Here is a 115343-nt window from a genome sequence, read left to right on the forward strand (position 1 = left end):
TCTTGGGCTTTATCGGTATTACCGATGTTGAGTTTGTGTTCGCAGAAGGGATCGCTTATGGCCCTGAAGTTGCCACCAAAGCACAAGCAGATGCTAAAGAGTTACTGGCTCAAGTGGTTAGCGCTTAATGAATGACTTTCGCGCATCAATGTTTCTTCGTTAATGCGCGACGGGAAGTGACCTTGTATTACCCTCGTTTTACCCAGTAGTGCTATTGAATTAAGTCATACCATTAATGCCAGTCTGTTCAAAAACGGACTGGCATTTTTTTATCTGTAATACGATAGACCCGCCCTCTCGTCAGCTCGATATCAATATCAGCCGTAACCTTTGCTGCATAATAGTGAGCTATTGAAGTTGGGGATACGGTGAATGACAATCAGAAAGGGGTTAGGCGCGGCGAACAGTACAAATAGGCGACGTTTAATGCGACATCGCCCGTTAACATCATAAACTCAGCCGAAAGATTAATGGCAAATTTGCGCCAACTCTTTATCACTCAGGCCGGTCGTTTTCATTATGATGGAGCGAGCCACACCATTAACCAGCATAGCGCTAGCAATTTTCAAGGTAGTTTCCATTTTACCTTGCATGTGGCCTTTTTGTTCCAGTTTCTGTGCAATCGTCATGAGTAACTCCTTGTGCTGTGGCGAACGGTGGGCCAGTTCCCAGATAAACGTTTCCGGCGCGGCAGCTTCACCATTCTGTAGCATATAATTCATCACAGATATTAGCTGATCTCCGTTAGTGTAACCACTGGATATCAGCCTGACCAGTTGATCTGATAATTCAGACAGATCACGCCGCCGGATGTGTTTTTGCAGCAGTTCCAATATGGCAATGCCTCTGTGCGTCATGATTTCATCATCAGGGATCACCGTCACATCAACTAGCGGGAAATCGCCGCCATACAACCGCCCTGCCAGAGTTGGCTCGTTAAACGCTTGCAGCCAACCCATGGGATATGGGTACGGTGTCACCTGTCCATGATAGAACAAGATGGGGATCACCAGTGGCAGTTGGTCGTTGCCCGCATCAAGATGGCGCTGCATGGCCGCAATGGCATAGCGCATTAGCCGAAAAGCCATATGCTTATCAGGTGAACTTTGATGTTCGATTAGGGCATAAACATAGCCCTCCTGTGTCTGCGTTTTTAACGAGTAGAGAATATCAGAGTAGAAAGCACGCAGATCATTTTCGATAAAACTGCCCGATTCCAGTTGCAGCGTGTCTAGGTCACAGATTTGCCGTAATTCAGGTGGTAAATGGATCTCCAAAAAGTCACGGGCGGTTTGTTGATGGGTCAAGAATTGTTTAAAAATAGCATCATGGGGTGTCGGTGTCGTTTTCATCGGGCGACAGTAGCATAATCGCCCTATGAAATTGAATACTAAGGTTTATTTTCAGATTTTTGTTACATAGAACTGCCCTTTTATGGTTACCCTGCTTCCATAGGAGGAAGCAGGATGGGTCTTATTTTAATCTGCGTTTTCTATTTTTCTCTGATAGCTCATATCAGGTTTAAATAGCCAATGTGAGAGCAAGAGTGAAAAACCGGATAATGCAATATAAGCACCGGCATAGATCAGATCATAAGTCACCAGATAGCTAATAATGAGGGGTGTTAATCCCCCTGCCAGCATTGATGATATGTTGTAGCCCACACTGAGGGTGGTGGTTTGGCCATCGGCAACATTCGCTAATACCGAGGGGCCTGTACTGGATATCATGGCGGTATTGATTGTAATAATTAGTTGGGCAAGCAGAATTAATTCAACCACATTACTGCGCATCACATAATATAAGGGTACAGAGAATAGAATTAATCCGATCACCCCGGCATTGAATACTTTTGCTGATGAGCTGTATTTATCGGTTAACCAACCACAGATCAGCATAAAAAAGAGTATTAATGCGGATGATAGGATGGCATACACACTTTTGAAATCGCCCAGTTGTAAATTATCGCGGATAAGGGAGCTTGACATATTTTGGGCATAAAACACTACAGAACCCGGAATGTTAATTAGGAATATTTGAAATGACTTTTGCCAATTTATCCGGCGATAACGCCCTTGAGCAGTGGGTTGAACCGGTAATCTGGCCCGAAACCAAAAACTAAACGCAATATTCACCACGCCCAATAACAGCGGGATACGCCAACCTAGGGTCTGCATTGTTACGGGGTCAAGGGATCGTTCAAGCAATAATACCAGTGATAATGAGACGATAACGCCCGTTACTGCACTGCCCACAATCAGCGCCGATATCCTGGCGCGTTCATTATTGGCTGCATCATTAAAGAGATAAGTGGTGAGTGTTGGCCACTCTCCTGCGTAACTGAAAGAGAGCGCCATTTGCAGCACTAAAATAGCCAATGGGGTAAAGGGGCCAAGGAGGCTGATGGGTAATAGTGCCATGCACAGTGTGGCGCTGCCGCTGATAAAACTGGTAAGGATCAGGGCAGATTTTCGGCCCGCTTTATCCGCATAACGGCCAATAATATAGCCACCGATGGGCCGGGCAATAAACCGCAAGGCAAATATCCCCCACACCATCTGCGTTGCCTGCTCATATCCTTGACGTTCTAGCTCTGCGGTGAGATAGACGGATATGGCAGCAAATACGGCAATATCATAATATTCCAGTGCATTCCCGGCGACTGCACCCAATCTAAATTTCCATTTCATTTAATGTCCTTTATATTATTTTTTTGTCTTCTTTTTCTGAACAACCTTTTCTATTCTGTTCATTACGTGGGAAAATAGTTGTTACATGCCGTTACGCCTCAAGGATAAGCAATCAGTGTTTCCAGACAGGATAAGGTGACGCCATGCTCCTTAAGCGCATTAAACAAACCGCCAGATGAATGATGCTCACAATTTAACTTCTGTTTTATTCGCCGAATACGGATATGTTCAGTGGTTATTGAGCACCCCTGAATGGCGGAGATCTCTTTTACTTTTCGATGAGATAGTAACAATCGAATAGTGATCATCTCCTTGCGTGTAAATCGGATATTACCAAATCGCATAAATGGCTGTATATCAAGTAACTCTCCCATTGGGCCATGCGAATTTTTAATAACGCTCTTCTTAATGGATACTTTTTCACGCAATGGTAATATAATATCCCGACATTGTTTCCAAACACGATGTGCATAATCAGAAATAATCGGTTTCCATTTATAGAGCGCCATCACATCAGTAAATGATGGTTTATACTTGGAATTAATAGACAACAATTCAAATACATTTCCATATTGAGTGCAAATATCAATCTTACTCTCTCTTTTTTTGTTTTTTGATAATGTTTCCATGTATTTTGGAGAGTATCCATCCCAATACTGAGCACCAGGAGTAACACGCTCACTCATTAGAAAATCCAAATCAGCATCAAAATAAGTCAAGTGCCATTCATAACTACTTGGCATTACCAATATGCTTTCATCAGTAAGATTTACTTTGCTATAACTGATATCTATATTATCCCAGTCAAATTGACTCGAAAAAACCCTTCTTAAATTTAAGCTATTTTTCTCAACAACATTATTTTTCACATCCATAATAAACCTCCTAACATTCATGGGTAAACAGTGAACAAATCAAGAGAGGACAAAGTTATACCATGATCTTTGAATGCATTAACCAAGCCAACTGATGAGTGTTGTTCACAATTTAACTTCTCTTTTATTTGCTGGATACGTGCATATTCTGATGTGAGTGAACATCGTTGAATAGCAGATATATCTTCTATCTTCAGATCAGACAGCAATAATCGAATGGTGATGATTTCTTTACGAGTAAACTGAATATTCCCAAATCTTATATAGGGATGAGAGTCCACAGATACTGCCGAGGAATTATCCGCAGAATCTTCATAGAGGGGTATGTCTTCTCGTAACGGTAATATAACATCCTGATTCTGGCTCCATACACGCTCGGCATAATGAGCTATGATTGGTTTCCATTTATAAAGAGTCATCACATCAGTAAATGATAAATTACGCCTGGAATTAATAGATAAAAGTTCAAAAACATTTTCATATTGAGTGCAAATATCAACTTTACTCTCTCTCTTGCTATTTTTCAGTAATGTATCAGTGTGTTTAGATGAATAATTACTCCAATATTGAATCCCTGGTACAATACGTTGACTCGTCAATAAGTCCAAATCGTCATCATAATAGATTAAGAACCACTCATAACTACTTGGCATTGTAAATATAGATTTATTGATCAGATCTACTTTCCCGTAAGTGACATCCATATCATCCCAATCGAAAAAATTTGAAAAAATCCGCCTCAAATTTAAGCTATTCTTTTCAATTCCGCTATTTTTTGCATCCATAATTAACCTCCTAATAACATCACATTCAAAATAGCATATTGAATGCATATTGCCCGTCAATATATATGTTAGGGAGAATATTCACATGCTATTTACTCCTGATATTGATGAAATAGTATTTTAGATATTTTTACATCGGGGCAGTCTAATAATTAATGGCAAGCAGTAAGTATTTCAAAACCAACATTATCATATGCAACAAGTTCATTGTTACATATGATAAACGTTAACATGCCAGTCTATAGCACACAACTGTTTTCATTCAAATAAGTATATTTCAGGCATGTTGTTTCCTTTTGATTTTATATATATTTAACGCCGATGGTTAAATTAAACAATTCAAATCCACCTTAGATGAGAGTTAATTTTAAGCACGACAAACATTAATATATTAAACATTTAAAATGGAGTAAGCATAATATGAAAAATGACTGGCATCCGGCAGAGGTCATCGCCGCCATAAGAAAGAAGGGATCGACTCTTTCAGCACTATCACGTCGCGCAGGATTAAGCGGTTCCACACTGGGCAATGCCCTTAATCGCCGCTGGCCCAAGGGGGAGAGGATTATTGCGGATTATTTGGGGGTGGAGGCTTGTGTCATATGGCCATCACGTTATAAAGACAATAATCAAAGAACTAAAGATTAAGCACCCTATTATTAGTCGAAATACGATGCCCCACTAAAATAACCGCATTGACATCTCTCAGAGGCGATTCAATACGGCGGCTATTTTATAGAATGATACGCCGTGCGCTGCTGGCTTTATTCGGCTAGCAGCGCCACTGCGCGCTCTTCATCCATGAGCAAATCATTCATCCAGTGACCACTGCCCCCCGCAGACCGAATAGGCAGGCTGGCACTGGTTAAGCGGGTCCAGCTCATAGCTCACGCGCTGCCTTCCCTCCCTAGTTTGGCTGTGTCAATATCTGACGACGATAATCTTCATCATTAATTTTATTCAACAGCAAGGTCGTCATGGAAATCAAAAAGTTAAGCAGTGCTAATATTAACTTATGGATAGCGCTAAGAGAGCAGCTATGGCCGCATCATCCTGAAAATAAAACTGATGGGGAAAATATTATTCTGTCTGATGGGTTGGCTTCATTTATTGCTATAGATAACCTTGGTCAAGGCATTGGTTTCGCTGATGCATCCATACGGAACGATTATGTGAATGGTTGTATTCATAGCCCTGTTGCCTTTCTTGAGGGCATTTTTATTGTCCCATCCTCTCGGCGTGGTGGTGTTGCCAAACAGTTAGTTGATGCTGTGCAAGCATGGGGGTTAGAAAAGGGGTGCCAGGAACTGGCATCTGATACCGCATTGGATAACGTTTTATCACAACAAGTCCATGAAGCTTTGGGATTTAAGGAAACTGAGAGGGTCGTTTACTACCGCAAAGCCTCACTTAGCTAACCTCAAGCGCCCGCATTAACCGCGGGCGCTTGACCTAAATAGCTTGATGCCAGCATGGCAATACTCAGCGCTTCATCCACTGACCATTAATCCCGCGCACATATTCACCCGCTGCGGCACGGTTAACCAATTTTTGCCCCGCCAACTTGGCGACATCTTCAGTTGAGATGTGGTTTTTCTGTGCCACTTCCTGATACTTTTCGGCTCGAGCAAGATTGATTTGCTCCACCAGCGCCAGTGTTTCAGGATCTTTTTTCACCGGAGCCAGATAGCCACTGAGGGTTTCTCCCACACGCCCCTGCTGCTTTGCTTGCTCCAATGTCAGCGCAAACGCCATTGAGCTGAACAGCAGACTGCCGCTCAATATCATGCAACCCAAGATCAGCCGAATCCCCCCTTGCGTGCCACCAATCCAGCCTGAAGTTTGCTTGTTCATCATGGCTCCTTAGAATAAGTTGGATTGATTTTTAAGCAGGTTTTCCACATCTTTATCGACTTTGATCTGGATTTCATGCTCAATCTTGACGTTCATATTGATAGTGATAGGTTTTTCCGGAGTCGCTACCTCAAGGCGCACACAGCCACTGAGTAACAAAATACCCAGAGCCATCGCCATACGTTCCCCTGTCAAGATCTTCATTCCTGCGTCCTCGCCGGTGTTGCTGTTGGTTGTGTCGTTGATGGTATAGAAAGCGTTTGTTGTAACCACTCTTGTAAATTGTCACCAAAACGCAGGCTGCGCCAGAGTTGGAAGACATTTTCCTGATGTTGATAATTCAAGATGACCGCACGTTTGGAATTTTTCTGCGTATTCACACCATGAATTTTTGAACTTAACGTTAATTGACCCAGATTATCAAGATCCACTTTGGCATACGATTGATAAATCTCCATATAACGCAACCAATCAATCGCCGCCCCCGCCGCAATATTGCTGTCGCCGATTTGGTTTGCCAGCTCTTGATCCAGACGCAGTGTCACCATGCCGTCGTTTGCCATCCAGCCATTGCGCACCAGCCATTGTGGGTTATTGAGATAAAGTGGCAACTCGCCATTCACTTTACCTGACATCGCAAACTGTTTCGGCTGGAGCACAGTAAAGAGTTCGCTAAGATCGATGCCTTTTAATTTCAACACGGCGGCATCATGCTGTGGCAATCGCAATGCAGATAAACTCATGTGCCCCTTCAGAATATCCATCCCCACATTGCTCAGCGTCAATGGGGTTTCCTCTGAATAGGGGTAACTGCCTTGTAGATCGGCTGTGATATTCTGCATTTCAAACAGATTAGTGAGCGAAGCAATACGCAACATCACCGGCTCTTTGGCCCCCAACTGCCAGCGGTGATCTTGTAAGCGGTAGGACATCACAAAATCCAGCCCACTCAGTTCGCCCTCTTTCAGCCACATACCGCCATTCTTGACCACCCAGTGACCACCGGCAGCAAAGCCCTGTTCGCGGGCTGCCGAGAAGGCCGCTTGCGCATAAAACTCACCATCACGCAGTTTGATGCCTAGCTCTTGCGATATCAGCGGCTGGAATACTTTTAATGACTGTTTCGGCCACCAGCCTTCACCGCGTAAGCGCTCACCATCCCAGCGACCACTCAGCGGGATCGGCCCGATAGCTTTCGCCTGTAATTTTCCCTGCCATAAGAAACTCTCTGGGTCGCGGCCATTAAGTTGCAACGATAATACCGCTGGGGGCAGATAACCGCCGCCATCACTGAATGCCACTTTTTTCGCCCCCAACTCAAAACCGGCGATAAAAGCAGGATGATGGTTATCCCGCTGCCAAGTGAGGGGTTTGACCAATGTCAGCCGGGGGGCATCCACTTTCACCAACCCATACTGCAAACGATCAAAACCGGTCGAGAGTTTATCCACCGTGATCAAGGTGCCCTGCCAGTTCCCCTTGCCGCTGACATCCCAACGCGCGGCTAGCGGAGGCAGTTGACCACTCCCCCAATAGCGCCACTGCCAATTTCCCTTATCGGGCCAGAAATCCTGCGCCTGACCATCTAAATGTAGATTGAAGCTACCCCAGTAGCTGTCCTGCGCATCGACAATCGCTTGTAGGCGACCCGTGACCCCAGCGGAGGTCACTTTTACCCCCGCGAGGGGCCAGCGAGCATCCTTAATACGCAATTCGGGTGTGACATCTCCGTGGGCGCGCAGTAACGCGCCGGGGTGCAGTACCCATGTGGGATTCAGTACCGAGCCGCTGAGAATGCCGGGAATAGTGGCATTCAGCACCATGGTCTCCAGATTGGCCTGCCCACTGAGCTGGAATGCTAAGTCGCTGTTGATCATGCTCAGATTGCCCGGCCCAAGGGTCAGCACCGCATTGCCCTTGCCACTTTGGCCCGAGGTGATCACATTGATGCGGGCATCCACCGAGGTTTGATCCAGCCCCTGATCCCAATCATGTAGCGTCAGATTAATGCCACCACTCAGCGGTTGCTGAGCATAGGGCCACTGCCACTGCCCCTCCACGATTTGAATTTGGTTGACTGACACCCGCCACGGCAACCGCGCAATGGGGGTCTCGTCACCCTGCTCAGTCAGTGTCAGTACCCCCTGCTGCTGTTGCCAGTTCAGATTCAGTAATAGCGGTTTGGAGAGATAACCGGTGGTCAATACGCCGTCGAGCGCCCCCTGCTCCGGCCAGTCATCCAGCGACAGCGGAATTTTAATTTTGCCGCTCAGCTCAAACGGCTGTGGGGTGCCGGGTACCGCAATCGAGAACTGATGCAGGCTAAGTTGCTGGTTTTCATCCAGTGTCGCAGCAAAGCTCAATTGTTGGCCCTGATAGCGCAACTCTTGGCTAAACTTGGTCTGTGGGCCAGCGCCCTTTGTGTTGGAGGAGGTGAGGGTCAATTTACCGGCGTATTGCTGCCACGGCGTAATTTGTAAATGGGCGATATCCAGACTCAATACCGAGAGCTGCTGTTGCCAGTAGGCCAAATTTTGTGGCGTGCTCTCGCCGCTGGCGGGGAGCTGACTCAGACAGGCGGTATCCAGCGCCACATCACCGGCCCCCACTTGCCAACGGCCTTGATGGTAACCCAGACTTAATTGATGAATATTGGCGAGCGTACAGCCATTCACCCCATAGCGCAGTTGCGCAATACGCAACGCGCCATCTCGCCAAACCGGAGGGCTGGCTAATGTGAGCTGGCTGCCCGCAGGCAGCCAATATTGGGCGATTTTCGGTAACCACTGCGGCAGGGTTTTCCATAACGCCATCAGAGAAATTGCGCTGATTAATAAAAACCAACCCACTATTTTTGCGCATTTAGTCATGACTTGCCTTGTTTTATCACCGAGCTGACTCGGGGTGTGCTTTAATCTCACTCATCTAAGCTGCTGCAAGATACCACAAAATAGAGTGTTATCCTGAGACTCGAAATTGTATGATTTATTCAAATCTGTTAGATTGATCACATTATTTTGACGGAGAAATGACGATGAAATTAGCCGTTTACAGCACTAAACAGTATGACCGCAAATACCTCGAATTGGTCAACAAAGATTTTGGCTTTGAATTGGAGTTTTTCGATTTTCTGTTATCACCCAAAACCGCGAAAATGGCGGCGGGCTGTGACGCAATCTGCATCTTCGTCAACGATGATGCTTGTCGCGCCACCTTAGAAGAGCTGAAAAGTGTCGGGGTTGAGATTTTGGCCTTGCGCTGTGCGGGCTTCAATAACGTGGATCTGGAAGCCGCAAAAGAGCTGGGCATTCAGGTGGTGCGTGTTCCGGCTTATTCACCGGAAGCGGTGGCTGAACATGCGGTTGGTATGATGATGAGCCTCAATCGTCGTATTCACCGCGCTTATCAGCGTACCCGTGATGCCAACTTCTCGTTGGAAGGTTTGATTGGCTTCAATATGCATAACCGCACGGCGGGGATCATTGGCACCGGTAAGATTGGTGTCGCCACCATGCGCATCCTGAAAGGTTTTGGTATGCGTCTGCTGGCCTTCGACCCTTACCCAAGTGCGCAGGCGCTGGAGCTGGGTGCTGAATATGTTGATCTCAAAACTTTGTACGCCGAATCTGATGTTATCTCGCTGCACTGCCCGATGACCCCAGAGAATCATCATTTGCTGAATAAGCAATCATTTGACCAAATGAAAGATGGCGTGATGATCATCAACACCAGCCGTGGGGGGTTGATTGATTCTGCGGCGGCGATTGAAGCACTGAAACAGCAAAAAATCGGCGCACTCGGGATGGATGTGTATGAGAATGAACGGGATTTGTTCTTTGAAGACAAATCCAATGACGTGATTCAGGACGATGTTTTCCGCCGTCTCTCTTCCTGTCATAACGTGTTATTTACCGGCCATCAGGCATTTTTGACTGAAGAAGCGCTGACCAGTATCTCTGCCACCACCATGCAGAATATTGCCCAACTGAAAAACGGCGAGCCTTGCCCGAATATCATCAGCGCCTAATGCGTTGTGAACCTCAAGGATGAGGTTTATTTCAGCGAGCGCGGCCAACACACCGGCAACTTGAAAGATGACAACACTCTGGAATACCCAATAGATTTCGAGGTGCAGGAAGGCGGCAAGTGAGTGCATCCCGATGAGCTGACATCAGTCAGTGATTCGGGTGAACGAGCGCAGCCAACACACCGGCAACTTGAAAGATGAAGGGTATTCTTATTTTGGGCAAGCGCCCCGCATCAACGCCCACTCCTCGCACCGCTTGCCATCGGGCAACTGGCACATCCCGACACTGCCGCCATTAAGTTGCTTGGCGAGGGTTAATACCCCTCCCGCATTGGCACAATTGACTGATGCCGGATTCGCCATACTGACTTTCGTGTGGGCACTGGTGGCTTGTTGTACAGGTTCATCGCTGGCACTGCGGTTTGACGTGGTATCGGTTGGATCATTGCTGCTGCAAGCGGCTAAAAAAAACACGGCGCCACCCACAAACCAAGATAATGCGTTCATTATTTTACTCCGGCATGAGAAATATATAGCGCTATAATTGGGTTATATAATCTCTGTTGTAATTAAAACACAACACAAATAAGCATAAACGCAATAATTTAATTTAGGGCAGACAGGTATTTTAGCGAGGAAAATAATCAAGTTAATATTAATCCTATAAAGAATCAGACACCTAGCGTCGATTTTAAAATAGAAAGGGAATAAATATGATTACTGATTTACTACTGCGAATTACTCTGGCCGGTGCGCTGGGGGCTTTGATTGGGCTGGAACGTCAATTACGCGCTAAAGAAGCGGGATTACGTACCCATATTCTGGTGGGTATCGGCAGTGCCATGTTTATGATTGTATCAAAATACGGTTTTGAAGATTTACTGACACTGGAACACGTCAGTTTTGACCCTAGCCGCGTCTCCGCGCAAGTCGTCAGTGGTATGGGGTTCCTCGGTGCCGGGACCATCATGATTCAAAAGCATATGGTGAAAGGGCTGACCACCGCTGCGGGCATGTGGGTCACCGCCGCTATTGGTCTGGTGATTGGGAGTGGCCTGTATGAGGTTGGCATCTATGGCACGCTGGTGACTCTGGTGGTGCTGGAGATCTTCCGTCAGTTAAGTGACCGTCTCATCGGCCAACATCATTTTGTGTCGATTAAACTGCCATCCCAAAGTGTGCCGGGTATTTTGGTTGCTATGCAAAAACTCAAACTTGCCCCCATGAATCTCTCTGTCGAGCAAAATCATGACAATGGTGAAGTGGACTGTGAACTCACTATGGAAATAATGTTACTTCCGAGAAAAAACCTGAGCCAAATTTATGACGCCTTGCTGAAGGTGGAGGGAGTCCATAAGTTGGATATTACATAAGTGGGATATTACATAAATTGCGCTATCTCTACATTGCCGCCCCACCCGCGACAATACGAAGATAGCGCATCCTATTCCATCGCCAACTTTATTAATGCATCGGGGTCTTGGACAGCAGGTTAATCACCAACACACCCGCAATAATCAATGTCATCCCCGCAATGGCGGCCCAATCCAGCTTCTGTTGATACAAGAATGTGGCGGCGATGGAAACTAATACAATTCCTAGCCCTGACCAGATGGCATAGGCAATCCCCAGCGGCATGGTTTTCACCACCTGCGAAAGTCCCCAGAAAGCAATACCATAACCGATGACTACCACAATCGAGGGAACTAAGCGGGTAAACCCTTCCGATGCTTTCAGCATGGTGGTTGCCACCACTTCGGCAACAATCGCCATCATTAAATACATGAAACCACTCATCGTTACTCTCTCATTTCAGTATTGAGCAGGCATTATGCCCGCCGATGCTTAAATGGTCATTAAATCCATTTTAGCTTCACAATTATTTCACAAATGCACTTAACATCTGAGTAATAATTGCGCGTCACCGCGACGAGCAATATCTCATTGCGATCAGAAATAGTTTTCTAATTGTAATAATTATTATCTGAATCGCCACTCTATGCGCGATCCGCACTCCTCATCTTATTTATAGAGGGCGACCGCCACACAAATGCGATAACTGGCAAAAATGCGCTCTGCTAGAATTTCGTTATTAGTTCAAATAGACAGATTGGTTCAAATAGCCAGTTAGCATTCCAAGACACTCATTACTCCTTTTTATGTGCACGAAAATGTTCTCGGCATAATAAGCAATGTGAAGGTACAAATTAATGATTACGACTGACGGTAACAGTGCAGTGGCTTCTGTGGCCTATCGTGCCAGTGAAGTTATTGCTATCTACCCTATTACGCCAAGTTCTACCATGGCCGAACAAGCGGATGCTTGGTCAGGTGACGGCAAAGTCAACATCTGGGGTGATGTGCCCCGCGTGGTGGAGATGCAGTCTGAAGGCGGGGCCATTGCGACTGTGCATGGAGCACTGCAAACCGGTGCGCTATCAACCTCATTTACCTCCTCGCAGGGATTGCTGTTGATGATCCCAACCCTGTACAAGTTGGCGGGCGAGTTGACTCCCTTTGTACTCCATGTGGCGGCCCGCACCATTGCCACCCATGCACTGTCGATCTTTGGTGATCACTCCGATGTGATGGCCGTACGCCAGACCGGTTGTGCCATGTTGTGTGCCAGCAGTGTGCAGGAAGCACAGGATTTCGCCCTGATCTCTCAAGTGGCGACACTCAATAGTCGTATTCCTTTTATTCATTTCTTTGATGGTTTCCGCACCTCACACGAAATCAATAAAATTGTGCCGCTCAGTGATGACACCCTGCGCCAGCTACTGCCGCAAAAAGGGATTGATGGTCACCGCAGCCGCGCACTTTCGCCGGATCATCCGGTAGTGCGAGGCACATCCGCCAACCCCGACACCTATTTCCAGTCACGCGAGGCCACCAACCCTTGGTATAACAATACCTATCAGCATGTGGCCGATGCCATGCAGGCGTTTGCCGAGGCCACGGGGCGCGAATATAAGCCATTTGAATATTACGGCCACCCACAAGCTGAGCGCGTGATTATTCTGATGGGGTCTGCCATCGGCACCTGCGAAGAGGTGATTGATAGCTTGCTGACCCGTGGCGAGAAAGTAGGCGTGCTAAAAGTGCGTCTATTCCGCCCTTTCTCGGCTGAACATCTGCTGAGTGTGTTGCCGTCATCGGCGACCAAAATTGCAGTGCTGGATCGCACCAAAGAGCCGGGAGCCTTAGCCGAGCCGCTCTATCTGGATGTCATGACCGCGCTGGCGGAAGCTTATAGCCGTGGCGAACGCGCCACCTTGCCGAAAGTGATCGGCGGCCGCTATGGTCTCTCCTCCAAAGAGTTTGGCCCCGACTGTGCGCTGGCCATTTTCAAAGAGCTGCTGCTGGATCTGCCACGTCCGCGCTTTACGGTCGGGATTTTTGATGACGTTACCGGCCTGTCATTGCCACTGACGGATGAGAAAATCGAGCAACGCGCCACACTGGAAGCCCTGTTTTATGGCCTTGGCAGTGACGGTTCCGTCTCGGCGACCAAAAATAATATCAAGATTATCGGTAACAGCACCGCGCTCTATGCACAGGGCTATTTTGTCTACGACTCGAAAAAGGCGGGCGGCCTGACCGTCTCTCATTTGCGTGTCAGTGAAACGCCGATCAACTCGGCGTATTTGGTCAGTCACGCCGATTTTGTCGGCTGCCACCAGTTGCAGTTTATCGACATCTACCAAATGGCTGAACGGCTCAAACCGGGCGGCATTTTCTTGATTAATACCCCATTTAGTGCCGACGATATGTGGTCACGGCTGCCACAGGAGGTGCAGGCGGTGCTGCATCAGCGCAATGCCCGTCTGTTTGTGATCAATGCCGCAAAAATCGCCCGTGAATGTAAGTTAGGGGCGCGCATCAATACCGTGATGCAGATGGCGTTCTTCCATCTAACACAAATTTTACCTACGGCCATGGCACAAGAGCAGTTACGCGCCGCCATTGATCGCAGTTACAGTAATAAAGGGCCGGAAATTGTGACCCGCAACTGGCAGGCGCTGGATGCCACGCTAGAAGCACTGGTAGAAATTCCGCTGCAACCTATTGATGAACATAGCCCAATGCGCCCGCCGATTGTCTCTGATCAGGCACCCGATTTTGTCAAAACCGTCACCGCAACCATGCTGGCCGGTTTGGGTGATGCACTGCCCGTTTCAGCGTTTCCACCCGATGGCACTTGGCCAGTGGGCACCACCCAGTGGGAAAAACGCAATATCGCGGAAGACATTCCTATCTGGCAACCCGATCTCTGTACCCAGTGTAACCACTGTGTCGCCGCCTGCCCGCATTCAGCCATCCGCGCCAAAGTGGTACAGCCTGATGCCATGGCCGATGCGCCGGACAGCTTGCAATCGCTGGATGTGAAAGCCCGCGATATGCGCGGTCAGAAATATGTGCTGCAAGTCGCGCCGGAAGATTGCACCGGATGTAACCTGTGTTACGAAGTCTGCCCAGCGAAAGATCGCCAGAATCCTGAAATCAAAGCCATCAATATGAAACCACGGCTAGAGCATCTGGTGGAGGAGAAAGCCCACTATGATTTCTTCCTCAAATTGCCGGAAATTGATAAAACGCAAATGGAGCGTATCGATATCCGGACTTCACAATTGATTTCGCCGCTGTTTGAATACTCCGGTGCGTGCTCCGGTTGCGGTGAAACACCGTACATTAAGCTGCTCACCCAACTGTATGGCGATCGCCTGTTAATTGCCAACGCCACTGGCTGCTCCTCCATTTATGGCGGCAACTTACCGACCACCCCCTATACCACCAATGCTGATGGCCGTGGCCCCGCATGGGCTAACTCGCTATTTGAAGATAATGCCGAATTTGGTTTGGGCTTCCGTCTGACCGTTGACCAACATCGCCAACGTGTCACGCGCTTGATAACTCAACTGGCCCCTCAACTGCCAGCAGATTTGGTCAGTCAGTTGCTCAATGAAGACGCCACCCCTGAAGTTCGTCGCGAGCAGGTGACGCAACTGCGCCAGTTGTTAGCTCACATTCCTGGTAATGATGCACAGCAGTTAGCCACCGACGCAGATTATCTGGTGGATAAATCCATCTGGCTGATTGGCGGCGACGGCTGGGCCTATGATATTGGTTTCGGTGGCCTTGATCATGTGTTGAGCCTGACCGAAAACGTCAATGTGCTGGTGCTAGATACCCAGTGCTACTCCAACACCGGCGGGCAGCAATCCAAAGCCACGCCGCTCGGGGCAGTGACTAAATTTGGTGAACATGGAAAACGTAAAGCGCGCAAAGACTTAGGTGTCAGCATGATGATGTACGGCCATGTTTATGTGGCACAAATTTCACTGGGCGCGCAGCTCAATCAGACGGTAAAAGCGATTCAGGAAGCGGAAGCTTATCCCGGTCCGTCACTGATAATTGCTTACAGCCCTTGTGAAGAGCATGGCTATGATCTGGCCTACAGCCATGACCAAATGAAGCAATTAACCGCGACCGGTTTCTGGCCGCTGTACCGTTTCGATCCACGCCGCGCGGATGAAGGCAAAGCGGCTTTGGCGCTGGATTCTCGGCCACCGAGCAGTGACCTGACCACCACGCTGCTTAAGGAGCAACGCTTCCGCCGACTCAATACCCAAGAGCCGGAAGTGGCCGCGCAACTGTATGCCGCAGCCGAAAAAGACCTGAAAAAGCGCTATGACTTCCTGAGTTTACTGGCGGGGAAAGCAGAAAAAGCGCCAGCAGAGTAATTGATTAATCGGTTAAATCACCCAGCCAGTCAGTTTTCCCTGACTGGCTTTTTATTTTGTGACAATTTTTATTACCCGCCATTCTTAAGTTGAAATATCAACGCATTAAATGAGGTGATAAGTTATCGCCGATTCATATTTAACTCTACAGAGTAAAACACCTCCTTCATGACGTTATTTAATGCCGAATTCTATTTGATAAATTCAATGACAAAGAGGTTTTATGAACCTGAAAAACTGGATGTCACACTTAAGTGAAACAACATTATTGGGCCATATATCAATACCGGGAACACATAATTCCGCTTCATTTCGTTCGACCGCTGTGGGTTCAACATTTACACAAACACAATCTTGGGATATCAAAGCACAGCTTATTCATGGTATCCGTTTTTTGGATGCACGATGCCGCCTGATTAATGATGTTTTCACCCTGCATCACGGTTCAGTATTTTTAAATCAATATTTTGGTGATCTTCTCGCGACCTGCATTCTTTTCTTAGAAAATAACCCAACAGAGTTTATTATTTTGTCAGTTAAACAAGAGCATACGGAAGAAGATAACACTAAAAATTTTGCTAAAGTCATGTGGGATAATTATATCATACCCAATAGAGGTAAATTTTATTTGGCTAATGAGATACCTATGATTGCGGAGGTGAGAGGAAAAATAGTGCTGCTTCGGCGTTATGATGGAGGTAATGTGGGCATTAATGCGACCCCTTGGAAAGATGACACTACATTCTCAATTAAAAACGGTAATTTTACTATTTATGTACAAGATAATTATGATGGTTATACCGATCTGAGCATACACTTTAAGCGGAAGTTTGTTGAAGGCTTATTAAAAAAAGCAAAAAGTGAACGCCTCACGAATTTATATATTAACTTCACAAATGTATCCGGCATTATATCACCCTACTCTGGTGCGAACGGTCATTTTTGGGTTGATGGAATGAATAGCTGGTTCTGCAAAAATTACAGCGGGAAGCGATTTCTGGGCATTATTGTTTCCGATTTTGTTGACCTTGGAAATGGAGCCATTATTAAAACAATAGTTAATTCAAATAACTTCAAATAAGCCATCACACTCATCCTTATCACATCAAAAAATCTATTTATCAATGAATGCGCACCGCCACTCCAGATGGGACTTAACATTCACAAATTAAAACGCTAATACATACGCTTGTTGAATGATAAACTTGTGTCATAGCAACAACGCCCTGTCATGCCCCCAACTGGATATGAGTCAAGAACAAATGCAAGAGAAACAAGTGGTTAATCAGAAATCTCACTATGATTTGAACAAATTACAAAAACGCTTGCGCCGCAATGTCGGTCAGGCGATTGCTGACTTTAATATGATTGAAGAGGGTGACCGCGTGATGGTCTGCCTGTCAGGGGGCAAAGACAGCTATACCATGCTGGATATTTTGCAAAGCCTGCAAAAAAGCGCACCGATTAACTTCACTTTGATCGCGGTGAATCTGGATCAGAAACAGCCGGGCTTCCCGGAAGATATTCTGCCTGCTTATCTGGATAAACAGGGCGTGGAATATAAGATTGTGGAGGAGAATACCTACGGGATAGTGAAAGAGATTATTCCTGAGGGGAAAACCACCTGCTCACTCTGCTCCCGTCTGCGCCGTGGTATTTTGTACCGCACCGCTACTGAGTTAGGAGCAACCAAGATAGCCTTGGGTCACCATCGTGATGATATTCTGCAAACACTGTTCCTGAACATGTTCTATGGTGGGAAGCTGAAAGGTATGCCGCCTAAGCTGATGAGCGATGATGGTAAACATATCGTCATCCGCCCGCTGGCCTACTGCCGTGAAAAAGATATTGAGCGGTTTGCTGTCGCTAGAGAGTACCCGATTATTCCTTGTAACTTGTGTGGCTCGCAACCAAACCTGCAACGTCAGGTGATCAAAGATATGTTACGCGACTGGGATAAACAGTATCCAGGGCGCATCGAAACGATGTTTAGTGCCATGCAAAATGTGGTGCCGTCACATTTGAACGACCATAACTTATTTGATTTTAAAGGGATTACCCACGGCAGCGAAGTGGTTGATGGCGGTGATTTAGCCTTTGATCGCGAAGAGTTACCACTGCAACCTGTTGGCTGGCAGCCTGAAAGTGACGACGAGCGCGAACATCAGCCCTTAGTGCGCCTCGACGTGGTAGAGATTAAGTAAGCTCCCGTCGATTATCGCCTTATTCCGCCCAACACAGGGATGAGGCGAACCTCTGCTTCGCTTAAAAAAACATAAAAAAAATGCCGATGTTGAGACAACATCGGCATCGTAACAATTATGTGCTATGCAGTAATTCAAAAATAAAAGTATTACAAATATGGAGCACAACGCCCATCGCTTGACGTTGCATTCACCTGCAAAGTGATAATGCCTGAGTCACCCCCTTCAAATCTTGATGTGGCTCAATTTTGCAGTGATTAACCCCCTCTCTGCCCGACTCTTTTATGCCACTCTCTGTCACCACTTAGAGCCATTTACTGTGCTTTAACCACCAAGCAACACTCAATACCAAAACCACCAACATCAGGCAAAATGTCGCGAAACCAAATGAGTCGGTGTTACCGGGAATCCCCCCCAAGTTGACCCCGAACAAACCGGTTAAGAAGGTGGTCGGCAAAAATACCATTGCGAGCAACGACATGGTGTAGGTCCGGCGGTTCATCGCATCAGCCATCAATGAGCTAATTTCATCAGACAGCACCGCCGTCCGCGCGATGCTGGAATCCAAATCCTCTAAACCACGCCCCAAGCGCTCTGAGATCTCCTGCATCCGACGCCGATCATCATCGTTCATCCACGGCAGCCGCTCACTGGCAAGCCGTGAGAAGACATCCCGCTGGGGGGCCATATAGCGGCGCAATACAATCAGTTGCTTACGCAGCAAAGCCATCTGGCCGCGCTGCGGAATTTTCTGCTCCAGTAAATCATCCTCAAGATCGATGATTTTATCGTGCAGATCCTCAATAAATTCACTGGTATGGTCGGTCAAACCATCAACAATCTCCACCAGCCAACTACCGCTGTTTGTTGGCCCAGTGCCACTTTGCAAATCATTCAGCACATCATCAATGGAGTAAACCTTGCGGTGACGGGTTGAGACGATCAATTTGTCCGTCATATAGACCCGGATGGTGACTAGCTGATCGGGGCGAGCATCATTATTAAAATTAATGCCCCGCAGAGTTATCATCGTGCCATCGCCCAGTCGGGTGACCTTGGGGCGTACACTCTCACCAGCCAACCCATCGCGCACCACCTCCGGCAACAGTGAGGTGTTTTGCAGCCAGGCGGCACTTTCTGGATGAGTGTAATCCAGATGCAACCAACAAGGTTGCTCCGCAGTGGCGACGGCATCCGGGCGGATTGATGTCACCCCGCCCTTACCGTCCAACTGATAGGCATAAACGGCATCAGAGACTTGAAGTGCTTTCCCTTCGACTACATCCACAACACTATCCTCAATTCGGCATTTATCATGCAATTAGCTCAGTGTAGCGCTAGCTACCTGATCTTTAAAGGTGATGGGCTCTGATAGCGAGCGGCTAAGGAGTTGTAATGTTAAAGGCCGCGAGAGGCTAGATGCTTTGATATACAATTCGCCCCAATGGCTAACAGTAATAGATTAAAGGAATATTGATGATGGAAATCAGTATCATAACGTTAGTGAAAGCATTAATTGGTGGTGCAGGCGCGGGGTTTGCTATGACGGGCTGCTTATCATTCTTAGTCCCCGCCTTAACTGTCACGGCCTCCTTTGCTCTCACATTTGCCGCTCTGGGGGGAGTGATAACCGCAGGTATTTACTTGAAAAATAGCTTGGTAGCCTGATTTGGAGCAGCTCTCTTCTCACTGGTACACGCCACAAACATAAAGCCGTCGATATCTATCGGCGGCTTTTATTTTCATTCTCGAAGCATTATCAAATGCTGATATCCATCAATGCTTGATAATATACATCATTTGGCTATAAGCGACGTCTTCTGGGTTGGTAATAGGGTAACCTTTCACCCAAGGCTTAATTAACCGTCCATTGGTGAATTGATATATCGGCGCTATCGGCACCTGCTCTGCAATAATCTGCTCGGCCTTATTATAATCATCATTTAATAATTTGGGATTCGTCTGCCGCCCCGCCTCATTCAATAAGCGATCATAATTTGCACTCTTAAATTTGGCGATATTCCCACTGTGCGTTGATGTCAGCAGTGACAGGAAAGTCGATGGCTCATTGTAATCGCCAACCCATGAGGCGCGGACAACATCAAAATTACCGGTATTGCGACTATCAATATAGGTTTTCCATTCCTGATTAATCATCTGCACATCCACACCCAATGTTTTCTTCCACATGGAAGCAATGGCAATGGCGAGTTTCTGATTGTTGTCAGAGGTATTGTACAACAGTGATAATTTTAACGGTTTATCCGGACCATAACCCGCAGCATGCAGCAGTGCCTTGGCTTGCGCATCTAATTCATCCTGATCTTGCTGCTGCAATGCATTCGCGACTGGGTGGTAACCTGCGGTGACATCAGGGGTAAAGTGGTAAGCGGGTTTCTCACCGGTACCCAATACCTTTTCAGCAATTATCTTACGATCGATGGCATAAGAGAGAGCTTTGCGTACCCGAACATCATTGGTGGGCGCACGCTGAGTATTAAAGGCGTAATAATAAGTGCCTAGCTGATCGGGTGTATAAACTTGGTCAGGAATATCTTTTAACAATTTCTGATATAAATTCTTCGGAAAAGACTCTGTAATATCAATATCCCCTGCCTGATAACGTTTAGTTGCATTCGCTTCCTGATTGATTGGAATAAATGTCACTTTAGTCAGTACCGTCTTCGCATGGTCCCAATAGTGTTCATTTGGCACCAAGACTAACTTTTCATTGACTACGCGGTCTTGTAATTTAAATGCGCCGTTTCCAACCAAATTACCCACTTTCGTCCAATCACTGCCATGTTTTTCAACAACGGTTTGTGGCACTGGGAATAAACTGAAATTAGCCGTCAAACTGGGGAAATAAGGCACTGGCCGAATGAGCTTAACTTTTAGGGTATAATTATTAACCGCACTCACTCCCAAACTTTCTGGTGGCATTTTTCCAGCAATGATTTGTTGCGCATTTTCCACGCCAGCGAGTTCAGCAAACCAAGCAAAGGGAGATAAACTTTTAGGGTCAACCAAACGACGCCAACTGTAAACAAAGTCCTGCGCTGTCACTGGGTCGCCATTAGACCATTTCGCGTCTTTACGTAGCGTAAATATATAGGTTTGATTATCTGTTGTTTGCCAGTTTGTGGCGACACCGGGAATCACTTCACCCTGCGCATTTTGATTAACCAACCCTTCGAACAAATCCCGGTCAACCTGCGCCTCAATTAACCCAACGGCTTTGATTGGATCAAGAGACGCGGGTTCATCTTTAATATGACGAACAATCTCTTGTTTCTCAGCCAGTACCGTGCCAGCAGGGACATCAGCGGCACTGGCAGTGCCCAGCGCTGAGCCAACCCATGCGGCACACAATGCATAACGGAAATAGCGCATAATTGATAACCTTTTCGTTGTTGTTCCATGTCAGCGTGATGTTGTTCTGTGTCAGCGTGTTGTTGTTCTGTGTCAGCGAAAATAAAAAAAGCCGAATAAACATAAACTAGCAGATTAACTGGCTTAGTGACGATGGGAAAATAAAAAATAGTGCACTCAATCACGCCGGGGAATAACACCAGAACTCATTACGACAATCTGCAACAGAATTTCACCTCTACTTTTCACTTAATCACTATTCTGCCTATTAAAAATAACTTATTGATTCAAAGTGATAATGTTAGATGCTATGTTTAACGGCAATATTTATGTATTCGGGATAACAGGGAATATCATGAGTCAACATCGGCCCCGCTCAGCACGCGGAAATCTGGTCACCTTAGGCCAGTCCTACGGCAAATCTCTGCTGGGTGCGCCGCTGCTTTATTTCCCAGCGCCCCCTTCAGCCGCGAATCCGGGTCTGATTATCGCCGGAACACATGGCGATGAGAGCGCCGCAATTGTTGCCCTCTCCTGTGCGCTACGCACTATTTCACCAGAACAGCTTCGCCATCATGTGGTGTTGGCGGTGAACCCGGATGGTTGCCAATTGGGGCTACGAGCGAATGCTAACGGTGTTGATCTTAATCGTAATTTCCCTGCCCAAAACTGGCAGTCAGGGGAAACGGTCTATCGCTGGAACAGTGTAGCCGATGCGCGAGATGTGCTGTTATCGGCAGGTGAACAGGCGGGATCTGAGCCGGAAACAGCGGCTTTATGTGAGTTAATTACCCAGTTGGCCCCGCGCTGGGTGGTTTCATTCCACGAGCCACTGGCCTGCATTGAAGATCCCGACAGCTCTGCGCTCGGTGCGCGGCTGGCGGCTAACTTTAACTTACCGCTGGTCACCAGCGTGGGTTACGCCACACCCGGCTCTTTTGGTAGTTGGTGCGCAGATCGCCACTTGCCCTGTATTACCGCCGAATTGCCGCCGATCTCTGCTGATGCCGCTAGTGAGTGTTATCTGGCGGCATTGATTGATTTATTGACGCTGACGGATTAAGCCGACAAATCAATTGCACCGGTTGAGAAGCGCAGCCCGCCCTCAACATCCTGCGCCAACCACGTGGGGCCGTCCAGATCAACAAAGCGGGCACCTGGAGCCAAAGGCAATGCGGCCCGAATGGCGCGCGAAGTGCATAACATGCAGCCGAGCATAATGGCGAATCCCAGTGATTTTGCCTGCTCGGCTAGCAGCAGTGCTTCGGTTAATCCGCCACTTTTATCCAGCTTAATATTGACCATCTCATAGCGGCCAACCAGCCCCACCAAATCAGCCCGCGTGTGGCAACTCTCATCAGCACATATCGGCAACGGATGAATAAAGTTCTGCAAACCCTCATCCTGACCCGCAGGCAATGGCTGCTCGAGCATGGCGACACCTAAATCAGCCAGTAACTGGCAACGGGCCGCCAACCCCTCGGTTTGCCAAGATTCATTAGCATCGACGATTAGCGTCACTTCCGGGGCAGCAGTGCGAATCGCCACCAAGCGCTCAGCAATCAGGTGCTCATCCAGCTTTATTTTCAATAAGTTGGCACCTTGACGTGCCAACGCACTGGCACTGTACGCCATCGTTTCTGGCGCATCGATACTCACTGTCTGGGCCATCTCAATATGAGAAACAGGTACAATATTGCTCATCTGCCATAAACTTTGTTGCTTCTGCAAACTCTCCAGTTGCCATAGCGCACAATCCACTGCATTTCTTGCTGCCCCGGCCGGTAATAGCAGCTGCAACGCCTCTCGAGAAATGCCATATTCGATGCCACTGACCACCAAGGCGAGCTGTGCCATCACAGAAGATTCACTTTCGCCATAATGGGGATAGGGTGTACATTCGCCAAAAGCGACGATGCCGTTCTCTTCAATTTCGACCACCACCACTTTCGCTTCTGTGCGGCTACCTCGGGAAATAACAAACGCAGAATGGAGAGGCCAAGCCTCAGGGTAGAAACGCATTGTTCTCAATTATGGCTCCTTGGGACTATTCGGACTTTGGTATCCGGCGTTAGCATCTAACCTAAACAAAATCTCCGGTATTTGGCAAATTTCTCATAGGCAAGCTGCCATTGTTACCTTAAACTGAACTTCGTGTTACACATCTGTAAAAAGGAGAAAATAATGACACAGACCGTACATTTTCAAGGCAATCCAGTGGCCGTCGCAGGTCAATTGCCGCAAGTGGGCGATAAAGCGAAAGACTTTACTTTGGTAGCGAAAGATTTATCTGACGTGGCCTTGAGCAGCTTCGTTGGCAAACGTAAAGTCCTGAATATCTTCCCAAGTATTGATACCGGTGTTTGCGCTGCATCTGTCCGTAAATTCAATCAACTGGCTGGCGAACTTGAGAACACTGTTGTTCTTTGCATCTCCTCAGACCTGCCATTTGCCCAATCACGTTTTTGCGGGGCTGAAGGTCTGAGCAACGTCATTACACTGTCAACTTTGCGTGGCGCTGACTTCAAACAAGCTTACGGTGTAGCGATTACTGAAGGCCCATTGGCCGGTTTGACTGCACGTGCTGTAGTAGTTCTAGATGGTCAGGACAACGTGATCTACAGTGAGTTGGTGAACGAAATCACCACTGAACCCAACTATGATGCCGCACTGGCAGCACTGAAGTAAGTCGATAATTTTCGGTTTAAATTAAACCGAGATAGAAATTCAAAACGGCTGTTCCTTCTGGGTTCAGCCGTTTTTATTAGGTTCGTTTCCACGACCGCGGGGTTAGAGCTGATAACCCGCCTTATGGCTTACTCTTCTTCGGTTTCATCACTCACGGGTCGTTTACTGCTCAACCCATATTCACGTAATTTATTGGCGATCGCCGTATGGGAAACGCCCAGTCGCTTAGCCAGTTTCCGCGTGCTCGGATAGTTGCGATAAAGCCGGGTCAGAACAGAACGTTCGAATCGTTTGCTGATGTCATCAAGCGAGCCATCCAGTACTTCATCCCCCAGAGCCGCTTCAACTTCAAATTCCGGCAAGATGATATCTTGTGGTCGCAATTCTGAGCCTTCCAACTGGGTCAAGGCGCGATAGATAGCATTTTTCAGTTGCCGCACGTTACCGGGCCAACCGTAATTTGTCAGGAAACTGCTCAGTTCAGGGGCCAGTTTGGGGCGAGGCACGCCCTGCTCGTCAGAGAAGCGAGCCACAAACAGCGCCGTCAGCGGCATGATATCTGCTTGACGCTCACGTAATGGCGGCAAAGTGATAGTCAACACATTGAGGCGATAATAGAGATCCTCACGGAATTCACCGCGCTGTACCAACTCCACCAAATTCTTTTGCGTGGCACAGATCACCCGCACATCGACATGCACTTCATGCTCTTCGCCAACGCGGCGGAAAGTGCCATCGTTGAGGAAGCGCAAAAGTTTAATCTGCATACGCGGTGACATTTCACCGATCTCATCCAGCAGCACCGAGCCGCCATTTGCCTGCTCAAAGAAGCCTTTTTTGCCTTCAATGGCATTGGGGTAAGCCCCTGCCGCATAGCCGAACAGTTCACTTTCGACCACATCGTCTGGCAGTGAAGCGCAGTTTAGCCCGAGGAAAGGCATTTTTCCGCGTGGGCTACGCAGATGACAGGCCCGCGCCAAGAGATCTTTACCCGTGCCAGTATCACCCACCAGCAGCAGTGGCGCATCCAGCATGGCGAGCTTGCGGGCTTGCTCAAGCACTTGCCGCATCTTGGCGCTGGTCGCGACAATCTGTTTAAATTCTGTATCATCGTTGACCGATAATATTTGTAGCTGTTTCCCCATGCGAGCAGTGGATTTTAGCATCACTACCGCGCCAACCGTCTGACTTTGCTGATTTTCGTCTTCAAGTTGGATGGGGGTGATCTCCATCAGGTAATCCTGATTGTTGATCAACACCCGTTCGGTATGAGGCGCAGTTTCCCCCTCCTCAAACCAACGGGCAAAATTATACCCGCCCAGCAGGCTACCGGCGGTTTTGTGGCGGATTTTCTCCTCATTAAGGGAGAACAGATCACGGGCTGCGGGGTTGGCTAACTCAAGATTCCCCTTTAAATCGATAGAGAATACAGGCTCAGGCATGGATTCGAGCAGTGCTCGCAATGAGCGATGCTCTCGCTCTGACGGCATAAAGGAGACGGTGCGGACATCAGTTACGCCTTCAATACGGCGAATATCCATCATTAATGCGCTGAATACGCTGAAATCCAGTTGAGAGAAATTCAGGTAAATGCGACCAATCGGATCAATTTCGATCCCCCGTAAATCAATGCTGCGTAAAACCAAGAGATCAAGTAACTCTCTGGTGAGACCGATTCGGTCTTCGCAAAAAACTTCCAAGCGCATCAGTATCGACCTTATGTATGGCAGGTGCGGAATTCTGCCTATGATAATACCCTGTCCCCCCTTGCTGATGAAGCAGTCTGTCAGCAAAAGTTGACAGGAATCGGCTTTTTGCTGTTTTTTTTACCCCAATCAGCCTATTAAGGTAAGATCATCGACCCTTAACACCGACATATATAGCGGCATATTATTTTTTATATTGATTATTCAGAATAATATAATGCCTGAATGCGTCAAGTTCCCGCGTCAACGTCCGGTGACACTTTGCTTTCTATCGGCCATCTGGCTATAGTATATGTAGCCACATGACCGAGGAGGTTACATGAGAGCATATCACCCCGCCCCAGCGACCAAAGCTGGCGCGCTATGGCGCGAGATTGGTTTGCCCGCCAGCCGTGGCACTATTTTGGTTGACAGCATAAAGTTGGGATTTTCTGTTGATGTCATCGACAGTATTCACCTTTGGGCCTCCATGCCTAAAGCTGAAATATTACGGGCTACCGGGATTCCCAGTCGGAGCCTGACACGCAGACGCACCCATGATGGCCGTTTTACGCCGGAAGAGAGTGAACGTATTGCGCGTTTCGTCCGCGTCATGGATGCGGCAGTTGATCTTTTTAGCGGCGACAAAGGCAAAGCCATTACGTGGATGTCAACGCCGATTAAGGGCTTAGGGCATCGCAGCCCAGACTCCTTACTGGAGACAGAAACCGGCGCATTGGAAGTTTGTGACTTAATTGGGCGGTTGGAGCACGGCGTATTTTCCTAACGGCGCGGCCTTAGGGATAAGTGACATGGATAAGTTCAAAAGAGGGATACGTACACGATATGAATCGTAACGCGAGGAAGCTCAACCCGATGGGCCAATATTGATGATGCTCTATCGCATTGTGATGCGCCGTTATCTTGCATCAACCTGGACCGGCTATGGCGCTGAAATTTATGGCGGACGCTGGAATCATAAGGGCCACGCTGCCCTCTATCTCGCCAGTAGTGTGTCGTTAGCCATGCTGGAAACACTGGTGCATATCCAAGACAGCTCCACACTCAGCGAGTTTGAGTTATTCCAAATCGAGATTGATGACAGCCAGATTATGCTGTTGCAGCGACCAGATTGGCCGATCGACTGGCGCAGTGACCCCGCGCCAGCCGCCACAATGGATCTTGGCACCGAGTGGCTGGAGTCAGAATCCTCGGTGGGACTGCTGGTGCCATCCACACTGGTGCCGTCAGAAAACAATATGTTGGTCAATCCGCGCCACAAAGAGTTTCAGCTCTGTTTGAACAGTGTCAAACCCCTGTCGTTCTCCTTCGATCCCCGGCTGAAATAGTCATCGCTGCGAATCAGTAGCGCGACCACTATTGGCTAGATTTATCTTTTTTCGGCAGTGTATTTTTCAATTGCGAGATTAACTGGCGGCGGAAATCACCTAATTTAGGTTTATCTCCCTCCAACCACGGCAAGGGGCGACACAGCTCCATCGCCTTGATACCCAGTCGTGCCGTCAGCAGTCCCGCACCAATCCCTTGCGCCGCACGGGCAGATAACCTTGCAGCCAGATCCTGCGATAACCAATCCATGCCCACTTCCCGCACCAGCTCAGAAGCACCAGCAAAGGCAATGTTCAGCAGCACCAAACGGAATAAGCGAATGCGGCTGAAATAGCCCAACTCAATGCCATACAGAGCAGCAATACGATTGATCAGCCGAATGTTACGCCAAGCAATAAAGGCCATATCCACTAGCGCCAGCGGGCTGACGGCAATCATTAGTGCCGATTCAGCAGCATAGCGGCTGATCTCCGCCCGTGCCTGATTATCCAGCGCTGGTTGCACTAATTTGGCATACAGCTCAACCACTTCCCGATCGTTATGGGTCTCATGGAGAGAAGCTTGCCAGCGCTGGAGTGCCGGATGCCCTTGATCCAAGCCCGCCTGACGTGCCAACTTTTCACAAAAAGCGCGCCCCTGTCCAATTCCGTGGCTGACCAAGAGTTCGCGCGCAATGTCCCGCTCTTCCGCCCGCTGGCGTAAACGATACAAGCGCCGCCACTCAGTGAGCACCGAACCCACTCCCGCCAGCACAATCAGCCCACCAGCGGTGGTGGCCCCTAGTGCAATCCAATCTTGCTGTTGCCATGCCTGATTGACCCACTGCACTGACTGAGCAATCACACTGACACCAAAGAGCGCCAAACCGGCCGTCACCATTTTGCGCCACAAACTGCGCCTCGGTTTTAGCGCCGCATTGACCAGCCCCTCCACGCGCCCCTCTTCATCTTCGGCATCCAATTCGGGTGCCGCAGGGTAGAAGTTCTCCGCCGTTTGCGGATCAAAAGCCTGCGCCGCCTTTAACACGGGTTCATCCAGTGGCTGCAACGGCTGTTCAAAATCGATCCGGGGTTTTAATGGCTCACTCATCGCAATTTATCTCCCAATAAGAACTCCATCACTGCATCCAGCCGAATATGGGGTAATGGGCTATCAACATTTACCGCTTGCGGGCGAAACTCATCAAAATGGAACCCCTGTTGATCCCAGAAGGCTGGCCCCGGTAAACGGGCTGGCACGTCACCGGGGAAGACCGTCAGTGGCGCACCATCGACCAAGCGATTGCCGCGCAACGCCGGGATTTTCTGCCCCTGATGATCGACAATCCCGCTTTCGGTTGCCTGTACCGAAGCCAAGCCGACACAATCCATGCTAATCCCTTCAAAGGCGGCATTCTGCCAAGCTTCCTGCACCAATTGCTGGAGTAGCGAAACCAGATTCGCATGTTGATCGGCTGTGACATGGTCCGCTTTGGTTGCGGCAAACATCAGTTTATCGATGCACGGCGAGAATAGGCGGCGAAATAACGTGCGCTTTCCGTAATGGAAACTCTGCATCAATTGTGTCAACGCCAGCCGCATGTCGTTAAACGCCTGTGGCCCGCTATTGAGCGGCTGTAGGCAATCCACCAGCACAATTTGGCGATCAAAACGGACAAAGTGCTCTTTGTAAAAACCCTTGACCACCGAGTGGCAGTAATAGTTAAAACGAGTGCGCAACATCCCAATATTCGAGTGTTTATCCGCCTGCGCCAGCCGTGATTCGCCAAGACCATTGACATCCGGCCACGGGAAAAACTGCAATGCTGGCGCACCCGCCATATCACCGGGCAGCACAAAACGCCCCGGCTGAATAAAATGCAGCCCTTCATTTTTGCAGCGAATCAGATAATCGGTATACGCCTGTGCAATGGCGGCCAACTGATTTTCATCGGCAGGGGCCAGCGGATCACACTGTTGGCACAGGGTCAGCCAAGGTTTAGCCCACTCTTGGCGATCCCCTTGCAGCAAGCCCGCCATCTGGCGCGACCAGCTTAAGTAATCCTGCTCCAACATGGGTAAATCAAGCAACCATTCACCCGGATAATCGACAATCTCCAGATAGAGTGTCGATGTCTCTTTAAAATGGCGCAAAAGCGAATCGCCGGAACGAAAACGCAGCGCTAAACGAATTTCACTGACACCGCGCGTCGGCGTTGGCCAGTTCGGCGGTGTGCCATACAACGAAGCTAGCCCTTCATCATAGGTAAAGCGCTGGATGCCGAGATCGCGCTGTGGCACGCGTTTGACACCCAATAACCGCTCTTCGCGCACAGCAGAAAACAGCGGCAGACGTGCACCGCTGTGAATATGAAGTAATTGATTCACCAGAGAAGTAATAAATGCGGTTTTACCGCTGCGGCTCAGGCCCGTTACCGCTAATCGGAGATGGCGATCCATCCCTCGATTAACTAATGATGTGATCTCATTTTGCAGTCGTTTCATGCTTCTCCTTGGCAAATTGGCCCGCCGTGGCCGTCATGGCGCGTTTTAACATCGGTTCCAGCATCAGCAGCAGTAACCAGCGCAGCGGCTTACGGCTCACATTTTTGACTATCAAGCCCGCCGCACCGGCGGGGCCATAGGTCAGTGCGACAGTAAAAATAATCTTAATCAATGTGGTGAATACTACACCTGCACGTCTACGGGCGGAATTATTGTTCATCGCTATGCCCTCCGGCAGGGATGGATATCACGCAGCCGGTCAGTTCTACAACTGGCGGAAACGGCTCTCAACCACGAATGTCTCGGAGGTGACATAGCGCTCCACTTGGCGTAAGCGCTGCTCTCCGGCACTCAACTCATACTCCAACTGATCCAGCAACTGGCGAGGCGTGGCTTCGCGGTGTTCACTAAAACTGGCAGCGGGCGCAGGTTCCAGCATAAATGTCAGCACGATATAGGCCGCGATGGTGAACACGAACAGGCCAAAAAATAGGGATAACACCACCATCACCCGAATCAATCGCACCGGAATATCAAAATAGTGCGCCAGACCCGCACACACCCCTTTGATCATGCCCTCTTCCGGCACTCGGTACAGTTTTTTGCTGCGTAACCCATTATTTTTAAACGTATCGCCCATTATGACTGCCTCCAGTTCGGGTGTTGCGCATCAAGGATCTCTTCCAGTGTCTGGATTCGTTCACGCATCCGGCGAGCATCATCCGTCAACTGTGACAGGCGCTGCATATCCTGCTGACTGAGTTGAGCGCCGCTTTGCTGGCGATTGCTGTAGTGCAGCCATAACCAAATCGGTGCCACAAACAGCACAAAAATTGTCAGCGGTATGGCGAGAAATAGGACACTCATTGATTCCCCTTAATTATCTTTGATCGCGGATGTCCGCATTTTCATTATGGCAGGCCATCTCTCCCGATGGCCTGTTCAGCGTCTTATCGTAGCGACAAATTACTCAGCTGAATTCATTTTCGCTTTCAATGCGGCCAACTGGTGACTGATTTCATCATCGACTTTCAGTTCAGCAAATTGCTGATCCAGCGACTTTTGTTTGCCAACGCCCACCGTTTCAGCTTCGGCTTCCATGTGGTCAATGCGGCGTTCAAACTGCTCAAAACGAGCCATCGCCTCATCCAGTTTGCCGCTGTCGAGCTGACGGCGAACATCACGGGATGATGCCGCCGCCTGATGACGCAGAGTCAGCGCTTGCTGTCTGGCGCGGGTTTCGGTCAGCTTACTCTCCAGCTCGGTGATCTCATGTTTCATGCGGCTCAGTGTTTCGTCCACCGTGGCGACTTCGCGTGTCAGCGTGTCAATCAGCGCGGCGACTTTTTGCTTCTCAATCAGCGCGGCACGGGCCAAATCTTCCTTATCTTTACGCAGCGCCAACTCCGCTTTGTCCTGCCACTCCTGCTGCTGACTTTCGCTGTGATCAATGCGGCGTAGCAACTGCTTTTTCTCTGCTAATGCGCGAGCAGAGGTTGAGCGAATTTCAACCAGCGTGTCTTCCATCTCCTGAATCATCAGGCGGACTAACTTCTGCGGGTCTTCCGCTTTATCCAGCAATGTATTGATGTTAGCGTTCACGATATCGGCAAAGCGCGAAAAAATACCCATAATGACTATCCTCTTTGACTTGTTGGCTCTCTGATCTAATGGCGCTTGGCAACATCCTTAGCACCCCTCAGAGAAATATTCATTCACCTAGACAATATCAAGAGTCGTGCCAACTTTTAAAAAAGTATAATCATCTGAAAAATAACAATAAAATTTTTTTTGCCTATTTTGAGATAAAATGTAGAGTGATTATATTAACCAACTATTGGCGAATTTCATCATGAGTGAGCAACTAGAAAACCTATTGGGCGAAGCCAACTCTTTTGTTGAAGTGCTGGAACAAGTGTCCGGGCTGGCAAAACTGAATAAACCCGTATTGGTGATTGGCGAGCGCGGAACCGGCAAAGAGCTGATTGCCCATCGCCTCCACTATTTATCCCACCGCTGGCAGGGTCCGTTCATCTCCCTGAACTGCGCGGCGCTCAATGAAAATCTGCTCGATTCTGAACTGTTTGGTCATGAGGCCGGTGCCTTTACCGGTGCACAAAAACGCCATCTGGGCCGCTTTGAGCGGGCCGACGGGGGAACCCTGTTTTTAGATGAGCTAGCCACCGCGCCGATGCTGGTGCAGGAGAAGTTATTGCGGGTGATTGAGTATGGTCATCTGGAGCGCGTCGGCGGGAGCCAGCCGTTGCAAGTGGATGTGCGGCTGGTGTGTGCCACCAATGATAATTTACCCGCGTTAGCCGCTGCCGGTAAATTCCGCGCCGACCTGCTGGACCGGCTGGCCTTTGATGTGGTGCAACTGCCGCCGCTGCGCGAGCGCCAGCAAGATATCATGCTGTTGGCTGAACACTTTGCCATCCAGATGTGCCGAGAGCTGGGTTTACCGCTTTTCTCCGGCTTTACCCCCATGGCGAAAGCCCAATTACTGGCCTATCACTGGCCGGGCAATGTGCGCGAATTGAAGAATGTGGTTGAGCGCTCAGTGTATCGCCATGGGAATAGCATTCAGCCGCTGGATAATATCATTATCAACCCCTTCGCTGCCCGACAGAACAGTAAAAATGGTCTTGCCGAGACTCCTGATTCCGAGGTTGGTACGGATGCACACTCCACCCTCCCTACGCTCCCCATCGACCTCAAACAGTGGCTGCATAATAGCGAGCAGCAGATGTTAAAACAGGCATTGGAACAAGCTCGATTTAACCAGCGCAAGGCGGCGAGTTTACTGGGGCTAACTTATCATCAGTTACGCGGTATGCTAAAAAAACATGCGCTTTTGGTGGGAGAGTGAGTCCCGATGAGCTTACATCAGTAAGTGATTCGGGTAAGCGAGTGCAGCTAACGCCGCTGCAGCTTCAAGGGCGAAGGGTAAAAAAAGGGCCAGCACCCGAGCCGGCCTAAACACTGGAAGCAATGTGAGCAATGTCGTGCTTTCCTATCAAAAGCCTGAAACTGCTGGCTTTATCCCGAAGAGCAAACTAATGATAATGGTTATCAATAGCAGTTGCAAACAGTTTGTTGAGAATTTTTCTCATTACCATACTGATTATGATGGAATTATCATCAATTGCTGCAACAAACAGCAGACGACGCAGTTGTTTTGCTCAATGGATTGGGGGCGATGCCAGATTACGGTACACTGAGTCTATTGCTTACTTACTGCGAAGCGTTTATGCGTGCTTTACTCATTTGGATGTTGTCGCTGGCCTGCTTTGCGACCCCCCCACTGGCGCAGTCTGCTCCGACTGCCCAGTCTGAACAACCGCTGCCAGATATCCGCCAGCGCGGATTTGTCTATTGCGTCAGCGGGATACTGAATACCTTTAACCCACAGATGGCCAGTAGCGGATTAACCATCGACACATTGGCGGCACAACTTTATGACCGCCTGCTGGATGTTGACCCTTATACTTATCGGTTGATCCCTGAGTTAGCCGAAAGCTGGCAAGTGCTGGATAATGGGGCCACCTACCGTTTTCATTTACGTAAAGATGTGCCATTCCAAACCACCGATTGGTTTACCCCCACGCGGATGATGAATGCCGATGATGTGATATTCAGCTTCCAGCGGGTATTTGATGCGCAGCACCCTTATCATGGCGTGAATGGCGGCGAGTATCCCTATTTCGACAGTTTGCAATTTGCCGATGCCGTGCAGAGTGTCAAAAAGCTGGATGACTACACCGTTGAATTTAAACTGAAAGCTCCCGATGCCTCCTTCCTCTGGCATTTGGCGACTCACTATGCTCCCGTGCTCTCTGCCGAATACGCCGATGTGCTGACCCAAAAAGGCCGCCAAGAACAGATTGACCGCGAACCTGTGGGAACCGGCCCCTTCCTGTTAAACGAATATCGGTCTGGGCAATATATCCGTCTGTTCCGTAACAGTGACTACTGGAAAGGCTTACCGCGTATGCCGCAGGTGGTGATTGATCTGGGTGCTGGTGGCACAGGCCGTCTATCCAAATTACTGACCGGTGAATGTGATGTGCTGGCCTATCCCGCTGCCAGCCAATTATCCATTCTACGCGATGACCCTCGCCTGCGCCTGACACTGCGCCCTGGAATGAATGTCGCCTATCTGGCGTTTAATACCCGTAAGCCGCCGCTGAATGATCAACGAGTGCGACAGGCCATTGCTTTATCGATTAACAACCAACGATTGATGCAATCAATTTATTACGGCACGGCAGAAACCGCCGCCTCTATTTTACCTCGTGCATCATGGGCTTATGACAATCAGGCGCAGGTGACCGAATATAATCCGGAAAAAGCCAAAGCGATCCTCAAAGATCTCGGGCTGACGAAATTGCAGCTCAATTTGTGGGTACCAACGGCGTCGCAATCCTATAATCCCAGCCCGTTAAAGACCGCAGAGCTGATTCAAGCGGATCTGGCGCAAGTGGGCATTACCGTCAATATCGTGCCGGTCGAAGGGCGTTTTCAGGAAGCCCGCTTGATGGAGATGAACCACGATCTAACCCTTTCTGGCTGGTCAACCGACAGTAATGACCCAGACAGTTTCTTCCGCCCGCTGTTAAGCTGCGCGGCAATTCGTTCGCAAACAAACTATGCTCACTGGTGTGACCCTGAGTTTGATGAGTTGCTGCAAAAAGCATTGCGCTCTCAGCAGTTGTCGTCGCGCATTGAATATTATCAGCAGGCTCAGCGTATTCTGGAGCAGCAACTGCCGCTGCTGCCGTTAGCCTCATCACTGCGACTACAGGCATACCGTTACGATATTAAAGGTTTGGTGTTAAGCCCGTTTGGCAATTCCTCTTTTGCCGGCGTATTCCGCGAGAGCGATGAGGGCAAAAAACCATGATTATCTTCACGTTACGGCGACTACTACTGTTGGTGATCACCCTATTTATGTTGTCACTGGTCAGTTTTAGCCTGAGCTATTTCACCCCTCATGCGCCGCTAAACGGTGTGGCGCTGCTGGATGCCTATCGTTTCTATTTCAGCAGCCTGCTTCAGTGGGATTTCGGTGTCTCCAGCATTAACGGCCAGCCCATCAGCGAGCAGCTACGTGAAGCCTTCCCAGCCACCATGGAGCTATGTGTTCTGGCCTTCTCATTGGCACTGTTTATTGGTATTCCACTGGGGATTATTGCTGGTGTGATGCGCGGTAAATGGGCCGACATCGCCATCAGCACTGTCGCATTGGTCGGTTTCTCGATTCCGGTCTTCTGGCTGGCACTGCTGCTGATGCTGTTCTTTTCGCTGCATTTGGGTTGGTTGCCAGTCTCGGGCCGCTATGATCTTCTGTATCAGGTGAAACCCGTCACCGGGCTGGCCTTGGTGGATGCTTGGCTCTCGCCCTCACCCTATCGCGAAGAGATGATGCTCAGCGCGATTCAGCATATGATCCTGCCGATCACCGCACTGGCCGTCGCCCCAACCACCGAGGTGATTCGCCTGATGCGCACCAGCACCGATGAGGTTATCGGCCAGAACTACATTAAAGCGGCGGCAACACGGGGTTTATCACGCTTCACCATTATCCGCCGCCATGTGCTGCATAATGCCTTGCCGCCGATCATTCCGAAATTGGGGTTGCAGTTCTCTACCATGCTGACGCTGGCAATGATCACCGAGGTGGTCTTTAACTGGCCGGGGCTGGGCCGTTGGCTGATTAATGCCATTCGTCAACAAGATTACGCCGCGATATCCGCTGGCGTGATGGTCGTCGGTTCGTTGGTCATCGTCATTAACGTCCTGTCAGATATTATCGGCGCAATGATGACGCCGCTAAAGCATAAGGAGTGGTATGCCCTTCGATAATGTCTACCGCGAAAAGAAAATGCCCAGCCCATTGCTCTATACTTGGCGGCTTTTCTATGGGGATGCCTTGGCGATGGTGGGGTTCTACGGCGTGCTGGCCTTGCTGTTGCTCTGTCTGCTGGGCAGCACAATTGCCCCCTATGCGCTCGACCAACAGTTTCTCGGCTACCAACTGCTTCCGCCCTCTTGGTCACGCTATGGCAATGTTTCATTCTTCCTTGGCACGGACGATCTGGGCCGCGATATCTTAAGTCGCTTATTAGCTGGTACCGCCTCAACTTATGGCTCCGCGCTGCTGGTGACCGTCGCGGCGGCGCTATGTGGCGTGGTGCTCGGTGTCTTTGCGGGTATCACCCACGGTTTTCGTTCAGCCATTCTTAATCATGTGCTGGATACTTTGCTCTCCATTCCGTCGCTGCTGTTGGCGATTATTGTGGTCGCCTTTGTTGGCCCCAGTTTAGAACATGCCATGTTCGCGGTCTGGCTGGCCCTATTGCCGCGAATGGTTCGCACCATTTATAGCGCTGTGCATGATGAGTTGGATAAAGAGTATGTGATCGCCGCCCGTCTGGATGGTGCCTCGACTCCCCATATTCTGGCTTATGCCATCTTCCCCAATATTGCCGCGGTGTTGGTCACTGAGTTCACCCGTGCACTGTCGATGGCCATTTTGGATATTGCGGCACTGGGTTTTCTGGATTTAGGGGCGCAACTGCCCTCACCAGAGTGGGGGGCGATGCTCGGGGACTCTCTGGATTTAGTCTATGTCGCTCCTTGGACGGTGATGCTACCGGGTGCCGCTATTCTGATTAGCGTGCTGCTGGTGAATCTGTTAGGTGATGGTATGCGTCGTGCAATTAATGCAGGGGTGGAATAATGCCGTTACTTGATATTCGTAACCTCACCATTGAATTTATGACCGCCGAAGGGATGGTTAAAGCGGTTGACCGCATCAGTATGACCCTGACCGAGGGTGAAGTACGTGGCTTGGTGGGTGAGTCTGGTTCAGGTAAGAGCCTGATTGCCAAGGCGATCTGTGGTGTCAGCAAAGATAACTGGCGCATCACGGCTGACCGTTTTCGCTTTGATGATATCGACCTGCTGCAACTCACCCCACGTCAGCGGCGTAAGGTGATCGGCCATAATATTTCGATGATTTTCCAAGAGCCGCAATCCTGTCTGGACCCCTCAGAAAACATGGGTCAACAGCTGATTCAAGCCATCCCAGGCTGGACCTACAAAGGCCGTTGGTGGCAGCGTTTTCATTGGCGCAAACGGCGGGCCATAGAGTTGCTGCACCGTGTGGGGATCAAAGACCATAAAGATATTATGCGCAGCTACCCCTATGAGCTGACCGAGGGCGAGTGCCAAAAAGTGATGATTGCTATCGCGCTAGCTAACCAGCCACGGTTGCTGATTGCCGATGAGCCAACCAATGCGATGGAACCCACTACACAGGCGCAGATTTTCCGTCTACTGGCGCGGTTAAATCAGAATAACAACACCACGATATTGCTGATCAGCCATGATTTACAAATGATGAGTAAGTGGGCGAATCGGGTTAACGTGCTCTATTGCGGTCAAACGGTGGAGAGTGCCGAGTGTGAAGATCTGCTGGCAACCCCCCACCACCCTTATACTCAGGCGCTGATCCGCTCGATGCCCGATTTTGGTCGTTCACTGCCCCATAAAAGCCGCCTGAATACGTTACCGGGAGCTATTCCGTCGCTGGAACATTTGCCTATCGGTTGCCGCCTCGGGCCGCGCTGCCCCTATGCGCAGAAAACCTGCATTGAAACGCCGCGTTTGCGATTGGTGAAAAGTCACGCCTTTGCCTGCCACTTCCCCTTAAATCTGGAGGAGCAATAATGGCCGAGACCCTGCTCGAAGTCCGTAACCTGAGTAAAACCTTCCGCTATCGCACCGGACTATTTCGTCGGCAACATGTCGAGGCGGTGAAATCCGTCAGTTTTACCTTGCGTGAAGGCCAGACACTGGCGGTCATCGGTGAAAATGGATCCGGTAAATCCACCTTGGCGAAAATGCTGTCAGGTATGATTGAACCCACAGCCGGTGAGCTGCTGATTGACGAGCACCCGTTGGTCTATGGTGACTATGGTTACCGCAGTCAGCGCATCCGCATGATTTTTCAAGACCCTAGCACCTCACTGAACCCACGTCAGCGCGTCGGGCAACTGCTGGATGCGCCGCTGAAACTGAATACCAATTTAGATGCTGCCGCTCGCGAGCAGCGCATCTATCAGACTCTACGACAAGTGGGGCTACTACCTGATCACGCTAACTATTACCCTCATATGTTGGCATCAGGTCAGAAGCAGCGTATTGCTCTGGCGCGGGCGCTGATTCTGCAACCCAAAGTGATTGTTGCCGATGAGGCGCTGGCGGCGCTGGATATGTCCATGCGCTCACAGATTATCAACCTGATGCTGGAACTACAGGAAAAGCACGGCATATCCTATATCTATGTCACCCAGCACTTGGGCATGATGAAACATATTAGTGATCAGGTGATTGTGATGCATGAGGGCGAAGTGGTGGAGCGCGGTAGCACCGCAGAAGTGCTGGCATCCCCGCTGCATGACCTGACTAAGCGCCTAATCTCCAGCCATTTTGGTGAAGCATTAACTGCTGATGCTTGGCGGCGGGATGTCGGTCATTTTTAGCGCATGAATGAGGCTGCTGACCCCCGCGAGTCACCGAGCGGCAGCCTTCCTCCCTTAGCCAGTTATTGACTAACGTAACAACATTTTTGTTATATATAATAATATGTTATTACTTTTAGTTATGGATTATGGTTTAACATTATTTTATCTCGCCAACTCAATCAGCAATGATATCCACTGTGTTCATTCCATAAAATAACAGGATATCTTGCCGATGTTGATACCGACCCCTTTGCTCTGCTCCCGGTCCGATACCGCCCTTGCCGCCCCCCATTCACTGCTGATATCTCCACGGGCGATGCTTACCCCACATCTATCCTTAACCCTGACGCGTTGCTGTCCCTAACGGAGGTCATTATGGTGCAATTTCGACAACAGGATAATGCCCATTGGTATCATGAAACTCAGCGTAGCGGCAGTCTGGAGATCATGGCGGCGCAGGTGAGTGATGCAAGTGACAGCGTCACCAGAAAAGAGAGCCACCACCCGCACAATAGTGAGAGCGTTGCTGAACAAGGTCTTTTTCTGCTGGGGTTAGACGACGGAATTCCCGCCGCCCTCGCGCAAAATTTGCAGCACCACGCCACAGTGTTATCGGCTTCAGATGCTTTGTATCAGGTGCTCTTCCCGCCAATCGTTGATCTAAACCGCAACAATCGCTTTTCACTGTATGACCGCTTAAGCAGTGCATTGACCGTCGCACAGGTGACAGGAGTTCAACGACTTTGCAGCCACTATGCTGCGCGCCTCACGCCACTCTCCAGCCCCGATGCCTCGCGGGAGAGTAATATGCGGCTGACTCAGATCACCCAATATGCTCGCCAGCTCGCCAGTCAACCGACATTGATCGACAGACATGCATTACAGCAGTTGTCAGAGGTTGGGCTAAGTGAAGCGGATATCATTGTTTTATCGCAGATTATTGGTTTTGTTGGCTATCAAGCCAGAGTGGTGGCCGGGCTTTCAGCATTGGCGGGCTATCCCACCGTCATGCTACCGGGCTTCCCACGGATGGAAGATGCCAGCGCAGATTTGATACCGGCGACAGTGCCGCAATGGCAAGGCTGGTTACCCTCATTGGCGACACTGGATAACATCGCCACTGAATCACCATCAGATGAAACCCAAGTCGCCTTGTATGATCTATTGGAACACGACCCGCAAAGTTTATCCGCCTATAAACGAGTGACTCAGCAGCAAGCACCACAACAAATCCCGGCGGATTGGCTCGCGCTAGTGGCGCTGGTGTCAGCCCGCATTAATGGCAGCATCTACTGTCAGGCCCATCATCAGCAGCAGTTAACCGCAGATTCATCAGCAGGTTACGCGCCGATAATCGATGTGATCGTCACCGGAGTTGATTCCGCACTGGCAACACTGCCAGTGCATCAGATGGCCCACCCACTTATTTTTCTCTCCGCCGAATTAACCCGCGCACCGGAACGATTTAGCCATCAATCTATTCGTCCGTTATTGGCGCTGGGGGTTAGTCATCATCAGTTGCTGAGTCTTATTATCACCGCCGCAACCGCAGGATGGACCAACCGTTTACGGCAAACATTGGGAGCAACCGTCTAAAGGCCATGCCTGACGATAGCATGGGTGATCGAATAAGCGAGTCAGCCAGCCACCTCTTGGCATACTATCTCGGGATATCTGTATGTGAGCTTATATTGATATCCCATATCCTTTCCTCATCAGCCCTCAATATCGGCTCTCAATCCGCCCCTTGTTTCGCCATCCCCCTTTTCAAGTAAAAAAAATGACACCACGCGCTAATCCTCAACTCTGCTTATCCCATAAGCGAGGCGCTTGGCTGATTAACATTTAATCAAGATTTGGATAATTTCAGATAATTACCTATATGCACAATAATGATTCAGTCATTCACATACTAATAACCATATGAACCATAAAATGGCTAAATAGCAGAATATACAACCAAATAAAATCAGCTCGGCTTTTAATCAAAACAAAAAATCGTAAAAACACCAAAACATAAACGTTAATACTGCATAACATTTGTAACATGGCGATATCGGGCTGAGAGAGTTATATGTAACAGAACATGTCAAAAGCCTTGTCTCGTTGACAAAGATAGTGAACATTAACCGCCGCTAAACATCTTATAACAACGCAAAAGGATGCCGGTTCACGCATTCACTTTTGTCCTTTCAGCCCTTTATGGCAGGAAGTAAAAAACAGAGGTCCCAGTGTCAACAGCAAACAACAGTCAACAACCACCTAATAGCGAACAACCCGAAAACATCAGTATGAATGCTTTCAAACAACCGAAAGCGTTTTACCTGATCTTCTCCATTGAGCTTTGGGAGCGCTTTGGTTATTACGGCCTGCAAGGGATCATGGCCGTTTATCTGGTAAAAATGCTCGGGATGAGCGAAGCCGACTCCATCACCTTGTTCTCCTCCTTCAGTGCGCTCGTCTATGGCTTCGTGGCAATTGGCGGCTGGTTAGGTGATAAAGTTCTCGGGGCAAAACGCGTCATCGTGCTCGGCGCACTGATTCTGGCGGTGGGTTATGCCATGATTGCCTACTCAGGACATGATATTTTCTGGGTTTATCTGGGCATGGCGACCATCGCGGTCGGTAATGGTTTATTCAAAGCGAACCCATCTTCCCTACTCTCAACCTGCTATAGCAAAAACGACCCGCGTTTGGACGGTGCATTTACCATGTACTATATGTCCATCAATATCGGCTCGTTCTTCTCTATGTTGGCAACCCCATGGTTAGCCGCTAAATATGGTTGGAGTGTGGCATTTTCACTGAGCGTGGTGGGGATGTTAATCACATTGGTGAACTTCTGGTTCTGCCGTAAGTGGGTGAAAAACCAAGGTTCTAAGCCGGACTTTGCTCCGTTACAGTTTAAAAAACTGCTGATGGTCTTGGTGGGTATTATTGCCCTCATCACCCTCTCCAACTGGTTGCTACATAACCAAATCATTGCTCGTTGGGCATTGGCGCTGATCTCGGTGGGGATTGTGTGTATCTTTGCCAAAGAGACCTTCTCTCTGCACGGCACTTCTCGCCGTCGAATGATTGTGGCGTTTCTGCTGATGCTGGAAGCGGTGGTGTTCTTCGTGCTCTACAGCCAGATGCCGACGTCGCTGAACTTCTTTGCTATCCATAACGTTGAGCACTCTATCTTCGGTATTGCTTTCGAGCCGGAACAGTATCAGGCACTAAATCCATTCTGGATCATGGTTGCTAGCCCGATTTTAGCTGCCGTCTATAACAAGATGGGCGACCGTCTGCCGATGCCACACAAGTTTGCTTTCGGCATGGTGCTCTGCTCCGCCGCCTTCTTGGTACTGCCATGGGGTGCCAGCATGGCGAATGAGCACGGTATTATGTCAGTCAATTGGTTGATCCTGAGCTATGCGCTGCAAAGTGTTGGTGAACTGATGATCTCCGGCTTAGGTCTGGCGATGGTGGCACAGTTGGTGCCTCAGCGTCTGATGGGCTTTATCATGGGTTCATGGTTCCTGACCACTGCCGCTGCGGCGCTGATCGCCGGCAAAGTGGCCGCATTGACCGCTGTGCCAAGTGATATCACTGATGCCCATGCATCACTGGCAATCTATAGCCATGTGTTTATGCAGATTGGTATCGTCACCGCCATCATCGCGGTTTTGATGATGCTGACGGCACCAAAACTGTATCGCATGACATTAGCACCGACAGACGACAGTCAAAAAGCAACACCGGCTAACGCAGTCTAATGAGCGAGCTGACTCAACACGCACTCTCGGGCGCGTATTGAGTCAGCCACTCAATCTCAATTAGCCGACCAGACCGCCAACTGATAACCATCGGGATCAGTAAAGTGGAAACGGCGGCCCCCTGGGAAAGCAAAAATGGACAGTACGATAGTCGCCCCAGCCTCTTCCAAACGTTTTTGTGTCTGCTCAAGATTATCTGCATACAGAATCACCAGCGGCCCGCCATTGGGCTGAACTTCACTTAAGGTCGTGAAGCCCCCCGTCAACCGACCATCGGTAAACTCACAATATCCCGGCCCATAGTCGGTAAAACGCCAATTGAAAACCTTGCCATAAAAATCCTTCGAACGGGCAATGTCACTCACAGCAAATTCTATGTTATCGATCCGACAATCATTTCCTTGAGTCCCCATCACGTGCTCCTATTTGTTTTTTGACTTATTTATATTAAACATAAGTTGAGGCGATAAGCATCACCTACCCAATCAATGCCACTGCCGCCGCCCTATTTGTGCTCAAAAAACAGACTATACTGAGATCAGGCCGCACTGTATTCACTGCATCCTCATGGTAGATGAGGATGAAAAATGTCTGTTATTGGCGACCCATAGCGGACAAGGAGGTGATTTATGATCAACCATGTTTGGGGGCTTCTGACCCACCCCAGTCAGGAATTGCAGCAAATCAAACACGAAGGTGAAACTGTTCAGCACCTGTACGCGCATCACCTCTTGCTGATGGCCGCCATTCCGGTGGTTTGCGCGTTTATTGGTACTACGCAGGTAGGCTGGAGCTTTGGTGAGGGTCAGGTCATAAAGCTGACGCCCTTTACCGCCCTCTATTCCGCCGTTATTTTCTATGCACTCATTCTGGCCGCCGTCGCCTTGATGGGCCGCGTCATTTACTGGATGGCTCGCCGCTATGAGAGCCGCCCAAGTTGGCAAAGTTGTACCCTGTTCGCCGGGTATACTGCCACCCCGATGTTTTTAGCCGGGGTTGTCGCCCTCTACCCGGTTATCTGGTTGTGCTTATTCGTCGGGATTGTTGCCCTCTGCTATGCCGGTTACCTGATGTACCTAGGGATACCGACCTTCCTGAATATTGATCGCCGAGAGGGGTTTATCTTCTCCGGTTCGACCTTCGCCATCGGTGTACTGGTATTAGAATTACTGCTGGGCCTGACTGTCCTGCTGTGGGGATACGGTTCGCGATTGTTGTGACATCCCCCCTTTCTGCTGCCACCGCTCGCTGTGTGTTTTGCGGGGAGCGGTGCCTTAGAAGAGGGAACAGGCGTTTATTTGCCCCATTTGCTGTGATTATCGAGTTTTACGGCTTCTAACAGGCTTTTATCGTGATTAATGTCGCCCAGATCGCAATCTCTTACATCCCCACGCAGGATAAGGTTGTACACTGAGTAGGAATGATGCAAATAAGGCGAAAAAAATGAAAAAGCTGACATTAAAAGAAATGACCGAAATTGAGCAACGTGATGTCAAAACGCAACTCGACAGAGCCAGAATAAATCTAGGAAGAGCATTAACCAATTCAGAACAGAATAAAGTCAAAGACGAAGCCATAGAAAAAATCATGAACGCCCGAGAACAAATCGCCAAGTTAACTCGCGTAGAAAGAAAAACCAAAAAAACCGCACCTAGCACCACCACCTTTAGCTGGTCCGCATCGATCAGCACACGTCCACCACGGTAATACATTTCCACTGCCGGAATATCACTGGCAGGGATAACCTACAGCGGGGAATTCTCACCGCTGTAGGGCCAGAATTCACGTCTTGTACCACGACTTATTTCTCAGACAGTGTTCTATACCCTAAATAATTCGAGTTGTAGGAAGGCAGCCAACGCACATGCAGCTTGAAGTATGACGGGCATATTCCCTCACAATTATCTTACGCCACTAGCTGCATTTTTTTCTCGCCTGCCTTAGGATAAGTAAGCTCGTTTCTTTTAGTGCTCTATTAAGGAGTTTGTGATGAAATTGTTCTATAAACCCGGTGCCTGCTCTTTGTCTCCGCATATTGTATTACGCGAAGCGGGATTAGATTTCAGTATTGAAAGCGTCGATTTGGCGGCCAAAATCACTGAGACGGGTCAAGACTATTTAAGCATCAACCCAAAAGGACAAGTCCCCGCGCTGGTGCTGGATGACGGTAGCCTGCTGACCGAAGGGGTTGCTATCGTGCAATATCTGGCGGATAAAGTGCCTGATCGCCATCTAATTGCCCCTGCTGGCACCCTCTCCCGCTATCATGCCATTGAGTGGTTAAATTTCGTTGCGACTGAACTGCATAAAGGCTTCAGTCCCTTGTTTAACCCGAAAACACCGGAAGAGTATAAAGTGATCGCCCGCGAGCGGCTGGATAAACAATTCAGTTACGTGGACAGCGTGTTAGCGCATCATGATTATCTGCTAGGCAAAAAATTCAGTGTGGCCGATGCCTATTTGTTTACCGTGACCCGCTGGGCCAATGCACTGAATATTGAGATCAAACAGCGTAGCCATTTGGATAAATATATGGCTCGCGTTGCTGAGCGCCCAGCCGTAAAAGCGGCGCTGGCCGCAGAAGATATCAAGAAATAAGAAATTGATTGGTTGATTGGTTGAACAATTGATGTGAGTGCCCCGCATTTCAGCGGGGCACTCTAGAGCACGTAAGTCATAACACAGAAGTCGATTACAACTTAACGGCGTTAAATTGGCAGGTAGGATGAACAATCTCATCTTGCGCCGCAACCACTTGAAGCTCGTACTCCCCCATAGCTTGGGTTTTCAGCATCACTTCATAAACCGCCGCAGTCACATGCTCCAATGCTTTATCCAGTGCTTCGCCTTTCAGCAGATTCACCAGTAACAGACCACTGGTTAAATCACCCACGCCGACCGGTTGGCGCGAACCGAAGTCTACCAATGGACGACTGATGTGCCATGCCTCTTCCGCCGTCACCAATAGCATCTCAAAGCAGTCAGCGTGATACCCCGCGCGGCTCAAGTGCTTCACTAACACCACTTTTGGCCCTTTGGCACAAAGGTCGCGGGCGACATTGACCGCTTGTTCGACACTCTCAACCCGCACACCACTGAGTTGCTCCAGCTCAAGCAAGTTAGGCGCAATAATGTCACTGGCAGGCAGCGCTTCTTTGCAGAAGAACTCAGCAACACCGGGGGCCACGATACAGCCTTTTTCAGGATGCCCCATGACCGGATCACAAAAATACCACGCCGCAGGATTGGCTTGTTTTACCCGCGCAACCGCCGCTAGAATGTGCCCACCCTGCTCTGGTGAGCCGATATAGCCGCTCAATACCGCATCACAATCTTTCAGCCGACCAATATCGGCAATGCCTTGGACTATTTCTGTCAGGTGACTGGCCGGCATGACACAACCGGTCCAGTGACCATATTGCGTGTGATTTGAAAACTGGACGGTATTCAGCGGCCAAACATTAACCCCCATCCGGCGCATCGGAAATTCAGCGGCACTATTGCCAGCATGGCCAAAAACAACATGTGACTGAATCGAAAGTATATTTTTCATTGGTACGGCCTAAAAGTGAGCGACGAAAAACGTTAGCAACTAAACATAAGCAAAAAAATAAGGGACATTTCTGCCCCTTATCTTATTTTATTCTTATAACCAGCTAATCAGGCAATAATGTTTTTTGCCACGGCGCAGTAAGGTGTAGCGCCCAAACAGGCGGTCAGCATCGGTAAAAACATATTCCGGGTCGGCCTGTTTTTCGCCATTGATCGCCACTGCATTAGAGTTAATCATGGTGCGCGCCTGACCACGAGAAGGGACCAGTTCAGCATTCACCAGTGCTTGCTGTAAATCAGCATCACGGGTCAGCTCAATGGTTGGCATCCCATCTTGTGCTAACTGGGCAAAGTCAGCTTCCGTCATTTCATTCAAATCACCGGAGAACAAGCTGTCAGTAATACGTTTTGCCGCCGCCAGACCTTCAGCGCCATGCACCATCCCAGTGACATTTTCTGCCAACACATACTGCGCACGCGGGGCTTTGCCGCTGTTTTTGTCCTCTTCTTCCAGCGCGTTAATCTCTTCCAGACTCATAAAAGTGAAGAACTTCAGGAAGCGGTAAACATCAGCGTCGGCGGTATTGATCCAGAATTGGTAGAATTTGTAAGGGCTGGTTTTCTTCGGATCAAGCCACACTGCGCCGCCTTCGGTTTTACCGAATTTAGTACCATCAGCTTTGGTGATCAATGGCACGGTCAGGCCGTAAACCTGCTGCTGGTGGAGGCGGCGGGTTAAATCGATGCCAGAGGTGATGTTGCCCCACTGGTCAGAACCGCCGATTTGCAATGCCACGCCGTGGGCTTTGTTCAGGCAAGCAAAGTCATACGCCTGCAACAAGTTGTAGGAGAATTCAGTAAACGAAATGCCGCTATCATCACGATTCAGCCGCTGCTTAACCGCTTCTTTATTGATCATCTGATTAACAGAGAAGTGCTTGCCGATATCACGCAGGAAAGTCAGCACATTCATGCCGCCAAACCAGTCGTAGTTGTTGGCCGCAATGGCGCTGTTTTCACCGCAATCAAAATCGAGGAATGGCGAAACCTGACGGCGGATTTTCTCAACCCACTCGTTGACGGTATCTTCCGTGTTCAGTTTGCGTTCGCTGGCTTTGAAGCTTGGATCACCAATCATGCCGGTGGCCCCGCCAACCAGTGCCACGGGGCGATGCCCTGCCAATTGGAAACGCTTCAAGCATAACAACGGAACCAGATGACCCAAATGCAAGCTGTCTGCGGTAGGATCAAAACCGCAATACAGTGAAATTGGCCCTTGCGCCAGTCTCTCTGCTAACGCGTCTTCATCCGTCACCTGGGCAACGAGGCCCCGCTCTTGCAATTGTTTAATCAGGTTGCTGCTGGTCATCAATGACTCCATTGTCTTTTACAAAAAAATGTCTTTTACGATATAAAGAGAATTTATACCCAAAGAACTTGGAGTTGCAGGTAGGCAGCAAGCGAACTCATCCCGATGAGCTTACTTATATAATGATAACTACAAGTAAGTGATTCGGGTGAGTGAGAGCAGCGAACACCCCTGCGGCTTCAAGTACGAAGGGTATAGAATAAAGCGCCCGCCGCACGAGCGCTAGGCTTAACCACAATTATTTCATCGTTCTCAAGGGGCTAAACGGTCAATTTTCCATCCTTCAGCTTCCCGTTGATAGATAAAACGGTCATGCAGACGATGTTCGCCGCCTTGCCAAAACTCAACAGAGTCGAACTTAACGCGGAACCCGCCCCAGAAACTGGGTAATGGCACCTCACCTTGCTGGAATTTCTGCTTTAATTCGAGGAACTTACTTTCCAGCACGCCACGGGCAGAGATACGAGAGGATTGCTGAGAGACCCAAGCGCCAATCTGGCTATCTTTTGGGCGGGAATTAAAATATTTGAGCACTTCAAGGGTAGATAGCCGCTCAGCTTTACCGAGGAAAATGACTTGCCTGTCCAGCATGTGCCAAGGGAATAGCAAGCTAATATGCGGATTTTCAGCCAGTTGCTGCGCTTTGCGGCTGCCTAAATTGGTGTAGAACACCATGCCCTGCTCATCATAATGCTTCAGCAAGACAATGCGCTGATAGGGTTGACCATTGGCATCCACCGTCGCCACACACATGGCGGTGGGATCGGGTAATCGAGCCTCACACGCCTGTTTGAGCCAGCGCTCAAACAGATCCAATGGCTGTTCAGTTAAGTCACTGCGGCGCAGTCCGCCGCGAATATATTCACGGCGTAAATCTGCAACATCAAAATTGTCAGTCATATAAGCTCTGTATCACGCAGGAAAGCAGTGATGATTATTCTGCCCTTGCGGCACCAGAATCACAATAACCCTGCGCAGTAACGGCCTGAATACTTGATCAAAGCAATGACTCTCTCAAAACAACGCGTTTTATCGAAACCATTATTTGATCAGCAAGCAGTCATTAATGATGATTTTGTCATCGCGCTCAATAAAGGCACTATTCCCTTTTGACCAAAAGGTGTAGTGACCATCACTGTATTTAGCACCAGAAGCCGCGCGCACTTGTGGCAAGGTGAGCTGTTCACCATCCAAAATCAGACTGACTTTATCGTATTGGTTATCTTGCTTGACCGTTAGTTGGGTTGTCCCGCACTGGTAGTGTAAGGTTTCATTTTTCGGTTGCACCAAGCTGCATCCTGCCAGCATCAATACTGCGGTTGCGGATGTCACAGCAAATATATATTTCATGATATCGCTCTCGTTGATTGGCTAAGCTGCCATGTTCAATGGAAGGTTAGCACCCTCATCGTAACGATACAGGATAGATTGCTCCTAAAATGGTCTCACAACTGGCTCCCGTGACCGAGGGTAAATTGCCTGATTTGCCGGATAATGTTCGGAATGCGAGCCAGGCAAAAGCCAGCGCCTCCATATCATCACCACTAACACCAAAGTCATCCGTGACACAGACTTCAGTCCCCGGCAGTAAAGCTGACATGCGCGACATCACCAATGGATTCCGCGCCCCGCCCCCACAGACCAACAGTCGCTCACAGCCACCCGCCAGTTGGACCTGCTCGGCAATGGAGACGGCGGTTAATTCAGCCAATGTGGCCTGTACATCTTCTGGTTTGACGCCCGGCACTTTCGCCAACTCTCTGTCCAGCCATCCAGCGTTGAAATATTCTCGCCCGGTACTTTTTGGCGCGGGTTTGGCAAAGTAAGGGTCACTAAACATCAGCTCAAGCAGCGGTTGATTCACCTGCCCCGACAGTGCCCATGTGGCATCTTTATCGTAAGCTAAGCTACGGTTGCGCCAAATCCAACTGTCCATCAGCATATTTCCCGGTCCAGTATCAAACCCTCGCACTGGCAAATCCGGCAGCAACATAGATAAATTGGCGATGCCGCCAATATTCAAGATCATGCGCCGCTCGGTGGCATGAGCTAATAATGCATGATGGAACGCAGGGACCAACGGCGCACCCTGCCCGCCATAAGCCATATCCCGGCGGCGGAAATCCCCCACAGTGGCAATTTGCGTCATCGCCGCAATGCGGTTGTTATCCCCCAATTGCATGGTAAAGGCGGGTTCCCCCTGCGGCTCATGCCACACCGTTTGTCCGTGGCAACCAATCGCGGTGATGTCCTGCGCGGTGAGACCTTCATTGTTCAATAGGGCCAACACCGCCTCAGCGAATAAAATCCCCAGTTGGGCATCAAGCTTACCCACGGCGGACAAGGTGACCGATTGGCCCTGACACATGCCGAGTATATCTTTCTTCAACTGCTGCGGCATCGGGTGGCTGTAGCTGGCCTGTTGAGCCACCATGCGCTCATCAATGGCGGCCAGCACAACATCGATCCCATCCAGACTGGTGCCTGACATCACTCCAATAAAACGGCCTGATTTCATAACAATGACCCTTATTCCCATTGAGGAACAAAATAGCGATAAGACTTTTCTCAAGCCAAATCAGAATAATAAAATTAACGTCATGAAAAGATATACTTTTTCAAGTGTATACCGCCATAGGGGCATGTCTTAAAGAATGCTTTTGATTTGCAGGAAAGGTCACATAAAAGTCACTACTGCTAACACTTTCATTTAAGGCAGTGATATTTCTTACTTTAAGAAAGTTAAACCACCGTTTAATATTGGTTGAAGCATGAAGCGATAAGCTGCGAATCCACCAAAGGTAGTCGAAATATTCAGCAAGTGACCAGAAACAAGTAAGTAGTGAAATAAATATATGAGTAAGCCATACTTTACACAAAGACTGGGCCGTCAATGGACTGGATTTAGGTATCCCCGGCATACTAAACCGTAAAACGGTTATGCATTTTTAATAGGAGTTTTTATGATCAAGCCATTAATCGCCGTTGCTATTGCTGCGGTTACGTTGACCGGTTGTGCTAATAACAACACGCTGTCTGGAGATGTCTTTAGCGCATCACAGGCTAAGCAAGTCCAAACCGTGACTTACGGCACACTGGTTTCTGTGCGCCCCGTGACCATTCAAGGTGGCGATGATAACAACATCGTGGGCGCTATTGGTGGTGCTGTATTGGGTGGTTTCCTCGGAAATACTGTGGGTGGTGGTACAGGTCGTAGCCTGGCAACCGCAGCGGGTGCTGTCGCAGGTGGTATGGCAGGGCAAGGTGTTCAGGGTGCAATAAACCGCACTGATGGCGTACAGCTTGAAGTTCGTAAAGATGATGGTACAACCATTCTGGTTGTTCAGAAGCAAGGCCCAACCCGCTTTAGCGTCGGTCAGCGCGTCATGCTCGCCAGCAGCGGTAGCACGGTAACCGTTAGCCCACGTTAATGGCCTATTTGGCATTAATGTTACGTACAAAAGTCAGGGTTCATTACGAACCCTGACTTATTCTTACTGTGATACTTTTCTTTCTGCTGTGAATAAGAGTCTAAAACTTTATAATTTACTTGCTTTGTAATTGAATAATATTTCTCTCGAGCTTATCAATCAGACCAGATAACAATTCAATCTCATCCGTTGAAATTCCACCGAGAATTTCTTTGCGGGTGGAACATATCACTCCATCAACCTGCTCTATTATCGGTGAAGACTGTTCCGTCAGTTTTATCCTCTTAGCACGACGATCGTTTGCACAGATATGCCGTGTAATTAAACCTTTCTCCTCCAGTTGATCTAAGGTTCTAACCAGTGATGGTTGTTCGATACCAATCGCCTTCGCCAATTGAATCTGTGACTGCTCAGGTGGTAAACGATTAATATTATGCAAGGTAACCCAATGTGTTTGGGTCAGTTCCAACGGCTTTAGCCGATGGTCGATAAGTGCGCGCCAAACGCGAACTAATCGTGCTAAATCAGATCCTAATGTCGATTCCAATTGCCCCTCCTTTTATTTAGCGTGCTAGCATAACTCCCAGAGTCCAGTCTATTTTGGGTAATTAACATTAAAAACACAAATGTATATATACCGTCGATGCTAGGGAAATAGCAATAAATACGGGAAATACTTTAGCAAAAATGATGTTTTTTACTAAAATACCCCTTAAGGATTAACCTTATGTATGTATCTATATTTCCCATTAACGCACCACTTACAGACTTGGTGTTAGGTGCTTCTCTCTATTTCCCGCCCATGTTTAAGGCAGTCATGCTAGGTTTGGTGTTATGGCTATTGATCCATCATATGCTACGGAATTGGATCTACTCTGGTGACATCTGGCATCCAATATTAATGGAACTATCAATTTTTGTCATTGCAGTCAGCATTTCTTTATGGGTCTTAGCCAGTGGGTAAATTGACATGAATCATCAAACTCTTAAATATTTCTCGTCAGTCATCGTATTTGCCCTCGCACTCTGTGCTGGTTGGTGGATGTGGAATTATTACATGCAATCGCCTTGGACTCGTGATGGTAAAGTTCGGGCGGAATTGGTCAGTATCACCCCGGAAGTTTCCGGCCGACTGGTTAAAATACTAGTTCATGATAACCAGTTGGTGAGCGCTGGTAGCCTATTATTTATCATTGACCCGCAACCCTATCAATTGGCACTGGAGAGTGCGCAAGCCGCTGTCATCCGTGCTCAGGCTGAGTTGGCGAAAGCGAATCATGAAGCTGAACGTCGCCGTAACTTACCCAAAAATATCATTTCTGGCGAAGATCTCGATATCGCCAATTTAACCGCTGATAGCATGAAAGCCGCTTATCAGGGCGCACTGGCAAACCTCGAGCAAGCTAAATGGAATCTCAGTAAAACGCGCATTTATGCCCCCACCAATGGTTACATCACCAACTTGCAAACACGAGTAGGTAACTATGCGACAACCGGGACTCCATTAGTAGCGCTAATAGATACCGATTCATTCTATGTGATGGGCTATTTCGAAGAAACTAAATTGAGACACATTAGAGAAGGTAATGCAGCCAAGATTGTTTTGTACAATGGCAACATTCCTTTACGCGGAGTGGTAGAAAGTATAGGTCGGGCGATTTATGATCAAAGTGTCGATACTGGGGGTGATCTGCTAGTCGATGTGAAACCCAATGTGCCTTGGGTTCGTCTGGCGCAACGGGTGCCGGTGCGCATTAAGCTATTGGATGTCCCGCCTGATGTGACACTGATTGCGGGTACCACCTGCACGATTTCACTGGCAGAATAAGCATGCGCCTCCCTCCCTTGTGGCAACTCACACCTTGGGGCAAGGCCAATGTCGGCCAGTGGCGCTATGCCTTGCGTAACTCGTTGGCGATGTGTCTGTCGCTGTGGATTGCTTTTGCGCTGAATTTAGATGAGCCGTACTGGGCAATGACCTCCGCTGCTGTCGTCAGTTTTCCCACCATCGGTGGCGTCATCAGCAAAAGTATTGGCCGGGTCATTGGGAGCTTACTGGGCGCAGCAGCATCAGTGATGATTGCGGGCCATTGTCTCAACGACCCTTGGTTATTCACCTTTGCCATCGCCGCCTGGATTGGCCTTTGCACCTTTATTTCCAACCATTATCAGAATAATGTCTCTTATGCTTTTGCGTTGGCGGGTTACACCACAGCAATCATCGCTTTTTCAACCGTAAATACCACGGATACCCAACAAATTTTTGATATCGCCCAAGCCCGTGTTTGTGAGGTGATTACCGGTATTCTCTGCGGTGGGCTGATGATGATGCTGCTGCCCAGTACGTCAGACGGTGAAGCGCTGTTGACCTCTTTGCGCCGTATGCAAGCCCGCTTGCTGGAACATGCCGAATTGTTGTGGCAAACCGAGCATAACCCCGCGCTTCGCACGTCACATGAGGGGCTGATAGGGCAGATTCTCACCCTGAATTTGCTGAGAATTCAGGCATTCTGGAGCCATTACCGCTTGCGGCGGCAAAATAATGTCCTGAATTTTATCCTGCACCGCCAATTGCGTATCACCAGCGTGATCACCAGCTTGCGGCGCATGTTAGTTAACTGGCCGTCACCGCCGGCAAATCTGACTGCGGTACTGTCACAACTGCTAGCGGCACTGCAACAACCGGATTGCGGTAAATATCAGTTAGCTAAAATTCTGCAACAGATCGCCCCACAGGCGGATGCTGACTATCGCCATCGGGCCTTTTGGTTGCGATTGCGGCACTTCTGTTGGCTCTATTTGCAGGTTAATCGATGGTTGGCGCAATTGGACAAATCGCCTGACATCGGCCTGCCATCACCGCCGTCCGTGACGTCACTGGCGCGCCATACCGATACTTATGAAGCCGCCTATAACGGGCTGCGTACCTTTGTTTGTATCGTCATCGGTTGTGCATTTTGGATACATACGCAGTGGAGTTCCGGCAGTGCCGCACTGGCATTAACCGCCGTCAGTTGCGTGCTCTACTCCGCCACCCCATCGCCAACTGACAGCATTGCCACCCTGTTAAAAGCCATTGTTTTACTCTCGATTGGCTGTTTTATTCTGAAATTTGGTGTGATGGTACAAATTGATGATTTTTGGCAATTTGCTGCGCTGCTGCTCCCCATTTTAATCACGATGCAGATGATGAAACTCCAGCACCCCGCGTATGCGGCACTGTGGGGACAATTGATTGTCTTTATGGGCTCTTTTTTAAGTGTCACCAATCCCCCTAGCTACGATTATCAAGAGTTCCTTAACGATAATATTGGTAAATTGGTCGGGGTGATGTTGGCGGGTGTCGCGTTTCAGGTGTTGCGCCCCAGTTCAGATAGACGCAAAAGTCGCCGGATTATTCGCATGCTACGCCGTGACTTTATCGATCAACTCAGCAGCCATCCGCAACAAAATCAGAATCAATTTGAATCGCTGATCTATCACCGAGTTAATCAGCTCAATATCAGCAAAGATCAGGCCTCGCGGCTATGGCTACTCCGCTGGGGGATGGTGCTACTTAATTGCAGCCACGTGGTCTGGCAGTTGCGTGATTGGCAAACCACTTCAGCGCCCTTATCAGCGGTGCGGGATGTCTGTGTTCACTGTCTGAAGGGCTGTATGACGGAGAAAGGTATTCAGCCAGCGTCGTTGCAAGCAACGTTACATGAGTTGCAACGTATGAGTGATATTTTGGGGGAGTACCCTGATGCCTCGGGGCGCGAACTGGCTGGGCTTATCTGGCGACTTTATTGCTCACTGACTCAGCTTCAACTGGCCGTGCCGGATGAGGAGAGTCAAGCTGCGCCAGCATGATACTCGCTGGCGCGCGCAAAAAAACTTAAGGCACATCATAACCGAGTGCAGCACGACGAATGCGGAACCACTGCTGGCGAGTCATCGTCAGGGAGAGCGAGGCCCATGCAGCTTTAACCCGCTCTATCTTGCCGGAGCCAATGATAGGGAGTGGAGCCGAGGGCAAACGCAGAATCCAGGAGTAAACCACCTGTTCAATGCTTTCAGCGCCAATTTCGTCGGCCACCGCCTGCAACTCATCACGCAGTGCTTGGAATTCCGGGTCGCTAAACAGACGTCCGCCCCCCAAACAAGACCACGCCATGGGCTTAATACGCAGCTGTTGGCAAGCATCAAGCGTGCCATCCACAATGGCGGGCTGGTGTAGCGGTGAAATCTCGACCTGATTGGTTACCAGTGAGAATGGCAGACGCGATTGCAGCAAACTGAATTGCGCAGGCGTAAAGTTCGAAACACCGAAATGTTTGACCTGCCCGCTTTTGTGCAATTGGGTGAAGGCTTCAGCCACTTCATCAGCATCCATCAAGGGGTCTGGACGGTGAATCAGTAACAAATCCAGATAATCCGTGTGCAAATGCGTCAGTGACTGTTCAGCACTTTTGATGATATGTGAGCGATCTGTGATGTAATGCCCCAGCGCATGTTCTGGTTTCGCGGTGGTGGCAATACCACATTTACTCACCAATTCCAGTTGATGACGCAAAGCGGGTTTAAGGCGCAATGCTTGCCCGAAAGCCTGCTCACATTGATAACCGCCGTAAATATCGGCGTGATCCGTCGTGGTAATACCCAATTCAATATGCTGCTCGATGAAGCCCAACAACTGCGCGGGCGTCATCTCCCACTCCATCAAACGCCAATAGCCGCAAATCATGCGAGAAAATTCAGGCCCAAGGGGAGCCAGTTGAGTACGTGTATCCATTATTAGTCACCTCACTTATTAGTATCCCCTCAGCATACACAACCGACAGAAAGGTTAAATCCTCCCTGAGCAACGAATTAAGGGTCAATAGGGGGCTGAACGGCTAAAATAGCCCGAAAGGTTAAAGATACGCAGCTTGTTAGAATAGCGACGGTTGATCTTGCAGCGGCTCATCCGAAGGTTTGTTCGCCCGTTGCAACCGCAATAGACGTTGGCGACACAGCCGCAGAACATCCCGCTTTTGCGGATCACTCATTTTTATCCAGTTAAAGCGCTCATCGCGGCTGCGCATACACCCACGACAAAAGCCACGGTCATCTGTTTGGCAGATACCACGGCATGGGCTGGGAATGTCGAAAAACTCAAGTTGCTGAGCCACGCTGCCTCCTGCGGCTGAGAGACCTAGAGAACTTGGCGCTTCAGGTATACCTTAATTGAAGCCTGCTTCGCCATCACTGGCAAGTCGTTATTTTTACCCGTATGACAAGGTGCACTAAGCCGATGCCACTCACCACTGAACCGCTAAGGTTATCTTAAGTTTCCATCGATATCATTCATGCAATTAGTGAACTCTAGGATTTAATTTTCACGATGAATGCTCGATATAAGTTACAGTGTAACAGTCTCGGTTTTATTCTTGCCAGCGCACTGTTTTTTACGCTCTTCCATAATGCCCTGTTTATCAGTAAAGCCTGGTCGTTGATTCGCTTTGACAGCAGCGACAGTTATTTTTTTGCCGCGACCATTCCGGTGGTGATTTTCTGCGCACTGAATATCATTTTTAGCCTGTTGGCTGTTCCTGTGCTGCGCAAACCGGTCATTATTCTGTTTTTATTGGGCGGTGCGGCGGCCAACTACTTTATGTTCAGCTATGGTGCCGTGATCGACGCCAATATGATGCAGAATGCCTTCGAGACCAACTCACAGGAAGCGGCTGCCCTTTTCACCCCACGGATGGCTCTCTGGTTGCTGGTGCTCGGTATTATTCCTGCCATCATTATCTGCTTCTTACGTATTCAGGCAACTCGCCCTTGGTGGTATATGCTGGGGTTGCGAGCGGCCAATATTCTGGTATCCGCAGTGATTATTATGCTGGTCGCGACGCTGTTTTATAAAGATTACGCCTCGCTGATTCGTAACAATAAAAGCATCGTTAAAATGCTGACGCCATCCAACTTTGTCAGTGGCAGTTTTCAATTTGCTAAACATAAATATTTCGCCAGCAATATGGCGTTGGTGAATATTGGTGAAGATGCCCATAAAGGCCCGGTGATCACCGGGCAACAGAAGCGAACTTTGGTGATATTGGTCGTAGGTGAAACTGCCCGTGCCGAGAACTTCTCCTTGGGCGGCTATGGTCGAGAAACCAACCCTCGTCTGCAAAAACAGGACGTGACCTATTTTAAGAATGCCTCATCCTGCGGCACTGAAACCGCGATTTCCGTGCCCTGCATGTTCTCAAATATGCCGCGTAAAAATTATGATGCCACACTGGCCAGTCATCAGGAGGGGTTGATGGATATCCTCGCCCGCGCCGGATTGAGTGTTTTGTGGCGTGAAAATGATGGTGGCTGTAAAGGAGCCTGTGACCGCATTCCCCATCAGGATGTCACACAACTGCAATTAACCACTGACTGCGAGAATGGCGTCTGCTTAGATAATGCGCTGCTCTATAAGTTGGATAATTATATCAATGGGCTACAAGGTGATGGGGTCATCGTACTACACCAAATGGGCAGCCATGGCCCCGCTTATTACCGCCGCTCTACCCCTGAAATACGCCAATTCGCCCCAACCTGCGATAGCAACCAAATCCAGGATTGTACACCTCAAGAACTGGTGAATACTTACGATAATTCTATTCTCTATACCGATACCATGCTGGATAACACCATTAAATTGCTGCAACAACAGAGTGATAGATTTAACACCGCGCTGATTTATCTCTCTGATCACGGCGAGTCATTGGGCGAAAATGGCATGTATTTACATGGCACACCCTATATGTTCGCCCCCAGTCAGCAAACGCACATTCCTTTTTTAATGTGGTTATCACCTGAATATACAAAAAACTATGGCATCGATCGTCAGTGCTTAGCCAAAAGCGCCCAGCATGATGAAGTTTCGCAGGATAATCTTTTCCATACCCTATTGGGCATGATGAATATTCAAACTACTGAATATCAATCTGGAATGGATTTGCTGGAGAAATGTCGCACTCCGCGCTAGCGGAAAAGCCAAAAAACACCGTTCAATAATCGTTGGTAAAACAGATACTTAATGCCAGCAAGGTCATCCGTTGGCATTTTTTCCTTGACCTAGACCGATCGGTCTATTACGCTCTTCGACATGAACAAAATACAGCACACACATGTCGATACCCGTGAGCACCTGCTAGCCACTGGCGAGAGTCTCAGTCTGCGCCTTGGCTTTAATGGCATGGGGCTTAGCCTGTTACTCACCACGGCGGGTATTCCGAAAGGCTCGTTCTATCACTATTTCCGCTCGAAGGAAGTGTTTGGTGAGGCGATGCTACAACGCTATTTTGATCGTTATGATGCGGCAATGGAAAATCTGCTCACCGGCTCGCAAGGCGATAAGCGCCACCATTTGCTGCACTATTTTGCTCAGTCTATTGCTAACTATTGTGGCAGTGAATGCCACAATGCTTGTCTGGCGGTTAAACTCTCAGCCGAAGTGAGTGATTTATCCGAACCCATGCGCCATGCGCTGGATATCGGCACTGCCCGTGTGATTGGACGTTTGCAAGATGCCATCGAAGCCGGTATTGCCGAGGGTTCACTGCGCACCCTGCTCTCCCCGGCCGCCACCGCAGAAACACTCTATGCCTTGTGGCTAGGTGCAGCATTGCGGGCGAAGGTAAAACGTTCTGTTACACCGCTGACCTGTGCGCTAGAAAGTATCGAACTGATGCTACAACCGACCCAATAATCCAATGATTCTGATCACACACTCTGTGTTTCAGGATTTACCCAGCCACTAGTTGACTGGTCTATTAATATAGGACGCACCATGAAGACTGCTAAACTGTTCTCCCCTTTGAAGGTTGGCGCGCTCACTTTGCCAAACCGTGTATTTATGGCTCCATTGACTCGCTTGCGCAGCATTGAGCCGGGTGATATCCCAACCCCATTAATGGCGGAATATTATCGTCAACGGGCCAGCGCGGGTTTGATTATCACCGAAGCAACCCAGATCTCTTTTCAGGCGAAAGGCTATGCGGGTGCACCCGGGTTACACACTCAGGAGCAGTTGAACGCGTGGAAAAAAATCACTCAGGCGGTGCATGAAGAAGGTGGACACATTGCCGTGCAGTTGTGGCATGTGGGTCGTATTTCGCACAACAGTTTACAGCCAGACCAACAAGCGCCAGTCGCGCCATCCGCCATTGCCGCCGATACCCGCACCACGGTACGTGATGAAACCGGTGCTTGGGTGCGTGTTCCCTGCTCCACTCCGCGCGCGCTGGAAACAGAAGAGATTCCGGGCATCATTAATGATTTCCGTCAGGCGACAGCTAATGCTCGCGAAGCGGGCTTCGACTATATCGAACTGCATGCCGCCCATGGTTATTTGCTGCATCAGTTTATGTCTCCGGCCTCAAATCAGCGCACCGACCAATATGGTGGCAGCATTGAAAACCGTACACGTCTGACACTGGAAGTGGTGGATGCCACTGCCGCTGAATGGGGTGCTGAACATATTGGTATTCGTATTTCACCGCTGGGGCCGTTCAACGGCTTGGATAACGGTGAAGATCAGGAAGAAGCAGCACTCTATCTGATTGATGAATTAAACAAACGTCATATCGCCTATCTGCACATCTCTGAGCCAGATTGGGCTGGTGGTAAACCTTACTCAGAGGCGTTCCGTGATGCCGTCCGCGCGCGCTTCAAAGGCGTCATTGTCGGTGCGGGTGCTTATACCGCCGAAAAAGCTGAGGATCTGATAGAGAAAGGCTACATTGATGCCGTTGCTTTTGGCCGCAGCTATATTTCTAACCCGGATCTGGTTGCTCGCCTGCAACAGCAAGCGCCACTGAATGCGCCTGATGGCGAAACATTCTACGGCGGCGGTGCTAAAGGCTACACCGACTACCCAACACTGTAAGTTTTTTATCGTTTAATACATTAAATAACAGCCAGTTAGAGTCATACTCTCGCTGGCTGTTTTTTTTGGTGCTATTAATGAGCCAAGGTAGTGAGCGGGAAGATATTGCTATATCATAATGGCTAAGTTTTTATTTATAATGACTTTGACTTATAAACTTTTGATTATAAAGAGGTATTATGAAACGCTTACTCCATACCATGATTCGCGTCGGTGACCTGCAACGCTCCATCGATTTCTACACCAAGGTATTAGGGATGCGTTTACTGCGTACCAGCGAAAATACCGAGTATAAATACTCGCTGGCATTCGTCGGTTACAGTGATGAAAGTGAAGGCTCAGTGATTGAGCTGACCTATAACTGGGGCGTAGACAGTTACGAGATGGGGAGTGCGTTTGGTCATTTGGCGCTAGGTGTGGACGATGTTGCCGCGACTTGTGACCAAATTCGTCAGGCGGGTGGAAAAGTCACTCGTGAAGCTGGCCCGGTCAAAGGCGGTAATACCATCATTGCATTTGTCGAAGATCCCGACGGCTACAAAATCGAGTTAATCGAGAATAAGAGCGCCGGACACGGCCTCGGAAACTGATTAACAATAAGGCACCCTCACGGTGCCTTTTTTCTCATCACGATATCCCCCTGCATCCTGCGCCAAAATTTGACATAATGTGTGCTGAATTCGATGAAGATAAGAAACTGATGGCAGATAAAAGTGACCTTAACGCCCTGAGCGGCCGTTTTCGTGGGTATTATCCCGTAGTAATTGATGTTGAAACCGCCGGTTTTAATGCTCAAACCGATGCATTATTAGAAATTGCCGCCGTGACATTGCAGATGAACAAAGAGGGATGGTTGCTGCCGGATGAAACGCTGCATTTTCATGTAGAACCGTTTGAAGGTGCCAATCTACAACCTGAGGCACTGGCGTTTAATGGCATTGACCCGACTAACCCGTTACGTGGCGCAGTCAGTGAACACGATGCCTTACACGCCATTTTTAAAGCGGTTCGTAAAGGGCTCAAGGATCAGGGCTGCAACCGAGCAATTATCGTGGCGCACAATGCCAATTTCGACCATAGCTTTGTGATGGCAGCCGCTGAGCGCGCCAGCTTGAAGCGCAACCCATTCCACCCGTTCGCCACTTTTGATACCGCAGCACTCAGCGGGTTGGTGCTTGGGCAGACCGTGTTGGCAAAAGCATGCCTGACAGCAGGCATTCCATTTGATAGCAGTCAGGCGCATTCGGCCTTGTATGACACAATGCAAACGGCAAAGTTGTTCTGCGAGCTGGTTAATCGCTGGAAGAAATTGGGCGGCTGGCCGATACCGGCGGGAGAGTCCGAGTAACACGGTTTTCATGAGAAAATAGCGGATATATAAAAAAGGTGGCCTGCAGGCCACCTTTTTCGTTTGTTTCACTGTACAACTCGCCTGTTACTCTGCGGCGGGTTGATCTTCTTGTGAACGGTATTTATCTGCGGTCTCTTTCAGCAACTGTTGCAATTCGCCACGCTGATACATTTCCATCAGAATGTCGCAACCGCCGACCAATTCGCCATCAACCCACAGCTGCGGGAATGTCGGCCAGTTGGCATATTTTGGTAGCTCTGCACGAATATCCGGATTTTGCAGGATATCAACATAAGCAAAGCGTTCGCCACAGGCAGATAACGCTTGCACAGCCTGAGCAGAGAAACCGCAGTTTGGCAGCTTCGGTGAGCCCTTCATGTACAGCAGGATTGGGTTTTCTGCTATCTGGCGCTGAATTTTATCAATCGTGGTCATTTATTGCTTCCTCAAGCCATCGAGTGGCTACAAACTTTTACTTAATATAATTATTGCGTACGGTCTATTGTAGCGACTGTCACCACTGGAATAAAACGCCATCTTTTGCAGGGGCTTTTCACTATCAGTGAAGAGTTAAATCTCAGCTACAAATATGTGCCTTAAGAATAACATTTTTGATCCCATCACTTCACTATTATCTTCTTAATGGAATAGCGGGAGGGTGACCAATATAACTTGTTGACGGATGGTTGATTTAAGTCCATTGAAAGCATAAAAAGGCGGCAATTGTGAAGCCATTAACGTTTTCTCACAATATCGATTAGAATACTGTATGTCTTCGCTTTTTTATATCCTGAGTTTCGGCAATACTGTGACTCTTCATATTCATCTTAAGGCTAAGGTTGGTCGCGTTATTATGCGTTTAATACTTACGCTGTTTGTGCTGCTGTTTACTCAGCTATTCTTAAATCTGGCGCATGCGTCGCCGCAGGCACAGGTGTCGGCGGAGCAAAAGAAAGGCCAGATCAGTCAAGCCAGCCCTGATGATCGTAAAAAGCGAAAAGCCGATAAAAGCACCAAAAAAGCGAAAATAGCCAGCGATAAAACGTCCACCAGCAAAACCACCACAAATAAAACAACGGCCAATAATGATAAAAAGAAATTAGCCGCTAATACGACTAAAACGATTAAGAAGAAAGCGCAACAAGTCAGTAAACCCGCGACAAAAAAAACCAGCAGTACCAAAAAGACGAATATTAAAACTGCGGCTAACAAAACAACAGCGGCAGTCAAAAAGAGTCAAAAAGCGGCTTATGGTCGGCATCGAAATAAAACTCAAGGCAAAGCGAGCACCGAACTCGTCGCCAATAATAAAATTAAGCTCAGCCCTGCCCATAAAAAGCGCTATCAACACGCCAAACAAACCGCAATGAGTAAACTGATGAAACAAGTCGGTAAGCCTTATCGCTGGGGTGGCACCTCACCAAATACCGGTTTTGATTGCAGCGGACTGATTTATTACGCCTATAAAGATGTGATCAGAATAAAAATGCCGCGCACCGCTAATGAGATGTATCACTTGCGTGATGCCGCGCCAGTCAAACGGGCTGAATTAGAGAGTGGTGATCTGGTGTTCTTTAATATTGCTAATCGCGGCGTTGCCGATCATGTCGGCGTTTATTTAGGCAACGGCAAATTTATTCAGTCTCCACGCACCGGCGAAGAGATCCGTATTAGTATGCTGGATAACGACTACTGGCAAGATCATTATGTGGGCGCACGTCGCGTGGTCACACCAAAAACTATCCGCTAATCCTTCAACACACATCCGGCGGCGCTGTCGGGTGTGTGTTTCCTTACTCCCCCTATCTCAGTGACGACTCCTGAAGAGTTTGCATTCAATCCCCTTTCTAACCCTATGGTTTTCAATGTCATTCCTGTCGAAAGTTGTTAAGATTAATACCCACAACAAAAATACAACAATTATGCTTTACCCGCTCTTCGCCACATTATGGCCTGCGGCTATTGATGGGATTTGAGGAGCAAACACCCTGAGCAACCCCGAAAGGAGAGAGCTATGTCTTTTGAATTACCGGCATTACCTTATGCGCAAAATGCGCTGGAACCCCACATCTCAGCTGAAACGCTGGAATACCACCACGGAAAACACCACAATACCTATGTGGTTAATCTCAATAGTCTGATTAAAGAGACTGAGTTTGCGGGCAAGACACTGGAAGAGATCGTAAAAACCTCCAGCGGTGGCATCTTCAACAATGCGGCCCAAGTTTGGAACCACACTTTCTACTGGCACTGCCTGTCGCCAAATGGCGGTGGTGAGCCGACGGGTAAAGTGGCCGACGCCATTAATCAGTCATTCGGTTCATTTGCAGAGTTTAAAGCGCAGTTTACCGATGCCGCAGTGAAAAATTTTGGCGCAGGCTGGACTTGGCTGGTTAAAAAAGCAGATGGCACGCTGGCGATTGTCAGTACTTCTAATGCAGCAACCCCTCTGACCACAAATGATAAGCCATTGCTGACCGTCGATGTGTGGGAGCACGCTTATTATATTGATTACCGTAATGCGCGGCCAAAATATCTGGAGAATTTCTGGGCGCTGGTTAACTGGTCATTCGTTGAGAAGAATCTAGCCTGATAAGGCAATAAATGATAGGCGGTGTGTTAGCACATCAGCAGAAATAACTCAGGGCGGGTAAACCGCCCTACTTAATAATTTTACCGGCAAGCGGCTTAATTAATTCATTACCGCCACGAAGCTAAAGGCAATAATCATCGCCAGCGCACCAACAGTCGTAATCAGCGACATTTTCAGATTGGTATCCATAAAAACTCCTTAGCCGGTCAGTTTGTAGTAGGAAAAAGACACAAAGTTACTGTGTTAAATTATCTTCCCACAATTCAGAAAAAAAATCTTGTGCTCATTACGCACTTTATAACTTTGAATACCTCTTCCACTTTGACTCCAGATCAGACAAAATTCGCAGTTCATAACTGCATACCGACTAATAACGTCCAATAAATACTCTCAGACAAGCCGCTGATTCCATTTTCCAGCCCAATAATATGCATCTGTCTGAGTGTTTTCGAGTCTGCAGGCAAACGATTAACATCATACTTACCGACGGTAACAGGTAAGCTTAGGAGTCATTTTTTTATGGCAACGATTAAAGATGTGGCCAAACACGCGGGTGTGTCCACCACCACCGTTTCGCATGTGATTAACAAAACTCGTTTCGTCGCCGAAAATACCAAGGCTGCCGTGTGGGCAGCCATTAAAGAGCTGCATTATTCGCCCAGTGCTGTGGCCCGCAGTTTGAAAGTTAACCACACCAAATCCATTGGCTTATTGGCAACATCCAGCGAAGCGCCCTATTTTGCCGAAGTGATCGAAGCGGTTGAAAACAGCTGTTATAGCAAGGGTTACACGCTGATTTTATGTAACTCTCATAATAATCTGGATAAGCAGAAAGCCTATCTGGCGATGTTGGCACAAAAGCGTGTTGATGGGCTGTTAGTCATGTGTTCAGAATATCCCGAGCAACTGCTGGGGATGCTCGAAGATTATCGCAATATCCCGATGGTGGTGATGGATTGGGGAACGGCACGTGGCGATTTTACTGATTCTATTATTGATAATGCCTTTGAAGGCGGCTATTTGGCTGGCCGTTATCTGATTGAACGCGGTCATCGTGATATAGGCGCGATCCCCGGTCAGTTATCCCGCAATACCGGCGGTGGTCGCCATCAGGGCTTCCTTAAAGCACTGGAGGAGGCCAATATCACGGTGCGTGATGAATGGGTGGTTCAGGGCGATTTTGAACCGGAATCGGGTTATAAAGCCATGCATCAAATTCTGACACAGAAACATCGCCCGACCGCCGTGTTCTGTGGCGGGGATATTATGGCGATGGGCGCAATATGCGCAGCCGATGAGCTGGGCCTGCGAGTGCCGCAGGATATTTCGGTGATCGGGTACGATAATGTGCGTAATGCGCGCTATTTCTCCCCGGCACTCACCACCATTCATCAGCCGAAAGAGCGATTGGGCGAAACGGCCTTTGCGATGCTGCTCGACCGCATTGTCAGCAAACGCGAAGATCCCCAGACCATTGAGGTTCACCCGAAACTGGTCGAACGACGTTCTGTTGCCGATGGTCCGTTCCGCGATTATCGCCGTTAATCCTCTCCCGCCGATAGTACAGGCTGCTATCGGCGGTGATCTCCATCATCATCAGTCACGAGATGATGATAGAGTATCATCTTTCATCCACTCTGCATTTAACGTGACACTGTCACCCAAATACTCAAGCAGCCAAGCCAGTGCGGGCGAATGATTATTCTGCTCCCACGTCAGGCAGCACGGGCTATCCGGCAGCGGTTCCGCCAAGTTTAGCGCCGCCAGTTTCCCCTGCGCAATCAGTGGCGAAACCATATGGGCGGGCACCATGCCAACACATAACCCCTCACACAGGCAGTCGATCCCCGTCACCCAATCCGGAACCACCAGCCGCTGCTGATTATCTAGCGTCCAGGTGTCTCGTTTAGGCAAATTTCGCGCAGTATCTTCGAGGCAAAGTGAGGGATAAGGGCGGAGCTGATCATCGGTCAGCGGCCCGGTTAGCTGAGCTAATGGATGTTTGACACTCACCACACACTGCCAGCTTAAAAATCCCATATCACGAAAAACAAACCGCCCCCCAACAGGCACTGCGCGAGTAGCACCGATGGCCATTTCTGCCTGTCCATCGACCAATGCATCCCAGACACCATTGAATACTTCATAACGTACTCGTAATTCGATATCAGGAAAATGTCGATAAAAATCCAATACTAAGCGGCGACTGCGCTGGGGCTTGACGATTTTATCTATCACGATAGTTAATTCCCCCCGCCAACCATTCGCCACTTGTTGACATTGACGACGGGTGCCATTCATTTTTTTGATGACATCACGTGCTTCTTTGATAAAAACCAGACCTGCGGCGGTTAATTCTACGTCACGATGACGTCGTTCAAACAGCGGCACTGCCAGCCACTCTTCAAGTTGGCGCACGGTATAACTTATCGCCGATGGCACACGGTGCAATTCTTGTGCAGCAGCACTGAAGCTACCGGTACGCGCCACTGCGTCAACCACATCCAGTGAGTATTCGGACCACATTATTTTCTGCCCCTTCAGCTTAATCACTTAGCTATCAAATATTTTGACAGCATGGCGCAAATATTACCGTTTCACAACAGAATCACTCACCGGATAGAATGCCCTCCGCCACAAATTGCCTGCAACAATCTATTTACAACAGCAGCGCCTGCACATTTTCAAATAGAGAATAATAAAGAATGAAAACGACACCTAGCTTCATGTTCTATCTGGCTGGTTTAAGCATGTTGGGTTATCTGGCCACCGACATGTATTTACCCGCCTTTGGGGCCATGCAACAAGAACTGCAAACCTCCGCTGGATCCATCAGTGCTAGCTTGAGCATTTTTCTCGCGGGTTTTGCTATCGCCCAGCTTATCTGGGGGCCGGTATCTGATAAATTAGGCCGTAAGCCGGTGCTGTTAGCCGGACTGGGGTTATTTGCCCTCGGCTGTTTGGGGATTCTGTGGGTGGAAACGGCCACGCAACTATTGATCCTGCGCTTTATTCAGGCGGTGGGGGTCTGTTCTGCGGCCGTGAGCTGGCAAGCCTTGGTGGTGGATCGCTATCGTGACGGTAAAGCCAATCGTGTCTTTGCCACCATTATGCCATTGGTTGCGCTCTCTCCGGCGCTCGCCCCCCTGCTGGGTGCCTGGCTGTTAAACCACTTCAGCTGGCGCTCAATCTTTGTCGTCCTACTGGTCATCACACTGCTGCTACTGATTCCAACCGCACGGCTGAAAGAGCGGAAAAAATCCGTGACCGATAAGGCCGACCAACATAAGACGGCGATCAGTTTCTGGCAGTTGCTAAAATCTCCGGTATTTAGCGGCAATGTGATGATATTCGCCGCATGTAGCGCCGGATTTTTTGCTTGGTTAACCGGTTCACCTTTTATTCTGGGTGACATGGGATATGGCCCTAATGCCATCGGTTTGAGCTATGTTCCACAGACGCTGGCTTTCCTGTTAGGTGGATTCAGTTGCCGTAGCGCACTGACTCGCATTAAAGGGAATACCCTTCTGCCTTGGCTGTTAGCGGGGTATAGCACCAGTATGATCGCGCTCTATCTCATCGCGACCTTGACGACACCCACACTGGTAAGCTTACTTATTCCTTTCTGCATAATGGCGCTTGTGAATGGTGCCTGCTACCCTATTATCGTAGCGAATGCATTACTGCCTTTCCCGGCGAACACGGGCAAGGCCGCAGCGCTGCAAAACACGCTTCAGCTAGGGTTGTGTTTTGTTGCTAGCATGATGGTGTCCGCTTTTATTAGCCACGCGTTGCTGGCAACAGTGACAGTCATGCTGTCGACAGTGGTTTTAGCACTGGTGGGGTATGGCATCCATTGCTATGCCGTGCAAAAAGATAAAAAGGTATTAATTCCCAATGGAAATAGTCACTAAGTGACATGGATGCCGGGTGCGATTTATTATTGAGAAAGCATCCCGGCAAGCCTATACTCGGTTTAACCAGCTACAATATCATTAAAAAAAAGCGTTATCTTAAGGACTTTCTGTGCGCGTGGATTGCGTCACATTTACTCTTATGGATGAGTTGCCCTAAACCAAAATAGAATTAGGGTTTATTCTTATTCTTCCTCTGTCAGTAACGGATATCAGACACCAAGGTCACAACAGCCTAATTGGTATGTATTCGCGTATATAAACACTTATCGCGGGTCATAAGTCAGAAGAAAGTGATGGAGAAGCTATGAGTTCATCCTGTATAGAAGACCAGAGCATTCAAGAAAATCCGTGGTTCCGCATTGTGCAAGAGATGCTGAATCGGGCTGATATTGAGATCAATGGCTCACGCCCTTTCGACATTCGCGTTAATAACCCCGACTTCTTTAAGCGGGTATTACAAGAAGGATCTTTGGCATTAGGTGAGAGTTATATGGACGGCTGGTGGGAGTGCGATCGCTTGGATATCTTTTTCCAACGAGTTCTCCGTGCTGGGCTGGAAAATCAACTTCCACACCATCTCAAAGATACTTTACGTATTGCTGCCGCCCGCGTTATTAATTTGCAATCGAAGAAGCGTGCCTGGATTGTGGGTAAAGAGCATTACGACTTAGGTAATGATCTGTTTAGCCTAATGCTCGACCCCAATATGCAATACTCCTGCGGCTACTGGAAAGACGCCACCACCCTTGAACAAGCGCAGGAAAATAAGCTGCGGATGATTTGCGAAAAATTGCAATTAGCGCCGGGCATGAAGCTGCTTGATATTGGTTGCGGTTGGGGTGGTCTTGCCGCTTATGCCGCCCGGCATTACGGAGTATCAGTCTCAGGTGTGACCATCTCGGCGGAGCAGCAAAAATTGGCGCAAGAGCGCTGCGAAGGTTTGGATGTCACCATTTTGCTGCAAGACTATCGTGACCTGAATGAACAGTTCGACCGCATTGTTTCGGTGGGGATGTTCGAGCATGTCGGGCCAAAGAATTATCGCACCTATTTTGATGTGGTACATCGCAATTTAAAACCAGATGGGTTGTTCTTACTGCACACCATTGGTGCGAATCGGACTGATCTCAGTATTGATCCGTGGATTAATAAATATATCTTCCCTAATGGTTGTCTGCCGTCCGTAAAACATATTGCTCAGGCCAGCGAACCTTATTTCATTATGGAGGACTGGCATAATTTCGGTGCAGATTATGACCGAACGTTGATGGCTTGGTATGCGCGTTTCCAAGCGGCATGGCCAAGTCTGGCGGAGAATTACTCATCTCGATTTGAACGGATGTTTAGCTATTATCTGAATGCCTGTGCTGGGGCATTCCGCGCCAGAGACATTCAATTATGGCAAGTTTTGTTTAGCCCTAATGGCGTCGAAGGCGGTATTCGGGTTCCCCGTTAACAGCGCCGTTGTTTAAGCATAAATAATTTAATAGCAGGGGTGTCTCTGCCCCCTGCTTTACTTTTATTCTACTGTGACTCTGACTTACCCACGCACCGCTTTTTCGACTGACTCTGCCACGTCCGCAATATTACGCTGCGCCAGTACTCGCTCAACAGTATCGACCACCGCCTGCGTTTGTGGATCTATCTCGATGTTCACCCGATGCCCTAAACGCTTTTTACCGAGTGTGGTACGCGCCAGTGTCTCAGGGATTAGATGCACACAAAAACGGTTGCCTATCACTTCACCGATAGTCAGACTAATACCATCAATGCCGATAAAACCTTTGTGCAATACATATTTCATCAAGTCGTCGCTGGGCATACGAAACCAAATCTGACGATTATTTTCTGATGTATATATTTTGGTGATCTCAGCGGTACAAATAATATGGCCAGACATAAGATGCCCACCAATTTCGTCGCTAAACTTAGCTGCGCGTTCCAAATTAACTACATCACCCACCTTAATATCGCCCAGATTAGTAATGCGCAGCGTTTCTTTCATTAAATCAAAGCTAACCCGGTTGCCTTCAACGGCAGTGACAGTCAGGCAACAGCCATTGTGGGCAACAGAAGCGCCCAAGGCTAATTCAGGCAGCATCTCAGTGGGCATCTCTACCACATGAGTACGGAAATTAGATTTTTCTTCGATGGCCACCACCGGCGCGGTGCCTTGAACAATACCGGTAAACATACGCCATGCCTCTCATCAGTTATCGGTAAAAAGAAGTGATCTCTGCTTTGATTTTGCCTCAGAAGGGACGGAAAACCAAACCACTTAGAATAAAAAACTGTGTACGCGGCATTTTGCTGATATTTAGTGACAAAGATTGCTTAAGCCAAATGAGAAGGTACAATCTTTTATCGTTTTCCCGCTATTTTATTCATCGCTCATTGTGCGATAAATAGTCGTTATTGAAATCAAACACCCAAAGTCGTTGGCGTTGCAAGTCAGCAGCAAGCATACGAAGGGTATAATAAAAAAGGTGCATACGTGCAGAAGTATATCGTAGAGGCGCGTAGCTTATTGGCTCTCGCTATTCCCGTCGTTATCGCTCAATTGTCCCAAACCGCAATGGGCGTGGTTGATACTATTATGGCCGGTTCTGTCAGCGCAACGGATATGGCTGCGGTGGCTGTGGGGACATCGATTTGGCTGCCAGCGATTTTATTCGGCCACGGTTTACTGTTAGCACTGACCCCCACGGTTGCCCAACTCAACGGTTCCGGGCGGCGTGACCAAATAGCCCACCAAGTCAGACAAGGATTTTGGCTGGCACTGTGTGTTTCGCTGCTAATTATGTTTGTTCTCTATAATAGCGACCATGTTATTAAGCAAATGCATAATATTGATCCCGTACTGGCAGATAAAGCCGTGGGATTCCTGCATGCCATTATGTGGGGCGCGCCCGGTTATCTCTTCTTCCAGGTGTTACGTAATCAATGCGAAGGGCTATCCAAAACAAAACCGGGGATGGTGATAGGTTTTATCGGTTTGCTGGTTAATATTCCGATTAACTATATTTTCATCTACGGCAAGTTCGGCGCGCCGGCGTTAGGGGGCGTGGGTTGTGGTGTGGCCACCGGAACCGTCTACTGGGTGATGTTCCTGATGATGCGTTGGTATGTCACCCGCGCTCGTTCACAGCAAGACATCAAACTGGAGAAAGGCTTTGCCGCACCAGACTGGCAAGTGATGAAACGTTTGGGCGGGCTTGGCCTACCTGTTGCACTGGCCCTGTTTTTCGAAGTGACACTGTTTGCTGTGGTGGCATTGCTGGTTTCGCCGCTGGGCATCGTCGCTGTTGCCGGACACCAGATCGCACTCAACTTTAGCTCACTCATGTTTATGTTGCCGATGTCATTGAGTGTGGCGGCCACCATTCGTGTGGGCTTCCGCCTCGGTCAGGGATCGGTTGATCAAGCCAAGGTCGCGGCCTATACCAGTATCGCCGTCGGGTTGATGTTGGCCTGCGTGACTGCGGTGTTTACCGTTGTTTTCCGCGAACATATTGCCCTGCTGTATAACAAAACACCTGAAGTCGTGATGATGGCCTCCCACTTAATGCTGTTGGCTGCACTTTATCAGCTATCCGATGCCATTCAGGTGATCGGCAGTGGTGTGCTCCGTGGCTATAAAGATACCCGTTCTATCTTCTTTATTACCTTTACTGCCTATTGGTTACTGGGACTGCCAACCGGTTACTTGCTGGGACTAACCGATTATATCGTCCCCGCAATGGGGCCAAGTGGTTTCTGGATAGGTTTCGTTATCGGCTTAACTGCGGCGGCGATATTAATGGCATTGCGCATCCGTTGGTTACAAAAACAGCCGACGGCGTTTATCCTGCAAAAAGCCGCACACTAGCGGCCAGCCATGTTCCGCATTAATCGCTGGAATCAAATTGGCGATTAATGCGGTGATATATCGAGAAAGGTGGAGAAAAAAACAGCGCAATGAATAAAAGCGCAGCAATTACGTGAGTTTGCGGTGAATATTGTGTTTTTCCCCTTGCCAGCAGACAGTCGGATCGTTAATATTCGTCCCCGCTGTCAGCATTGATGGTCGGTAATAAGATTATGGTATTGCGTCCGTAGCTCAGTTGGTTAGAGCACCACCTTGACATGGTGGGGGTCGATGGTTCGAGTCCATTCGGACGCACCAATCTTATCGCTCGTAAAGCAGCTAACAACGCTGCAGTTTCAAGTAAGAAGGGTAATGTGCGTCCGTAGCTCAGTTGGTTAGAGCACCACCTTGACATGGTGGGGGTCGATGGTTCGAGTCCATTCGGACGCACCACTCTGCAATTCTCAATGTTCCTGATACTTCCGATTCAACCTCCCTACTTTTATCAATTCTCACTCCTATTCCTTCGCACTCAATACCCTGTTTCTCCTCAATGAATTTGTTAAATGTGTTAAAATAAATATTTGTTGCGCAACAAACTAGGATTTATTCTCAGTGTTTGCGCGACTAATGTCCCCTTTTTATAAAAAACGGCAATGAGTTCCTGTTTTCTATTTCATTTCCCGTTACTTACCGCTTATAATACGAACCGTCGTTTCAGTTGAATGGTTTCAGCCTCTTGATCTGTAGATACGCTAAAAAAATACAACTCCTCAATACGCCGTCGTATACCGATCATGCGTTTAGCCTCGTGCTAAAGTTTTCCGTTCAACTTCCACAACTGTCATCTATTCTTAGTAATGTTTTGCTTCTTGGGCACGTTTCTTTACACCAGACACTAATCAGATCCCACTCCGTTGATCCATTTAACGGAACTTTCGCTTTTTATCCATCACAACTTGTAGAAAAAATCCGTCATGAAAAAGACTAAAATTGTTTGTACCATCGGTCCAAAAACCGAATCCGAAGAAATGCTGACGAACCTGCTGAATGCAGGCATGAACGTTATGCGTTTGAACTTCTCCCACGGTGACTATGAAGAGCATGGTCAACGTATCAAGAATATCCGTGCTGTCATGGCAAAAACTGGCCTGAAAGCGGGTATCTTGCTGGACACCAAAGGCCCTGAAATCCGCACTATGAAACTGGAAGGCGGCAAAGATGCAGCTCTGGTTGCAGGTCAGACTTTCACTTTCACCACAGACCAAAGCGTGATTGGCAACAACAGTATCGTTGCTGTGACCTACCCTGGTTTCGCCGCTGACCTGAAAATCGGCAACACGGTGTTGGTTGACGATGGTTTGATCGGCATGGAAGTGACTGAAGTCACTGAAAGCACTGTGGTATGTAAAGTGCTGAATAACGGTGATCTGGGCGAGAACAAAGGCGTTAACCTGCCGGGTGTGTCTATCCAGTTGCCAGCATTGGCTGAAAAAGATAAAGCTGACCTGATCTTTGGTTGTGAACAAGGCGTGGACTTCGTTGCGGCATCCTTTATCCGTAAACGTTCTGACGTGCTGGAAATCCGTGAACACCTGAAAGCACACGGTGGCGGCCACATCCAAATCATCTCTAAAATCGAAAATCAGGAAGGTCTGAATAACTTCGACGAAATTCTGGAAGCCTCCGACGGCATCATGGTTGCTCGTGGTGACTTAGGCGTTGAGATCCCGGTTGAAGAAGTGATCTTCGCGCAGAAGATGATGATTGAAAAATGTAACCGTGCTCGCAAAGTTGTTATCACTGCAACTCAGATGCTCGATTCTATGATCAAAAATCCACGCCCTACCCGTGCAGAAGCTGGCGACGTTGCTAACGCCATCTTGGACGGTACAGATGCCGTGATGCTGTCTGGTGAAAGTGCTAAGGGTAAATACCCATTAGAGTCTGTCACCATCATGGCGACCATCTGTGAGCGTACAGACCGTATCATGCCTAGCCGCATCGAAACGCTGAATGACAACCGCAAAATGCGTATCACTGAAGCTGTTTGCCGTGGTGCGGTAGAAACCGCAGAAAAACTGGAAGCCAAAGTGATTGTCGTCGCGACTGGTGGCGGTAAATCAGCCAAATCAGTGCGCAAATACTTCCCGACAGCGACCATTCTGGCACTGACCACCAATGAAACCACTGCCCGCCAGTTAATTCTGACAAAAGGCGTGATCACTCAACTGGTTAACGAGATTGCTTCAACTGATGATTTCTATCGCATCGGTAAAGAAGCGGCTCTGGCCAGCGGTCTGGCACAGAAAGGTGATGTGGTGATCATGGTGTCCGGTGCGTTAGTACCGAGTGGCACGACCAATACTTCATCAGTACACGTGTTATAATCTCAACACGCAAAACTGAACGTTAATTAAAAACACCGCTTCCAATAGCGGTGTTTTCTTTTTTAAGCGTGCCAAATAAACTTTCTGAAAAAAACCATTTTATCCTAACCCTGCCAGAGCCCTTTTTTCAAATAAGACTTATCCCATAGAATCCGGCTGTTTTGTCTCGTTTTTTTAACTTTTTTTTAAAACAAGATGCTTCTTTGAGCGAACGATCAAAATAAACCCCTCTAACACTAAAAATTTATTCTCTTTCGAAAAAACTTTGTGTAATACTTGTAACGCTACATGGAGATTAACTTAATCTAGAGGGTGTTAATAATGAATCGTACTAAACTTGTACTGGGCGCGGTAATTCTGGCTTCTACTATGCTGGCTGGTTGTTCAAGCAATGCTAAAATCGATCAACTGTCTTCTGACGTTCAGACTCTGAACGCTAAAGTTGACCAACTGAGCAACGACGTGAACGCAATCCGTTCTGACGTTCAAGCAGCTAAAGACGATGCAGCACGTGCTAACCAACGTCTGGACAACCAAGCTCACGCTTACAAGAAGTAATATTACTTCCTGAATGAAAAATGGCGCACTCTGTGCGCCATTTTTTTTACCTCGAGAAACCGCCCTTCCCGCTCGCAAAATCCCTACCTGACCCAACCCCACCCTTCAGCGCTAAAAACGCCGTAGCAAGGCTGTCATGCGCCATATTGGGCACTCAGTCTGGTGTCTTACATTATTGATTTGGATGATTCAGAAGGGAACGATTAACTTTACCATGACTGACAGGCAGTCATGGTAAAGGTGGGAGCAGGACTTAGTTGGCTGCGGAGTAAACCGGGCCTGGCTGAACCAGCTGAGGAATAGGCTGTTCAGTTGGTTGTTGCTCTTCGGTCTGCGGTTGAGTCTGTGGCTCGCTCTGAGGCGCTACCGCTGCGGGAGCCTGCTCAGGTGCAGTTTCTCCTACGGTCACAATCACAGGCATACCCGCACGGCGGATAATCGCATTCTGAACCACTTGTGCATCAGTCTGGCTGTCGTCGATAAACTTACGCAGGCTACTGCTGATCGCAATTGGCATCGTTTGCGGGTCATCACTGTCTACACGAGACAACGGCTGATGAACTTCCACATAGCGCTTACCATCAGGTTCTACCGAATATTTCACCGGCTCATTGATGATCTGGACGCGAGTGCCTTTAGGGACCGATTTGAACAGTGCTTCAATATCATCAGGGCGTAAACGAATACAGCCAGAGCTGACGCGCATACCAATACCGAAGTTAGCATTAGTCCCATGAATCAGGTACTCACCCCGACCGGCTGACAGGCGCATGGCAAACAGACCCATTGGGTTTTCCGGGCCAGCTGGAACGACGGCAGGCAATGTCACACCTTCGGCCAGATAGTGCTTACGGATGTTCGCCGTTGGCGTCCAAGTTGGGTTCGGGATCTTTTGGCTGACAGAGGTGGTCATCGTTGGGGTATTACGCCCTAACTGGCCGATACCGATTGGGTACACAATCACTTTGTTCTGGTCTTTCGGGTAGTAATAAAGGCGCAGCTCCGCCAGATTGATCACGATACCTTCACGTGGGGTATCAGGTAACAACATCTGGGTTGGGATAGTCAGCACTGAACCCGGTAATGGCAGATACGGGTCAGCATCCGGGTTTGCTTCCAGCATCCCCAGTAAGCCGATTTTGTAGTCGGCAGCAATCGCCTCGAGTGGGCGGCCATCGTTTGGAACAACATAGGTGGTATTTTCACCAATCAGACGGCTATTGGCTGGCGGTAGAGGATACTCGGTCGCATTAGCAGCAGTGAGACTTCCCGCCACGCAAGTTGCGAATAACATACCAATCAAAGTTAATGCACGTTTCATGCTTAGTTCCTACATCACTTCTTCAAATTCGGTTTACACGGTGATACCCAATAGATTTCAAGTTGCAGGAAAGCGGTATCCCGATACGCTTACATCAGTAAGTGATTCGGGTAAACACATACTGCCCACACACCTACAGTTTGAAAGATGAGGGTATATCTACGTTAATTTTAGCAGCCAATAATAAGGCCACCATATAGTAACAGCCCTTATTATAAAGGCAATTTATATCTCTAGAAATCAAGGTGTTACAATGTAATTTATTATGCTTTATCCAGCAGGGAGGACGATTTAAGCTGCTGAAATATCACCAGTTTAAGACTGTGACCCATGACACAGTAAAGGTGTGTCAACTATGAATAAAGCACAAAATGTTGGCGGGAATCAGCTAGCCGATAAGGCCGCTGCTTTAGCGCGAATCGCGCGGATCATCGCTTCCAGACCTTGCGAGCGTGATGGCGTCAGGTGCTGGCTGAGGGCTAAGTCTGCAAAAAATGGCCTGACATCCAAGCTGACTATCTGCTGCGGGGTTAAACCTTGATAGAGGATAAACACAACGGCGACCAAGCCTTTGACAATCGCGGCATCGCTATCGCCGGCAAAAAGCACCTGCCCCTCAGCGGAGAGGGTCATGGCGATCCACACTTGGCTTTGGCAACCGGAGATCAGATTCTCCGGCTGGCGCTGCTGCTCAGTGAGTGGCGGCAATTGTGCACCCAGTTCAATTACATACAGGTATTTTTCTTCCCAATTCAAACAACGGGAAAAGTTACGAATCAACTTATCTTTATCGGGTAGACCAGCCATAACATGCTTCCTAAATAGGTAAAAAATACCCTTTGTACTTGACGTCGCAGGGGAGCCTTTGCTGCCGACCTGCACCGCCAATGACGTTGGGTATAGCCAGTTTGGTGCGACGATGTCGCGAACTGTAGAATCTTAGCCCAGCAATTTTTCGATCCGCTGTAGCCCTGCGACCAAGCGGTCAACTTCCTCGTGCGTATTATAGAGCGCCAATGATGCACGACACATGCTCGGCACGTTGTAGTGCGCCATCAGTGGCATAGCACAATGATGGCCGGTACGAATCGCTATGCCATATTGATCAAGGAAACTGCCCACATCATAGGCGTGATGCGGCCCCAGATTGAAAGCGATCACCCCCGCCCGCGCGCTAGGGCCATAGAGTGTCAGGCTCTTAATTTGGCTCAATTGCTCTAGCGCGTACTGCATCAGCGAGTGTTCATATTGCTGGATTTGCGCAAGGCCCAGCTCATTCACATAACTGATTGCCGCACCTAGCCCCATAATCCCTGCGGTATTCGGAGAACCCGCCTCAAACCGCCAAGGGGCATCAGCAAAGGTGGTGCCTTGGGTCAGGCTCACGGTTTTGATCATCGAACCGCCCCCTTCCCACGGCGGCATCTGCTGTAACAGTGCGCTTTTGCCGTAGAGAATACCAATGCCCGACGGCCCGTACAGTTTGTGTCCGGAGAAGACATAAAAATCGCAATCCAATGCCTGTACATCGACCTGTTGATGCATAACAGCCTGCGCCCCATCCACCAGCACCACCAATCCAGCGGCTTTGGCCTGAGCGACAATCTCTTGGATGGGATTCACCGTGCCCAGCACATTGGAGACGTGGGTGATCGCCAGCAACCGTGTGCTGTCATCAATCAAACCCGCCAGCGCATGGGGTTCCAACTCACCCGTGGCGGTCAACGGCCACACGCGGATTTCAACACCGAGATCTTTCGCCACCATCTGCCACGGCACGATATTGGCATGGTGCTCCATTTCGGTAATGATAATGCTGTCACCTGCCTTCAGGCAGTGACGACCATAACTGTTTGCCACCAGATTGATGGCCTCAGTGGTACCTTTGACGAAGACAATCTCTTCGACAGAGGCGGCATGAATAAAGTCCGCCACCTGACTGCGCACCGCCTCCATCTGCTGAGTCGCCTCGGCACTCAAGGTATGAATGCCACGATGCACCGCCGCATACCCCTCGCGGTAGAAGTTAAGTTCCCGGTCGATGACCCCTTGTGGCTTCTGCGCACTGGCGGCACTGTCCAGATAGGCCAGCGGCTGCCCGTTAACCTGACGACTGAGTAGCGGAAAATCGGCTCTTACCCGCTCAATGGGAAAACTCATCGCGACTCTCCCGCCAACCGGTCAGCAATCCGCGCTAACACCACTTTACGGATGGTTTCGCTGTGAATGGCTTCGGTTAGCTCTGCGGCAAAGGCAAAAATAATCATCTGCTGAGCATCAGCCTGATTGATGCCACGCGATTGCAGGTAAAACAGCTGCTCAGCATCAATGCGCCCGACCGTCGCCCCGTGGCTGCATTTCACATCATCGGCGTAAATTTCCAGCTGTGGCTTGGTATCTACCTCGGCCAACTTACTCAGCAGCAAGTTATTGTTGGTCATCTGTCCGTCGGTTTTTAGCGCATGTTGGGCCACTTTAATCATGCCGTTAAATACCGCCTTGCCTCGCTCACGCACGATGGTTTTGTGCAGTTGGCGACTTTCACAATACCCTTTGTTGTGCTCCAGATAGGTGCGGGTATCGCAGATTTCACGCCCAATGGGCAGTAACAGACTGTTGATGGATAAAGTTGCACCCTCGCCATTTAGCTGGGCACTGGTGTTGTGTCGGGTCAGCCCCGCACCTAACAAGAAACTGTAGCTGCGCGCTCGCGCATCACGGCTGAGCACGAGATCATTATGGGCGAAGTGGTAGCTCTCAGGGGTTTCAAACGCCAGTTTGTAATGGCTCAACTCCGCATTATCACCCAAAGTAATTGTGAGCCGCGCCCCAGTAAAATGCGGCTGTTGATTGAGGCTGACAAAATGCTCAATCACCTCCGCCTGCGCATTAGCCTCAACCGCCAAATGGTGGCGATAGTGGCTGGTGTTCAGCACCTCACTCCCCTGACCTGAGCTGATATGCAGCAGATAAAGCGGCTTATCACTCAGCTTCCCGCCGGGCAATCGAATGTGCAGGCTCTCTTGCGCCAAACTTTCGGTGAGATGTAGGAAGACTTCCGGCTGGATAGCGGCAGGAAACTGCGCATTTTCCGTCAGATGGGTGAGTTGATAAGGGCCGCAGTCGTTATCACTTAGCTCAGGTGCATATCTGCCATCAATGAAAACTAATCGATGGGCATCATGCGTCAATGACAATGCATCGCGCTGAGCAGCGGTGACAGTCGGGCCGCTGGCGAAACTGAAATGATGAGATAATAAGCGCTCTAGCGGCGTGTATTTCCACTCTTCATGTTTAATGCCGGGGAAGCCCAATGCCAGCACCTGCTGCCAATGTGCTGTTGCCTCGGCCCCCTTGCCACTTTCGCGCTGCTTAAACAACAGACCAAAATGTTTCAATGCATCAATACGTTGCTGCTCCAGCAGGCGTTGTTGTGCTGGAACACTCTGTTTTTCTGGTGTGTTACTGTTGGTCGGTAAGCCAGCCATAGCCTTGCTCCTCCAACTGTTTTACCAGTGTGAAATCACCGGATTTAATGATGCGGCCTTGATACAGCACATGCACAAAATCAGGTTTTACATAGTCGAGAATGCGCTGATAGTGCGTCACAATGATAAATGCGCGCTTCTCATTACGCAGCGAGTTCACACCATTGGCCACAATTTTCAATGCATCGATATCCAGCCCGGAGTCAGTTTCATCCAGAATGCATAAAGAGGGTTCCAGTGCCGCCATCTGCAAGATATCGTTACGTTTTTTCTCGCCGCCAGAGAACCCCACATTGACTGAGCGGGTCAGCAAATCAGCAGGCATTTTGAGTAACTCAATTTTTTCTTCGATGAAATCTGAGAAATCAAAACGGTCCAAAGGCTCTTGCTGGCGGTATTTACGTACTGCATTAACAGCCGTTTGCAGGAAGAAATGGTTACTGACGCCAGGAATTTCTACCGGATATTGGAAGGCCAGAAATACCCCTTCGCCCGCACGGTCTTCCGGCGCTAATTCCAGCAAATCTTTGCCCTTAAAGGTCACACTACCCTCAGTAACTTCATACTCTTCACGCCCCGCCAACGCGGCGGATAAGGTGCTTTTCCCCGAGCCGTTCGGCCCCATAATGGCGTGCACTTCACCGGGTTTGATCTCCAGATCCAAACCTTTCAGAATCTCGTTACCTTCAACACTGACTTTCAAATTCTTGATGCTTAACATAGGTTTCCTTGGTGCGCAAAACGCTGCGAATGCTTATTCAACTCATGCTTAACCGACACTGTGTTCTAGGCTAATCGCCAACAATTTCTGCGCTTCGACAGCAAATTCCAGCGGTAATTCAGAGAACACATCTTTACAGAAACCGTTAACAATCATTGAGATGGCATCATCTTCGCTGATACCGCGTTGCAAGCAATAAAACAGTTGGTCGTCGCCAATTTTTGAGGTGGTCGCTTCGTGTTCCAATTGTGCTGAATTATTGCGCACCTCCACATACGGGAAGGTATGCGCACCGGAATTCGGGCCAATCAGCATTGAGTCACATTGCGTGAAGTTACGGGCATTATCCGCACCGGGTAGAATTTTGACCAAGCCACGATAGGTGTTTTGGCTGTGTCCGGCAGAGATCCCTTTGGCGATAATGGTTGATTTGGTGTTTTTGCCAATGTGGATCATCTTGGTGCCAGTATCCGCCTGTTGGTAGCCGTTGGTCAGCGCCACTGAGAAGAATTCGCCGATTGAGTTATCGCCCTGCAAAATCACACTCGGGTATTTCCATGTAATGGCAGAGCCGGTTTCAGATTGGGTCCACGACATTTTCGACCCTTCACCTTCACACAATGCGCGCTTGGTCACAAAGTTGAGGATACCGCCAGTGCTCTCAGTCCCGGCAAACCAGTTCTGAACCGTGGAGTATTTCACTTCGGCATTTTTGTGCAAAATGACTTCAACCACGGCGGCATGTAGCTGGTAAGTGTCACGTACAGGCGCGGAACAGCCCTCAATATAGCTGACATAGCTGCCTTCGTCGGCAATCAAAATAGTGCGCTCGAACTGCCCAGTCTTGGCGGCATTGATCCGGAAGTAGGTGGATAACTCCATCGGGCAGCGCACCCCTTTTGGCACATAAACAAAGGTGCCATCAGACGCCACCGCCGCATTTAGCGCGGCAAAAAAGTTATCTTTCGCTGGCACCACAGACCCCAGATACTTGCGTACCAGATCCGGATACTCCTGAATAGCTTCGCCAAATGAACAGAAAATAATCCCCTGCTCAGCCAACTTGCCGCGATAGGTGGTCGCTACAGATACTGAGTCAAAAATGGCATCAACCGCCACCTCGGCCCCTTCTCGCACTGGCACGCCAAGCTGGGCAAACGCCGACTCTACCTCAGCGGTCAGGTATTCATTCTCTGCCGACGACTGCTGCACCGCACCCGGTTGTGAATCACAGCTATCATCACAGCTACCGCAGGAGGGCGCAGAGTAGTAGCTATAATCCTGATAATCCAAGCTCTTATAGTGGGCTTTCAGCCAGTGCGGCTCTTCCATCTCTAGCCAACTGCGATAAGCGCCGAGACGAAACTCCAGCATCCATTCAGGTTCATTACGTTTCGCTGAAATGGCGCGGATGACATCTTCATTGATGCCTTTCGCTAGCTCATCGGTCGCCAACTGGGTAAAAAAACCTTCTTTATAGCGACCCTCGCTGACCCAAGCCTGCACATCATCTGGAACTTCTACATTGCTTCGTGTCATTTCGTTTACATCGCTCAAACGCCAAAACTCTCGCCACACCCACAGGCATGTTGAGCTTTAGGATTATTAAATTTGAAGATCTGGTTTAGCCCTTCGCGGACGTAATCCACCTCGGTGCCATCAATAAATGGCATCGCTTTCAATGGCACGTAGAGTCTGGCGCTACCTTGTTCAAACACCAGACAGTCGTCGGCGGGTTCTTTCGCCATATCCATAACATAGGCGAACCCAGCACAACCGGACTGCTTGACCCCGAGCTGCAAACCTTTCACTTGCGGGTCTTGTTGCATCAGCCGTGTGATTTGCGCGGCAGCACTGTCTGTTATCGTCACGCCTTGCCAGACATTCTCATCAAGTGAAAATGTGCCGACGGATTCCTGTTGCATATGCCCTACCTTATGTTTCTCAATCACCCATTGACTTTGGGTATAGTCCATTTCAGGTTAACAATTTGCTGGCTGATTATGAGTGAATCAACACAGAATGTTCACAATGGTAGTGATAATAATTATCACTTCAACCGTTTGTTTTGCAGGGATATTAAGAAAAGTGCCGTTTTGACCTCGAATGAGGCGGCAACGAATAAGCATGCTGCGATGGCCGTGGAAGTCTTGAGGAACAAGTGCACTTTTTATCACCCTGAAATAAATGAATAAATTTCACAGCGACGCTCAAATCCCTTGCTAGATCAAAGGCTAATCGCAGTCAGCCTTTGCGTTTTAAAACATTCATAGAAAATACCTATTTCTCCATTAACTTTAGCTGAAAACACCCGCGGGGGAAACCTATCAGAGAGATTTGCCGCATTTATCGGATAAACAATCCCTTCACACTTCAAGCTGTAAGGGTATTAAGGGTGTTCACTTTAATGGGTGACAACGTCACCTTATTTGGGTGTCAATTGGCTTAGGGCGAGGTAGCAAGATGGTGATAGAGAAGAGAGGCAGAATTAAGTTGCTCAAGGCCAATCAATGGCCCTGAGCAAGGTAATAATGGGTGTTTATGGCGAATGGTGTTATCGCGTCAGCACGGCGGTCGTTAAGCGCGAAGTGCAACACAGATGGTCCTGTTCATCGAAAATCTCAATCTGCCACACCTGATGACTGCGCCCGACATGAATAGCGCGACAACAGCCGCGCACTTTTCCAGAACGTACTGACTTCAAGTGGTTAGCATTAATTTCCAACCCCACGATCTGTTGGCCCTCAAGAGTGCACAAATAGCCCGCCATTGAGCCAAGAGACTCCGCCAGCACCACAGAAGCCCCGCCATGTAGTAGGCCAAAAGGTTGTGTGGTCCGATGATCGACCGGCATAGTGGCCTCCAGCTCATCATCGTCGAACCGGGTAAACTCAATACCCAGATGCCCAACCATGCAGCCCTGACTTTGCTGGTTGAGTTGTTCCAGTGTGGCCGTTCGTTTCCAAAGCATCCGTTTCCCCCTTCCTCATTGAAGTTGCAGCGGCGTTAGCTGCTTTCACTCACCCGAATCACTGACCTAAGTCAGCTCAGCGGGATTTGCTCTTTTGCTGCCCTCGCAGATTAAACCAGTTCAAGCAAAGCTTGCAACGGATGCCGCAATCCATTGCCCTCGATGCGCTTTACTTGACTGCGGCACGAGTAGCCAGTGGCTAAACAACGTTTTCCGGGCAGCTTTTGCAGTGCTTGCTGCCAAGATAAGGCATAGATACCCAGCGAGTTATCGATATTCTTCGCTTCATGACCATAGGTGCCCGCCATGCCACAGCAGCCAACACTGACATTTTCCAGTTTGGCACCATAGCGGGAGAATATCGATGCCCAATGTTGACTACTGGCGGGCAGTGCTGTGGTTTCAGTGCAATGACCGAACAGATACCAAGATTCGCCGCTCATCTGCTGCTCTGGCTGTTCCGCCAGTGCCGCCTGCAACCACTCATGCACCAACTGGACATTAAAGTCACCTCGGGAATCGCCCAGAATCTCTTTATATTCATCGCGATAGCAGAGCACCAATGCGGGATCAACCCCGACCATTGGCATCCCCAACCGCGCGATGCGATTCAGGAAATCGGCGGTCTTGCGCGCAGTTTTGGCGAAGCGCAGCAGGAAGCCTTTAATATGTTGCGCCTTGCCATTAGGTGAGAATGGCAGCAGCACCGGGTTAAAGCCCAGCTTTTCCACCAGCCGGACAAAATCGGCCACCACTTGGGCATCATAGTAGCTGGTGAAGGGATCTTGCACGATCAGCACGTGCTGACACCGTTCAGCTTCCGGCAGTTGCTCCAACTGTTCCAGCGTCATGGTACTGGCGTAGTGACCTGACAACGACTGCTTCAATGAGGGGCTGGAGAGCATCGGGAGATCCACCATGCCAATACTCTTGCGGCTTAACGCGCCGACCCACGGCTGTTTCAGGAAGAAATTAAAAATTTTCGGTGTTTTCGCCATTAACGGCGCATAGCTCTCCACCCCTGCCACCACATAGTCGCGCAGTGGGCGGTGATAGCGGGTGTGATACAACTGGAGGAAACGCGAGCGGAAACCGGGGACGTCAATTTTTATTGGGCACTGAGTCGAGCAGGCTTTGCAGGCCAGGCACCCCGACATCGCCTCTTTAACTTCGTGGGAGAAATCATAGTCCCCCTTGCTGGCATGCCAAGTGTTGCGGGTCTTTTCAATCAGGCCACGGAGACTCAGGCGCCGGGTTGCCAGCCCTTGCTCCAGCGCTACCGGGTCAACCCCTTGCTCAGAGAGCAGCCGTAACCACTCGCGCACCAGTGTTGCGCGGCCTTTTGGCGAGTGAATACGATCTCCGGTGATTTTCATCGACGGGCACATGGGGCTACGGGCATCAAAGTTAAAGCAGAGTCCATTACCATTGCACTCCATCGCGCCACGGAATGAGGTTCTGACCGCCAGCGGAATGCGCCGATCCAGTGTGCCGCGCTTATCTGGGCTATCCACCTTCATCATGGGGGCATCACTGCCTAACGGTGAGCAAATTTTCCCCGGATTCAAGCGGTTATCCGGGTCAAAGGCTGACTTAATCCGCCGCAATTCGGTGTACAGCGCTTCGCCGAAGAAGTCAGGACTGTACTCGGCGCGGAAGCCTTTACCATGCTCTCCCCACAACAAGCCGCCATAGCGCGCAGTCAGTTGCACCACCTGATCCGATAGCTGTTTCATCAGCATCTCTTGCTGCGGATCACACATATCCAGCGCCGGACGCACATGCAATACACCCGCATCCACGTGACCAAACATGCCGTAAGTCAGATTATGGCTATCCAGCAATTGGCGGAACTCAACAATATAATCGGCTAAGTGCTGCGGCGGCACACAGGTATCTTCCGCAAAGGGGATCGGCTTGGCCTGCCCTTTGCTGTTACCGAGCAAGCCCACGGCTTTTTTGCGCATCGCATAAATGCGCTCAATTCCCGCCAGTTCGCTGCAAATCTGATAGCCAATCACCCCGCCCTCTCTGGCAGAGATCAGATCATCCAGCCGCTGACAAAGTGACTCCATTTGGCTGTCGATCAGCGCTTTATCATCACCCGCGAACTCAACAATATTCAGCCCCAACATCTCTTTATCGGGCACATCAGTAATCAGCTCGTTGACTGAGTGCCAGACAATATCCTCTTTTGCCAGATTGAGGACTTTGGAATCTACGGTTTCTACCGACAGCGCCTTCGCTTCCACCATAAAAGGGGCATTGCGCAGCGCGGAATTAAAGGAGTCATACTTTACATTGACCAAGCGGCGGACTTTAGGCAGCGGCGTAATATCCAGCGTGGCTTCGGTAATAAAAGCCAACGTGCCCTCTGCGCCCGTTAAAATTCGCGTTAAATCAAATGTTTGCAGGTCATCACTGAACACGTGGCGCAAGTCATAGCCGGTCAGGAAACGGTTTAATTTGGGGAATTTTTCCAAAATGAGCGCACGCTGATCACGGCAACGGTTTAGCACCGTCTGATAAATGCGGCCGGTGATGGAATCTTCCTGAGCAATCGTTTCCGCAAGCGCCGTCGGCATGGCGCGAGTATCCAGCATCTCACCGCCAAGCAAAATAGCCCGTAGCCCCAGAACGTGGTCGGAGGTTTTGCCGTACACCAATGACCCCTGCCCAGAGGCATCGGTGTTAATCATTCCGCCTAAGGTGGCGCGGTTGCTGGTGGATAATTCCGGCGAGAAGAAATAGCCAAAAGGCCGCAGGTACTGATTGAGCTGATCTTTAATCACACCAGCCTCAACCCGGACCCAGCCTTGCTCTGGATTAATCTCCAAAATGCGATTCATATGGCGCGACATATCCACCACGATTCCGCTGTTCAGCGCCTGACCATTCGTACCAGTGCCGCCACCGCGTGGGGTAAAGACTAAAGATTTAAAATTCTCTTGCCCTGCCAAGCGGCCAAGCAGTGCGACATCAGCCGTCGAGCGTGGGAAAAGCACCGCATCGGGCAGCAGTTGGTAGATGCTGTTATCCGTCGCCATGGTCAGGCGATCGGCATAATTAGTGGCAGTATCGCCAGTGAATCCGTTTTGCTTCAAAGCATCCAAAAAGTCCAGCACCAACTGAACGACACCCGGTGCTTGAGAAATCTGTGGGATCATGAGTGTGACCCTATCTATAAGTATGTGTGTTTGTTGTTTAACTAAAAGATTATCTGTTCGCGATCATCTTTGTCGAATAATTTATGCCAATTCAGAATGATGGGAAAGTGATGAGTATCGGCCAAGGAGAAATACGGCAGAAAACCATTAAGTATCAAAATTTTATATTGCGCAAATAATAGCCACGAGCCATTAAACGCGGATTATTTCAACCCTTTTGCCACGGACAGACTTTTATGATTTCGCCGATGTTCACTGTTTTAAAATAAATCGAAACAGTAAAATCCGACGGTGTCTGTTAAAAGTTGAAGAAATACACCATGATTAGTACAGATCCTTAATGGGCCACCTTGCCATGACTTTCGAAGTGAGAATCCACTAATGAATTACCCGCAACAACGTCGTCTCGATTTACCTAAACTGATGTTTGGGGTGATATTCATTCTGATAATGATTGTCGCCAGCTTTTGGGTAGTGCAACCTTTTATTATGGGCTTTGCCTGGGCAGGCATGGTGGTCATTGCCACTTGGCCGCTGCTGATTCGGTTGCAAAAACTCCTCTGGGGTAAACGTTGGTTAGCGGTGTTTATCATGACCCTGCTGCTGATATTGCTGTTCGTCATTCCAATCGCGTTGCTGGTCAGTAGCTTGGTTGAAAACAGCGGCCCGCTTATCCAATGGGCATCCAGCCCGTCTAATTTACGTATGCCCGATGTGACTTGGTTGCAATCAGTCCCTATGGTGGGCGATAAACTCTACAACAGTTGGCATACGCTGATCGCCGGTGGCGGGAATGCGATTATCGCCAAAGTGCAGCCCTATGTCGGGGCGGCCGCGACCTGGCTGGTGGCGCAAGCCGCCCATGTCGGCTACTTCTTAATTCATCTGGCCCTGATGGTGCTATTTAGCGTTTTACTCTATTTCCATGGTGAACAAGTCGGCTTGGGTATTCGCCATTTTGCTGTGCGGGCAGCCGACAAACGCGGTGATGCCGTGGTGGTCATGGCGGCAAAAGCCATCCGTGCCGTTGCGCTGGGAGTGGTGGTCACCGCACTGGTACAAGCGGTGTTGGGGGGAATTGGCCTCGCCATTGCCGGGATTCAATACGCGACACTCTTTACCGTATTGATGTTTATCTGTTGTGTTGCGCAGCTCGGGCCACTGCTAATACTGGTCCCCGCCATTCTCTGGTTGTACTGGACCGGTGATACGACTTGGGGCACTGTGCTACTGGTGTGGAGTTGCGTGGTGGGCACCATGGATAACTTCCTGCGGCCCTACCTCATCCGTATGGAAGCCGATATGCCGATGATTTTAATCCTCTCCGGGGTTATTGGCGGCCTGCTGTCATTCGGCATGATTGGGCTATTTATCGGCCCAGTGGTGTTAGCTATCTCTTATCGTCTGACCGCCGCTTGGGTCAACGAAGCTCCCGAGCCAGAAGAGAGCATTAAGGAAGTCGCCAAACATTTGGAAGAACTTTAACAACGAATAACGGCGAGTCCACAGAGTGAGCCTCAAGGATGAGGCTCATCAATCCCGATGAGTAGATAGCGGTGCTAACAATCCTGCACTTTAACAATCCTATATTTTCCTGTACGAAGGGTTATGCTGCATAACCCTCTAATATCCAGTGCCATCCGCTATTATAAATAAACAATAGCCATTTAAATTTCCCTATTTTTATTTTTAACCATCAATCATATCATTTATTAAATAAGGTGATTATTAATAACCATATGAAATCACTTCAACTGAAAGGATTTATTTAATTTATTTTATTCAGATGATTCTTAATGACTAAGGTGCGGAATTTACTTACTATTATTATAAGATATTGCTTTCCCCAAGGCGTTTAAATAAATCATTTCATAATGACTTATTTAAATATCTGTAATCGAATATACGTATTGCTGTGTGTAGTCTTTGCCTGTCACCTAAGACGGGCTTTTTTTTTGCTATTCCATTTTTAATTGCCACTCTCGCTAATGTTTATTCCTATCATATCCCTCACCCTATTATCACGACTATCCAACTCACGGCTATTTGGATGCAAACAAAAAATCCGCAACCTAAGCTGCGGATAATTAAGTGGTGGGTTATTGGTACCAGCGATATTGAGCTGTACTGGGTATGCTAGTTGCATGGCCTCTTAGTGATTAGCATGTTGCGCCAAGCTCAACCACGTTTGCACCACAGTATCGGGGTTAAGGGATAGACTGTCGATCCCTTGATCCATCAGCCATAGCGCAAAGTCCTCGTGGTCAGAGGGGCCTTGACCACAGATCCCGACATATTTCCCCTGCCGTTTCGCCGCCTGAATAGCCATAGATAGTAGTGCCTTGACCGCCTCATTGCGCTCGTCGAACAACTCGGATACCACACCCGAGTCACGATCCAGCCCCAATGTAAGCTGGGTCATATCATTGGAGCCAATGGAGAAGCCATCAAAATGCGCCAAGAATTGATCAGCCAGCAGCGCATTTGATGGGATTTCGCACATCATAATCAGCTTCAAGCCATTCTCGCCACGTTTCAGCCCTTGCCGTGCCAGCTCTGCAACTACCGCCTCGGCCTGAGCTACGGTGCGGACAAATGGCACCATCACTTCGACATTGGTCAGCCCCATCACATTACGCACCCGCTTCACCGCCTCACACTCCAGTGCGAAACAGTCGCGGAAGCTATCTGCGACATAGCGCCCAGCCCCACGGAAGCCCAACATCGGGTTCTCTTCATGTGGCTCATAGGCTTCTCCGCCGACCAGATTGGCGTACTCGTTAGATTTGAAATCTGACAAACGTACAATCACCCGCTTAGGCCAGAATGCCGCACCCAGCGTAGAAATACCTTCCGTCAGACGGCCGACATAAAACTCAACTGGATCGTCGTAACCATTCATCAGCGCCTTGATTTCAGCTTGAATAGCCGGTTCCTGACGGTCAAACTCCAGCAACGCCTTGGGGTGCACGCCTATCATGCGGTTGATGATGAACTCCAGTCGCGCCAACCCGACACCTTCATTCGGCAGGCGAGCAAAGTCAAAAGCGCGGTCTGGATTCCCGACGTTCATCATGATCTTCAAGGGTAGCTCAGGGAGTTCCGTCACCTGTGAGCTTTGAATCGAGAAGTCGAGCAGTTCATGATAAACGTAGCCTGTATCGCCCTCGGCACAGGAAACCGTGACATTCTGCCCCTCTCTCAACAGGTCAGTGGCATTGCCACAACCCACAACCGCCGGAATCCCCAGCTCACGGGCAATAATGGCCGCATGGCAGGTTCGCCCACCCCGGTTGGTGACAATAGCGGCCGCCTTTTTCATGATCGGCTCCCAATCAGGGTCTGTCATGTCGGTAACCAGTACATCACCCGGCTGAATGCGATCCATCTCGCTGATATCGTGAATCACTTTTACCGGCCCCGCGCCAATGCGGTGCCCGATAGCACGCCCCTCCACCAACACATTGCTTTGGTGATTCAACTGATAGCGTTCCATCACCTGTTCGTTGGAACGCACCGTCTCTGGGCGAGCCTGCACGATAAACAATTTGCCGGTATGACCATCTTTGGCCCACTCGATATCCATCGGGCGACCATAGTGCTCTTCAATCAACAACGCCTGATGTGCCAGTGCTTCCACCTCATCATCGCTAAGAGCGAAACGATTGCGCTGCACCTCTGGCACATCTTCAATTTGGACCTGTTTGCCATGCTCCTGACTTTCGGCATAGACCATGCGAATCTTTTTCGAGCCCATATTGCGGCGCACGATCGCCGGTTTACCCTTACGCAGTGTGGGCTTATGGACATAGAACTCGTCTGGGTTCACCGCCCCCTGCACCACCATCTCCCCTAAACCGTGGGCGGCAGTGATAAAGACCACCTGATCAAAACCTGACTCGGTATCAATGGTAAACATCACGCCGGAAGCCGCGAGATCTGAGCGCACCATGCGTTGCACGCCAGCAGAAAGCGCCACACCACGATGGTCGTAACCCTGATGCACGCGATAAGAGATGGCGCGATCGTTAAACAGTGAGGCAAATACATGCTTGATGGCAATCATCACCGCATCAATGCCCTGCACATTAAGGAAAGTTTCTTGCTGACCCGCAAAAGAGGCATCCGGCATATCTTCTGCGGTCGCCGAGGAGCGCACAGCAAAGGAGGCCGCTGGTTCGCCGTCGGCTAACTGCTGGTAGGCTTGATGAATGGATTGTTCGAACTCGGGATGGAATGGCGTCTCAATCACCCATTGACGAATCTGTGCGCCCGCCTTGGAGAGTGCCGCGATATCATCAACATCGGTTTGATCCAGCAATTGATAGATACGTTGGTTAACGCCGCTCTGCTCCAGAAAGTCGTTAAACGCCTGAGCAGTTGTGGCAAAACCATTGGGCACCGAAACACCCAGTTCGGAAAGATTGGTTATCATTTCACCCAGGGAGGCATTCTTGCCGCCAACCCGATCAACATCGTGCATGCCAAGCTGGTTGTACCAAAGCACATTACACAGGTTTAGGCCATTGTTGGACATCGAAACAATCCTTTTTACATTGTTTATAAGTTACGAACAGTCTGTAGGGGACACATCGTGATTACTGCCGCTGATACATCAGCAATTCCCAACATCATTACCGCCGCAGCCAGCGAACGAATCCCGATGAGCTTACTTTAGTAAGTGATTCGGGTGAGTGAACGCAGCTAACACCCCTGCGGCTTCAAGAACGAAGGGTATATTTCAGACTAGCATAATGATCCATACCCCATGGACAGGTGAATCGATCAAGCCAACAAGAAAAGTTATTTTCGGGTGATTCTGACAGTAAACACTTTACCGAGAGGCCGAATAAGGCACACTGATTGCGCTAAAGTTGCAGCAACCGGCCTTATTAACGAATGCCATTAATCCGATCAGCAAAATAGTCAGGAGTTAGCGTGGAAAGAAGTGTTTTTTATATTTCTGATGGTACGGCAATTACTGCGGAAGTGCTGGGTCATGCCGTCCTATCGCAATTTCCGGTTAAAGCCACCACCTTTACACTGCCATTTGTTGAAAGTGCCGCGCGGGCGCAAGAAGTTTGCCAAAAGATTAATCAAATCTATCAGGAGACTGGGGTCAGGCCGCTGGTGTTTTATTCGATCATCAGCCCCGAAGTGCGGGAACTGATTCAGCACAGTGAAGGGTTCTGCCAAGATATTGTCCAAGCGCTGGTTGCGCCACTTCAGGGTGAACTTGGGGTGTCACCGCAACCGGTACTCAATCGCACCCACGGCTTAACCGAAAGTAATCTGGGCAAATACGATGCGCGTATTGCCGCCATCGATTATGCGCTGGCCCATGATGACGGTATTTCACTGCGTAATCTGGATCAGGCACAGGTGATTTTATTGGGCGTTTCCCGCTGTGGTAAAACCCCCACCAGCCTCTATTTAGCTATGCAGTTTGGCATTCGAGCCGCCAATTACCCCTTTATCGCCGATGATATGGATAATTTGCAGCTTCCCGCGGCGCTGAAACCCTTTCAGCACAAACTTTTTGGCTTGACCATTAACCCTGAGCGACTGGCCGCCATTCGTGAAGAGCGGCGAGAGAATAGCCGCTATGCTTCACTGCGCCAATGCCGGATGGAGGTAGGCGAAGTGGAGGCACTATTTCGCAAAAATCAGATTCGCTATCTGAACTCCACCAACTACTCCGTTGAGGAGATCTCCACCAAAATTCTGGATATTTTGGGCATGAGTCGCCGGATGTTCTAATCAGACCCTTGCCAGACTTATCGTTTGCAATTTATTTAATCAAAATTTGTATAAATCACGGCGATGGCGGTTGAATTCATTTAGTTTTGGTTTATTGTGATCGCCATCACTCCCCGGTATTCCTGCCGCAGAGAAGAACGGATTTAGAGAATTTCCATGCATAAAACAGATGAACTGCGGACTGCGCGCATCGACAGCTTAATCACGCCACAACAACTGGCGGAGAAGTTGCCGATTTCAGAGGCCATTGCCGATAACGTGACAGCGTCACGTAAACGGATTGAGAAGATACTCACCGGTGAAGACCCGCGTCTACTGGTGGTGGTCGGCCCCTGTTCAATTCATGACCTTGATGCCGCGATTGATTACGCCACTCGCCTTAATGTATTGCGAGCGCGCTATCAAGACCGCCTCGAAATCGTCATGCGCACTTATTTCGAAAAGCCGCGCACTGTCGTCGGCTGGAAGGGGCTGATCTCCGATCCCGCTCTTGATGGCTCCTGTCAGGTCAATCTGGGCATTGAGATGGCGCGCAGATTGCTGTTGTCAGTCAATGAGTTAGGGCTACCGACCGCCACTGAATTCCTTGATATGGTGACCGGCCAGTATATTGCCGACCTGATCAGTTGGGGCGCGATTGGCGCACGAACCACCGAAAGCCAGATTCATCGCGAAATGGCCTCAGCCCTCTCTTGCCCGGTCGGGTTCAAAAATGGCACTGATGGCAATACCCGCATTGCCATTGATGCGATTCGTGCCGCACAAGCCAGCCATATGTTTCTATCGCCAGATAAGCATGGCCAGATGACGATTTACCAGACCAGCGGTAACCCACACGGCCACATCATCATGCGCGGCGGGAAAACACCTAACTATGGCGCGGCCGACATCGCCGCAGCCTGTGACAGCCTGCGTGAGTTTGATCTCCCCGAACATCTGGTGGTGGATTTCAGCCACGGCAATTGCCAAAAAATGCATCGCCGCCAGCTTGAAGTGGCCGCCGATATTGGTCAGCAGATCCGCGCTGGCTCGACCGCTATTGTCGGTGTGATGGCGGAAAGCTTCCTGATTGAAGGGACACAGAAAATTGTTGCGGGTCAACCTCTGACTTATGGGCAATCCATTACTGACCCTTGTCTAAATTGGGCCGACACTGAGCAATTATTAAGCTTATTGGCCGATGCGGTCAGTAGCCGCTTTTAATTAGCACTGTGGCGTTAAATAGCATACTGAACTTTAAGTGGCATAGTGATAGAGCAGAATTCAGCTTCGCAGGCAAATCCCCTCAAGTTGATTCTGTTCTATCACTGAATTCTATGATCAACAGCCCGCCATTCAGCATAACCCTACCTGCACGTATCAATCACTCATGCACTATTAACAGACTGAATTAATTAATAAAAAATAAGGTCATGTCATACCAATTAATCACTCTTGTTATTGAACTCAGTCCTCAATGAGGATGATAATCACCACCAAATTGATGTACAGCTAACTTTAAGAACACTTTCCATGTCCAATGCCATCTATCCTTTCCAAGCGACCAACAGCACCACAGATGATCCCTCTGCGCTTTTACCTCTCTCATGCATCAACAGCGAACAGCTACTCGGTCAGCATGATGTGGTGACCATCAATCATCAAGGACAGCTCTACTATTTACGCCAAACCAAAGCAGGAAAACTGATACTGACTAAATAATTTTGAGTCGTCAGAATCCTATTTCCACCCATGACCACTATGCCAGCCACCGAATAGTTAACACTGAGGCAGCCAGCAATCCTTTGATTATGTTTAATAACATAGGGAGAGTTGCTTATGTCTCGTTTCTTTCGTTTGTCTTCATCCAGTCTAGCAATCACTTTGGCGTTATCGCCCCTCGCCACTGCCCGTCCGGCTGCCGAGAGTCAAAACGACACTCTTGTCGTGACGACTCAGCGCCCTGCAACAGACAGTTTTAGTACCCCCGGAACCCTCACCGTCATTGATGCATCATTACCCCAAAAACAAACTGCGACCACTGCCGCAGAGATGCTGCAAAGTCTCCCCGGTGTCAACGTAACGGGTGCTGGCCGCACCAACGGGCAGAATGTCAACATCCGAGGTTATGACCAATATGGTGTGCTGGTATTAATGGATGGTATCCGTCAGGGAATTAGTGGCACCAATATCAACGGGACTTTCATTGATCCGGCATTAGTTAAACAGGTCAGCGTCATTCGCAGCCCATCAACCTCACTGTTCGGTAGCGGTGCCATGGGAGGTGTGATTGCTTTCCAAACAGTGGATGCGGCCGATTTGTTAGCTGAAGATCAAGATCTGGGTTTCCGTATCAGCAACTATAGTGCTAGCGCATATCAGAGTCAGGGGGCCGCTGTGTCTGTTTTTGGCCGAACCGATAATCTGGACGGCCTTATTGCCCTGAGTAAACGTAAGGTCGGAGATATACGCCAAAGTAATGGTTATGATGCACCCAATGATGAGGATGTGAATAACCTGCTGCTCAAAGGCACTGCCTACCTTGCTGAGGGTCAGTCAGTCACCACGGGCCTGCGCTATTACAACAACCGCGCGCAGCAACCTAAAATGGCTAATCAGAGTCAACCCAATCCACGAATGAACCCCATGATGGAGCGGTTAACACGGCAACGCGATGCCGATCTGACCTACCGACTGCAACCGCAACACCTCGATTGGCTGGATTTCACCACCAAAGTCTACTATTCCGAGATAAATATCAGCGATCACGTGAGTGCTCGAGATTATGGCAACCGCAAGCAAGCCACGGCGGGGATAAAACTGGAGAACCGAAGCGCGCTATTTACCGACAGTCCAGCAGCGCATTTACTCACTTACGGAGCAGAGAGCTACCACCAGCAACAGGCCCCACAGGGCTTAGTGGGTAGCTTCCCGCCAGCCAAAGTCGGGTTTGCATCCGGTTGGTTGCAAGATGAAATCACCTTGCGCCACCTGCCGGTGACCCTACTGGCGGGAACCCGTTTCGACCGTTATAACAACAGCCGAGTGGGATTTGCTGATCGAGAGGCAAAAAAATGGTCAACGCGGGGAGCGGTGACCGTTAATCCGACAGATTGGTTCTTGCTGTTTGGGGCCTACAGTCAGGCATTCCGTACCCCCACGTTAGCGGAGTTTTATAACAATTCAAATCACTTTTGGACAAACTACTGGACCCCCAATCCCGCATTAACCCCCGAAAGTAATATCACCCGTGAAGCGGGCTTTGGCTTACATTTTGATTCTCTGCTGACGGATAAGGATTCAGTTAAATTCAAAACCAGCTATTTTGCGATTGATGCTGAAAACCGCATTACCAGTGATGTTAGTCGCACGATTTCTCAGTATATTAATATCCCGCGTAGCAAAAGCTGGGGATGGGATGCCTCATTGGATTATCAAAACCCGTGGTTTGACTGGACACTGGCCTATAACCGCACCCGAGGTATCAATCTCGAAACCCGCAAATATATTAACAGCATCAATCCAGATACGGTCACCAGCCGCCTGAATATCCCTATCGCCCAGACAGGTCTAAGCGCGGGCTGGGTCGCGACGATGGTCGCCAACACCCACTTTATGAAAAACAATGATGCTCAGCAGATGTCAGGAGAACCCTATAAGTCGCAAAACGGCTATACCCTACATGATTTTTATCTGAGTTATGGTGGGCAAGGTGCCTTTAAAGGCGTCACCACTTCAGCCGTACTGAGTAATGCTTTCAACAAAGAACACTACTCACCACAAGAACTCCCCCAAGATGGGCGCAATGCTAAACTACTGATGAGCTACCAGTGGTGATCAAGGGGATGTTACATCTCACCTTAAATAGTATCTGAACAAGCATAAGGTGGCAGATACCCCCGCCACCTTATGCAATTAACTGGAGCAGGAAATTTCCAGATGTTTGCCCCAATCGGGCGGTAACGCCGCCAGATCATCAAACTCAGGTTGATCGGCAAAAGGGTGCTGCAATGCCTGATGCAAACGCTGTAACGGCTGAATATCGTCCTTTTCAGCATGATCAATCGCCAACTGTGCCAAATAATTTCGCAGTATATATTTAGGATTAACCGCTTTCATTGCGTGCTGGCGCTGTGCATCGTCAACCGACTCTTGTTGCAAACGGGCGCGATAGCGGCTGTACCAACTGTCAAAACCGGCTCTGTCGACAAAATCATCCCGCAATGGCGATTGTGCCGAGTGGATTTCAACCTCACTCAACAGACGGAATGTGCGGGTATAATCTCGCCCCTCTCTGATCATCAAACTCAATAACTCCGTCAGCAGGTCGTTATCCTGATCGCCGCTGTCGAAGAGACCTAATTTGGCGCGCATCTGCTGACCATAAGCCGCCATAAGCTCTGGCTCATAAGCATTCAGCGCTAGCTGCAATTGTTCCACCGACATTAACCCAGAGAGCGCTTGCCCTAGCCGGTGCAGGTTCCACAGTGCGACCGCTGGTTGATTATCAAAAGCATAACGCCCTTGGTGATCGGAGTGATTGCAGATATATCCGGGGACATAATCATCAAGGAAACCAAATGGGCCATAGTCCATGGTGATGCCAAGAATCGACATATTATCGGTATTCATCACCCCATGGGCAAAACCCACCGTTTGCCAATGCGCCATTAAGCGTGCAGTGCGTTTTACCACATCGGTAAACCAGAGTAGGTACTGTTCCGTATGACCGACAAACTGCGGCCAGTGGCGTGCAATAACATAGTCGGCCAGTTGCTTGACTTGCTCTGGCTGCTGCCGATAGTAGAAGTGCTCAAAATGACCGAAGCGCACATGGCTCTCAGCCACCCGCAGCAACATCGCCCCGCGATCCGGTTGCTCGCGATAAACCGGGTGGTGACTGGTCACGATGGTCAAGGCACGGCTGGTAGGTATCCCCAGATGGTGCAAGGCTTCGGAAGCCAAAAACTCTCTGACCACCGAGCGCAATACGGCGCGCCCATCCCCCATACGCGAATAGGGTGTTAAGCCCGCCCCTTTCAAGTGCCAATCCATACTGCGACCGTCACTCAACTGTTGTTCTCCCAGCAAAATACCGCGGCCATCACCAAGCTGCCCCGCCCACACACCAAACTGGTGACCGCTGTAGACCTGTGCCAGCGGCTCCATGCCCGGTAACAGTGTCTCACCCGCCCATACCGCCGCTTTCGGGCCGCTAAACCAACTGGCATCCAGCCCCAGTTCTTGCGCCAATGGCTCACTGTGATAGAGCAGATGCGCCCCTTTTAATGGCGTTGGCTGCAAATGCGTATAGAAGCCGCTCAGCTGTTGACCATAGCTATTTTTAAATTGCGGGGCGTTATCCGCGCCAGTCGCGTCATCAGGTAACATTAGCGTAATACCTCCGCCAGCCAGTGGCGAACTTGCAGCAAATCAGCTTGTGACTCAGGGAAATCATCACTCAATTGCTGGCAGACGGCATTGATGGCTACAGGGCGATAAGTCGCGCCCTGTAGCCGCTCGGCTAGCGCCTCCAGCGGTGCTGGATTCAAGCTGTCGGTGAATATTTGACAGCGATCAATAGCCCCATGTACTACATCAAAATGTAGATCAATCCCGCCCCAAACAAAGCGAGTATCGACTAAATGGCTAAAGGCCGGAGCTTGACCAAAGTTCCATTCCCAAGTGCTCTGTTTGGCAAATTGCTCGGTGAAACCGGGAAGGTCCGGCAATGCTTGTGGGGAGATGATCTCTGCGGCGACCTTTTCATCGTAATAATCGAAAAATGCCTGCTCAATAGCGGCACAAATCTGCGGGTGGTCAATGCCCGGCAACAACTCCACCAGATTGGTGACTCGGGAACGCACTGAGGTAATCCCTTTGGCCTGTAATTTTTTCGGATCGGGATTAAGGTAATCCGCCAGACGATTCAGATCAGCACTCAGCAATAGTGTGCCGTGATGAAAGCCACGATCTTTGGTCTCTTTGTAAGCGGAGCCCGAGACTTTGCGCTCGCCATCCTCCTTAACCACCACCAAGTCATTGCGGCCAGAGGCGGTAGCCTGAATCCCCAGCGAAGCCAGAGCATTGAGAATAATTTGAGTTGATAGAGTTTTATCATATTCTGGCTTACCGGCCATAAAGGTGAAGCAGGTATTGCCCAAGTCATGGAATACCGCCCCGCCGCCACTGCTGCGCCGTGCCAGTTTCACGCCATCTTGTTCCATGCGCCGTGTATTACACTCTTTCCATGGATTCTGAGCACGACCGATGACCACGGTATTGGCGTTTCGCCATAAAAACAGCACCCGTTGATCCGGGGACATTTGACGAAAAATGCACTCTTCTACGGCCAGATTAAACCAAGGATCATAAGAATCAGAAATGAGTAAGCGAAGGGATGACATAAACGCGGCTCCGAACCAGAATAATCAGCCACTAAGATAACATAACCTACCGTGATATCTTCAGGTTCAGCCTATCGATTCAATACCCTATTTAGATACGGCGCGCTTGCCAGTAGACACGTTTCCAGTACACATTTTCCAGTGATGAGCGGATAACGCCTTTGCTTGTTGAGGCATGGATAAATTCGTCATTGGTATCGTAAATACCCACATGTAGCCCATTCTGACCACTGCCGGTTTTGAAGAACACTAAGTCACCGGGCATCAGATCATCACGGGAGACTTTCGTGCCTAATGAGGTTTGTGCTGCTGTCGTGCGAGGTAATTGCATATCAAAACGATCGCGGAAGGTGCGGTAAACAAATCCAGAACAATCAACGCCACTTTGATCCAACCCGCCATTTCGGTACGGCGTGCCTTCCCATTGACGTAATTGCTCATTCAGTTTGGCAACCACCACAATAGAATCAGACAAGTGACCACTTGGTGCCGGTGCATGACTGCTACAGCCAGCAAGAATCATGCTGATCAGAAAGATCCAGAAACGCATCCGCATCGATATTCCACCTAGGGTAAGGCTTAGCCAATTCACCGGACAGCGAGCTATTCGGCGCTATATCTGGCTAGCAAGAGGCACCAGTAGGGTTAATTTAGCTATCGAGGTTGGAAAAAACAAGCTATATGAATGAGATAATAGATTTAAGCGCCTTTTATTGGCTTTGTACTGATCAGCCAGATACCCAGCAGAATAAACCCCGCCCCCACGGTTTTTAGCAAGGTAGCGGATTCATTAAACCAAGGCAGTAATACGGCGGCCAAATAAACCAGCGCATAACTGAGGCTCAGTAATGGGTAAGCGCGATTAAGCGGCAAATATCTTAACGCGAAAAACCAGCACAACATGGATAAGGCATACCCTGCCAGCCCGCAGATGACGGCCATTAATTGGGTTAGGTGCTGGGCTAAAAACACGCCATTAATGTCAGCCAATGACATTAATGGCGTATGCATCATGCCCCATTTCAGCATTAATTGGGCAATAGTCACCAATACGACACTGCCGACTCCCCACAGATACCCTTTCATCAGCGCCAACTTATTAACAGGATGCCAAACATAATGGCGGCAATCCCCAACCAGTGACGGGAGGTTGCCTTTTCGCCATAAAATAGCTGTGCGGCCAAAGTAACCAGCACGAAATTAAAGCTGAGTAACGGATAGGCCACACTCAGTGGTAGATGTTGCAATAAACGTAACCACAGCAACATCCCCAACCCAAGCAGCATGACTGCGACGGCAAGCCAGCGCAGTGTCGGGGCCAACCGCGCTTCATGCGGCCGATCCCAACATTGCGCTGCTTGTTTCTGACACAATTGGCCCGCACAGGTCAATAAACTGACCATAACCAATAGCAGGTAACTGGTCATTGCGTTTTTTTGTACCACAAAAGTGCTAGGCGATTCATCAGGTTAACCTTATCTGCTGCCGGTAAATAGGCCGGAATGGCTTCATCTTGGGATAATTGCACCACCAAAGAGACATCACCCTGCTGCCTTGCATTCGCCAGCCATTGGCTAAAATCTGCACCACCGACGAACTGGTTTTTACTGTCGGCATAGTTCAGCCCGTAAGTCAGCTCGCCCTTCTCACTGAGCATCAGTATATCGCTACGTTTCAGCTCCCATGCTAATCCCGCAGCGACACCGACACTGTCGGTAAGCACATAGCGACTGCTATTGAGTTCGCTAAAGTTATTCTGGATAAAGTTTTGGGGCTGTTTGGAGTCAATCACCTGCTGCGGGATCAAATAGCCCACCAGCAGAATAAACAGTAATGGACATGCCGCCGCCCAGCGCCAATGACGTGCGTTATTACACCTGGTCGCCAAGCCCACCAAGCTCCATCCCGCAAAGGCGATGGTCGCAAGGGCCACTTTCAGATGTTCTTGTGGCCCGTAAGCTACCAGACCACTCACCCACCCCATGCCAATAATGAGCACTGCCGCAGCACAGATCAGCCCAAAAGCAATATTTATCACCCCATTAATCTTGAGCGCCCGCATTCGCAAGTTGCTAGCACAATCTGTTGCATAAGCAGCCATTAGCAAGGATAGCGGAGCCATACACGGCAGGATATAGGTCGGTAACTTTCCTTTTGCCACACTGAAAAATAGAAACGGCATCACGACCCAACTAAGCAAAAAGAATAGCTCAGGTCTTGCCACCCGCTCACGCCAACCTTTGAGTAACGCGCCGGGTAATAACCCGACCCACGGCAAGACACCGAGGAACAGGAGAGGTAGGTAATACCAGATAGGGGCTTTATGTTGCGCATCCTTCTCGGCGAATCGTTGGATGTGCTCGACCCAGAAGAAGTAATGCCAGAAATCAGGTTCGCGTTGTGCAATGGCTAATGCCCACGGCAAACTCAATATCACCGCACTCACTATCGCTATAGGGCCAAAAATGAGGAGTTCTTTTACCCGTTTTTGCTGTATCACGATGGGCAGCACAGAGATCACGGGGATCGCCAAAGCCAAAAAGCCTTTGGTCATAAAACCCATCCCACAGGCGAGGCCGAGCAGCAGATATGCCCCTACCTTCTGCGCCGACGTTTCCGCCCGCAGCGTGAGATAAAAACAGACCATCGATGCGGTTAACCACAATGAGATCATCGGGTCCAGTACCGCATAGGTGCCGATACTAAACACCAGCAACATGGAGAGATAAATGAGTGTCGCCAGCACCGAGGTAGAACGATTTCGCCACAATAGCGTCGCCAACCAATAGACTAATATGGCACTCAGGGCGGTGCTAAAAATTGAACCAAATCGGACAGCGAAATTAGTGTCACCGAATATCCACTGGCTAATATTATTAAACCAATATCCAGCAATGGGCTTTTCAAAATAACGGATGCCCAGTAAATGCGGCACAATCCAGTCGCCCCGTTGCAACATTTCCCGGCTAATTTCAGCATAGCGAGTTTCATCTGGTTGCCACAACAAGCGGCTATTGACCGGCAATATATAAACTAGAGCAAAAAATAACGACAGCAGTACAGCTCCACTTCCTTTTAACAGTCTCATCCTGCACCTTTAATATCTGTCTGGCATCCTAACCATCCCTCTCGGCCAGGAAAGGCTGCGCGCACAATTTTACCCACAGGTAATAAATCCAAATTCTCAGGTAATAATTCGCTGAGAGGACAAAACTGGATGTTTTGTTTTTTCGCCCGAATCAATAACTGTTCAAACATGTGTGCCTGAGACATCCCTTCAACCTCGGCATGGATGGTATAAACTGAGATACCTTGGTCACGTTGAATGGCCTCAATAATAAAATCATTGAAATTTTCAGCGCGCACCTCACTCCCCACGACTTCATCATAAGTCGGTAAAGTGACCGGAATTTGAACACTGCCTAAGCTGCCATCCGGCAGTTCCGGCCGGAAGGGGTGCGTACCTCGGCAATCACTGTTATAGCGGAAAGCAAATGGCTGTTTTACCGCTAAAACTCGGTCATCGGCACGCCAACCCGCAGCGGCAGAGCAAGTAATTGGCTGCTGAATGCTATGTTCTAATGCATCAACCCCCAGTTGCACCTGCTCAGTCAGTTGCTGTATTGACCACGACGCAACTTTAGCCTGCCAGCCTTGGTGATCCCATGCGTGTAAACCCACTTCATGCCCCGTCTGTAAGGTGGTTTTCATCAGTGGGCCAAGGTCTTTCGCGATCTTTTTACCCGGCCAAGCCGTACCTGCCAGCAAAATATCCCAGCCATAAAGTGAAGCGGCATGAGATCGCAGCATCTTCCACAGGAAACGCGGGCGGAAAAGACGCCATAAATGACGCCCCATGTTATCCGGCCCAACACTGAAGAAAAAGCTGGCGCTGACATCATGCTTTTCCAACACGGCAAGCAGTGAGGGTACGCCTTCCTTGGTGCCACGGTAGGTATCAACATCAATCCTCAGGCCAACTTGCTTCATACGTGATAGTCGTCCGTTGAGGTTTCACCCAGTTCAAGTACCGCGCCACGCAAGAAGAAATCCAATGTTTCTGTGACGGTTTGCTGCAAAGCGACCTCAGGTTGCCAATGTAAAATGCGGCGCGCATTACGAATACTTGGCGTGCGGTACTCTACGTCCTGATAGCCCTTCCCGTAATATGCACTGCTTTCAATATCTTTAAAGCCAGCAAAAGGTGGGAAATGGTCGCGCAATTCATGTTTTTCGAAACTGCTCAGCAGCATTTCAGCTAACTCGCGAATACTGGCTTCATTGGTTGGGTTACCAATATTGATGATTTGCCCATCACAGCAGCCATCACGGTTCTCAATAATGCGGAATAAGGCTTCGATACCGTCATGAATATCCGTAAAGCAGCGTTTTTGTGCGCCGCCATCAACCAATTTAATCGGGGAACCTTCGACCAGATTTAAAATAAGCTGAGTAATGGCACGGGAGCTGCCAATACGCGCCGCATCAAGATTATCTAACCGTGGCCCCATCCAGTTGAAAGGACGGAACAGAGTGAATCTGAGATTTTCTTTTGCGCCATAAGCCCAAATTACGCGGTCCAGTAATTGCTTGGATACCGAATAGATCCAACGCTGCTTATTAATTGGCCCAACAATCAGTCGCGAACTGTCTTCATCAAACTCTTTGTCATCACACATACCATAAACTTCAGACGTGGACGGGAAGACAATACGCTTATTGTATTTAACGCAATCACGCACGATCTTTAGATTCTCTTCAAAATCTAATTCGAATACTCGCAGCGGGTTGCGGGTATATTCAATCGGCGTAGCAATAGCCACCAAGGGCAAAATAACATCACATTTTTTAATGTGGTACTCAATCCATTCAGAGTGAATACTGATATCCCCCTCCACGAAATGGAAATAAGGGTTATCCAAGAAGCGGCTGATGGCATCAGAGCCAATATCCAAACCATAGACTTCGTAACGATCATCGCGTAATAAGCGCTCGGTTAAGTGATTCCCAATAAAGCCATTCACCCCGAGAATTAACACTCGAGTCCGTCTTTTTAGGGTTTTGCTGGGTTTTTTCGCTAAGCGCACGTCGGTCACAATGCCCATCTCGAGCGCCAGACGGTTGCCCTGAACATATAAACCACTTTCACCTTGGCCAGTGATAATCTCCAATGCCCCTTCACCACAGGCCACAACCAGAGGTGAGGTCGACAGCACAGTGCCGGGTAGCTTTCCGTGTACCACATTCAGTGGACGTGAACGCCAAATGATCAGCTTTCGCTGTCCAAGATAGCTGAAAGCACCGGGATAAGGTTCTGTCACCGCGCGCACCAGATTATTGATGGTGGATGCTGAGTTATGCCAATGAATCTCGCCATCAGCGGCGGTGCGACGACCAAAATAGCTGGCTTCAGCTTCATTTTGCGGAGTCAGATGCAGTGGTGCGCCTTTCATTTTAGGCAATAAATCACGCAGCAACTCTCGGGAGGCTTCGTGCATTTTCCCATGCAATGTTAATGCAGTGTCTGTATCACTAATCGTGACTTTATGTTGACCCACAATCGGGCCTGCATCGGCTTTTTTTACCATTTGGTGCAGGGTCACACCGGTTTCAGTTTCCCCGTTCACCAGCGCCCAATTAATTGGCGCACGGCCACGGTATTTAGGTAACAGGGAGCCATGTAAATTAAATGCACCACGTGGCGCTGATGATAAAATATCGTCACACAGCATATTGCGATAATAGAAAGAGAATATGATATCAGGCTGTAATTGCTGAATACGCTCAATCCATAGTGGATGGTTAACCTCTTCCGGCGCAAATACAGGTAAATCTAAGTCAGCGGCGACACGTGCCACTGAAGAGAAAAAGCGATTTTCATTAGGATCATCAGTATGGGTAAATACCGCCTGAATATCGTAACCCGCATCAACCAGTGCTCTCAGACCTACACAGCCAATATCATGATAGGCAAATACAATCGCTTTCATTTTTCTATTTCCTGATTATTTTCGGTCTGCTCACCGCCGACCACTTTCTGTATGAAATAACGTGGGCGTGCACGTACATCGTTATAAATACGGCCGATATATTCACCGAGTAGCCCCATCCCCACAAATTGGGCACCGATGAACATGAACAGCACGGCAAATAGCGTAAAGACACCACCGCCGGCCCATTCGGGGCCAAAAACTAAACGTAAAACCACTAACAGCACGGCGAGTGTGAAGCCGGAAAGTGCGATCACACTGCCGACCAAACTGAGCAAACGCAGTGGCGTCGTTGTCAGGCAGGTAATCAAGTCATACATCAGATTGATAAGCTTCATCAGACTGTATTTTGAGTCACCAAATTCGCGTTCGGCATGATGAACCGTAATTTCAGTGGTGCGGCGAGCGAAGGTATTCGCCAGAATAGGAATGAAGGTACTACGTTCGTGACAGTGTAACATTGCTTCGACGATATGGCGGCGATAGGCGCGTAACATGCAGCCATAATCCCCCATCGATTTCCCCGTCGCGCGTTGAATCATCATGTTGATCATGCGGGAGGCTGTTTTGCGAAACAGTGAGTCCTGACGGTTTGCACGCACGGTGCCGACGACGTCATACCCCTCTTCCGCTACGGCGACCAGACGAGGGATCTCTTCTGGTGGATTTTGCAAATCAGCATCAAGTGTAATGACTAAATCGCCGCTAACCTGATTGAATCCCGCCATAATGGCCGAGTGCTGACCATAATTACGGTTGAGCAAAACGGCAATAATGCCGCTATCAGGCTCATTAGCCGCCGCAGTCAAAATATCAGCGGAGTTATCACTGCTACCATCATCAACCAAAATAATTTCATAAGGCTGAGTCAGTAATTTACAGGCTGCCGATGTTCTCTCTATTAATGCCGGCAAACTCTCTTGCTCGTTATAAACAGGGATAACAACGGAGACTTTTTTGATTTTTTCATTTTGTGACACGGTGCGACCCTATAATCGTTGTCAGTGCATCAACCACCCGATCAACATCGCTATCCAGCATGTCGGGAAAAAGGGGCAATGTGCATAATCTGGCCGAATTCCATTCGGTATTGGGTAAACTCAGTTGCGGGAAACGTTCGCGATAATATTTTTGGGTATGCGCCGCGCGAAAATGTAAGCCAGTACCAATCCCTAACTCTTTTAGCTGCGCCATCAATAAATCACGGCTAATACCACAACTGTCCTCATCGACACGGACCATAAATAGATGCCATGCATGTTGATGGGGATAATAAGGAACAGCCAGTGGTTGCAAGGGCGAATCCGCTAATGCCGCATGATAACGAGCGACTAATGCTTGGCGGCGGGCGTTGATTTCAGGTAAGCGCCGCAGTTGAACAACAGCAATAGCGGCGTGAATATCAGATAAATTGTACTTATAGCCTGGTTCGACAACCTCAGCTTGCGGGCTACGCCCCTGAATCTGGCGATCAAAGGCATCCACACCCAAGCCATGAAACTTGAGCCGACGAACTTTTGCCGCTAACTCATCATCGTCAGTAGCAATTAAACCGCCCTCAGCACAGGTCATATTTTTGATAGCATGGAAAGAGAAAATCGCCGTGCCTTTTTCACCAACCCATTGATTCCCATAGCGAGTACCGGCAGCATGGGCCGCGTCTTCAATCAGTGGAATCCCCCGTTTCAGGGCAATAGCTCGCAAGGCATCAAGATCACAAGGTGCACCCGCGTAATGCACGGGAATAATAGCTTTGGTTTTCGGTGTTATCGCCGCTTCAACATCAGCGGCACTGACCATTAATGTGTCGCGATCAACATCCACCATGACTGGCTCCGCGCCCAGTAACACAATCATGTTGAGTGTTGAAACCCACGTTTGCGACGGCGTAATCACTTCATCGCCCGGACCAATCCCCAAAGCCATCAGGGTGATATGCATCCCCGCAGTCGCTGAGCAGACAGCAACCGCATGTTTGCATCCAAATGCAGCGCAAAAATCAGTCTCTAACTGCTGATTTTGTGGCCCGGTGGTGATCCAACCCGAGCCGAGGACATTGACGACCGCATTAATTTCATCTGTACCAATCGCGGGGCGTGAAAAAGGCAAAAAACTCTGCATTAATAAATCCCTAGAATACTTTGAGCTACCGGCAACTATAGGCCCGAATAAGTTAACGGAAACTAAACGCTGCTCAGATAGACTCGTGGCTTACTATGGGAAACTCTAGTTTATTAACCTTAGGCAAACCTTAAGAAAGCGGTATTTTTTCGATATAGTGTGAATAATTAACGCAGATCGGTAATTATTAATTTAACCATAAAAACCAATGCGTTATAAATATTTTACTGCAATAACACCGGAAGCTCATAATTAAGTGAGTCATTAAAGGAATAACAAAGGGAAAACTATAATGATTATAGTTAGAAATTATAAATTTGGGATTTTGTTTATGTGCTGTTGATAGTGCAGAATAAGCTAACCTATAAGGTTAAACTTTTTTTGTAATAATCCAATTCTGTTGATTAAAATTGTGTATTTGAAAGTCCACTTCAAATACTTCCGATAAGGTATCGGTTTGCATGACCTGCTGAGTCTCCCCTTGTGCCAACACCTTTCCACGCATCATTAACCACACGTGATCAGCCTGCTGCAAAGTATGGTTAAGGTCATGGGCACTGATTATTGCGCTACGGCCTGTCGCACAAAACTCACGCAATAAAGCATCTAACGCCACTTTCTGCGCCACATCCAACCCAGTGTAAGGCTCATCAAGCAGCAATAATTTACTGTCAGGATTGATATCTGGCCAAACTTGCAAAAGTACCGCCGCCAAACGAACGCGCTGCCACTCCCCCCCGGAGAGTTGTGACAGTATTCGAGGTAATTTGTCTGTTAATCGTAATTGGTTGCAGAGATAACCAATTGTCGCTGCAACAGCATCTGGGTCAGCGCCCGCAGGCTGATAAAGTGAGAGATATTGGAAAACCGGCATCATGGTCAGTGCCGATTGCTGTTGGCTCAAATAGGCCCGCAATCGGGCCAATTCATGTCCTGAATAGAGAGGTAGTAACTTCCCCACAAGCGAAATGTCTCCGCCCGTAGGTAATAACCCTGCTAACGCCGCTAGTAGGGTACTTTTCCCAGCCCCATTCGGGCCAATCAGATGGATTTGCAGCCCAGCCGTCACCTGAGTAGAAAAAGGCGCAAGGCGAGTATCTACATTGAGATTGCTGAGTTGCAATAGCTTCAAAATGACTTTTCCATCCGTGAATCAGTGACGGCCCAAGGCTTGCGTAATGGCGGCAACCAATATCGGATCTTCTGGCGTCATATCAGGAGCAAAGCGTTCAAGCACAACACCATCGCGGCCAATCAGGAATTTTTCAAAATTCCACAAAATATCACCCGGCTGCTTTGGCTCACGCCCTTTACTCGCTAACCGCTGATAAAACTCGCTCCCTTCAGGTTTTACCGCAACCGATTTGGCGGCGATCAATTGCTGATATAGGGGGTGCCGCTGCGGGCCATTGACCTCGATTTTACTGAACATCGGGAATTCAACACCAAAGGTCCCACGACAAAAAGCCTGAATCTCCTCATCACTGCCCGGTTCTTGTCCAGCAAACTCATTGCTCGGGAAGCCTAAGACTTCGAAACCTTGCTCACGATAGGTTTTATAAAGATTTTCCAGCCCTTCATACTGCTGAGTCAGGCCACACTGAGAGGCCACATTAACCACTAACAGAACCGAGCCTTTATACTTTTCCAGTTGAACGGATTGATGATCAATGGTGTTTACTGGGATGGAATAGATGGGATTACTCATCAGGAAGGACCCTTATTCAGCGATGAAAAACAGATGAGCTGACAATAGCGTGCAAGGTGACAGGCAGATCACTTTACACTTTTCACCCGTGTCAGCAACCAGATAAATAGAGGTGAGCCTAAAGTTGCAGTCACCACACCAATTGGCAATTCTGCCGAAAATAGTGCGATGCGTGCGATAACATCAGCCAATAGCAGCACCCCACCCCCAGCCAAAGCACACCCTACTAATAGACGCCGTTGATCGGTTAAGCCGGTCAATCGCAAGATATGGGGGATAACCAGACCAATAAAGCTAATAACCCCTGCCAACGCCACACTGATACCGACCAACAAACCAATCGCCAATACTAATAAATTTCGCCATAAATGAAGGGGAATCCCCAGTTGTCTGGCTTGCTGTTCACCCAGAGACATAAAATTGAGTACCCGCCCTTGGCAGCAAAGCCAGATAACAATCGGCAGCAGTGCGAAAACCAACCCCTGCTGCCGCCAGTCAATGCCGCTGAAGCCGCCCATCATCCAATACATCAACTGACGCAGATCCAAACTGGTACTGAAATAGACCGCCCATGTCATAATCGCGCTGCAAACGATCCCCAAAGCAACCCCAACCAACAGCAGGCGGGCGTTGGTCAGCCGACGGCGGCGGGCAAAACCGAGCAAAAGCATCGTCATAAATAAGGCCCCGACAATAGCGCAGGCACTTAAAAACCAGATGGGCAGTAACCCATGGCCCAGTAACACCGCCATCACCAGTGCAACACCCGCACCATTAGCCACCCCTAATAAGCCCGGCTCAGCTAAGGGATTTTCAAACAGGGCCTGCATCACGGCACCGGATACGGCAAGGCTGGCACCCACCATCATCACAGCGAGTGCTCGTGGCAAACGCAACTGCCAGACAAATAACTGCCCACTTTCGCTGAACCACTGTGTGGGCAAGATCCAAATATCACCGGCACACAAACTGACGACCAGCGCCAATAACAGCATGACCACCAAGCCACTGAGATAGCGTTGATCACGTTGTTGTTGCCGCTGTTGAAGTGCGCTAAATAACTGGCTGGTCTGCATTATATCCTCGGCTATTGCCTCAGGATTTACCTGAAAATGTCTGATATTCATGATTAGGCATAGCATGAAAAAGGAGCACTAATGCCCCTTTGTTTTTCTGTTTTAGCGCGGTTACATCTAGCGGCGAGCATCAGCCAAATCACTTGGCATCGTGCCCTGCATGCTGTGCCAAATAGCCCCGCTCTCTTTACCGTAAGTGCGCAGACAGTCCAGCACCTGATCAGCGGCTTTCTCATCACAGAGCGCCGACAGCTTGCTGTAGAAGGTCAGTGCCAGCTTGCGCGCCTCAGGATTTGAGAAGTAGTAGCGCCCAACACGGGTATATAGCCCTTTCATGCCATTCAGGATCAAACCATAAATCGGATTACCTGAAGCGAAAGCCAACCCACGGAAAATACCATAATCCAGAGCAGTAAAAGCTTCTGAGCTGTCATCAACCGTCAGGGCTTGTGCCAGAATTTCCTGCGCTTGTTCTGGATGATTACGGATTGCTGTCCGGACAAAAATAGTGGCGATATTGGTTCGAACAGCCAGTAAGTTATCTATCAATTGTGGGACGCTGTCGTGGTCAAGCCGCGCAAGTGTTTCCAATATATTGAGACCGGATGTCTCCCAAAAATTGTTTACTTTCGTCGGTTTACCATGCTGAATAGTGAGCCAGCCGTCGCGGGCTAACCGTTGCAACACTTCACGCAATGTGGTGCGGGTAACTCCAATTAGCTCTGAAAGTTCACGCTCTGCGGGCAAAATAGTGCCTGGGGGGAAGCGGTTATTCCAAATACTTTCAATAATATACTCTTCCGCGAAACCGGCAGGACTTTGCGCCTTTATAACCATATTTTTGACGTTCCGTAGCGATACATATCAGCGATTTAATGCGCTCATCATACCAGACGACTCTACTCTGATATAGCGCCAGAACCGCACAAACGCTGAAAGTCGGCATAAAGTTGCAAAAATTGTGTAGATGTAATGATGGGCAGACAATACGCATTGCTTTTAGATGAATGACGTAAAGTAAAATGTAACTTTGAACACGAATAGCACCATAATAATTCATTTAAGGAGACCGTAACTCACAATGGATATGACAATTAGGCAAGCTGTACTCAAGAATTTTCTTGGTAACTCACCAGATTGGTACAAACTGGCAATTGTGGGCTTTCTCATTATTAACCCACTGGTATTCTTTTTTGTCAGTCCCTTTGTCGCAGGCTGGATGCTGGTGATTGAATTTATCTTTACGTTAGCGATGGCGTTGAAATGCTATCCCCTGCAACCCGGCGGATTACTCGCTATTCAGGCCATTGCCATCGGTATGACCCGTCCACACCAAGTCGCAGAAGAGATTGCCAATAATTTGGAAGTGCTGCTACTGCTGGTCTTTATGGTGGCGGGCATCTACTTTATGAAGCAGTTGCTACTGTTTGTATTTACTAAACTTCTGCTCAATATCCGCTCAAAAATCACTCTCTCTTTAGCTTTCTGTGTCGCCTCCGCATTTCTTTCTGCCTTCTTGGATGCCTTAACCGTTATTGCGGTCGTCATTAGTGTATCCGTTGGTTTTTATACTATTTATCATCATGTTGCCTCGAATCATACCGATAAAGACATTACCGATGACAGTTGGATCGATAATCAGGAGAATCGTAAAACACTGGAGCAATTCCTAGCATTTTTACGTAGTCTGATGATGCATGCTGGCGTGGGAACAGCGCTGGGTGGCGTGATGACCATGGTTGGCGAACCGCAGAATCTGATTATCGCCAAAAGTGCAGGCTGGAATTTTGCTGAGTTCTTCTTACGCATGTTGCCCGTCACACTGCCCGTATTGTGTTGCGGATTACTGGTCTGTCTGTTGGTCGAACGTTTCAAACTGTTTGGTTATGGTGCCGAGCTACCCGAGCGTGTTCGTCAGGTGCTGACAGATTATGACAAGCAAGCCAGTGCAAAAAGAAGCCAACAGGAGAAAGTTAAACTTCTGACTCAAGCACTGATTGGCGTCTGGTTGGTACTGGCGTTGGCATTGCATATCGCCGAAGTGGGTTTGGTCGGATTATCGGTCATTATTCTCGCCACCTCCCTCTGCGGAATCACTAATGAACATGCACTGGGGAAAGCGTTTCAGGAGGCGTTGCCGTTTGCCGCCTTGCTCACCGTCTTTTTCGCAGTAGTCGCAGTAATCATTGAGCAAAGCCTATTCAGCCCCATAATACAATTTGTGTTGCAAGCTTCGCCATCTGCACAACTATCGCTATTTTATCTGTTTAACGGCCTACTCTCCTCGGTCTCGGACAATGTTTTTGTCGGCACCGTTTATATCAATGAGGCCCGAACGGCATTTGAACATGGCGTGATTTCGTTAAAACAGTTTGAGTTTTTGGCTGTCGCCATTAATACCGGGACTAACCTCCCTTCAGTCGCCACGCCGAATGGGCAGGCAGCGTTCCTGTTCTTGCTGACCTCTGCACTGGCACCACTCATTCGCCTTTCGTATGGCCGAATGGTGTACATGGCTCTGCCTTATACTATCGTGATGACAGTGGTCGGCCTGTTGGGTGTTGAATATTTATTAGTCCCAGTAACGGAATGGATGACACAAAGTGGCTGGATAAGTTTGCCTCATATCGTAGCAGGGGTTAGCATCACACACTGATTACTTGCATAATAGTCTCTGCCAGTTCTACACTTTTCCTCGCCATGAAGGGCGTTGATTAACTTCGGGGATGATGAGCTGGCAAAACAAACCAATATCTCACCCAAAGTAAAATTTATGCCTGTGATAGGTTGTCACGCGCGAGAAATAGCTGATTTTTGGCTAATTTTATCTTTGGGTAGCTGGCAGCAAAGATGATTTGGTTTACACTGCCGGTACAATTGCTTACTGCATGGAAAATAAAGATATGTTGCAATTCCTTAACCGCTGCTCTAAAGGGCGCGGTGCTTGGCTATTAATGGCCCTAACTGCACTTGCACTAGAATTGATCGCGCTCTATTTTCAACACGTGATGTTGTTACAGCCTTGCGTAATGTGTATTTACGAACGTGCCGCGTTATTCGGTATTCTCGGTGCATCGTTGTTGGGTGCCATTGCGCCTAAATCACCGCTGCGCTACTTGGCTATTTTTATCTGGATCTACAGTGCATGGCGAGGCGTCCAGCTCGCTTGGGTGCACACTATGCTGCAACTCCATCCTTCACCTTTCACCACCTGTGATTTCTTTGTCAGCTTCCCATCTTGGCTACCATTGGATAAATGGCTGCCTGCTGTATTTGTCGCTAATGGCGATTGTTCAGTAAAACAGTGGGAGTTTTTGTCATTGGAGATGCCGCAATGGTTGGTCGGGATCTTTGCTGCATACTTATTGATTGGCATACTCGTTCTGATCAGTCAGTTTGTTAAGCCAAAAAGACGCGATCTGTTTGGCCGATAATTTTTAGACATATCTTTATCTCCCCATGACACCACTTGGTGCCATGGGGTTTGATTGATACTCGCCCCACGATTAATTAACGAATAATGCCCCTTGCTGAGCGGGAAAAGAAAGGCTTATAAGCGTGCAAAATTTGCCACTCTTTCGCGAGAAGCTCAATTTCAATATTGACGTCTGCCACCTGCTTACCGGCATGATAAATAAGCTGATACGCGTTTTTAACCGCTAGCCCATCGCGGCTTTCCAGCCAATCAAGCCCAATGGCTAAATCCCTGACTCCCACCGGCGCAGCACGATTACCTTCAGCAATAACATAAGGAGGGATGTCTTGCACAACACAGGAACCCGTGTTGACTAGTGCATGAGTACCAATGACACAAAACTGATGTACAGCACTTGCTGCGCCAATAATGGCGGAATCATCGACTTCAACGTGCCCTGCTAGCCCCACATTCGACTCTAATAAGCAATTATTACCAATTACGCAGTCATGACCAATATGCACATGACTCATCAGATTATTATCATCACCAATACGTGTAATACCGATCCCTTGTACTGTACCGCGATGAATGGTGACATTTTGCTGAATCAAATTGCGATCACCAATAATAACCCGAGTCTGTTCACCCTGATATTTAAGATCCTGATTAACCTCACCAATGGAGGAAAACTGCCCAATATTATTGTCACACCCAAGATCGGTAATACCATTAATGACAATATGTGATTTAAGTACCGTGCCAGAACCAATAGTGACTTGAGCGCCAATGTGACAAAAGTGACCAATTTGTACATTCGCACCAATCACCGCTCCCTTCTCAATAATTGCAGAAGCAGAAATTATCGCGGTGTTATCAATCAAGCTATTTAACTCTCTAGATAGAGGACTCACTTTACAACTTTGTGGGTAACTTTAGCGTCAACTAGGGACTAATCCATCCGTTGGTTTAATCAGATTTGCAGATAAAAAAGATCACACAACTAAAAAAGGCCACCCTATAGGCAGCCTCATCTCAATCTGATGATAAGCGGATTAAGCTTTGGTATGCGTACAAATGTACTGGTTAGCCTGCTCACCATCGACAACAGCCAGACGAATAGGCAATGCTGAGATATTAAGGGACGCAATGACTTGATCCTGACTATTGGCTTTCTGGAAAATTAATGACTCACCCTGACCTTCCGGATTTACCTTCACGAACTGAAACACAGACTTATCAATGGTCAATTGTTGATTCGGGCCATCCAACACGGCGGAAAGATGGCTACCCTCTTTCAATTGACAATCAAGGTTAATTAATGACGTCCCATCTGCCAGAGCCTGCTGCGAAACGCTACCTAAAGTAGCGGAGATGCCGATGATGACAGCGGCTAACGTTGAATATTTCATTTTATTTAGTTTCTTGGTTAAATTTCGGCGTTAGTATGCCATATCTGGCCTATCAACAGGTACGTGTTATCTGGCCCACTGAGGCTTATTCAGAATATGGTCTTGCCAGTCGATCACTTCACTTTCGTGAACCGCAATATGGCGCACTGAGATCCGTTCGCCATGCATAGCGGATTTTGACTTCGTTAATAGCGGATGCCATTGGGGTAAGCCACGGCCTTCGCCAATGAGTCGGTAGGCGCAAGTAGGCGGCAACCAATCAAAAGTGACCAGATTTTCGCGGGTTAACTTGATGCAATCCTCTTCCAATTCAAAGCGGTGCTCATAGTTACGACACTGGCAGGTTTTAATGTTGAGCTGATCGCAGGCCACATTGGTGAAGTAGATTTCATCAGTGTCCTCATCAATCAGTTTGTTCAAACAGCATTGGCCGCAACCGTCGCACAGTGATTCCCATTCACTATCTGACATCTCAGCGAGTGTTTTTTGTTGCCAAAAAGGAAGTTGTGACATATGGGTATCCGGTGTGAACAAATGAGCGGGTCGTTATAGACGTTTTAGCGGCCAGATGCAAGCCCTGCCGCCCAGTCCAAAGGCATAAGCGGCAGGGATTTTCTTAGATTATGCGGGTGTTCAATGTCTTGCCATTGAGCATTATTTTAAGCATGTCACCCGACTTCATCGGCCCCACCCCTTGTGGGGTACCCGTCAGAATAATATCGCCAGCCCGTAAGGTAAAGAAGCGGCTGATATAACTTATCAGCGGAATAATAGGGGTAATCATATCGCGTGTATTACCCTGCTGACGAATTTCATCATTAATTGTCAGGGATAAATCGGCCTGTTGCGCATCGCCAAACTCAGCTACCGGTATAAAACCGGAGATCGGGCAAGAGCCATCAAAGGCTTTGGATTTCTCCCACGGCTGCCCCGCCTTCTTCAGACCCGCTTGCAGTTCACGCAGTGTTAAATCTAACGCCACACCATAACCTGCAATTGCACGGGCCACTCTATCTTCACTGGCTTGTTTTAACGGCGTACCGATCAAAACAGCCAATTCTACTTCGTGGTGCACAGCACCGAAATCTTTGGGGATCGACACCGGTTGGCGAATATCACATAACGCCGTTTCAGGTTTGATAAACAGAACCGGTTCAACTGGGGCTGCACTCCCCATCTCTTTAATATGTTCGGCATAGTTACTGCCTACGCAAACCACTTTATTCACTGGAAAATCCAGCAAAGCCCCTTGCCAGTCTCTATGTTGATACATACTGCCTCTCCTGAATTTACATCCTGATAGACTCGACACCGCAGTCAAACGACTATGGCATAGAGAGACTATCACGCCAACTCAATATTGAAGTCTGCCCGCAATTTCGCTTATGGCCTCATCCCACACCACGCCCCCTCCTCAACAGAGGGATAACCCACTGACGAGGAAGGTGAAAGTCTTAATCCTGAGATTATATTTTAGTTTCGCCTAAATGCATTTTCAGCAAACTCTCTGGCGGCGGCGGGACTTGCAGATAAAAACCCTGATCAACAAGTGCACTTTTCACTTTATCGATATCGGCGGTCGCTAAGGTTTTACGGCTGTTTAATGCCAGTTGCATAGCGAATTGAGGTTTGCCAAAGCTAGCAAGCAGCTCAGCAGGCACTCGCGAAAAATCATCTTTCTTTTCAATATAGAGGTAGGTCTGATCCCGTTTCGGGCTTCTATAAATAGCACAAAGCATGTTCTGGACTCTATTGATCGAATTCGATAGTAAAAATGTATGGTAGCCGAAAATTATAACATGCCAAGCATGTATCACACTCTCGCGATATCAGGATGTACAGATG

The 115343-nt window shown here is 49.0% G+C and carries 109 protein-coding genes, 2 tRNA genes and 1 other RNA gene (1 of these 112 running past the window's edge); 51 read left to right on the top strand and 61 right to left on the bottom strand.

Annotated elements, in window-relative coordinates:
* Nucleotides 1-128: the end of an FMN-dependent NADH-azoreductase gene (gene azoR / locus HRD69_RS15920; protein WP_004874314.1), read on the top strand. Its footprint begins 478 nt before the window's first position; only the last 128 of its 606 coding nucleotides appear in the window; the start codon falls outside the window, past its left edge; it ends in the stop codon at nucleotides 126-128.
* 339 nt (nucleotides 129-467) lie between these two features.
* On the opposite strand, the gene HRD69_RS15925 is transcribed toward azoR, so the two are convergent.
* From HRD69_RS15925 to HRD69_RS15940, 4 genes are all read right to left on the bottom strand, one after another.
* A complete protein-coding gene (locus HRD69_RS15925) occupies nucleotides 468-1352 on the bottom strand; it encodes an Rpn family recombination-promoting nuclease/putative transposase (RefSeq protein WP_004874312.1) in 885 nt (294 codons plus the stop codon).
* A 126-nt stretch (nucleotides 1353-1478) separates the two neighbouring features.
* The gene (locus tag HRD69_RS15930) at nucleotides 1479-2690 is read right to left on the bottom strand and encodes an MFS transporter (RefSeq protein WP_004874311.1); all 1212 of its coding nucleotides are present in this window, start codon (nucleotides 2688-2690) and stop codon (nucleotides 1479-1481) included.
* 98 nt (nucleotides 2691-2788) lie between these two features.
* Nucleotides 2789-3565 (bottom strand): helix-turn-helix transcriptional regulator, encoded by a 777-nt coding sequence (locus tag HRD69_RS15935; RefSeq protein ID WP_004874310.1) that lies wholly within the window; start codon nucleotides 3563-3565, stop codon nucleotides 2789-2791.
* Between the two features lie 17 nt (nucleotides 3566-3582).
* The gene (locus HRD69_RS15940; RefSeq protein WP_032813656.1) at nucleotides 3583-4350 is read right to left on the bottom strand and encodes a hypothetical protein; all 768 of its coding nucleotides are present in this window, start codon (nucleotides 4348-4350) and stop codon (nucleotides 3583-3585) included.
* Nucleotides 4351-4770: 420 nt separating this feature from the next.
* Here HRD69_RS15940 and HRD69_RS15945 point away from each other — a divergent pair, with 420 nt between their 5' ends.
* Together HRD69_RS15945 and aac(6') are read left to right on the top strand one after the other, a co-directional pair.
* Nucleotides 4771-4998: a helix-turn-helix domain-containing protein gene (locus HRD69_RS15945; protein WP_004874308.1), complete on the top strand. Its 228-nt coding sequence runs from the start codon at nucleotides 4771-4773 to the stop codon at nucleotides 4996-4998.
* A 329-nt stretch (nucleotides 4999-5327) separates the two neighbouring features.
* The gene (gene aac(6'), locus HRD69_RS15950) at nucleotides 5328-5768 is read left to right on the top strand and encodes an aminoglycoside 6'-N-acetyltransferase (RefSeq protein ID WP_004874306.1); all 441 of its coding nucleotides are present in this window, start codon (nucleotides 5328-5330) and stop codon (nucleotides 5766-5768) included.
* 64 nt (nucleotides 5769-5832) lie between these two features.
* On the opposite strand, the gene HRD69_RS15955 is transcribed toward aac(6'), so the two are convergent.
* From HRD69_RS15955 to HRD69_RS15965, 3 genes are read right to left on the bottom strand one after another with little or no spacing between them, the layout of a single operon-like run.
* On the bottom strand, nucleotides 5833-6204 hold the full coding sequence (locus tag HRD69_RS15955; RefSeq protein ID WP_032813654.1) for a YdbL family probable chaperone protein: 372 nt from the start codon (nucleotides 6202-6204) through the stop codon (nucleotides 5833-5835).
* Nucleotides 6205-6213: 9 nt separating this feature from the next.
* Complete coding sequence (locus tag HRD69_RS15960) at nucleotides 6214-6408, bottom strand: YnbE family lipoprotein (RefSeq protein WP_032813652.1); 195 nt, start codon at nucleotides 6406-6408, stop codon at nucleotides 6214-6216.
* Nucleotides 6405-9074, bottom strand: coding sequence for a YdbH family protein (locus HRD69_RS15965; RefSeq protein WP_004874303.1), 2670 nt, complete (start codon nucleotides 9072-9074; stop codon nucleotides 6405-6407). The genes HRD69_RS15960 and HRD69_RS15965 overlap by 4 nt, the downstream gene beginning before the upstream one ends.
* A gap of 164 nt (nucleotides 9075-9238) precedes the next feature.
* On the opposite strand from HRD69_RS15965, the gene HRD69_RS15970 reads away from it, so the two are divergent.
* Entirely contained in the window at nucleotides 9239-10231 is a 993-nt protein-coding gene (locus HRD69_RS15970; protein ID WP_032813650.1) for a 2-hydroxyacid dehydrogenase, read from the top strand.
* A gap of 210 nt (nucleotides 10232-10441) precedes the next feature.
* Here HRD69_RS15970 and HRD69_RS15975 read toward each other — a convergent pair whose 3' ends face one another.
* The gene (locus tag HRD69_RS15975; RefSeq protein ID WP_032813592.1) at nucleotides 10442-10738 is read right to left on the bottom strand and encodes a putative hemolysin; all 297 of its coding nucleotides are present in this window, start codon (nucleotides 10736-10738) and stop codon (nucleotides 10442-10444) included.
* 206 nt (nucleotides 10739-10944) lie between these two features.
* Here HRD69_RS15975 and HRD69_RS15980 point away from each other — a divergent pair, with 206 nt between their 5' ends.
* Nucleotides 10945-11604, top strand: a complete 660-nt coding sequence (locus HRD69_RS15980; RefSeq protein WP_004874299.1) for an MgtC/SapB family protein — start codon at nucleotides 10945-10947, stop codon at nucleotides 11602-11604.
* Nucleotides 11605-11695: 91 nt separating this feature from the next.
* Here the strand turns inward: HRD69_RS15980 and HRD69_RS15985 are convergent, their stop codons facing one another.
* Nucleotides 11696-12028, bottom strand: coding sequence for a DMT family transporter (locus HRD69_RS15985; protein ID WP_032813591.1), 333 nt, complete (start codon nucleotides 12026-12028; stop codon nucleotides 11696-11698).
* A gap of 413 nt (nucleotides 12029-12441) precedes the next feature.
* Between HRD69_RS15985 and nifJ the strand changes: the two genes are divergently transcribed.
* The 3 genes from nifJ (at nucleotide 12442) to ttcA (ending at nucleotide 18179) form a co-directional block, all read left to right on the top strand.
* Nucleotides 12442-15975 (top strand): pyruvate:ferredoxin (flavodoxin) oxidoreductase, encoded by a 3534-nt coding sequence (gene nifJ, locus HRD69_RS15990; protein ID WP_004874297.1) that lies wholly within the window; start codon nucleotides 12442-12444, stop codon nucleotides 15973-15975.
* 223 nt (nucleotides 15976-16198) lie between these two features.
* A complete protein-coding gene (locus HRD69_RS15995) occupies nucleotides 16199-17056 on the top strand; it encodes a phosphatidylinositol-specific phospholipase C (protein WP_004874296.1) in 858 nt (285 codons plus the stop codon).
* Between the two features lie 181 nt (nucleotides 17057-17237).
* The gene (gene ttcA, locus HRD69_RS16000) at nucleotides 17238-18179 is read left to right on the top strand and encodes a tRNA 2-thiocytidine(32) synthetase TtcA (RefSeq protein WP_032813589.1); all 942 of its coding nucleotides are present in this window, start codon (nucleotides 17238-17240) and stop codon (nucleotides 18177-18179) included.
* Nucleotides 18180-18483: 304 nt separating this feature from the next.
* Here ttcA and zntB read toward each other — a convergent pair whose 3' ends face one another.
* Complete coding sequence (zntB, locus tag HRD69_RS16005; protein WP_004874294.1) at nucleotides 18484-19467, bottom strand: zinc transporter ZntB; 984 nt, start codon at nucleotides 19465-19467, stop codon at nucleotides 18484-18486.
* Between the two features lie 191 nt (nucleotides 19468-19658).
* On the opposite strand from zntB, the gene HRD69_RS16010 reads away from it, so the two are divergent.
* Nucleotides 19659-19847 carry a hypothetical protein gene (locus HRD69_RS16010; protein WP_004874293.1) on the top strand — a complete coding sequence of 63 codons (189 nt, stop codon included), beginning with the start codon at nucleotides 19659-19661 and terminating at the stop codon, nucleotides 19845-19847.
* 108 nt (nucleotides 19848-19955) lie between these two features.
* Here the strand turns inward: HRD69_RS16010 and HRD69_RS16015 are convergent, their stop codons facing one another.
* Nucleotides 19956-21572 carry a peptide ABC transporter substrate-binding protein gene (locus HRD69_RS16015; RefSeq protein WP_004874292.1) on the bottom strand — a complete coding sequence of 539 codons (1617 nt, stop codon included), beginning with the start codon at nucleotides 21570-21572 and terminating at the stop codon, nucleotides 19956-19958.
* A 334-nt stretch (nucleotides 21573-21906) separates the two neighbouring features.
* On the opposite strand from HRD69_RS16015, the gene mpaA reads away from it, so the two are divergent.
* Nucleotides 21907-22614, top strand: coding sequence for a murein tripeptide amidase MpaA (mpaA, locus tag HRD69_RS16020; protein ID WP_032813606.1), 708 nt, complete (start codon nucleotides 21907-21909; stop codon nucleotides 22612-22614).
* Here mpaA and ycjG read toward each other — a convergent pair.
* A complete protein-coding gene (gene ycjG, locus HRD69_RS16025) occupies nucleotides 22611-23582 on the bottom strand; it encodes an L-Ala-D/L-Glu epimerase (RefSeq protein WP_032813587.1) in 972 nt (323 codons plus the stop codon). The two genes, mpaA and ycjG, sit on opposite strands and share 4 nt — an antisense overlap.
* A gap of 153 nt (nucleotides 23583-23735) precedes the next feature.
* Here ycjG and tpx point away from each other — a divergent pair, with 153 nt between their 5' ends.
* Nucleotides 23736-24239: a thiol peroxidase gene (gene tpx / locus HRD69_RS16030; RefSeq protein ID WP_032813585.1), complete on the top strand. Its 504-nt coding sequence runs from the start codon at nucleotides 23736-23738 to the stop codon at nucleotides 24237-24239.
* A gap of 128 nt (nucleotides 24240-24367) precedes the next feature.
* Here the strand turns inward: tpx and tyrR are convergent, their stop codons facing one another.
* The gene (tyrR, locus tag HRD69_RS16035) at nucleotides 24368-25945 is read right to left on the bottom strand and encodes a transcriptional regulator TyrR (RefSeq protein WP_004874288.1); all 1578 of its coding nucleotides are present in this window, start codon (nucleotides 25943-25945) and stop codon (nucleotides 24368-24370) included.
* A 319-nt stretch (nucleotides 25946-26264) separates the two neighbouring features.
* Here tyrR and xre point away from each other — a divergent pair, with 319 nt between their 5' ends.
* Nucleotides 26265-26711, top strand: coding sequence for a type II toxin-antitoxin system antitoxin Xre (gene xre, locus HRD69_RS16040; RefSeq protein ID WP_004874287.1), 447 nt, complete (start codon nucleotides 26265-26267; stop codon nucleotides 26709-26711).
* 103 nt (nucleotides 26712-26814) lie between these two features.
* Nucleotides 26815-27273, top strand: coding sequence for an RES family NAD+ phosphorylase (locus tag HRD69_RS16045; protein ID WP_004874286.1), 459 nt, complete (start codon nucleotides 26815-26817; stop codon nucleotides 27271-27273).
* Nucleotides 27274-27301: 28 nt separating this feature from the next.
* Here HRD69_RS16045 and HRD69_RS16050 read toward each other — a convergent pair whose 3' ends face one another.
* The 6 genes from HRD69_RS16050 to pspA form a co-directional block, all read right to left on the bottom strand.
* A complete protein-coding gene (locus HRD69_RS16050) occupies nucleotides 27302-28363 on the bottom strand; it encodes a YcjF family protein (protein ID WP_032813583.1) in 1062 nt (353 codons plus the stop codon).
* Nucleotides 28360-29757, bottom strand: coding sequence for a YcjX family GTP-binding protein (locus HRD69_RS16055; protein ID WP_032813581.1), 1398 nt, complete (start codon nucleotides 29755-29757; stop codon nucleotides 28360-28362). Before HRD69_RS16055 ends, HRD69_RS16050 begins: the two co-directional genes overlap by 4 nt.
* Nucleotides 29738-29977: a phage shock protein PspD gene (gene pspD / locus HRD69_RS16060; RefSeq protein WP_032813579.1), complete on the bottom strand. Its 240-nt coding sequence runs from the start codon at nucleotides 29975-29977 to the stop codon at nucleotides 29738-29740. The genes HRD69_RS16055 and pspD overlap by 20 nt, the downstream gene beginning before the upstream one ends.
* Before the next feature lie 45 nt (nucleotides 29978-30022).
* On the bottom strand, nucleotides 30023-30397 hold the full coding sequence (pspC, locus tag HRD69_RS16065; RefSeq protein WP_004874282.1) for an envelope stress response membrane protein PspC: 375 nt from the start codon (nucleotides 30395-30397) through the stop codon (nucleotides 30023-30025).
* A complete protein-coding gene (gene pspB / locus HRD69_RS16070) occupies nucleotides 30397-30624 on the bottom strand; it encodes an envelope stress response membrane protein PspB (RefSeq protein ID WP_032813577.1) in 228 nt (75 codons plus the stop codon). The genes pspC and pspB overlap by 1 nt, the downstream gene beginning before the upstream one ends.
* Nucleotides 30625-30723: 99 nt before the next feature.
* Entirely contained in the window at nucleotides 30724-31389 is a 666-nt protein-coding gene (pspA, locus tag HRD69_RS16075; RefSeq protein WP_004874281.1) for a phage shock protein PspA, read from the bottom strand.
* 220 nt (nucleotides 31390-31609) lie between these two features.
* Between pspA and pspF the strand changes: the two genes are divergently transcribed.
* From pspF to dtpA, 8 genes are all read left to right on the top strand, one after another.
* The gene (gene pspF, locus HRD69_RS16080) at nucleotides 31610-32626 is read left to right on the top strand and encodes a phage shock protein operon transcriptional activator (protein ID WP_004874280.1); all 1017 of its coding nucleotides are present in this window, start codon (nucleotides 31610-31612) and stop codon (nucleotides 32624-32626) included.
* Nucleotides 32627-33007: 381 nt separating this feature from the next.
* A complete protein-coding gene (sapA, locus tag HRD69_RS16085) occupies nucleotides 33008-34660 on the top strand; it encodes an ABC transporter substrate-binding protein SapA (protein ID WP_032813604.1) in 1653 nt (550 codons plus the stop codon).
* Nucleotides 34657-35622 carry a putrescine export ABC transporter permease SapB gene (gene sapB / locus HRD69_RS16090; RefSeq protein ID WP_032813575.1) on the top strand — a complete coding sequence of 322 codons (966 nt, stop codon included), beginning with the start codon at nucleotides 34657-34659 and terminating at the stop codon, nucleotides 35620-35622. The genes sapA and sapB overlap by 4 nt, the downstream gene beginning before the upstream one ends.
* Complete coding sequence (gene sapC, locus HRD69_RS16095; protein WP_032813574.1) at nucleotides 35609-36499, top strand: putrescine export ABC transporter permease SapC; 891 nt, start codon at nucleotides 35609-35611, stop codon at nucleotides 36497-36499. Before sapB ends, sapC begins: the two co-directional genes overlap by 14 nt.
* Nucleotides 36499-37491, top strand: coding sequence for a putrescine export ABC transporter ATP-binding protein SapD (gene sapD, locus HRD69_RS16100; protein ID WP_004874277.1), 993 nt, complete (start codon nucleotides 36499-36501; stop codon nucleotides 37489-37491). The genes sapC and sapD overlap by 1 nt, the downstream gene beginning before the upstream one ends.
* The gene (sapF, locus tag HRD69_RS16105; RefSeq protein ID WP_032813573.1) at nucleotides 37491-38306 is read left to right on the top strand and encodes a putrescine export ABC transporter ATP-binding protein SapF; all 816 of its coding nucleotides are present in this window, start codon (nucleotides 37491-37493) and stop codon (nucleotides 38304-38306) included. Before sapD ends, sapF begins: the two co-directional genes overlap by 1 nt.
* A 357-nt stretch (nucleotides 38307-38663) precedes the next feature.
* On the top strand, nucleotides 38664-39884 hold the full coding sequence (locus HRD69_RS16110; protein WP_004874276.1) for a carboxymuconolactone decarboxylase family protein: 1221 nt from the start codon (nucleotides 38664-38666) through the stop codon (nucleotides 39882-39884).
* A 635-nt stretch (nucleotides 39885-40519) separates the two neighbouring features.
* On the top strand, nucleotides 40520-42049 hold the full coding sequence (dtpA, locus tag HRD69_RS16115; protein WP_032813571.1) for a dipeptide/tripeptide permease DtpA: 1530 nt from the start codon (nucleotides 40520-40522) through the stop codon (nucleotides 42047-42049).
* A 56-nt stretch (nucleotides 42050-42105) separates the two neighbouring features.
* Here the strand turns inward: dtpA and HRD69_RS16120 are convergent, their stop codons facing one another.
* Nucleotides 42106-42462, bottom strand: coding sequence for a VOC family protein (locus HRD69_RS16120; protein WP_032813569.1), 357 nt, complete (start codon nucleotides 42460-42462; stop codon nucleotides 42106-42108).
* Nucleotides 42463-42678: 216 nt separating this feature from the next.
* On the opposite strand from HRD69_RS16120, the gene HRD69_RS16125 reads away from it, so the two are divergent.
* The 3 genes from HRD69_RS16125 to gstA all read left to right on the top strand — a co-directional run bounded on the left by HRD69_RS16125 (nucleotide 42679) and on the right by gstA (nucleotide 44647).
* On the top strand, nucleotides 42679-43269 hold the full coding sequence (locus HRD69_RS16125) for a Yip1 family protein (RefSeq protein WP_004874272.1): 591 nt from the start codon (nucleotides 42679-42681) through the stop codon (nucleotides 43267-43269).
* A gap of 223 nt (nucleotides 43270-43492) precedes the next feature.
* The gene (locus HRD69_RS16130; protein WP_004874270.1) at nucleotides 43493-43756 is read left to right on the top strand and encodes a YjbD family protein; all 264 of its coding nucleotides are present in this window, start codon (nucleotides 43493-43495) and stop codon (nucleotides 43754-43756) included.
* 282 nt (nucleotides 43757-44038) lie between these two features.
* On the top strand, nucleotides 44039-44647 hold the full coding sequence (gstA, locus tag HRD69_RS16135) for a glutathione transferase GstA (protein WP_004874269.1): 609 nt from the start codon (nucleotides 44039-44041) through the stop codon (nucleotides 44645-44647).
* A 94-nt stretch (nucleotides 44648-44741) separates the two neighbouring features.
* Here gstA and pdxY read toward each other — a convergent pair whose 3' ends face one another.
* From pdxY to anmK, 5 genes are all read right to left on the bottom strand, one after another.
* A complete protein-coding gene (gene pdxY / locus HRD69_RS16140; protein ID WP_004874268.1) occupies nucleotides 44742-45602 on the bottom strand; it encodes a pyridoxal kinase PdxY in 861 nt (286 codons plus the stop codon).
* Nucleotides 45603-45695: 93 nt separating this feature from the next.
* The gene (gene tyrS / locus HRD69_RS16145) at nucleotides 45696-46970 is read right to left on the bottom strand and encodes a tyrosine--tRNA ligase (RefSeq protein WP_032813567.1); all 1275 of its coding nucleotides are present in this window, start codon (nucleotides 46968-46970) and stop codon (nucleotides 45696-45698) included.
* A gap of 252 nt (nucleotides 46971-47222) precedes the next feature.
* Nucleotides 47223-47870, bottom strand: a complete 648-nt coding sequence (gene pdxH / locus HRD69_RS16150; RefSeq protein ID WP_004874266.1) for a pyridoxamine 5'-phosphate oxidase — start codon at nucleotides 47868-47870, stop codon at nucleotides 47223-47225.
* A gap of 141 nt (nucleotides 47871-48011) precedes the next feature.
* On the bottom strand, nucleotides 48012-48320 hold the full coding sequence (locus HRD69_RS16155; RefSeq protein ID WP_004874265.1) for an MliC family protein: 309 nt from the start codon (nucleotides 48318-48320) through the stop codon (nucleotides 48012-48014).
* Between the two features lie 55 nt (nucleotides 48321-48375).
* Nucleotides 48376-49488 carry an anhydro-N-acetylmuramic acid kinase gene (anmK, locus tag HRD69_RS16160; protein ID WP_004874264.1) on the bottom strand — a complete coding sequence of 371 codons (1113 nt, stop codon included), beginning with the start codon at nucleotides 49486-49488 and terminating at the stop codon, nucleotides 48376-48378.
* 445 nt (nucleotides 49489-49933) lie between these two features.
* Between anmK and HRD69_RS16165 the strand changes: the two genes are divergently transcribed.
* Nucleotides 49934-50401 (top strand): outer membrane lipoprotein, encoded by a 468-nt coding sequence (locus HRD69_RS16165; protein WP_004874263.1) that lies wholly within the window; start codon nucleotides 49934-49936, stop codon nucleotides 50399-50401.
* 115 nt (nucleotides 50402-50516) lie between these two features.
* Here the strand turns inward: HRD69_RS16165 and rovA are convergent, their stop codons facing one another.
* Nucleotides 50517-50948, bottom strand: a complete 432-nt coding sequence (rovA, locus tag HRD69_RS16170) for a virulence master transcriptional regulator RovA (protein ID WP_005270385.1) — start codon at nucleotides 50946-50948, stop codon at nucleotides 50517-50519.
* Nucleotides 50949-51128: 180 nt separating this feature from the next.
* Here rovA and HRD69_RS16175 point away from each other — a divergent pair, with 180 nt between their 5' ends.
* From HRD69_RS16175 to HRD69_RS16185, 3 genes are read left to right on the top strand one after another with little or no spacing between them, the layout of a single operon-like run.
* Nucleotides 51129-51365, top strand: a complete 237-nt coding sequence (locus tag HRD69_RS16175; RefSeq protein ID WP_032813564.1) for a DUF1656 domain-containing protein — start codon at nucleotides 51129-51131, stop codon at nucleotides 51363-51365.
* A gap of 6 nt (nucleotides 51366-51371) precedes the next feature.
* Nucleotides 51372-52229, top strand: a complete 858-nt coding sequence (locus tag HRD69_RS16180; protein WP_004874261.1) for an efflux RND transporter periplasmic adaptor subunit — start codon at nucleotides 51372-51374, stop codon at nucleotides 52227-52229.
* Between the two features lie 2 nt (nucleotides 52230-52231).
* Nucleotides 52232-54253: an FUSC family protein gene (locus tag HRD69_RS16185; protein ID WP_004874260.1), complete on the top strand. Its 2022-nt coding sequence runs from the start codon at nucleotides 52232-52234 to the stop codon at nucleotides 54251-54253.
* A 25-nt stretch (nucleotides 54254-54278) separates the two neighbouring features.
* Here the strand turns inward: HRD69_RS16185 and HRD69_RS16190 are convergent, their stop codons facing one another.
* Together HRD69_RS16190 and HRD69_RS16195 are read right to left on the bottom strand one after the other, a co-directional pair.
* A complete protein-coding gene (locus tag HRD69_RS16190; protein WP_004874259.1) occupies nucleotides 54279-55175 on the bottom strand; it encodes an aldo/keto reductase in 897 nt (298 codons plus the stop codon).
* A 139-nt stretch (nucleotides 55176-55314) separates the two neighbouring features.
* Nucleotides 55315-55554, bottom strand: coding sequence for a DUF1289 domain-containing protein (locus HRD69_RS16195; RefSeq protein WP_032813562.1), 240 nt, complete (start codon nucleotides 55552-55554; stop codon nucleotides 55315-55317).
* Between the two features lie 212 nt (nucleotides 55555-55766).
* Here HRD69_RS16195 and eptA point away from each other — a divergent pair, with 212 nt between their 5' ends.
* The 5 genes from eptA (at nucleotide 55767) to rnt (ending at nucleotide 60654) form a co-directional block, all read left to right on the top strand.
* A complete protein-coding gene (gene eptA, locus HRD69_RS16200) occupies nucleotides 55767-57404 on the top strand; it encodes a phosphoethanolamine transferase EptA (RefSeq protein WP_004874257.1) in 1638 nt (545 codons plus the stop codon).
* A 120-nt stretch (nucleotides 57405-57524) separates the two neighbouring features.
* On the top strand, nucleotides 57525-58127 hold the full coding sequence (locus HRD69_RS16205) for a TetR/AcrR family transcriptional regulator (protein ID WP_004874256.1): 603 nt from the start codon (nucleotides 57525-57527) through the stop codon (nucleotides 58125-58127).
* Nucleotides 58128-58208: 81 nt separating this feature from the next.
* The gene (nemA, locus tag HRD69_RS16210) at nucleotides 58209-59306 is read left to right on the top strand and encodes an alkene reductase (RefSeq protein ID WP_032813561.1); all 1098 of its coding nucleotides are present in this window, start codon (nucleotides 58209-58211) and stop codon (nucleotides 59304-59306) included.
* A 179-nt stretch (nucleotides 59307-59485) separates the two neighbouring features.
* Nucleotides 59486-59896 carry a lactoylglutathione lyase gene (gene gloA, locus HRD69_RS16215; RefSeq protein WP_004874254.1) on the top strand — a complete coding sequence of 137 codons (411 nt, stop codon included), beginning with the start codon at nucleotides 59486-59488 and terminating at the stop codon, nucleotides 59894-59896.
* Between the two features lie 110 nt (nucleotides 59897-60006).
* A complete protein-coding gene (gene rnt / locus HRD69_RS16220) occupies nucleotides 60007-60654 on the top strand; it encodes a ribonuclease T (RefSeq protein WP_072079948.1) in 648 nt (215 codons plus the stop codon).
* A gap of 87 nt (nucleotides 60655-60741) precedes the next feature.
* Here rnt and HRD69_RS16225 read toward each other — a convergent pair whose 3' ends face one another.
* Nucleotides 60742-61092 (bottom strand): Grx4 family monothiol glutaredoxin, encoded by a 351-nt coding sequence (locus tag HRD69_RS16225; protein WP_004874252.1) that lies wholly within the window; start codon nucleotides 61090-61092, stop codon nucleotides 60742-60744.
* 418 nt (nucleotides 61093-61510) lie between these two features.
* Between HRD69_RS16225 and HRD69_RS16230 the strand changes: the two genes are divergently transcribed.
* Together HRD69_RS16230 and sodB are read left to right on the top strand one after the other, a co-directional pair.
* The gene (locus HRD69_RS16230) at nucleotides 61511-62407 is read left to right on the top strand and encodes a C40 family peptidase (RefSeq protein WP_032813601.1); all 897 of its coding nucleotides are present in this window, start codon (nucleotides 61511-61513) and stop codon (nucleotides 62405-62407) included.
* A 264-nt stretch (nucleotides 62408-62671) separates the two neighbouring features.
* Nucleotides 62672-63250 (top strand): superoxide dismutase [Fe], encoded by a 579-nt coding sequence (sodB, locus tag HRD69_RS16235; protein WP_004874250.1) that lies wholly within the window; start codon nucleotides 62672-62674, stop codon nucleotides 63248-63250.
* 99 nt (nucleotides 63251-63349) lie between these two features.
* Here sodB and cydH read toward each other — a convergent pair whose 3' ends face one another.
* Nucleotides 63350-63439, bottom strand: a complete 90-nt coding sequence (cydH, locus tag HRD69_RS16240; protein WP_016266160.1) for a cytochrome bd-I oxidase subunit CydH — start codon at nucleotides 63437-63439, stop codon at nucleotides 63350-63352.
* Nucleotides 63440-63769: 330 nt separating this feature from the next.
* On the opposite strand from cydH, the gene purR reads away from it, so the two are divergent.
* Complete coding sequence (gene purR, locus HRD69_RS16245) at nucleotides 63770-64795, top strand: HTH-type transcriptional repressor PurR (RefSeq protein WP_004874249.1); 1026 nt, start codon at nucleotides 63770-63772, stop codon at nucleotides 64793-64795.
* Between the two features lie 51 nt (nucleotides 64796-64846).
* Here the strand turns inward: purR and punR are convergent, their stop codons facing one another.
* A complete protein-coding gene (gene punR, locus HRD69_RS16250) occupies nucleotides 64847-65776 on the bottom strand; it encodes a DNA-binding transcriptional activator PunR (protein WP_032813560.1) in 930 nt (309 codons plus the stop codon).
* Nucleotides 65777-65955: 179 nt separating this feature from the next.
* On the opposite strand from punR, the gene punC reads away from it, so the two are divergent.
* Both punC and cfa read left to right on the top strand, forming a co-directional pair.
* Complete coding sequence (gene punC / locus HRD69_RS16255) at nucleotides 65956-67164, top strand: purine nucleoside transporter PunC (RefSeq protein WP_032813557.1); 1209 nt, start codon at nucleotides 65956-65958, stop codon at nucleotides 67162-67164.
* A 307-nt stretch (nucleotides 67165-67471) separates the two neighbouring features.
* A complete protein-coding gene (gene cfa / locus HRD69_RS16260) occupies nucleotides 67472-68623 on the top strand; it encodes a cyclopropane fatty acyl phospholipid synthase (protein WP_004874246.1) in 1152 nt (383 codons plus the stop codon).
* An 84-nt stretch (nucleotides 68624-68707) separates the two neighbouring features.
* Here the strand turns inward: cfa and HRD69_RS16265 are convergent, their stop codons facing one another.
* Nucleotides 68708-69361, bottom strand: coding sequence for a riboflavin synthase (locus HRD69_RS16265; protein WP_004874245.1), 654 nt, complete (start codon nucleotides 69359-69361; stop codon nucleotides 68708-68710).
* A gap of 300 nt (nucleotides 69362-69661) precedes the next feature.
* On the opposite strand from HRD69_RS16265, the gene HRD69_RS16270 reads away from it, so the two are divergent.
* The 5 genes from HRD69_RS16270 to HRD69_RS16290 all read left to right on the top strand — a co-directional run bounded on the left by HRD69_RS16270 (nucleotide 69662) and on the right by HRD69_RS16290 (nucleotide 73962).
* Nucleotides 69662-71035, top strand: coding sequence for an MATE family efflux transporter (locus tag HRD69_RS16270; RefSeq protein WP_032813555.1), 1374 nt, complete (start codon nucleotides 69662-69664; stop codon nucleotides 71033-71035).
* Nucleotides 71036-71255: 220 nt separating this feature from the next.
* Nucleotides 71256-71332 (top strand) — tRNA-Val (locus HRD69_RS16275).
* Nucleotides 71333-71390: 58 nt separating this feature from the next.
* Nucleotides 71391-71467: transfer RNA gene (locus HRD69_RS16280), tRNA-Val, on the top strand.
* Nucleotides 71468-71991: 524 nt separating this feature from the next.
* Entirely contained in the window at nucleotides 71992-73404 is a 1413-nt protein-coding gene (pykF, locus tag HRD69_RS16285; RefSeq protein ID WP_032813553.1) for a pyruvate kinase PykF, read from the top strand.
* A 321-nt stretch (nucleotides 73405-73725) separates the two neighbouring features.
* Entirely contained in the window at nucleotides 73726-73962 is a 237-nt protein-coding gene (locus tag HRD69_RS16290; protein WP_005165631.1) for a major outer membrane lipoprotein, read from the top strand.
* 253 nt (nucleotides 73963-74215) lie between these two features.
* Here the strand turns inward: HRD69_RS16290 and HRD69_RS16295 are convergent, their stop codons facing one another.
* The 9 genes from HRD69_RS16295 to ydiJ form a co-directional block, all read right to left on the bottom strand.
* A complete protein-coding gene (locus HRD69_RS16295; RefSeq protein ID WP_172984624.1) occupies nucleotides 74216-75283 on the bottom strand; it encodes a L,D-transpeptidase family protein in 1068 nt (355 codons plus the stop codon).
* 384 nt (nucleotides 75284-75667) lie between these two features.
* Complete coding sequence (gene sufE / locus HRD69_RS16300) at nucleotides 75668-76090, bottom strand: cysteine desulfuration protein SufE (RefSeq protein WP_004874241.1); 423 nt, start codon at nucleotides 76088-76090, stop codon at nucleotides 75668-75670.
* 132 nt (nucleotides 76091-76222) lie between these two features.
* Entirely contained in the window at nucleotides 76223-77443 is a 1221-nt protein-coding gene (gene sufS, locus HRD69_RS16305) for a cysteine desulfurase SufS (protein WP_032813550.1), read from the bottom strand.
* Nucleotides 77440-78771, bottom strand: coding sequence for a Fe-S cluster assembly protein SufD (sufD, locus tag HRD69_RS16310; RefSeq protein WP_032813547.1), 1332 nt, complete (start codon nucleotides 78769-78771; stop codon nucleotides 77440-77442). Before sufD ends, sufS begins: the two co-directional genes overlap by 4 nt.
* Nucleotides 78746-79492, bottom strand: a complete 747-nt coding sequence (sufC, locus tag HRD69_RS16315; protein WP_004874238.1) for a Fe-S cluster assembly ATPase SufC — start codon at nucleotides 79490-79492, stop codon at nucleotides 78746-78748. Before sufC ends, sufD begins: the two co-directional genes overlap by 26 nt.
* A gap of 48 nt (nucleotides 79493-79540) precedes the next feature.
* On the bottom strand, nucleotides 79541-81031 hold the full coding sequence (gene sufB / locus HRD69_RS16320) for a Fe-S cluster assembly protein SufB (RefSeq protein ID WP_032813545.1): 1491 nt from the start codon (nucleotides 81029-81031) through the stop codon (nucleotides 79541-79543).
* A gap of 14 nt (nucleotides 81032-81045) precedes the next feature.
* Nucleotides 81046-81417, bottom strand: coding sequence for a Fe-S cluster assembly scaffold SufA (gene sufA, locus HRD69_RS16325; protein WP_032813542.1), 372 nt, complete (start codon nucleotides 81415-81417; stop codon nucleotides 81046-81048).
* 629 nt (nucleotides 81418-82046) lie between these two features.
* The gene (locus HRD69_RS16330; protein ID WP_004874234.1) at nucleotides 82047-82463 is read right to left on the bottom strand and encodes a hotdog fold thioesterase; all 417 of its coding nucleotides are present in this window, start codon (nucleotides 82461-82463) and stop codon (nucleotides 82047-82049) included.
* A gap of 110 nt (nucleotides 82464-82573) precedes the next feature.
* A complete protein-coding gene (gene ydiJ / locus HRD69_RS16335) occupies nucleotides 82574-85630 on the bottom strand; it encodes a D-2-hydroxyglutarate dehydrogenase YdiJ (protein ID WP_172984625.1) in 3057 nt (1018 codons plus the stop codon).
* A gap of 381 nt (nucleotides 85631-86011) precedes the next feature.
* Here ydiJ and ydiK point away from each other — a divergent pair, with 381 nt between their 5' ends.
* Both ydiK and rprA read left to right on the top strand, forming a co-directional pair.
* The gene (gene ydiK, locus HRD69_RS16340; RefSeq protein WP_004874231.1) at nucleotides 86012-87115 is read left to right on the top strand and encodes an AI-2E family transporter YdiK; all 1104 of its coding nucleotides are present in this window, start codon (nucleotides 86012-86014) and stop codon (nucleotides 87113-87115) included.
* Nucleotides 87116-87479: 364 nt separating this feature from the next.
* Nucleotides 87480-87588, top strand: an RNA gene (gene rprA / locus HRD69_RS16345) — antisense sRNA RprA.
* A 194-nt stretch (nucleotides 87589-87782) separates the two neighbouring features.
* On the opposite strand, the gene ppsA is transcribed toward rprA, so the two are convergent.
* Nucleotides 87783-90167: a phosphoenolpyruvate synthase gene (ppsA, locus tag HRD69_RS16350; protein WP_032813539.1), complete on the bottom strand. Its 2385-nt coding sequence runs from the start codon at nucleotides 90165-90167 to the stop codon at nucleotides 87783-87785.
* A gap of 401 nt (nucleotides 90168-90568) precedes the next feature.
* Between ppsA and ppsR the strand changes: the two genes are divergently transcribed.
* From ppsR to HRD69_RS16370, 4 genes are all read left to right on the top strand, one after another.
* Entirely contained in the window at nucleotides 90569-91390 is an 822-nt protein-coding gene (gene ppsR, locus HRD69_RS16355; RefSeq protein ID WP_004874229.1) for a posphoenolpyruvate synthetase regulatory kinase/phosphorylase PpsR, read from the top strand.
* A gap of 156 nt (nucleotides 91391-91546) precedes the next feature.
* The gene (locus HRD69_RS16360) at nucleotides 91547-92593 is read left to right on the top strand and encodes a 3-deoxy-7-phosphoheptulonate synthase (protein ID WP_004874228.1); all 1047 of its coding nucleotides are present in this window, start codon (nucleotides 91547-91549) and stop codon (nucleotides 92591-92593) included.
* Nucleotides 92594-92902: 309 nt separating this feature from the next.
* On the top strand, nucleotides 92903-93091 hold the full coding sequence (hemP, locus tag HRD69_RS16365; protein ID WP_004874227.1) for a hemin uptake protein HemP: 189 nt from the start codon (nucleotides 92903-92905) through the stop codon (nucleotides 93089-93091).
* A gap of 117 nt (nucleotides 93092-93208) precedes the next feature.
* Nucleotides 93209-95206, top strand: a complete 1998-nt coding sequence (locus HRD69_RS16370) for a TonB-dependent hemoglobin/transferrin/lactoferrin family receptor (protein ID WP_032813537.1) — start codon at nucleotides 93209-93211, stop codon at nucleotides 95204-95206.
* A 78-nt stretch (nucleotides 95207-95284) separates the two neighbouring features.
* Here HRD69_RS16370 and HRD69_RS16375 read toward each other — a convergent pair whose 3' ends face one another.
* The 14 genes from HRD69_RS16375 to fadR all read right to left on the bottom strand — a co-directional run bounded on the left by HRD69_RS16375 (nucleotide 95285) and on the right by fadR (nucleotide 109508).
* Entirely contained in the window at nucleotides 95285-96760 is a 1476-nt protein-coding gene (locus HRD69_RS16375; RefSeq protein ID WP_004874225.1) for a protein adenylyltransferase SelO, read from the bottom strand.
* A complete protein-coding gene (lplA, locus tag HRD69_RS16380; RefSeq protein ID WP_032813535.1) occupies nucleotides 96760-97776 on the bottom strand; it encodes a lipoate--protein ligase in 1017 nt (338 codons plus the stop codon). Before lplA ends, HRD69_RS16375 begins: the two co-directional genes overlap by 1 nt.
* A gap of 91 nt (nucleotides 97777-97867) precedes the next feature.
* Entirely contained in the window at nucleotides 97868-98332 is a 465-nt protein-coding gene (locus HRD69_RS16385; protein WP_032813532.1) for an NlpC/P60 family protein, read from the bottom strand.
* Between the two features lie 143 nt (nucleotides 98333-98475).
* Nucleotides 98476-98862, bottom strand: coding sequence for a 4-amino-4-deoxy-L-arabinose-phosphoundecaprenol flippase subunit ArnF (arnF, locus tag HRD69_RS16390; RefSeq protein ID WP_004874223.1), 387 nt, complete (start codon nucleotides 98860-98862; stop codon nucleotides 98476-98478).
* Nucleotides 98862-99203, bottom strand: a complete 342-nt coding sequence (arnE, locus tag HRD69_RS16395) for a 4-amino-4-deoxy-L-arabinose-phosphoundecaprenol flippase subunit ArnE (RefSeq protein WP_032813530.1) — start codon at nucleotides 99201-99203, stop codon at nucleotides 98862-98864. The genes arnF and arnE overlap by 1 nt, the downstream gene beginning before the upstream one ends.
* The gene (gene arnT / locus HRD69_RS16400) at nucleotides 99200-100864 is read right to left on the bottom strand and encodes a lipid IV(A) 4-amino-4-deoxy-L-arabinosyltransferase (protein ID WP_032813524.1); all 1665 of its coding nucleotides are present in this window, start codon (nucleotides 100862-100864) and stop codon (nucleotides 99200-99202) included. The genes arnE and arnT overlap by 4 nt, the downstream gene beginning before the upstream one ends.
* On the bottom strand, nucleotides 100861-101766 hold the full coding sequence (gene arnD / locus HRD69_RS16405; RefSeq protein ID WP_032813523.1) for a 4-deoxy-4-formamido-L-arabinose-phosphoundecaprenol deformylase: 906 nt from the start codon (nucleotides 101764-101766) through the stop codon (nucleotides 100861-100863). Before arnD ends, arnT begins: the two co-directional genes overlap by 4 nt.
* On the bottom strand, nucleotides 101763-103766 hold the full coding sequence (arnA, locus tag HRD69_RS16410) for a bifunctional UDP-4-amino-4-deoxy-L-arabinose formyltransferase/UDP-glucuronic acid oxidase ArnA (protein ID WP_032813521.1): 2004 nt from the start codon (nucleotides 103764-103766) through the stop codon (nucleotides 101763-101765). Before arnA ends, arnD begins: the two co-directional genes overlap by 4 nt.
* Nucleotides 103763-104746 carry an undecaprenyl-phosphate 4-deoxy-4-formamido-L-arabinose transferase gene (arnC, locus tag HRD69_RS16415; RefSeq protein ID WP_032813519.1) on the bottom strand — a complete coding sequence of 328 codons (984 nt, stop codon included), beginning with the start codon at nucleotides 104744-104746 and terminating at the stop codon, nucleotides 103763-103765. The genes arnA and arnC overlap by 4 nt, the downstream gene beginning before the upstream one ends.
* On the bottom strand, nucleotides 104733-105887 hold the full coding sequence (gene arnB / locus HRD69_RS16420) for a UDP-4-amino-4-deoxy-L-arabinose aminotransferase (protein WP_004874218.1): 1155 nt from the start codon (nucleotides 105885-105887) through the stop codon (nucleotides 104733-104735). Before arnB ends, arnC begins: the two co-directional genes overlap by 14 nt.
* 370 nt (nucleotides 105888-106257) lie before the next feature.
* Nucleotides 106258-107019 carry a vitamin B12 ABC transporter ATP-binding protein BtuD gene (gene btuD, locus HRD69_RS16425; protein WP_032813516.1) on the bottom strand — a complete coding sequence of 254 codons (762 nt, stop codon included), beginning with the start codon at nucleotides 107017-107019 and terminating at the stop codon, nucleotides 106258-106260.
* Nucleotides 107020-107040: 21 nt separating this feature from the next.
* Entirely contained in the window at nucleotides 107041-107595 is a 555-nt protein-coding gene (locus HRD69_RS16430; protein WP_004874216.1) for a glutathione peroxidase, read from the bottom strand.
* A 68-nt stretch (nucleotides 107596-107663) separates the two neighbouring features.
* Nucleotides 107664-108671 (bottom strand): vitamin B12 ABC transporter permease BtuC, encoded by a 1008-nt coding sequence (btuC, locus tag HRD69_RS16435; RefSeq protein WP_032813514.1) that lies wholly within the window; start codon nucleotides 108669-108671, stop codon nucleotides 107664-107666.
* Nucleotides 108672-108788: 117 nt separating this feature from the next.
* Nucleotides 108789-109508 carry a fatty acid metabolism transcriptional regulator FadR gene (gene fadR / locus HRD69_RS16440; protein WP_004874214.1) on the bottom strand — a complete coding sequence of 240 codons (720 nt, stop codon included), beginning with the start codon at nucleotides 109506-109508 and terminating at the stop codon, nucleotides 108789-108791.
* Nucleotides 109509-109752: 244 nt separating this feature from the next.
* On the opposite strand from fadR, the gene nhaB reads away from it, so the two are divergent.
* Nucleotides 109753-111327 carry a sodium/proton antiporter NhaB gene (gene nhaB, locus HRD69_RS16445; protein ID WP_004874213.1) on the top strand — a complete coding sequence of 525 codons (1575 nt, stop codon included), beginning with the start codon at nucleotides 109753-109755 and terminating at the stop codon, nucleotides 111325-111327.
* A 247-nt stretch (nucleotides 111328-111574) separates the two neighbouring features.
* Nucleotides 111575-112105, top strand: coding sequence for a disulfide bond formation protein DsbB (dsbB, locus tag HRD69_RS16450; protein WP_032813596.1), 531 nt, complete (start codon nucleotides 111575-111577; stop codon nucleotides 112103-112105).
* Between the two features lie 76 nt (nucleotides 112106-112181).
* Here dsbB and lpxA read toward each other — a convergent pair whose 3' ends face one another.
* The 5 genes from lpxA to HRD69_RS16475 all read right to left on the bottom strand — a co-directional run bounded on the left by lpxA (nucleotide 112182) and on the right by HRD69_RS16475 (nucleotide 115237).
* Nucleotides 112182-112970 carry an acyl-ACP--UDP-N-acetylglucosamine O-acyltransferase gene (lpxA, locus tag HRD69_RS16455; protein WP_004874210.1) on the bottom strand — a complete coding sequence of 263 codons (789 nt, stop codon included), beginning with the start codon at nucleotides 112968-112970 and terminating at the stop codon, nucleotides 112182-112184.
* A 171-nt stretch (nucleotides 112971-113141) separates the two neighbouring features.
* Nucleotides 113142-113498, bottom strand: a complete 357-nt coding sequence (locus tag HRD69_RS16460; protein ID WP_004874209.1) for a hypothetical protein — start codon at nucleotides 113496-113498, stop codon at nucleotides 113142-113144.
* Nucleotides 113499-113564: 66 nt separating this feature from the next.
* On the bottom strand, nucleotides 113565-114011 hold the full coding sequence (locus tag HRD69_RS16465; protein ID WP_004874208.1) for a YcgN family cysteine cluster protein: 447 nt from the start codon (nucleotides 114009-114011) through the stop codon (nucleotides 113565-113567).
* A 103-nt stretch (nucleotides 114012-114114) separates the two neighbouring features.
* Nucleotides 114115-114771, bottom strand: coding sequence for a fumarylacetoacetate hydrolase family protein (locus tag HRD69_RS16470; protein WP_004874207.1), 657 nt, complete (start codon nucleotides 114769-114771; stop codon nucleotides 114115-114117).
* A gap of 193 nt (nucleotides 114772-114964) precedes the next feature.
* Entirely contained in the window at nucleotides 114965-115237 is a 273-nt protein-coding gene (locus HRD69_RS16475; RefSeq protein WP_004874206.1) for a YcgL domain-containing protein, read from the bottom strand.
* Nucleotides 115238-115343: the final 106 nt, after the last annotated feature.

The organism is Yersinia mollaretii ATCC 43969 (assembly GCF_013282725.1).
GTDB classification, from domain to species: Bacteria; Pseudomonadota; Gammaproteobacteria; order Enterobacterales; family Enterobacteriaceae; genus Yersinia; species Yersinia mollaretii.

Excerpts from the sequence above, each read along its gene's own strand:
- HRD69_RS16225 (WP_004874252.1), bottom strand. The coding sequence starts at position 61,092 with ATGACCACGATTGATAAAATTCAGCGCCAGATAGCAGAAAACCCAATC.
- xre (WP_004874287.1), top strand. The coding sequence starts at position 26,265 with ATGAGAGCATATCACCCCGCCCCAGCGACCAAAGCTGGCGCGCTATGG.
- gstA (WP_004874269.1), top strand. The coding sequence starts at position 44,039 with ATGAAATTGTTCTATAAACCCGGTGCCTGCTCTTTGTCTCCGCATATT.
- HRD69_RS16460 (WP_004874209.1), bottom strand. The coding sequence starts at position 113,498 with ATGAAATATTCAACGTTAGCCGCTGTCATCATCGGCATCTCCGCTACT.
- HRD69_RS16295 (WP_172984624.1), bottom strand. The coding sequence starts at position 75,283 with ATGAAACGTGCATTAACTTTGATTGGTATGTTATTCGCAACTTGCGTG.
- ttcA (WP_032813589.1), top strand. The coding sequence starts at position 17,238 with ATGCAAGAGAAACAAGTGGTTAATCAGAAATCTCACTATGATTTGAAC.
- punR (WP_032813560.1), bottom strand. The coding sequence starts at position 65,776 with ATGTGGTCCGAATACTCACTGGATGTGGTTGACGCAGTGGCGCGTACC.
- HRD69_RS16205 (WP_004874256.1), top strand. The coding sequence starts at position 57,525 with ATGAACAAAATACAGCACACACATGTCGATACCCGTGAGCACCTGCTA.
- HRD69_RS16050 (WP_032813583.1), bottom strand. The coding sequence starts at position 28,363 with ATGAGTGAGCCATTAAAACCCCGGATCGATTTTGAACAGCCGTTGCAG.
- HRD69_RS15970 (WP_032813650.1), top strand. The coding sequence starts at position 9,239 with ATGAAATTAGCCGTTTACAGCACTAAACAGTATGACCGCAAATACCTC.
- HRD69_RS16180 (WP_004874261.1), top strand. The coding sequence starts at position 51,372 with ATGAATCATCAAACTCTTAAATATTTCTCGTCAGTCATCGTATTTGCC.
- sapC (WP_032813574.1), top strand. The coding sequence starts at position 35,609 with ATGCCCTTCGATAATGTCTACCGCGAAAAGAAAATGCCCAGCCCATTG.
- pdxH (WP_004874266.1), bottom strand. The coding sequence starts at position 47,870 with ATGACTGACAATTTTGATGTTGCAGATTTACGCCGTGAATATATTCGC.
- sapF (WP_032813573.1), top strand. The coding sequence starts at position 37,491 with ATGGCCGAGACCCTGCTCGAAGTCCGTAACCTGAGTAAAACCTTCCGC.
- HRD69_RS16190 (WP_004874259.1), bottom strand. The coding sequence starts at position 55,175 with ATGGATACACGTACTCAACTGGCTCCCCTTGGGCCTGAATTTTCTCGC.
- HRD69_RS16370 (WP_032813537.1), top strand. The coding sequence starts at position 93,209 with ATGTCTCGTTTCTTTCGTTTGTCTTCATCCAGTCTAGCAATCACTTTG.
- HRD69_RS16475 (WP_004874206.1), bottom strand. The coding sequence starts at position 115,237 with ATGCTTTGTGCTATTTATAGAAGCCCGAAACGGGATCAGACCTACCTC.
- HRD69_RS16125 (WP_004874272.1), top strand. The coding sequence starts at position 42,679 with ATGATCAACCATGTTTGGGGGCTTCTGACCCACCCCAGTCAGGAATTG.
- HRD69_RS16045 (WP_004874286.1), top strand. The coding sequence starts at position 26,815 with ATGATGCTCTATCGCATTGTGATGCGCCGTTATCTTGCATCAACCTGG.
- HRD69_RS15930 (WP_004874311.1), bottom strand. The coding sequence starts at position 2,690 with ATGAAATGGAAATTTAGATTGGGTGCAGTCGCCGGGAATGCACTGGAA.
- HRD69_RS16130 (WP_004874270.1), top strand. The coding sequence starts at position 43,493 with ATGAAAAAGCTGACATTAAAAGAAATGACCGAAATTGAGCAACGTGAT.
- sodB (WP_004874250.1), top strand. The coding sequence starts at position 62,672 with ATGTCTTTTGAATTACCGGCATTACCTTATGCGCAAAATGCGCTGGAA.
- pspB (WP_032813577.1), bottom strand. The coding sequence starts at position 30,624 with ATGAGTGTCCTATTTCTCGCCATACCGCTGACAATTTTTGTGCTGTTT.
- mpaA (WP_032813606.1), top strand. The coding sequence starts at position 21,907 with ATGAGTCAACATCGGCCCCGCTCAGCACGCGGAAATCTGGTCACCTTA.
- HRD69_RS15975 (WP_032813592.1), bottom strand. The coding sequence starts at position 10,738 with ATGAACGCATTATCTTGGTTTGTGGGTGGCGCCGTGTTTTTTTTAGCC.
- pspD (WP_032813579.1), bottom strand. The coding sequence starts at position 29,977 with ATGAACAATAATTCCGCCCGTAGACGTGCAGGTGTAGTATTCACCACA.
- purR (WP_004874249.1), top strand. The coding sequence starts at position 63,770 with ATGGCAACGATTAAAGATGTGGCCAAACACGCGGGTGTGTCCACCACC.
- HRD69_RS16110 (WP_004874276.1), top strand. The coding sequence starts at position 38,664 with ATGGTGCAATTTCGACAACAGGATAATGCCCATTGGTATCATGAAACT.
- ydiK (WP_004874231.1), top strand. The coding sequence starts at position 86,012 with ATGAATTACCCGCAACAACGTCGTCTCGATTTACCTAAACTGATGTTT.
- HRD69_RS16465 (WP_004874208.1), bottom strand. The coding sequence starts at position 114,011 with ATGTCACAACTTCCTTTTTGGCAACAAAAAACACTCGCTGAGATGTCA.
- arnA (WP_032813521.1), bottom strand. The coding sequence starts at position 103,766 with ATGAAAGCGATTGTATTTGCCTATCATGATATTGGCTGTGTAGGTCTG.
- pykF (WP_032813553.1), top strand. The coding sequence starts at position 71,992 with ATGAAAAAGACTAAAATTGTTTGTACCATCGGTCCAAAAACCGAATCC.
- arnD (WP_032813523.1), bottom strand. The coding sequence starts at position 101,766 with ATGAAGCAAGTTGGCCTGAGGATTGATGTTGATACCTACCGTGGCACC.
- ydiJ (WP_172984625.1), bottom strand. The coding sequence starts at position 85,630 with ATGATCCCACAGATTTCTCAAGCACCGGGTGTCGTTCAGTTGGTGCTG.
- tyrS (WP_032813567.1), bottom strand. The coding sequence starts at position 46,970 with ATGACCAGCAGCAACCTGATTAAACAATTGCAAGAGCGGGGCCTCGTT.
- HRD69_RS15935 (WP_004874310.1), bottom strand. The coding sequence starts at position 3,565 with ATGGATGTGAAAAATAATGTTGTTGAGAAAAATAGCTTAAATTTAAGA.
- HRD69_RS15965 (WP_004874303.1), bottom strand. The coding sequence starts at position 9,074 with ATGACTAAATGCGCAAAAATAGTGGGTTGGTTTTTATTAATCAGCGCA.
- nemA (WP_032813561.1), top strand. The coding sequence starts at position 58,209 with ATGAAGACTGCTAAACTGTTCTCCCCTTTGAAGGTTGGCGCGCTCACT.
- tyrR (WP_004874288.1), bottom strand. The coding sequence starts at position 25,945 with ATGCGCTTGGAAGTTTTTTGCGAAGACCGAATCGGTCTCACCAGAGAG.
- HRD69_RS16120 (WP_032813569.1), bottom strand. The coding sequence starts at position 42,462 with ATGGGGACTCAAGGAAATGATTGTCGGATCGATAACATAGAATTTGCT.
- HRD69_RS16375 (WP_004874225.1), bottom strand. The coding sequence starts at position 96,760 with ATGTTACCTGATGACGCGACTGGCGCGGATAACGCCCCGCAATTTAAA.
- sapD (WP_004874277.1), top strand. The coding sequence starts at position 36,499 with ATGCCGTTACTTGATATTCGTAACCTCACCATTGAATTTATGACCGCC.
- sapB (WP_032813575.1), top strand. The coding sequence starts at position 34,657 with ATGATTATCTTCACGTTACGGCGACTACTACTGTTGGTGATCACCCTA.
- rnt (WP_072079948.1), top strand. The coding sequence starts at position 60,007 with ATGGCAGATAAAAGTGACCTTAACGCCCTGAGCGGCCGTTTTCGTGGG.
- hemP (WP_004874227.1), top strand. The coding sequence starts at position 92,903 with ATGTCCAATGCCATCTATCCTTTCCAAGCGACCAACAGCACCACAGAT.
- nhaB (WP_004874213.1), top strand. The coding sequence starts at position 109,753 with ATGGATATGACAATTAGGCAAGCTGTACTCAAGAATTTTCTTGGTAAC.
- HRD69_RS16165 (WP_004874263.1), top strand. The coding sequence starts at position 49,934 with ATGATCAAGCCATTAATCGCCGTTGCTATTGCTGCGGTTACGTTGACC.
- tpx (WP_032813585.1), top strand. The coding sequence starts at position 23,736 with ATGACACAGACCGTACATTTTCAAGGCAATCCAGTGGCCGTCGCAGGT.
- lplA (WP_032813535.1), bottom strand. The coding sequence starts at position 97,776 with ATGTCATCCCTTCGCTTACTCATTTCTGATTCTTATGATCCTTGGTTT.
- pspA (WP_004874281.1), bottom strand. The coding sequence starts at position 31,389 with ATGGGTATTTTTTCGCGCTTTGCCGATATCGTGAACGCTAACATCAAT.
- gloA (WP_004874254.1), top strand. The coding sequence starts at position 59,486 with ATGAAACGCTTACTCCATACCATGATTCGCGTCGGTGACCTGCAACGC.
- fadR (WP_004874214.1), bottom strand. The coding sequence starts at position 109,508 with ATGGTTATAAAGGCGCAAAGTCCTGCCGGTTTCGCGGAAGAGTATATT.
- HRD69_RS16430 (WP_004874216.1), bottom strand. The coding sequence starts at position 107,595 with ATGAGTAATCCCATCTATTCCATCCCAGTAAACACCATTGATCATCAA.
- cfa (WP_004874246.1), top strand. The coding sequence starts at position 67,472 with ATGAGTTCATCCTGTATAGAAGACCAGAGCATTCAAGAAAATCCGTGG.
- sapA (WP_032813604.1), top strand. The coding sequence starts at position 33,008 with ATGCGTGCTTTACTCATTTGGATGTTGTCGCTGGCCTGCTTTGCGACC.
- HRD69_RS15955 (WP_032813654.1), bottom strand. The coding sequence starts at position 6,204 with ATGAACAAGCAAACTTCAGGCTGGATTGGTGGCACGCAAGGGGGGATT.
- HRD69_RS15940 (WP_032813656.1), bottom strand. The coding sequence starts at position 4,350 with ATGGATGCAAAAAATAGCGGAATTGAAAAGAATAGCTTAAATTTGAGG.
- pspF (WP_004874280.1), top strand. The coding sequence starts at position 31,610 with ATGAGTGAGCAACTAGAAAACCTATTGGGCGAAGCCAACTCTTTTGTT.
- pspC (WP_004874282.1), bottom strand. The coding sequence starts at position 30,397 with ATGGGCGATACGTTTAAAAATAATGGGTTACGCAGCAAAAAACTGTAC.
- HRD69_RS16015 (WP_004874292.1), bottom strand. The coding sequence starts at position 21,572 with ATGCGCTATTTCCGTTATGCATTGTGTGCCGCATGGGTTGGCTCAGCG.
- punC (WP_032813557.1), top strand. The coding sequence starts at position 65,956 with ATGAAAACGACACCTAGCTTCATGTTCTATCTGGCTGGTTTAAGCATG.
- HRD69_RS15995 (WP_004874296.1), top strand. The coding sequence starts at position 16,199 with ATGAACCTGAAAAACTGGATGTCACACTTAAGTGAAACAACATTATTG.
- sufA (WP_032813542.1), bottom strand. The coding sequence starts at position 81,417 with ATGCAACAGGAATCCGTCGGCACATTTTCACTTGATGAGAATGTCTGG.
- cydH (WP_016266160.1), bottom strand. The coding sequence starts at position 63,439 with ATGGATACCAATCTGAAAATGTCGCTGATTACGACTGTTGGTGCGCTG.
- HRD69_RS16470 (WP_004874207.1), bottom strand. The coding sequence starts at position 114,771 with ATGTATCAACATAGAGACTGGCAAGGGGCTTTGCTGGATTTTCCAGTG.
- eptA (WP_004874257.1), top strand. The coding sequence starts at position 55,767 with ATGAATGCTCGATATAAGTTACAGTGTAACAGTCTCGGTTTTATTCTT.
- HRD69_RS15985 (WP_032813591.1), bottom strand. The coding sequence starts at position 12,028 with ATGAGTGGTTTCATGTATTTAATGATGGCGATTGTTGCCGAAGTGGTG.
- HRD69_RS16010 (WP_004874293.1), top strand. The coding sequence starts at position 19,659 with ATGGAAATCAGTATCATAACGTTAGTGAAAGCATTAATTGGTGGTGCA.
- HRD69_RS16360 (WP_004874228.1), top strand. The coding sequence starts at position 91,547 with ATGCATAAAACAGATGAACTGCGGACTGCGCGCATCGACAGCTTAATC.
- arnF (WP_004874223.1), bottom strand. The coding sequence starts at position 98,862 with ATGAAAGGGTATCTGTGGGGAGTCGGCAGTGTCGTATTGGTGACTATT.
- sufB (WP_032813545.1), bottom strand. The coding sequence starts at position 81,031 with ATGACACGAAGCAATGTAGAAGTTCCAGATGATGTGCAGGCTTGGGTC.
- arnT (WP_032813524.1), bottom strand. The coding sequence starts at position 100,864 with ATGAGACTGTTAAAAGGAAGTGGAGCTGTACTGCTGTCGTTATTTTTT.
- arnB (WP_004874218.1), bottom strand. The coding sequence starts at position 105,887 with ATGCAGAGTTTTTTGCCTTTTTCACGCCCCGCGATTGGTACAGATGAA.
- HRD69_RS15980 (WP_004874299.1), top strand. The coding sequence starts at position 10,945 with ATGATTACTGATTTACTACTGCGAATTACTCTGGCCGGTGCGCTGGGG.
- HRD69_RS16185 (WP_004874260.1), top strand. The coding sequence starts at position 52,232 with ATGCGCCTCCCTCCCTTGTGGCAACTCACACCTTGGGGCAAGGCCAAT.
- sufD (WP_032813547.1), bottom strand. The coding sequence starts at position 78,771 with ATGGCTGGCTTACCGACCAACAGTAACACACCAGAAAAACAGAGTGTT.
- btuC (WP_032813514.1), bottom strand. The coding sequence starts at position 108,671 with ATGCAGACCAGCCAGTTATTTAGCGCACTTCAACAGCGGCAACAACAA.
- anmK (WP_004874264.1), bottom strand. The coding sequence starts at position 49,488 with ATGAAATCAGGCCGTTTTATTGGAGTGATGTCAGGCACCAGTCTGGAT.
- HRD69_RS16330 (WP_004874234.1), bottom strand. The coding sequence starts at position 82,463 with ATGCTTTGGAAACGAACGGCCACACTGGAACAACTCAACCAGCAAAGT.
- arnE (WP_032813530.1), bottom strand. The coding sequence starts at position 99,203 with ATGACCAGTTACCTGCTATTGGTTATGGTCAGTTTATTGACCTGTGCG.
- HRD69_RS16385 (WP_032813532.1), bottom strand. The coding sequence starts at position 98,332 with ATGCGGATGCGTTTCTGGATCTTTCTGATCAGCATGATTCTTGCTGGC.
- ppsA (WP_032813539.1), bottom strand. The coding sequence starts at position 90,167 with ATGTCCAACAATGGCCTAAACCTGTGTAATGTGCTTTGGTACAACCAG.
- HRD69_RS16175 (WP_032813564.1), top strand. The coding sequence starts at position 51,129 with ATGTATGTATCTATATTTCCCATTAACGCACCACTTACAGACTTGGTG.
- HRD69_RS16265 (WP_004874245.1), bottom strand. The coding sequence starts at position 69,361 with ATGTTTACCGGTATTGTTCAAGGCACCGCGCCGGTGGTGGCCATCGAA.
- HRD69_RS16230 (WP_032813601.1), top strand. The coding sequence starts at position 61,511 with ATGCGTTTAATACTTACGCTGTTTGTGCTGCTGTTTACTCAGCTATTC.
- dsbB (WP_032813596.1), top strand. The coding sequence starts at position 111,575 with ATGTTGCAATTCCTTAACCGCTGCTCTAAAGGGCGCGGTGCTTGGCTA.
- HRD69_RS16290 (WP_005165631.1), top strand. The coding sequence starts at position 73,726 with ATGAATCGTACTAAACTTGTACTGGGCGCGGTAATTCTGGCTTCTACT.
- HRD69_RS15960 (WP_032813652.1), bottom strand. The coding sequence starts at position 6,408 with ATGAAGATCTTGACAGGGGAACGTATGGCGATGGCTCTGGGTATTTTG.
- sufS (WP_032813550.1), bottom strand. The coding sequence starts at position 77,443 with ATGAGTTTTCCCATTGAGCGGGTAAGAGCCGATTTTCCGCTACTCAGT.
- HRD69_RS15945 (WP_004874308.1), top strand. The coding sequence starts at position 4,771 with ATGAAAAATGACTGGCATCCGGCAGAGGTCATCGCCGCCATAAGAAAG.
- sufC (WP_004874238.1), bottom strand. The coding sequence starts at position 79,492 with ATGTTAAGCATCAAGAATTTGAAAGTCAGTGTTGAAGGTAACGAGATT.
- HRD69_RS16155 (WP_004874265.1), bottom strand. The coding sequence starts at position 48,320 with ATGAAATATATATTTGCTGTGACATCCGCAACCGCAGTATTGATGCTG.
- nifJ (WP_004874297.1), top strand. The coding sequence starts at position 12,442 with ATGATTACGACTGACGGTAACAGTGCAGTGGCTTCTGTGGCCTATCGT.
- pdxY (WP_004874268.1), bottom strand. The coding sequence starts at position 45,602 with ATGAAAAATATACTTTCGATTCAGTCACATGTTGTTTTTGGCCATGCT.
- HRD69_RS15925 (WP_004874312.1), bottom strand. The coding sequence starts at position 1,352 with ATGAAAACGACACCGACACCCCATGATGCTATTTTTAAACAATTCTTG.
- sufE (WP_004874241.1), bottom strand. The coding sequence starts at position 76,090 with ATGGCTGGTCTACCCGATAAAGATAAGTTGATTCGTAACTTTTCCCGT.
- HRD69_RS16055 (WP_032813581.1), bottom strand. The coding sequence starts at position 29,757 with ATGAAACGACTGCAAAATGAGATCACATCATTAGTTAATCGAGGGATG.